Here is a 112,431-nt window from a genome sequence, read left to right as displayed (position 1 = left end):
GTCGCTGACCTCGACCGCGTAGGCGACGTCACGGGCCAAATGCGCCAGGCAGGTCTGGTGATGCTCACCGTGGCCCTGCTGGGCGGTGTAGCGGTCCGACAGCCACACGGACGGCCGGTGTCCGTCCATCATCGCGTGCACCACCGCGGCGGCCCGCGTCGAGGCCGCGTGATGAACGACCGCTGCGTCCGAGCGGAACACCCAATGATACGAGTTGCTGCCCTCGATGCGCACGCCGGTCTCATCCGAGGCGACTACCGCGGCCCGGCGCAGCGCCGAGACCGCAGCTTCGCGATCGGCACGGAACTGCCTCTGGGCCCGACGCAGCAGGTTCATCAGCCCGCCCTGGCTCAAGGTGAGCCCGAACAGGTCCGACAACGCGGCCTGCAGCCGCTCGTAGGACAGAGCCTGGAAGGTCTTCAGATACACCGCCACCGCGTGCAGGCGCGGGCCGAACGGCGTGCCGCGTGCGGCCTGCGGCACTGGAGCGACGACGCGCGTGCCACAAGCCGGGCAGCGGACGGCGAGCCGTTGATGCTGGGTGACCATCGGTGCCACCGCGGGCAAGTCGATCTGCTCGCACACGCTGACGATCTCGGCCGGCAGATCCGGAGCCAGAACACCTCCGCAGCAGGGGCAGTGACCCGGGCGGTGAGCGACGATCTCGTCGGGATCGGGGCTGAGCGTTCGGCTATGTCCCTCGTGACCCGGCTTGGCGCCGCCGGGCTTGGCCTGCTCGCGCCGCTCCTTGCGGTCGGTCGAGGGCGGCTTGGACGAGGTGCGCGAGGTCTTCTCGGGGCGCTGCAGCCGCAGCACCAGCTCGATCAGCTCCTGCTTGCTCAGGCGTTCCAGCTCGCTGCGGCCCATCCCACGAGGGAATCAGCCAAATCGCCTCCCGGCAAGAGGCGCGGCGAACTCCCTCTAGCGGCCTCGCTTGTGGGTCACGCCGCGCTCGCGCGCACCCCGTGGGTAATTACCGCTCCGGTGCCGTCGATCCGGGGCTGGTGCTTCACCTCATCCTCGAGCGCGGCCTGGATCCCGCTGCTGTGGCCGACCTCCTCAACAACCGCTCCGGCCTCCTCGGCGTCTCCGAACTCAGCGACGACGTGCGGGTGCTCCAGGAATCCGGCGACCCGCGGGCCGCGGAAGCACTCGACCTCTTCGCCTACCGGGCGGTGCGCGAGGCCGGCTCTCTCATGGCCGCGCTCGGCGGCCTCGACCTCATCGTTTTCACGGCCGGCATCGGCGAGCACGCGCCGCGGGTCCGGGCCGCGATCGCCGCTGGCCTGTCCTTCGCGGGGGTGGAGCTCGACGAGGAGCGCAACGCGGCCGGGCGAGGCTGCATCAGCCGCGACGGATCCCCGGTAGCGGTCTATGTCGTGCCGGCGAACGAGGAACTGCCGATCGCGCGGGCCGCCGCGCGGCTGGTCCCGGGCGCCGGGCCGGGGGCATCCGCGAATCCTCGCGGCTGACGCGGCTCCGCCCGGAAGCGAGAGGGTCCGCGGTCAGGCGAGATCCTCCGCGGCCCCGCCACCGGCGGCTTTCGCCGCCCGCGCCGCGTCGGTGCCGCAGCCCGCCAGGATCACCGCGCGCAGCGTCTCCGCCGGCAGCCGCGCGTCGAGGCGATGCCACGTCAGCGGGCCGCAGTCGCGGCTGGCCTGCGCGGCAAGGACCTCGATCGTGGCGTCGGAGGGATCGTCCCGCCGGGCGCGGATGCGGGCGGCGAGCATCGCCGCGGGCGCCTGCAGCCACACCCCCCGGAAGGGGACGCCGCACCGCCGTGCCAGCGCTTCGACGGCCTCCCGTGCCTCGAAACGATCGAAGACCGCATCGAGCATCACTGCGCCGCCGGTGGCGAGCACCCGGGCCGCCTCGTCGCGCATCGCCGCATAGACCCGTTCGGAGACGGAGGGCGCATAGGCCGAGTCGGAGAGCCGCGTCACGGCGCTGACGCCGTGCAGGCGCTTGCGCGTGCGGTCGCTGCTCACGATGCGCGCCCCGGGCGGGGCGCCGAGCCAGGGCGCGAGCGCGGCGGCGAAGGTCGACTTGCCGGATCCGCTCAGGCCCCCGACCGCCACCAGGGTCGCGGATTCCTCGGCGAGCAGGGTGCCGGCGAGATCGAGATAGGCCCGCGCCTCGTCCCGCAGCGCACGGGCAGCCTCGCCGGGCGCCTCCGCCGCCTGGGTCGCCGTGACATGCGCGCGGATGACGGCGCGGGTCGCCATCAGGAAGGGCAGCAGGCCGGCGCCATCCGCCTCGTCGCTCTCGTCCAGGTAGCGGTTGAACAGCAGGTTCGCGAGGTCGCGCCGGCCGCGATGCCACAGATCCATCAGCACGAAGGCGAGGTCGTAGAGCACGTCGATCGTGGCGAGGGCCTCGTCGAATTCGAGGCAGTCGAACGGCGTCGGCACCCCCTCGTACAGGCAGATGTTGCGCAGCGTCAGGTCGCCATGGCAGCGGCGCACCTTGCCGGCGGCGCGCCGCGCCTCCAGCCGGTCGCCGTGCCGGGCGAGCGCGGCCTCGAAGCGGGCCGTGAGGGCGTCGGCCTCACCGGCGCTTGCGAGCCCGCAGGCCCGCAGGGCCCGGTCGTTCACGGCGACGAGGGCCGCCATGGCGGCCGCACCGCCATGGGCGCGGCTGATCTCCGCGGCGGCGTGGAAGGCGGCGATGCGGTGGGCGAGAGCGGCGACGAGGGCGGGGGTGAGCCGCCCCTCCCGGGCCATGGCGTCGAACAGGTCACCTTGCGGGAAGCGCCGCATCGCCACGACCGCGTCGACCAGGGGTCCGGTGCCGTCGAGGGCGAGCCCCCCGTCCGGCGTCCGCGTGATCCGGTGCACCCCGCGATACAGGGTGGGCGCCGTGCGGCGGTTGAGGGCGAGCTCGGCCTCGCAGGCCGCCAGCCGCGCCTCCGGCGCCGAGAAATCGACGAAGGGGAAGCGCACCGCGCGCTTGAGCTTGTACACGCGATCCTCCGCCAGGAGCACGACGGAGATGTGCGTGCGGATCGTCTCGAGCCTGCCGTGACCGGCAAGGCAGCGCCGGAGGAAGTCCACGGTCTCGATCTGGCTCTCGTCCCGCATGGCATCGGTCCTCGCGCGGCGGCCCGCCCTCTGCGATCCTGCTCGGTCCGTCAGGCGCTTCGCAGCGGCCGGTTTCCGCTCGCTCGTCCCTCAAGACTGCTCGCCTCTCGAAACTGATAAATAGGCGGTGGGCATCAGCCCCCGTTGATCTGCATCAATGCCTCGCCGACGGCACCGCTCACCCTGTCACCGTCGCACCACGAGGGTCTGAGTGATGCAGGAAAATCATGCGGAATCTCAGCCCGTTGTGCTGATCGCGGAGCCTCAGGCACTCCCGGGCATGTGGCTGGAGGATCTCTTGACCGATGCTGGCTGCACGATCAGCGGCCCGTACGGAACCTGCGCCGATGCGGTCGAGAGCTTGGGCCGGACGCGACCCAGCGTCGCCATCGTCAGCGTCGATCTGAATCAGGGCCCTTGCTTCCCGCTGGCCCGCGTTCTTCGCCAGCGGGGAATTCCCTTCGCGCTGATCGCCGGCAGTGTTCCGGTGCCACGCACGTTCACGGATGTGCCCGTTCTCGATCGTCTGATCGACAAGAGGACCGTGATGCAGACCATCGCCGGGTTGGCGCCCGGCCATTGTCGGGCGGCCTGACCGACGGCCGATGCGGGCGCGCCGCGACGAGTCGCGACCCACCTCAGAACGGCTTCGCCTCGCTGCCCCTGAGGGAGGATGTAATCGATCACCGCGTCCATTTTGTCGCGATCGAGCCGTAAGCTCGGCATGGGCTGATGTGGCTCTGCAAGAACACGTTGCGCGACAGCCCGGTGGTCACGCCGGAGGCCGAGCCCGTTCGGGAGGATTTAGATCCCAAACTCGTTGCGAGTCTTGAGTCGAACGCCAGGTCACTCTGGCCCACTCTAGGGAGCCGTGCTTGCCGGGAAGACGCTCGATGCTGAACCGCAATGGTGGGCTGATGCCAGGATCTTGATCCAGAGCAAGGCCTTGCGTCTGTGACACGATAGCCGAGCATTGATGCCGCTGGACTTGCGCCCGGAACAGGAGATGCGGGGCGGAGGCGGTCAGGGATCATCTGTCAAGGTGGAGCCAACTCCGGTCATGGCCGAGCACAAGCGCATCCTGGATCTCGCACTGCTGGCCTTCGCTCTTGCGGGACTGGCCGCCGGACTGGTGGCACGAGGGCTGCACCAGGATGACTGGGCAGCCTGGCTGTTCCTGGCCGGTACCGTGCCGGTGCTCGTCGCCGTCCTGGCCGACAGCGCCGCGAGCCTGCTGCGGCGAGAGGTTGGGCTCGACATCATCGCACTGGTCTCCATCGGCGGGGCCCTCCTGCTTCACGAATACGTCGCCGCTTCCGTCATCGGACTGATGCTCTCGGGCGGCCGGGCACTGGAGGATTTCGCCGATGCGCGGGCGCGCCGGGAAATGTCCGCACTCCTCGCTCGCGTGCCGAGAACGGCAAACCTCTACGAGGCAGAGCAGCTCAAGGCTGTGCCGCTCGAGAGCGTGCGAGCCGGGGACCGCCTCCTCGTGCGAGCGGGAGAGACAGTTCCCGTCGATGGCATCGTGAGCGGAGGCACGGCCGTGCTCGACGAGGCGGCTCTGACGGGTGAGTCGCTGCCTGTGACGCGGGCCCGGAGCGAGCGTCTGCGCAGCGGCAGCATCAATGCCGGCGCCCCGTTCGACATGACCGCAACGTCCAGCGCGGCCGACAGCACCTTCGCCGGCATTGTCCGCCTCGTCCAAGCCGCGCAGGAAGCCAAAGCGCCATCGGCCCGCCTCGCCGATCGAGCCGCCTTCGTGTTCACGCCGCTGGCGATCGCCCTCGCCGGCGCTGCCTGGGCCTGGAGCGGAGACCCGGTGCGTGGTCTCGCCGTCCTGGTCGTTGCCACGCCCTGTCCGCTGATCCTCGCTGTGCCCGTCGCTATCGTCTCGGGCCTGTCGCGTTGCGCCGGACGTGGCGTGCTGGTCAAGGGCGGCGGTGCGCTGGAGCAACTGGCGCGGTTGCGGACGCTCTACCTGGACAAGACCGGTACGCTGACCGGCGGCCAAGCCCGGGTGGTTGCCGTCGAGACGGAGACGGGAGTGGCGAGCGACGAGGTCCTGCGGGTCGCTGCGAGCCTCGACCAACTCTCCCAGCACGTGATCGCCGAGGCTGTCGTCGCGGCGGCCCGTCGCCGCGGCTTGGAGTTGTGCCTCCCGACGAATGTGGAAGAGGAGCCCGGTGCGGGTCTGACAGGCAACCTGGAGGGCCGGTGCGTTTCGGTGGGGAGCTACGCCTACGTCTCGGCCCGGGCCGGGCAGTCCGATTGGAGCGGGCGCTTCCTGAGGCGCATGGGCTATGAGGGAGCAACGGGCGTCTTCGTCGCCGCGGAGGGCCGGATGCTCGGCGCGATCCTGCTCGCCGACGAGATCCGCGCGGATTCCGCCCGGGCCCTGCGCCTGCTGCGCCGGGCCGGCATCGGCCGTGTCGTGATGCTGACCGGCGATCGGCACGACGTCGCCGAGCGGATCGGATCAGCTCTCGGCGTGGACGAGGTCCGGGCCGAGCAGCAGCCGCAGGACAAGCTCGCGGCCATTGCCGAGGCGAAGACGCAGGGGATCTGCGCCATGGTCGGTGACGGCGTGAACGACGCCCCCGCTCTGGCCGCCGCCGATATCGGGATCGCCATGGGCGCGCGTGGCTCGGGTGCCTCGTCGGAGGCTGCGTCCGTCGTCCTCCTGGTCGACCGTCTCGACCGCTTGGCAGACGCGCTTGCCATCGCTCAAGGGGCCCGTCGGATTGCTCTCCAGAGCGTCTGGATCGGCATGGGACTGTCCATCGCAGCCATGGTCGTGGCTGCTCTCGGGCTCCTTCCGCCCGTGGCCGGAGCTCTGCTGCAGGAGGCCATCGACGTCGCCGCCATTCTCAACGCGCTCCGGGTGCTGCGGGTCCGCATTCCCGGGCGTCCTCAGGTCAGCCTTCCACCTGCGGAGGTCACGCGCCTGAAGGAGGAGCACGAGCGCCTCATCGGCCCTCTCGCCCAGCTGCGCGCGGTCGCGGACCAGTTGGCAACGCTGCCGTCTGACGAGACGGTTACAGCGTTGAGAGAGGTCGAGAGCCTCGTGCGCGAACGGCTTCTGCGGCACGAGCGCGAGGATGACCTTCAGCTCTATCCGCGCATCGAGCGGGCGCTCGGGGGCGACGACCCGATTGCGGCGATGCACCGAACCCATCGCGAGGTGCAGGAACTGGGGAGCGTGCTGACCCGGATGGTGGGGGAGTTGCCACCCGACGGCATCGAGTTGTCTGCGCTGAACGACTTTCGGCGCGTGCTCTACGGGCTCGACGCCATACTACGGCTCCACTTTGCGCAGGAGGACGAACTGTACCACGGCCTCGCCAGCGCCGAAGCCGTCCGGCCCGAAAGCCAAGTGGCGCCTGCCTGACAAGCCGGGCTTTGACCTAAGCCGGCTGACACTACGGGTCATCCCTGGCCCCTCGGGCTAGGGCAAGCCCTCTTACTCCGCCCGGTCCAAATCCGGCCGATCAACTGAGCACCTCGGTGGGCAATGAAATGACAGAAATCTGGTCGCCGGAGGACCGCACCGAGTATCTCGAGCAGCAACCGGCAGAGCCCTATCGCCTCGGCACGGAACAGGTCCTCACGGTCCTGCGCGTCGATAAAGGCGCTGGGCTGAGCCGGAGAGAAGCACGCTCGCGCCTTGAGCGCTGCGGCAAGAACGAACTGCGCGCTGAAGAGCCCGTGCCCGCATGGCGCAAGTTCCTCGCCCAGTTCACGGACGTCCTCGTCGTGCTGCTCCTCGCCGCTGCGTTCGTCTCCGCAGGGCTGTGGCTGTACGAGCGCGATGCCGCTCTGCCCTACGAAGCCATCGCGATCTTCGCCATCGTGCTTCTCAATGCGGTGATGGGCTACTGCCAGCAGGCACGTGCCGAGCAGGCCATCGCGGCTCTGCGGCAGATGTCGGCCGCGCAGGCGAGGGTCGTTCGGGACGGGGCGCACCAGACCGTTCCGGCAGCGGAACTTGTGCCGGGTGACATCATCCTTCTCGAAGAGGGCGACACCGTTCCGGCCGACGCACGCCTCATCCAGTCGACCGCGCTGCAAACCGCGGAAGCAGCCCTGACAGGCGAGAGCCTGCCGGTGCGCAAGGACACTGCGACCGTCACTGGCGAGGTGGAACTCGGCGACCGCCATAACATGATCTACAGCGGCACTGCAGTGACCTACGGGCGTGGGCTGGCCGCCGTGACAGCAACCGGAATGCGAACCGAGATGGGGCGCATCGCGGGAATGCTGAGGGCTGCGCAGGACGAGACTACGCCGCTGCAGGCGGAACTCACTCGCGTTGGCAAGCTGCTCGGGCTCGTCGTCGTTGCAATCGCCGTCGTGATGATCGCGACGATCCTCTTCGTCGAGGATATCCAGGGAGTCTCCGCCCTCTTCGATGTGCTGATCCTGGGTGTGGCGCTCGCGGTCGCGGCGGTTCCCGAAGGTTTGCCGGCGATTGTCACCGCGGCGCTGTCCCTGGGCGTGCAGCGCATGGCCCAGAAGAAGGCCATCGTGCGCCACCTTGCGGCCGTGGAGACCCTCGGCTCGGCCGAAGTCATCGCGACCGACAAGACCGGTACGCTGACCAAGAACGAGATGACCGTGCGCGCCGTCGCGACGGCAAGCGGGCACGTCACCGTCAGCGGTATCGGCTACGCTCCCGTGGGACAGCTCACCCGGGACGATGGCGGTGATCTCGACGAATTGCTTCGGTCCGAGGTTGAGTGTGCTCTCTTCGCGGCCGAGCAGGCCAACAATGCTGCCCTGCAGGAGCAGGACGGGCGCTGGATCGTGCAGGGCGATCCGACCGAAGGTGCGCTGATCGTTGCGGCGCGCAAGGCGGGCCTGGAGGCCGCGGCACTCGGCAATCGCTTCGTGCGCATAGCCGAGATTCCGTTCTCATCCGAGCGCAAGCTGATGAGCACGGTTCACAGCGACGCCGAACACCAGGAGCATGTCTTCATTGCCACGAAGGGCGCTCCGGATGTCCTGCTCGCACGCTGTTCACACGAGTTCGTGGGTCGGCACCCGCGCGCGCTGACGGAGGAGCGTCGCAACGAGATTTTGGCAACGAACGAGGAACTGGCCGGCAAAGCACTCCGGACGCTCGCGGTCGCCTCCCGCTCGCTCCCGAAGGACAATTTCGGGAGTTCCGCTCCGGACGACGCCGTCGAGCAGGATCTCGTCTTCCTGGGCCTGATCGGCATGATCGACCCGCCCCGTGAGGAGGCACGTGAGGCGGTCGCGCGTGCGAGAGCGGCCGGCATTCGCCCCATCATGATCACGGGCGATCATCCGAGAACCGCTTCGGCGATCGCTGTCGAACTTGGCATCATGGCTGACACCCGCGCCGTCACGGGTGCCCAACTCGAAGGGATGTCGGACGAGGCGCTGGACCATGCCGTGCGCGACGTATCGGTCTATGCACGGGTCAATCCCGAGCACAAGCTGAGGATCGTGCAGGCGCTGCAGCGTAACGGCCTGACCGTGGCCATGACCGGAGACGGAGTGAATGATGCTCCCGCGTTGAAAGCCGCTGATATCGGCGTGGCCATGGGCATGACCGGCACCGATGTGTCCAAGGAAGCGGCCGACATGGTGCTTGCCGACGACAACTTCGCAACCATTGTCGCAGCTGTCGAGGAAGGCCGAGGAATCTTCTCGAACATCCGTAAGTTTCTGCGATACCTTCTTTCGTCGAACATCGGTGAAGTCATGACCATGTTCTTCGGAGTCGTGCTGATTGAGGCGCTCGGACTATCCGGGGCGAGCGGTGACAAAGTCGTCCTTCCGCTGCTGGCCACGCAGATCCTCTGGATCAACTTCGTCACCGACGGCGCACCTGCTCTCGCCCTTGGTGTCGATCCTGTGGATCCGGCGGTGATGAGGCGGCCCCCTCGGCCGCGGGAAGAGGGAGTACTCACCCCCCGGACATGGGCAGGCATCATCTTTGTTGGTGTGGTGACGGCGGTCGGCACCTTGTTCGTGCTCGATGCCTCTCTTCCCGGAGGGCTTGTCGAAGGGTCGGGCACATTGCGTTATGCCCAAACGATGGCGTTCACGACGCTCGTGTTGTTTCAGCTTTTTAACGTGTTCAACGCGCGCTCGGACGAGGGAAGCGCATTTGAGGGGCTTGATCGGAATGCCTGGCTCTGGGGCGCGATCGCATTGGCGCTCCTCCTGCAAATCGCGGTCATCTACATTCCCTTCCTTCAGAAGGCGTTCTCGACCGTGAGCCTGAGCGTCTGTGACTGGTTGTTCTGTACGGCTGTCGCAAGCTCGGTGCTGTTACTGCGCGAGCTGAGTAAAGTGGTGACCCGCGCGATGGACAGGCGCCATTGATGCCGGGCGAGCAAGGCTCGCCCAACCAGCGCGGCTCTCCGGGCGCTACGCCCGGACGCGATGTGCGCGACCGCAGCTTGAGCTTGGCGTTCTCCTCCTCCAGCTGCTTGAGGCGGCGGATCTCCGGCACGCCCATGCCGCCGAACTGCTTCTTCCAGCGATAGAAGGTCGGCTCGGAGACGCCATCTTGCGGCAGATCTCCCTGGTCAGCCCCCATTGGAGTGGCTCTTCGCCAACTTTGATACCGCTGGCGAAGTCGGGAGGGGTGTTGGATCGGGCGTGTCGCGGTCGCGTTAGGGCGGCTTCTGCCACCCCGACGAGGAGAGCGCGATGTCGCTCCGCCCCAGCAATCCCGCCACCATCCCGGAGGACACCGCTCAGGTGGCCCGCGCCGCAGTTCCGCGCGGCTCGTTGCTGCTGAGCCTGCGCGACGAACTCGGTCCCGTCTTCGACGACCAGCGCTTCGCCGCCCTGTTCCCCAGGCTCGGCCAGCCGGCCGAGGCTCCTTGGCGCTTGGCGCTCGTGACCCTGCTGCAGAGGTCATGGAAGGACTGCCGGATCGCGCCGCCGCCGACGCGGGGCGCGGACGCATTGACTGGAAGGACGGGCTCGCCCTGCCGCTGCGCGATTCCGGTTTCGACAGCAGCGTGCTGTGCGAGTTCCGGTCGCGGCTCGTCGCGGGCAGGGCGGAGAGCATCCTGTTCGACGCCGTCCTGGAGCTGGCGCGCTCGCGCGCTCTCGTCCGGGCGCGGGGCCGGCAACGCACCGACGCCACACACGTGCTGGCCGCCGTGCGCGGTCTCAACCGCCTCGCCTGCGTCACCGAAGCGATGCGCTTTGCCCTAGAGGCGCTGGCCTACACCGCGCCGGACTGGCTGAAGGCCTACGCTCGATCAGGCTGGGTCGCCCGCGACGAGCGCCGCTCGCTCAGCGCCGAGCGGCCGGCCTCGCTCCGAGGCCAAACGCGTCGCCCTGGCGCAGGCGATCGGCGAGGACGGCCATCACCTGCTCGCCGCCGTGTGGGCAGCGGACGCGCCGGACTGGCTCCGCCGGATCCCGGCCGTCGAGATCCTGCGCCGGATCTGGGTGCCGCAATTCTATCTGCAGGATGACGCTGTCCACTGGCGTTCCTCGCAGGACACGCCACCCGCCGGCCTGTTCCTGAACTCGCCCCACGACCTCGACGCGCACTCCGCGCGCACCGACACGATCTCCTGGGTCGGGTCCAAAGCCCACCTGACCGAGACCTGCGACGACGACCGCCCGCGCATCATCACCCCCGTCCAGACCGGCCCTGCGCCGGTCGCCGATCACCGAATGGTCACGCCGGTCCACAAGGCCCTGGCCGATCGGGACCTGCTCCCGGCCCAGCACCTCGTCGACACGGGCTATACTGATGCTGGATTACTGATCGAGGCCCAGCAGCGCTTCGGGGTCGACCTGACCGGGCCCGTGCGGCGGGACGTGCGCTGGCGAGCCCAGGCCGGCGGTCGCTTCGCCATCGCGGCGTTTCAGATCGACTGGGCGGCCGAGCGGGTGACCTGCCCATGGGGCATCACGAGCTCCAGCTGGACACCGGCGCTCGACAGCCGCGGGACGCCGGGCGTCAAGGTGACGTTCGCGCGACGCGACGGCCAGCCCTGCCCGGATCGCGTCGATTGCGCCGGTCCGAGCGCGACGCGCCGCCTAATGTCGCTGCGCTCGCAGGCGCGGCACGAGGCGCTCACGCAAGCGCGTCAGCGCCAAGACACGACCACCTTCGCCCGGCTCTACGCCCAGCGTGCTGGCATCGAGGCCACGCTCTCGTTGGCGGTGCGCAACTTCGGTCTGCGCCGGGCGCGCTATGCCGGCTTGGCCAAGGTTCGCTTGCAGCACATCGCGACGGCGGCCGCGCTGAACTTCACCCGCATCGTCCGCTGGATCCTGGGCGAACCGATCGCCCCGACCCGCCGCAGTCATGTCGGCCGCCTGCTCGCGCCCGCTGCAGCCGGCTGACTTCGCCAGCAGTATCAAAGTTGGCGAAGAGCCACCTCGTGGGGGCCGATCACTCGACGTGTGGGCTGCTAACAATCCGCCCTGAGCGGGGCTGTTGGCGTCAACAGCATGATGGCAGCATGATGGCGCAGCACTACATCTTCAATCATGACGACCAACTGGCTCTTCTAGATAGCCTCTGAAAAGCTACATTCGTTCAATCCGACCTGCGAACACATAGCCAGCACCACGAACCGATTTAATCAACTTAGGGTTCTTCGGATCTGCCTCAAGCTTGCGGCGGAGACGCACAACCTGCGCGTCAATGGAGCGGTCCAGCGCATCCCACTCCCTTCCGCGTGTCAGATCCATCAGCATGTCACGGCTGAGAACCCGGCCCGGGTGCTTGGCCATCGCGGCGAGCAGGTCAAACTCACCCGTCGTAAGAGGAACCTCCTGACCCTCTGGCGACATCAGTTCGCGACGGCTAATATCGAGGCGCCAACCTTCAAATCCGATCACTTCCGCTCGGGATGAAGGCCCAACAGCCTTGGCGGTTTCCGTCGATGCACTCGGCTGCAGCCGTCGGAGAACACTCCGCGTCCGCGCAAGGACTTCCCGAAGCTGAAACGGTTTTGCAATGTAGTCGTCCGCCCCGACCTCCAGGCCAACCACCATGTCGATTATATCGGATCGGCCTGTGACCATGATGATGCCGACCCGAGAGGACGCACGGATTTCGCGAGCCAGTTCAAGTCCGTCCTCTCCGGCTAGGACAAGATCCAACAGGACAAGATCGATCTTCTCGGAGGCGAGAGCCTTACGCATCGCTGTTCCGCTCTCGGCCGTGCTGACCCGAAAGCCCTCGCTCTCAAGATAACGTGACAGCATCTGGCGGATTCGAGGATCATCGTCCGTGATCAGAATGTGCGGTGGCTCGCTCACTGCCTCCTCCTGGTTGCGAGCAGGGATGGGGGTCCAGTGCCTCTCTGGCCAGCATCTGGCAACCCGGTCTGACAGCCAAGCTCATACGAACCTTCTTATGCACGGCAAAGGCACGGCAAAGCCGTCGCTCCAGCTGCATCGGAAGATGCTGTCACAAACTGTTACGCAGCTCCACACGATCCCACGCAAGGCGGCTACGGCTGTCACGCGGGCGCTCTTTCTTTATTGCGTTCCAGCAGATCCGATCGGGAGCGACCTGATGCACCCCCTCAGCCAGACCGCAACCATTCGCACCGGGACCTCCGCCCCTCCGGCCGTGCTTGGGCGTCCCACCCTGGCGAGCATTTTCCTGGGCCGTCCGGTCGAGAGCTTCGAGGCCGGCGAGACGGTGTTCTGGCAGGGTGAGGCTGCCCGGGAGGTCTTCGAATTAGCAGAGGGATGCCTGCGCCTGTGCCGGATCCTGCCCGATGGTCGCCGTGTCGTCACGGGCTTCATCTATGCGGGAGCAGTTGTCGGTGTGGCCGTCGGAAGCCGCCATGACTGCTCCGCCGAAGCCGTCACCCCGGTCAGGCTGCGCCGGATCGACCGACGTGCCTTCCACGCCGAGGTCGACCGCTCGGACGAACTGCGTCCTCAGCTCCTGGCCATGATCCAAGCCGAGGTGAGCGCTGCGCAGGCGCACATCATCATGCTGGGCTGCAAAACGGCCGAGGAGCGTGTCGCCACGTTCCTCGTCACCGTCGCCCAGCGGACGGGCGCCGACCTGAAATCCCCGGTTCAGATCCAGCTGCCGATGACCCGCCGCGACATTGCGGACTTCCTGGGCCTGACGCTTGAGACCGTCAGCCGGATCATGTCCAAGTTCAAGCGCGACGGCCTGATCGCTCCGGTGGTTCAGCGCACCATACGCCTTCGGCGCATGCAGTTCCTTCAGGAGCTCACCGGCGAGTTCGATGAGGACGACGGTTTTACCGGCTGCCCGCGGATGGCCAGCGCACATTGAGCATACCCGAGGTGGATATTCCTGCTGGAGAGGGCCATGCCTGCGAGCAAGCGGAACAGCCTCAAACCTGGGGCAGCTCTGGAATGCCGTCCACGCTACAACCTGTTCCGCCGTCGTTCGGCGCCCGATCTGTGCTTTGCCGTCCTGGAATGCTATCCGGTGCCCGTCTTCATTGCCGGATCAGACTGGGAACTCGCCGGTGCATTCGACGAATCCTCGCTGCGCCGCACGGGATTCGATGCAAAAGCCGCTGATCTCGGCATGAACATGAACGGCTTCTACGTTTTCCAGCTGGCGAAAGCGCTGCCAGGCAGGCGCCCTCAGCGAAGAGCGATTGGAGCACGGGACTGGGCCGGCGCCGATCGCCCTCACGTTTACGCCTGAACGCTCCGTTTACGGTGGGAGTTTCATTGCTGGGCGCCGGCGAGTGAGGCAGGAGTGCACGGCGGGCGAATCAGGATGAACCGAGATGGCAGGCACGAGAACAGGAGGTTCGGCAAACACGGAGGCCCGTCAGCTTCGGCTGGCTGCCGAGGAGGCACTGCGGGCCCGCACGGCCGAGTTGGAGGCTATCGTGGATACGGCCCCGATTGCTGTCTGGTTCAGCTACGATCCTGAGCTTGGTGAGGTCCACTCCAACCGCTTCGCCGCAGAACTTCTCGGCGCACCTCCGGGCGAAGATCTAGGTTTTGCGGCAGGAAGCGTGGATAAGCGGCAGGCTTTGCACCTCTACAGAGATGGTCATGAGCTCGCCCCGGCGGACGACCCACTGCAACGCGCTATGCGCGGTGAAGACGTCAGGGGAGAAGAGTTAGATGTGCGGCTGGGTGACGGTCACGCCCTGCACCTGCTCTACAATGCCTCACCCCTGCGCGATGCGACCGGGGCGGTGGTCGGCGGCATCTCGACTGCCGTCGACATCACCCGAAGCCACCAGGCCGAAGCCGCACTGCGCGAGCGCGAGGCTCGCCTGCGCTCCATTCTCGATACTGCCCCCGAGGCGCTCATCACCATTGACGAGCATGGCGCCATCCACTCGTTCAGCCGGTCCGCCGAGCGCCTGTTCGGGTACAGCGCCGACGAGGTGATCGGCAAGAACGTGGCCATGCTGATGCCCTCACCCTACCGCGAGGAGCATGACGGCTATCTGGCGCGCTACCTGCGCACAGGTGAGCGCCGGATCATCGGCATCGGCCGTGTGGTGAGCGCACAACGGAAGGATGGTACCGTGTTCCCGATGGAACTCGCCGTCGGTGAGGTCAGCGCCGGCGACAGGCCTATGTTCACCGGCTTCATTCGTGATCTCACCGCCAGCCGCAAGATCGAACAGGAGTTGCGGCAGGCCCAGAAGATGGAGGCGGTGGGCCAACTCACCGGCGGGATCGCTCACGACTTCAACAATCTGCTCACCGTTATCTTGGGAAACCTGGAGATGCTGGAGGCGCAGATCCGTGAGCCCAGACAGTTGGAGCTCGTCAAGGAAGCACGCGAGACGGCCGAGCATGGGGCGCAACTGACGGAGCGGCTGCTGGCTTTTGGACGCCGTCAGCCCCTGCGTCCACGCCTGACCGACGTGGGGCAGCTGTTTGCCGATCTCACCCCCATTCTGCGCCGCACATTGGGTGAGACCATCCAGGTCAAAGCACGTCTCGACGCGGACCTCTGGAAGGTTCGCGTCGACGCGAGCCAACTGCAGAACGCCATCCTGAACCTAGCCATCAATGCGCGGGACGCCATGCCGAACGGCGGGCGGCTGACTCTGGCCGCCGAGAACACCCACATCGATGCCGAGTACGCACGCCAGCATCCTGAGGTGCGCATCGGGCGCTATGTGCAGATCGCCGTGACGGATACTGGCTCGGGCATGACCAGGGAGGTCCAGGAGCGCGCGTTCGAACCGTTCTTCACGACCAAGGAGGTAGGCACGGGGAGCGGCCTCGGGCTGTCCATGGTCTACGGCTTTGCCAAGCAATCAGGCGGGCATGTCGCGCTCTATAGCGAACTCGGCCACGGCACCACCGTCCGGATCTATCTGCCGAATGCGGCTGGTGACGAGGCAGAGGTGCAAGGGCCTGCTCCCGAGCCGTGGCTGGACGCCTATCAGGGGCAGGGCGAAACGGTCTTGGTAGTCGAGGACGAAACGCGGGTGCGGCGCGTGACGGTGTCGCGCCTGCAAGGGCTGGGCTATCGGGTGTTGGAAGCCGCAAACGGCCCGGCCGCCTTGTCCGTGTTGGAGACAGCCGGGATTGATCTGCTGTTCACAGACATTGTCATGCCGGGTGGCATGACAGGTGCGGATCTGGCCGAGCAGGTACTGGCGCGGAAGCCGAGCGTGAAGGTGCTGTTCACGTCTGGATACGCCGAGCCCGACGTCGTGAAACAGGGTCAGATCACAGACGCGAAATGGCTGCGCAAGCCTTATACGCTTCTTGATCTTGCCCGCGCGCTCCGCACGGTCCTCGCCAACGAGGAGGAGAGCCGCGCCGAATAGCCGGCCTGTCACACAGTGTTACGGTTTAGAACGTGATCGCACGGTCGCCTAATACAAGTGTCACGCGCGAGAGCCAGGTTAACCCTCGTTCAGGGAGGTTAACATGGCCAAACAGCAGCACCGGGGATGGCGGGCCAGGGCTTCGGAGATCGGCTTGGCCACCGGGCTCTGTCTGGTCGGCATTATAGCGCTGGCCGAGATGGGCGCCCAGGTCGCGCTCTCTGACGCGGCCATTGCGGCCCGCGTGGCTCATGCGGCGCACGGTCCCATGCAGCCGATTGATGCTGCCGAGGAGGACATCTCCCTTCAGCAGACGCGCATACAGGTCTCGCTCGCGCGCTAAAGGACCGGGGAGACGTGCCATGCCAGTTTCACCGCGAGTGCCCTTGAGAACGAGGATCTCGACTTCCTGCGAGATGTGCTGAATCCAGGAAGCTTGACCGTCAAGAGTCACAATAGGAGCAATCGAAAGGCCTGGGCTGAGGCCATCCGCTCAAACGCTAACCTCGCCGGCAGGCTAATAATGCTGGCCGCCCACATGTCGGAGGCGGTGCCTCGGGACGGCCGCTGGAAAGCCTCACTTTGGCGCTGCGCGATCCAGGAGGGCGGCGCGGCAGGCCAGAAGTGAGCCTCATGGACGCTTTCACCCCGCTTCCCGCCCTTCTCGGCGGCCTCATGATCGGCGTTTCCGCCGCGCTGCTGCTCGTCCTCAACGGGCGCATCGCCGGCATCAGCGGCATCCTCGGCGGGTTGCTGCCGCCGGAGCCCGGCGAGACCGGCTGGCGCATCGCCTTCCTGGCCGGCTTGGTCCTGGCGCCCCTCGTCTATGCCGGCCTCGGCGGCACCCTGCCGCCGGTCACGGTCGCTGCCTCGTACGCCCTCCTCGCTCTCGCCGGGCTGCTGGTCGGTTTCGGGGCGAGGCTCGGGGCCGGCTGCACCAGCGGTCATGGTGTGTGCGGCATCGGTCGCGGCTCGCCCCGTTCCCTCGCCGCGACCGGCGTCTTCGTGGCCGTCGCCGTCCTGACGGTCTTCGTCACCCGCCACCTCATCGGAGCCTGAGCCATGTCCAGGATCGTCTCGTCCTTCGCGGTGCAGAGCAGCGTCCAAGACGATGATCCCGAGGAGACAAGCCCGGTCGTCGGACCGTCGAAGCCGCGGCTTCTGCAGGTGCTCGGCCCTGGGCTCATCACCGGCGCCTCCGACGACGACCCGAGTGGCATCGCCACTTACGCCCAGGCAGGAGCCGCCTTCGGGTATAGGCTCGGCTGGACGCTGCTTTACACCTATCCACTGATGGCGGCCGTGCAGATGGTCTCGGCCCGGATCGGCCGCACAACCGGGCACGGCATCGCCGGCGTGCTGCAGCGCCATGCCCCGAACGGCCTGCTCCAGGTCACGGTCGTCCTGTTGCTCGTCGCCAACACAGCCAATCTCGGGGCGGATCTCGGCGCCATGGCGGATGCCACCACGCTCCTCCTGCCCGGATCACCGCGCTGGCTCCTGGTGCTGCTCTTCGCCGGGATCTGCGTGCTCATGCAGATGCTCCTCGCCTACACGCGCTACGTCGCGGTACTGAAGTGGCTCACCCTCGCGCTCTTCGCCTACTTCGCCGCGCTCGCGACGACGCAGGTCGACTGGGCCGCCTTCGCACACGGGGTGCTGATGCCCCGGATTGGCCTGGGGCAGGAGGAGCTCACGACCGTCGTGGCGGTTTTCGGGACCACCATCAGCCCCTACCTGTTCTTCTGGCAATCCTCCGAGGAAGCCGAGGACCTGCGGGTGCACCCGCGCCGCCGCGATCTCGTCCACGCGCCCGAGCAGAGCGCGGTGGCCTTGCATCGGATCGAGGTCGACACCCTCACCGGCATGGCGGTGTCGAACCTGGTGGCGCTGGCGATCCTCGGTACCGGGGCGGCGGCGCTCCACGCCCACGGGGCGACGGACATCCGCACCTCCGCGGAGGCGGCCGCGGCCCTGCGGCCGGTGGCGGGGCGCTTTGCCGAGGCGGTCTTCGCCCTCGGCGTCGTCGGGGTGGGGCTGCTCGCCGTGCCGGTGCTTGCCGGCTCCTCAGCCTACGCAGTCGGGGAGGCCCGGCGCTGGCCGGTCGGCTACTCGCGGCGGGTGCAGGAGGCCAAGGCCTTCTACAGCGTGGTGGGGCTCGCCACTCTGGTCGGCATGCTGATCAGCCTGACCCCCAGCCTCGACCCGGTGCGGGCGCTGTTCTGGAGCGCAGTGCTGAACGGCGTCGTTGCGGTGCCAGTGATGGCCGTGATGATGCGGATTGCCGCCCGGCCTGACGTGATGGGATCCTTCGCGATACGGGGCTGGCTGAAGGCGCTCGGTTGGATCGCCACTGCCGTCATGGCGCTGGCGGTCATTGGGATGGCCGTGACGTCCTGGCCGTGATTTGTGCTGGATCAACGCCACGCTTGCACCTGGGCGAGGTTCTCGGGAATCTAGGCCACCAGCTGGCGATCTGCGGGAGACTCCATGCGCCACCCCACCTCAACCCTGGTCGTGGCCGGGCTCCTCGCGGCCCTGAACCTCTGCGCAGGGTGGGCCAAGGCGGCCGAGGATCCCCATGTCCAGCGCGGGCGCACCTTCGTTCAGGTCCATTGTGCCCGCTGTCACGCTGTCGGGCGCACGGGCGAGAGCCCGCTGGCAGAGGCGCCCCGCTTTCGGGATCTTCATACTCGGTACCCAGTGACCGACCTCGCCGAGTCGCTGGCCGAGGGCATCCGGACGGGACACCCGAGCATGCCGGAATTCCGGCTCGACCCGGACCAGATGGAGGACGTAATCCGCTATCTTGCCAGTCTGGAGCGATGAGACGTTTGGCTGCTGCGGCAGCCACTTTGGTGTCTGTCCAGTGGGCTTTGGCCAGCCAAAACGGGCGCTGCGCAGGGTGGCCATAGGCATGAGAGCGTGCGCGGCCCAAAGGAGAGCGGCAACGGATGCCGTGCAGCGTCGACTCCGACCCGTGACCACGGCATGGGTCGCGTTCGGCCGCGAGGAGTACACTACGATGGATCGCATCGCCCGCCTCGTATCGTGCCGTTGCCCCCCCATTGCATGATAGAGTCGATCTCGGGCTTGCCATTTGCGGAAGATCAAAGCTCGATCGGGCTGAGCGTGACGGTGAACCGGTCAAACTTGATCCAGCGCAATCATCATTGTGCCCTCAGGTCCTAGGCTGGCTCTTCACGCGCTGCGGGCCAGCTGCGTGAGCCGCTCCCGGCCCGCTCCCTTGGCCGGAGGCAAGGATGAGCGCACGAGTCTTCCGGGGAAGATGAAGTGATGTGGTCCAAGGCACGATCCGGTATCGCCGACCCGATCACCAATCAGGCGTGCATCTTTGACGTCGACGGCGTCCTGCTGGCCTCGCCACACGAACGCGCATGGCGCCAAGCACTTCTCGGCTACGCCGATCCCGGTCGCTTTACTACTGCTTTCTACCAAGCTCACGTGGCGGGAAAGCCACGGCTCGATGGCGCCCGTGCTGCGCTGACGGCCTTAGGGGTTCCTGATGCTCAACGCCTCGCGGCGGCATACGCCGACGCCAAGCAGCATTGCCTGGACCTGATTATCGCAGCGGAGGGCGTTGAGGCTTTTCCCGACGCGCTCCGCTTCGTTCGAGTCTTATCCGAGCGGGGCTGGCTGATGGCGGCTGCGTCCTCCTCGAAGAATGCCGAACGGATGATGCGCATGGTGGACCTGGGGGGGAGCCGGACGCTGCTCGACGTCTTCACGGTTACCGTCTGCGGCCGCGACCTGGGCCACGGGAAGCCTGATCCAGAAATCTTCCTACTTGCTGCGGCAGAACTCCATATCGAGCCGGCGCACTGCTTTGTGTTCGAAGACGCGCCAGCGGGCATCCAGGCGGCCCGTGCGGCGCACATGGCAGCCATTGGAATCGCCAGGTTCGGCGAGGCGGCGAGCTTGTGGGCGGCCGGCGCCCACCACGTTGTGACGAGCCTGGACGAGCTACGGGGAGACGAACTCCGTCTGCATCAGCCGTCCGGAGCAGCAGCATGATCGTATCCGGCATCATGGCGCAAGCGCTGACGCCAACCGAGGATCCGGCTTGGCTCCTGCGAGAGACTGGATACGAACTCCTGCGTGAGAGCACCTTCGAGACGCGGTTCGCCATCAGCAACGGCTTTCTAGGTGTTCGAGGTGGGTTGGCGACTCATCTCGGAGCGTGCCGTACGATCTTGCCTCGTACCTACGTGGCTGGGCTGTTCGATACCCCCACGCCGGACAGCACAGTGCCTGAGCTCGTGCCAGCCGCCGACTGGTTGCAGGTGCGCATCCTGTTGCCGGACGGTCCAATGATGCGCTGTCCAAATCGGTCCTCGCGCGCGCTCACCCTGGATATGCACCGAGGCATACTGTTTACCGAGGCGCGCCAGAGCTGCAATGCTCCTCTCGACGTCTATCTTCGCACGTTGCGCTTGGTGTCGCTTGATGCACGCGCTGTCGGGATGCAGCTGATTGAACTTCAAATCGAGAATGGAGTCAGCGACCTCACGCTCGAAGCCTCATTCGGGCCGACAGATTTTGAACTCGCACCTGAACGGGCAGAGCCCGATCTGCGGGCTTGGCGCACGTGGCGTTCCAGCCGGAGCCTTGCCATCGCAGCGGCAGCTTCGCTTCATGTCGACGGTGTAGAACGTGCCCCTACCGCCCGAGGTGACTTGATGTGGTCCTGGAGCTGGACGGCCAGTCCGGGTCAGGTCGTGAGTTTTCAGCGCATCATCGCGGTGACGCGTCACCACTCTGTGGACGTTCATTCTGGCGCACGAGCGCGCCGGGAATTGGCTGCGGCACGCGCGTTGGGCTGGCGAGGCGTCATCGACCGCCACGAGGCGGCCTGGGCCGAGCGTTGGCGCAGCAGCGACGTCCAAGTGGAGGGCGATGCAGCGGCGCAGGCTGCCCTGCGCTACGCGATCTTCCACCTGAATGGAGCGGTCAACCCTGCCGACCCGCAGGTCTCTGTCGCCGCCCGCGCGCTTACGGGCGACGATTACAGAGGGCACGTTTTCTGGGATACAGAGATCTTCCTGCTGCCGTTCTATACTCTGACCTGGCCAGAAGCAGCGCGTACGCTTCTCCTGTACCGCTACCGCACGCTAGATGCTGCCAGAGCCAAGGCCGCTGCGATGGGCTGGCGAGGAGCTCTGTATGCTTGGGAGTCCGCTGATACTGGCGCCGAGGTTACACCAGCGCAGACCGTCGGCCCTGATCGCAAGATCCTTGACATCCTCTGCGGGAGCCAGGAGCAACATATCAGCGCTGATGTAGCCTATGCGGTCTGGCAATATTGGCAAGCAACTTCTGACGAGGCCTTCTTCTGCCAGGCGGGAGCCGAGATTATCCTCGAGACTGCCCGGTTTTGGGCAAGCCGGGCCGAATTGGAGGCAGACGGAGCTCGGCATATCCGCGGCGTCATTGGGCCGGACGAGTACCATGAATCGGTCGATGATAACGCCTACACAAACGTAATGGCCCAGTGGAACATAGAGCGCGGGCTTGAGACGGCGAGCCTCTTGCGAGAACGCTGGCCCGGCATCTGGAACGACCTGTCGGAGCGACTTGGCCTTGACGAGGTGGAGCTGAAACAATGGCGTGAAGCTGCAGAGACAATTGCAATCGGCTTCGATCCAGAAACGAGTCTGTTCGAGCAGTTCACAGGGTTCTCGGCCTTGGAGAAGATCGATCTGGCGGCCTATGCAGGGCGCTCAGTCCCTATGGACGTGGTGCTCGGGCGCGAACGGACCCAACGGACACAGGTCATCAAGCAGGCCGATGTCGTTGCGCTTCTCGCGTTGCTGCCGGAGATATTTCCGGATGCTGCGGGTGAGAAAAACTTTGATTACTACGAGCCACGCTGTGGGCACGGCAGTTCGCTGAGTCGCGCTTTGCACGGCCTCGCTGCAGCACGGCTTGGGCGTCCGGAGACAGCGTTGCGGTACTTCCGGCAAGCCGCGGCGATTGACCTCGCGGACACTCACGTCGCCATTGGCGGCGGTGTTCATATTGCAGCTTTGGGCGGAGTCTGGCTTACCGCGGTCTTTGGTTTTGCCGGCCTGTCACTGCGACCTGATGGATTGGCTTTCGCTCCGCAGTTGCCAGAAGCTTGGTGCAAGCTTGAGTTTCGTGTCCACTGGCAGGCAAGACAGCTGCGAGTTACCATCGATCGAACCGCCCAGAGCCTTCGAGTAGTGCTTGAAAAGGGCTCTGCCATGGCAATTTACATTGGGGAGGAGCGCTACTTGGCTCCAGCCGGCGAGGCGCTAGCACTGTCTCTAGTGCACATACGCATTCAGAAGATACACGGCACGCCGCCATTTTCGCCGCTATAGCAGCAAATTAGCGGCGTACACCCTGAATCGTCCGTTGGCGTCAGTGCACTAGCGCTTCAAGCCTTCTCCATTTGATCACTGCTCAGCAGAGCAAGGACAGCGTCGCCTTCAAAGGGCCTCTCCTGTATGGAGGATGACCCTTCCGATTCCAGGCATTATCTACGGCCATATTCACCCTCAAGCTGCGCCGATATCTGCTTAGGCAGCCCGCTGCTCACCCAGAGGCAGCTTCATTGCTAATGCGGGGAATTCATCAGCTGTAATGGACTCTTTTTCTAGCAAAAGAACAACACCCTCTTCAATCTCCTTGCGTCGTTGTTTCAGGAGTTCGGTCGCGCGAGCAAAACCGTCAGCCACGAGATCGCGTGCTGCAATATCAATCTCGCGCGCGGTCGCTTCCGAAGCATTCGGTCGGTCCGTGCCTTTGACCGCCAGGAATGGATTGGGCGGCGGCAGGTAAGATCGTGCTCCCACCTCCGCCGCCATACCCTGGCGGGTCACCATGTCCAGCGCGATCTCCGTGGCTCGCTGCAGATCATCGGCAGCGCCTGTCGACACATCGCCGCCATAGAGCAGGGCTTCAGCGGCGCGCCCTCCCATCAGGACGGCAATCCGGTCACGAAGCTCCGTCGCAGTGATGAGGAACTTGTCCTCGGTCGGGCGCTGGATCGTGTAACCGAGGGCCCCGACTCCGCGCGGGATGATCGAGATGTTGAGCACGCGGTCGACCCTCGGAAGGCTGGCAGCTACGAGCGCGTGGCCGATCTCATGAACGGCCACACGCCGGCGCTCCTCCGGTCCAAGAACCCGGCTCTTCTTCTCCAAGCCGGCAACGATCCGCTCGATCGCGACCGTAAAGTCGTTGTAGTTGACGTCGGTTCCCTCGCGCCGGGTCGCGACGATAGCCGCTTCGTTCACAAGGTTAGCGAGATCGGCACCGGTAAAACCAACCGTGATGGCTGCGACGGCATCAAGGTCGAGATCGGATGCGGGCCTGACCTCAAATGTCCGGAAAACGCTTGCAACCGGACGTTCCTGACATGCGCCGTCATGGCCCGGAACGGGTCAGGACCTGAAGCGCAGAGCCTCGACCAACAGGGCGAAGGCCGGGGTGGGCTGGCGCCGGCTGGGGTAGTAAAGGTGGTAGCCTGGGAACGGCGGGCACCAGTCGGCGAGCACCCGCACCAGCCGGCCTTCATCGAGTCCCGTCCGGACCCGATCCTCGGGCAGGTAGGCCATGCCCAGGCCCGAGAGCGCCGCCTTGAGCGCCATCGACCCGGTGTTGACCACCAGCGGTCCCTCTACCCGGACGTTCAGCGCGCGCGAGCCCTTCTCGAACTCCCAGGCGTAGATGCCCCCTCGCGTCGGCAGGCGCAGGTTGATGCAGGCGTGGCCCGTCAGGTCCTCGGGCGTGCGGGGCTTCCGGCGCCCCTCGAAGTAGGACGGGGCGACCACCGCGGCCATGCGCATGTCGGGCCCGATGCGCACCGCCACCATGTCCTTCTCGACCTGCTCGCCGAGCCGCACTCCGGCGTCGTAGCGCTCGGCCACGATGTTGGTCAGGCCGTTGTCGACCACCACCTCCACGGTCACGTCCGGGTACTCGGGCAGCAGCCGCTCCAGCGTCGGCCAGATGATGCTCTCGGCCGCGTGCTCGCCTGCGGAGATGCGGACGTTGCCGGCCGGCTTCTCCCGGTACTTGGTCAGCGCGGCGAGCTCGGCGTCGATCTCGTCGAAGCGCGGCGCGAGCGTGCGCACCAGGCGCTCGCCCGCCTCCGTCGGCGAGACGCTTCGGGTGGTCCGGGTCAGGAGCCGGATGCCGAGGCGCGCCTCCAGCCCCTTGAGCGAGTGGCTCAGGGCCGACTGCGAGACTCCGAGCTTGGCCGCAGCGCGGGTGAAGCTGCCCTCGCGCGCGACCGCCAGGAAGGCGGCCAAGTCGTTCAGGTTCTCTCGTGCCATTGATGAGCCGTGCTCATAACCTCAATCGACACTACCCACCTAATCCGATTGGGGGGACAAGGCTAGCTTCCGTCTCGAACCCGCGCAGATCGCTTGGGCCCATCCGCGACCGCCAGCGCACCCCGCGCAATCGCGCGTGACACGCCTTCCCGCCTCACACGTGCCCGACGTCGGACGGAGCGAAACAATGAACGAAGATGCGACCGCCGACCGGGTGCTTGACGCCTATCTGGCGCTGATGGCCGACCGGCCGTTCGACCGGGTGTCGATGCGGATGGTGGCCGAAGCGGCCGGCATTTCGCTTGCGCAGCTACGCGCGACCTTCGCGTCCGAGGAAGCCTTGCTGGAGAGCTTCGCCGCCCGGGTGGACGGCGCGATGCTGGACCGCGTCGACGCACATCCATGGGCGGACGATCCCCGTGCGCGGATCGTCACCGCGATGCTGGCCCGTTTCGAGGTGCTGGCGCCGCTCAAGCCTGCAATCCGCTCGCTCCTCACAGGCGCCGCCGACCCCGCCACGGCCCTGTTCTTCGGTCGGGTCTCGGTCGAGGAACATCGCTGGACCTTAATCGCCGCAGGCCTGAACCACCGCGGACCGCGGGCGCGCAATCTCGCCGAGGCGGTCTCGCTCGCCTTCGTGACCGCGGCCGCGGCTTGGCTCGACGATGTGGACGTGGCGCTGCACCGTACCCGCACCGCCATCGAGCAGGCATTCGCTTACGACAGCGCCGCCCTCGCTACCTTCGACACCTTCGACCGTACCGAGTCGCTCCCGAGCGGGCGCTGAGACACCGGCATCGGGTCGGCGCGCAACCCTGCACCATCCGGCGAAGCTGAAGCGTACTCGGCGCAGCCAAGCGAACCGGACGAAGGTCAGGTCAATCCGGCACCTGCGTGCCATTGATGAGCACAACTCATAGCCTCAATCGACACTCCCCACCTAATTCGATGGGTGAGCGTGGGCTAGAGCCGCTCCCGATCAGGTTGAAGCGTAAGCATCATCCTCGTATCCAGCAGCTGTGAAGTAGTTGCGGCACTCAGCCGGCGAGAAGCATTTGAAGGCTTGGTGGATCGCCGCCCAGAGTTCACTGACACTGCGGGCCGCCGCCCTGCGCAACAGCGCTTTCAGCTTGGCGAAGGCCTGCTCAATCGGGTTGAACTCAGGTGAGTACGGAGGAAGATAAAGCAGCCGGGCCCCGGTTGCCGCGATCGCCTCGCGCACGCCGGCCACCTTGTGAGCGCCCAGATTGTCCAGGATCACGGTGTCGCCGGGTCTCAGGGTGGGGACCAGGGTGTCGGTCACGTAGGCGCGGAAGCGTTCGCCCGTCACAGGGCCGTCCAGCAGAGCGATCGCGTCAGGCCCGCTCGTGCGCAGCCCGGCAATCACAGTGGTGGTTTTCCAGTGCCCTGCGGGTGCCGCGAGGCGGCAACGCTCGCCGCGCGGGGCCCAGCCGTAGCGGCGGACCATGCTGGTGGTGGCGGCGGTCTCATCCAGGAACACCAGTCGCTCCGGATCCAGCTCAAGCTGGCCGGCAAACCACGCCTCACGAGCCGCCTTTACATCCTCCCGCTCCTGCTCAGCTGCGTACGTCGCCCTTTTTTCCGCGTGATGCGGTGCCGGGCGAAGAAGCGCGACAGGCTACTGCGGCTGACCGGAACGCCTTGCTCCTGGAGCGTCTCGCAGAGCTCATGCAGGAAGCTCTGCGGGTGGGCTTGGTAGGTCTGCAGGATGAGCTCGGCATGAGCCTCGATGCGCTGCGAGCGCTGGTCGCCGCCCATGGGCTTGGGCGTGACATCTCCCTGGCCCTCCTGCTGCCTGGACCAGCGGCTGACGCTGGCCACGCTGACCCCGAAGCGCGCGGCGGCCTGATGGCAGGAGGCGCCTTCTGCAACGGCCGAGACGACGCGCTGGCGCAGGTCGACAGACAAAGCTGAGGGCATGGGCCACCTCCGTTGAGCCGCCCCCCCGGGGACCGGCCAACGCGTTGCCATCACCACGGTTTCAACCCGCTCGGACCCCGCTCTAGCTTCCATCCCGTACCCGGTCGGCGTCCCCCGCCGCCCCCCGAAATGTCCAAGGCATCGAGCATCCGAATGGCAATGAACGTCCTGGGCTACGCCGCGCAGTCCGCCAAGGCGGCTCTCGTCCCCTACCGCTTCTACAGGCGCGAGCCGCGCGCTGACGACGTGGTTATCGAGATCCTCTACTGCGGCGTCTGTCATTCGGACCTGCACCACGTTCAGAATGATTGGGGCCGCAGCACCTACCCGCTGGTGCCGGGCCACGAGATCATCGGCCGCGTGACCGCGGTCGGGCCGGAGGTCACCCGCTTCAAGGCCGGCGACCGCGTCGGCGTCGGCTGCCTCGTGGATTCCTGCCGGCCTTGCTCGGCCTGCGGCCAAGGCCTGGAGCAGTATTGCGAGGAACTCCCGACCCTGACCTACGACGACAAGGACCGGCACGACGGCATGCCGACCTTTGGCGGCTACTCGGAGCGGATCGTCGTCTCGGACCGCTTCGTGCTCAGGATCCCGGACGCCCTCGACCTGGAAGGGGCCGCCCCGCTTCTGTGCGCCGGCATCACCACCTGGTCGCCGCTGCGGCACTGGAAGGTGGGCAAGGGCAGCAAGGTTGCCGTTGTCGGCCTGGGCGGGCTTGGCCACATGGCCCTGAAGCTCGCCAGCACGCTGGGCGCCAACGTCACCCTGTTCACCCGTTCGCCGGGCAAGGAGCAGGACGCGCGCTGCCTCGGCGCCGACCGCGTCGTGCTCTCAACCGACGAGGCGCAAATGGCCTCGGTTAAGGGCGAGTTCGACCTGATCATCGACACAGTCCCCTACGCCCACGACCTCAACCCATACATGCCGACGCTGGCCCTGAGCGGGACGCTCGTGCTGGTCGGCTATCTCGGGCCCCTGGAGCCCGCCGTGAACTCGGTGCCGATGATCATGGGCCGCAAGGCGGTGGCCGGCTCCGTCATCGGCGGCCTGCCCGAGACGCAGGAGCTGCTCGATTTCTGCGGCGAGCACGGCATCGTCTCGGACGTCGAGGTCATCCGGATCCAGGACATCAACGCCGCCTACGAGCGGATGCTGCGAAGCGACGTGAAGTACCGCTTCGTCATCGACATGGCCTCGCTCAAGGCCTGAGCGCGAGCCCGCGGCCGCCCTCTTGAGACTGCCGGCTGCCCCACACCCGAAATCGGAACGAGTGGCCCCTGCGGCTCTGTGAAGGATACTCACCATGAAGATGCGTAAACTCGGCCGGAGCGGCCTGGAGGTCTCGGCCATCAGCCTCGGCTGCATGGGCCTGAGCTTCGGCCTCGGGCCGGCCACCGACCGGGGCGAGGCCATCCGGGTCATTCGCACCGCAGTCGACCGCGGCGTGACCCTGTTTGACACCGCCGAAGCCTATGGCCCCTTCGCCAACGAGGATCTCGTCGGCGAGGCCCTGCAGCCGGTGCGCGACCGTGTCCTGGTCTGCACGAAGTTCGGCTTCGACATCAACGAGACGGGCGAGATGGTCGGCCTCAACAGCCGGCCCGAGCACATCCGGGTGGTCGTGGATGCCTCGCTCGAGCGCCTGCGCACCGACCGCATCGACCTCCTGTACCAGCACCGGGTCGACTCCTCCGTGCCGATGGAGGATGTGGCGGGCGCGGTGAGGGACCTCGTTGCCGCAGGCAAGGTCCGGCACCTCGGCCTGTCCGAGGCGAGCGCCGACAGCATCCGGCGCGCGCACGCGGTCCAGCCGGTCGCGGCGATCCAGGACCACTACTCGCTCTGGATGCGCGAGCCCGAGACGACGAAGTTCGCGGTCTGCGAGGAGCTCGGCATCGGCCTCGTCGCCTGGGGTCCGCTCGGCCAGGGCTTCCTGACCGGCGCCATCACCCGGGGCATGCGCTTCGACAACCCGAACGACTTGCGCAAGGATTTCCCGCGGTTCACCCCCGAGGCCCTGGAGGCGAACTTCAAGGTCGTCGACTTCCTGAAGGACCTCGCCGCCCGGAAGAACGCCACCCCGGCCCGGATCGCGCTCGCGTGGCTGCTCGCGCAGAAGCCATGGATCGTGCCGATCCCAGGAGGCACCAGGATCGAGCACCTCGACGACAATCTGCCGGCCGCCGACCTCGACCTGACGTCCGAGGACCTGCGCGAGATCGATGCCGCCTTCGCGGCAATCGACATCAAGGGCGCGCCCCTGTCCGAGGCACTCGACGCCGCCATCGACCGCTGACGGCCCCAGCGCCCGCCGCGCACGCGGGCGCCCGCTCCGATGCGCTCCCCTGTTGCCGCTTCGCCCCCTCACGGTGCGCGGGAGCGCCAGCGGCCGGGGCAAGCCTGCCCCGGCCGCACCGAGACAGCGAGGAATCGACCATGCGAACCCGCAAACTCGGCCCGCTGACCGTCTCCGAGATCGGTTACGGCACGATGAGCTTCGCGAACTACTACGGTGCCTCGCCCGGGCGCGCCGAGGCCATTCGGGTCATCCGCGGCGCGCACGAGCGCGGCGTCACGCACTTCGACACCGCCGAGGCGTACGGCCCCTTCACCAACGAGGACCTGGTCGGCGAGGCGCTGGGCCCCGTGCGGGGCGCAGTAACCATCGCCACCAAGTTCGGCTGGAACATCGACTCCGAGACCGGCGAGCGCCGCCCCGGTCTGAACAGCAAGCCGGCCCATGTGAAGCGGGCCGTCGAGGGCATGCTGAAGCGCCTCAGGGTCGAGACCATCGACCTGCTCTACCAGCACCGCGTCGACCCGGACGTGCCCATCGAGGACGTGGCCGGCGCCGTGAAAGACCTGATCGCCGAGGGTAAGGTCAAGCACTTCGGCCTCTCGGAGCCCGCCGCGCAGACGGTACGCCGGGCCCACGCCGTCCAGCCGGTGGCGGCCATCCAGAGCGAGTATTCGCTGTGGACCCGAGATCCCGAGCCGGAGATCCTGCCACTCTGCGAGGAGCTTGGCATCGGCTTCGTGCCCTGGAGCCCGCTCGGCGCGGGCTTCCTGACCGGCAAGGTCGATCCGAACGTGAGCCTCGACGCGTCCGACTTCCGGTCGAACTCGCCACGCTTCGCGCCGGAGGCGATGAAGGCCAACCAAGCCCTCGTGATGCTCCTCCAGCGCATCGCGGAGGCCAAGCAGGCGACGCCCGCCCAGATCTCCCTGGCGTGGCTGTTGGCGCGCAAGCCCTTCATCGTGCCCATCCCGGGAACGCGCCGGCTCGACCGCGTCGAGGAGAACCTCGGTGCGGCGCAGGTGACGTTAACCGCGGACGACGTGGGTGAGATCGAGGCGACCGCCTCGAAGATCACTATCGAGGGCGCCCGCCTGCCGCCCGCCGTCCTCCAGTTCTCCTACCGCTGATCGGCGCCAGGCGCCCAGTCGATCCCACACCTTCAATCAGGGAGCATTCCGCATGCATAAGCGGTCACTCGGTAGCCTCGACGTCTCGGCAATTGGCTTGGGCTGCATGGGCCTCAGCATGAACTACGGCCCCGCCACGGATGTGAAGGAGGGGGTCGACCTCATCCGGGCGGCGTTCGACCGCGGCGTCACCCTCTTCGACACCGCGGAGGTCTACGGCCCCTTCACCAACGAGGAACTCGTCGGACAGGCGCTCGCCCCGGTCCGCGACCGGGTCGTCATTGCCACGAAGTTCGGTTTCGCCATCGATCCGCAGACCCGCGAGCGCCGCGGCCTCGACAGCCGCCCGGGGCATATCCGCGAGGTCGTTGAGGCTTCGCTGAAGCGACTGCGAACCGACCGGATCGACCTGCTCTACCAGCACCGCGTCGATCCGGAGGTGGCCATCGAGGACGTGGCCGGGACGGTCAAGGACCTGATCGCGGAGGGCAAGGTGCTTCACTTCGGGCTGTCCGAGGCCGGCGCCGGCACGATCCGCCGCGCCCACGCCGTGCAGCCGGTCGCAGCCGTCCAGAGCGAGTATTCCCTCTGGGCGCGGGATCCCGAGGCCGAGGTGCTGCCGGTATGCGAGGAGCTCGGCATCGGCTTCGTGCCGTGGAGCCCGCTCGGCCAGGGATTCCTCACCGGCAAGGTCGATCCCAACGCGACCTTCGACAAGTCCGACGTCCGGTCCTGGTTTCCGCGCTTCACCCCGGAGGCGATGAAGGTCAACCAGGCGCTCGTCGATCTGCTGAACCGCATCGCGGAGCGCAAGCAGGTCACCTCCGCCCAGATCGCCCTGGCTTGGCTGCTGGCGCAGAAGCCGTGGATCGTGCCGATCCCGGGCACGCGCAAGCTCCACCGCCTGGAGGAAAACCTCGCCTCCGCGGACGTCTCGCTCTCGGCCGACGACCTGCGCGAGATCGAGGACGCGGCCTCGAAGATCGAGGTGCTGGGTGCCCGCGGGACCGGCCAGGAAACCTACGGCTGACGAGCCTCACCGACCTCCGTCGCCGGCCCGAGCACGGGACCGGCGGCGGCCGAGGCATCCGCACGGGGGGATGTCCCCTTCACGGCACGAGAGGACCGCCGCTTGACCAACGTCTTGATCCTCGGGGCACACGGGCAGATCGCTCGGGTGGCCCCCGATCTCTTCCTGAAGGGGACCGACGTCGGCCTGACGCTCTACCTGCGCAACGCGCGGCGACTGTGCGACCTTGCCGGCAACGCCCGCGCGCGCGTGGTGGAAGGCGACGTGCTCGACGAGGTGCCCTGATCCAGATCATGGTCGGGCAGGACGTCGTCTACGCCAACCTCGCCGGGCCGATGGAGCGGCAGGCGCAGACCATCGTGCGAGCGATGGCCGCGGCCGGTGTCCGGAGGCTGATCTTCATCGCCTCGATGGGCATCTACGACGAGGTGCCGGGCGAGCGGTACGGGAGCGTCCTCGACCCGTACCGCAAGTCGGCCGCGGTCATCGAGGCGTCCGACCTCGACTACACGGTCCTCCGGCCCGCCTGGTTGAACGACCGCGACGTCATCGCCTACGGCACGACCGAGAAGGGCGAACCCTTCGCGAACGCGACCAAGACCGTTTCGCGCAAGAGCGTGGCCGACCTCGTGGTCAGGCTCGCGACCACGCCCGGCCTCCAGCCGCGAGCCAGCCTCGGCGTCCACGGGTTGGCCTGAGGCCCGTACGTTCCCGCCGCATTGATGAGCCTAGCTCATAGCCTCATGCGGGTTTGGCCACCTAATTAGAGGTCCGTCTGAAGGCTACCTTCATCTGACTTCTGGAGCGCGGCCTCGGCCGGCGTCCGGGACAGCGAAGGTGAAGCAGATGGACATCAAGCGCAGCGGCTCGCAGCCGTCGGCCAAGGGGCCAGCCGAGTATTTCACCGGTTCGGTCCACATCGACGCCCCCTTCCAAGGTACCGAGCCGGCCCGAGTCGGCGGGGCGACCGTGACCTTCGAGCCCGGGGCGCGGACGGCTTGGCACACCCACCCGCTCGGCCAGACCCTCATAGTGGTGTCCGGTCTGGGCTGGGCCCAGCGCGAGGGCGGGCCGGTCAAGGAGATCCGGCCTGGCGACATCGTCTGGTTCGCGCCCGGCGAGAAGCACTGGCACGGCGCCACCGCCACGACGGACATGAGCCATGTCGCCATCGCGGAGAAGCTCGACGGCAAGTCCGTCGACTGGATGGAGCAGGTCACGGACGCGCAGTACCGCGCCTGACCGCCCCGTCGTCAGGAGACAAGCACAGGGATACATCATGAAGAAGCGCACACTGGGCCGGAGCGGCCTGGACGTCTCGGCCATCGGCTTCGGCTGCATGGGCCTGGACTTCGGCTACGCGACCAAGGTCAGCAAGGCGGAGGGCGTCACGCTCATCCGGCAGGCGGTCGAGCGCGGCGTCACACTCTTCGACACGGCGGAGGTCTACGGACCCTTCACCAACGAGGAGATGGTCGGCGAGGCCCTGCGGCCGGTCCGCGACCAGGTCGTCATCGCGACGAAGTTCGGGTTCGCCATTGACCCCGAGACCGGAAAGCAGACCGGCATGGACAGTCAGCCCGCGCACATCCGCGAGGTCGCGGACGCCTCCCTCAAGCGGCTCGGCATCGACGTCATCGACCTGTTCTACCAGCACCGGGTCGACCCGAGCGTACCCATCGAGGACGTGGCTGGTGCGGTGAAGGACCTGATCGCGGCGGGCAAGGTCCGGCACTTCGGCCTGTCGGAGCCGGGCGCGCAGACGGTGAGGCGGGCTCACGCGGTGCAGCCGGTCACCGCGCTGCAGAACGAGTATTCCCTCTGGACCCGGGGGCCTGAGACCAACGGCATCCTGGAGGCCTGCGAGGAGCTCGGCATCGGGCTCGTGGCCTACAGCCCGCTCGGCAAGGGATTCCTGACCGGTGCCATGGGCAAGGACACGAAGCTCGGCGAGGGCGACTTCCGCTCCATGCTCCCGCGTTTCACGCCCGACGCGATGGAGAAGAACCAGGCGCTGGTCGATCTGCTCAAGCGTATCGCCAACGAGAAGGGCGCCACCCCGGCTCAGGTCGCACTGGCGTGGCTCCTCTCTCGCGAGCCCTGGATCGTACCCATTCCCGGCACGACCAAGCTGCACCGTCTGGAGGAGAACCTCGCCACGGCGGACCTTGATCTCTCCGTAGCCGACCTCGTCGAGATCGAACGCGCGGCGGCCGAGATCCAGGTCGAGGGCGAGCGCTACCCCGAGCAGCTCATGGCCACCGTCGGACGCTGAGCGAACCGCTACCGGGTGCGCCACCGCGGTGCGCCCGCCTTCAAGAAACGGGTCGGAGTTCATGCTGACGACCACACAAGCCGAACGGCTCACGGGCCCGGAATCCGGTGGCACGACCCAGACGGGTGCCGGAGCACCGCCACAGGCCGTGGCCGCCCACCATAGCTGGCAGGTGCTCGGGGTGCTCAGCGCCCTGATGGGCTTCGCCTCGATCTCGACCGACCTCTACCTGCCGGCCCTGCCGACCATGGCCACCAGCCTAGGCTCGGACACCGGCACAATGGAGCTCACCGTCGCCGGCTACCTGGTCGGCTTCAGCCTTGGGCAGCTTCTCTGGGGACCGCTCGGCGACCGGCATGGGCGTCGCGGGCCGGTGGCCATCGGGCTCCTCCTGTTCGTGCTGGGCTCTGCCGGCTGCGCACTCTCCTGGACGGCCACCCAGATGATCGCATGGCGGGTCGTACAGGCGGTCGGCGCCTGCGCAGGCGTTGTGCTCGCCCGAGCCATGGTCCGCGACCTCTACGCCGGCAACCGCGCGGCCTCGATGTTCTCGACGCTGATGACCGTCATGGCCGTGGCGCCGCTGCTCGGGCCGCTCCTCGGCGGGCAGGTGCTCGCGCTTGCCGGCTGGCGGGCGATCTTCTGGGTGCTGGTCGGGGTCGGCCTGGTGACGCTCGCCGCGCTGGCGACAATGCCCGAGACATTGCCGGCGGCACGGCGCAACCGCGAGCCGCTGGCCCGCGCCTTCGCGCGCTACGGCAGCCTGCTGCGCGAGCCGCGGCTCCTCGGCTATGCCGGTGCCGGTGGCTTCTTCTACGGCGGGATGTACGCCTACATCGCAGGCTCGCCTTTCGCCTACATCACCTACAACCACGTGCCGCCGCAGCTCTACGGGCTCCTGTTCGGGGCCGGCATTGTCGGCATCATGGTCACCAACCTCGTGAACGCACGGCTGGTGACCCGCCTCGGCGGCGACCGGCTGCTCGCCTGGGGCGCGGTTGGGGCAGCCCTGTCCGGAGTGGCCCTGGCCGTCGCGGCGGGAACGGGCTGGGGCGGTCTCGCAGGGCTGGTGGTGCCGCTGTTCGGCTTCATCGCAGCGACCGGCTTCATCGTTGCCAACTCGGTTGCCGGGGCGCTCGCCGGCTTCCCGGAACTCGCCGGAGCCGTCTCGGCCCTGGTTGGCGCGATCCATTACGGCAGCGGCATCCTCGGCGCCGGGCTCGTTGGTGCCTTCGCCGACGGGACGCCATGGCCGATGGGCTGGGTCATCGCCCTTGCCGGCCTGGGGAGCGCGATATGTGCTCGCCTGACCAAGGCGGCCTGATCGCCATCCGCCTGGACATAACGACAACAATAGGGAGCCTAGGCTCATGCGTCCCAAGATCATCTGCCACATGGTGAGCTCGGTCGACGGGCGCCTCCTCGTCGGGCGTTGGACGCCGCCGGCCAAAGGCATCGAGGCCGGTCTGCTCCACCGCCACTACGAGGAGGTCGCCGGATGTCTCAACGGCGAGGGCTGGATCGTGGGCCGTACGACCATGGCCGAGATCGCCAAAGGCAAGCCGAGGACCCTGGCCGCCATCCCGGCCGAACTGCGCGGGACCCATGTCGCAGACAGGAAAGGGCGCGACCTGGCCGTCGCCATCGACCCGCACGGCAAGGTCCACTACGGGCAGGACGACGTCGGCGGCGACCACGTCGTGGCGGTCCTGGGAGAGGGTGTCACGGACGCTTACCTCGCCGAGCTCCGGGAGGACGGTGTATCATACCTGTTCGCTGGCCCGGATGGACACGACTTGGCCGGTGCCATGGCCACCCTCGGAGAGGTCTTCGGCGTGGGCACGCTGCTCCTGGAGGGCGGCGGTGCCATCAACGGCGCTTTCCTCAAGGCCGGCCTGATCGACGAGGTCAGCCTGCTCGTGCATCCGGCCATCGACGGCCTCGCGGGCGTGCCGAGCATCTTCGATTATCGTGGTGCCCCCGACGAAAAGCCCGCGGCCGGCCGGGCGCTCCGGCACTTCCGTACCGAAACCCTGGATGGTGGCACCGTCTGGCTTCGCTACCGGGTCGAGGACGCCCCAGCCTCGTGAGGGCCCCATCAGCGCTCAACGGCGAGTTCCGGCTCGGGTGGAGGCTGTCGTCTAATCGCCTCGCATAAAGCAAGTCCTTTTTGGATTGTCGGGCCGTCGTTTGCCGGGAGCACGGTCGTCTTCGCGGTCGGCATGAGCCGCCGCATGATGGGGCTTCGCAGGATGAACCTTCCGATGTGTGAAGCGCACTCGATGGACCGGTCTGGATCTCACGGTGCAACAGCCTAGGCGGAATGGTTCGCCCACGTCCCGGCAGGGACGCCTCGACGCGCCTTCGGGACGCGACAAGCTGGGGTGTTCTGGGATCAGGCCATGGCAGCCTTCGCACGGTAGGAGTGGCCGGACTTCAGCATGGCGTGCATGACGACGGCCAGCTTGCGCGCGACCGCCACGGCGGCGCGCTTGAAGCCGAGCCGCTCGCGCAGCTTCAGTCCCCAGGCTCGCAGGTCGCTGTCCACCTGGCTACGCGTCAGGAGAACGGTCGCCGCCTCGTAGAGAAGCCCTCGCATATGGGCGTCTCCTCTCCGGGAGATATGCCCGTCATAGTCGACCTCGCCCGACTGATAGCGCCGCGTCGTCAACCCGAACCAGGCGGCGACGGAGCGGGACGATCGGAAGTTGGCGGGATCCTCGATCGCGGTCACGAAGGCGGTCGCGGTGATCGCCCCGATCCCGGGAATCGCCATCAGCCGCTGGCAGGCTTGGCTCTGCCGTGCACCGGCCAGAAGCTGGCGTCCGAGCTCCGCTGCTCGACGGCGAACCGCGTTCCAGGCCTCAAGCAGCGGAAGGATGACGCGAGCCAGACCGTGATCGCCCGACAGGAGACGTCGAACCTCCGCCTCGAACGATCCGCCCTTTGCGCCCGGCACGATCAAGCCGAACGTCTTCATCAGGCCGCGGATCTGATTGGATAGCTCGGTCGTCACCTGCACGAGCTTGCTGCGCGCGGCGACAAGCGTTCGCACGAGCAGGCTGTCGTATCCCTTCACCCGCACTTCGCGGAAGAAGCCGACCTCGGCCAGATGGGCCAGCCCGTCGGCATCGTTGGCGTCGGTTTTGTTGGCGGCCATGTCGAGCGCGGCCTTGGCATGGCGCGCGTCGATGCAGATCGCTGGCAAGCCTTCGGCGCGCAGCGCGTGGTAGAACCAAACTGACAAAGGACCCGTCTCAAATACGATCCGTTGGGCTTCGGGCGCATGCTTGCGCAGCACCCTGGCAATGACGGCAGGATCGGAAGCGCACCTGCCGCGCCAAACACGCTTGCCGTCCCGCCGCACGCTGAGCGCCGTCTCTTTCAGGGACACGTCGAGACCGATATACTCACCCATGGTTGTTCTCCGCTCGATGCATGGGCCCGGCGTCCAGTCGTGAGCCCGCAACTTCATCCTGCCGGGGAACAACCACCGCTTCCATTGTAGGCCGCGTCACTCCGGCCCGAGGGGGAACGCTCCCGCGATTACCCCATGTGTGAAAACCGCATTTCATCTGAACAGCGCAGTAGGATTTTCCCCGATCTGGCCCGTGCGTAGATGGGCATATGCTCTCGACCCAAGCCATCGCTCCAGGGAGAGGAGATCCTTCTACAGGCGCGCGAGCGTCGGTCGTTTTCACGCAGTCTCGGTGGGAAGCAGACTTTCTCCTACCCGAGCGGCACCCGGCTTTCTCTGGCCAGGATCGGGTACACCAGATGGCTCCTTAATCTGATCTGCCTCAAAGCGGCGACGGCGTATCGCTGCCAGTCTATGGTCTTCTTGCGCGTGCGGAGGCGGCCTGATGAGTGAGCGCATCGTCGTAATCGGCGCGTCCTTGAGCGGCATCGATGCCCTGCGTCTGCTGATCGCGAGTCTCCCGGCGGACTTTCCCGCGCCGGTCCTCCTGTCAGCACGTCGCGTCACACAGCCCCGGTCTGCTGCCGCAGATCCTGACTGAGGCCGGTAAGCTCAAGGCTACGCACCCGAAAGCACCCCAGGTGTTGGAGCCGGGAGCCATCTATGTCGCTCCCCCGGATCGGCACATGCTCGTTGAGAAGGGCTACGTGCGCCTGTCCCACGGGCCGCACGAGAACTTCGCGCGTCCGGCAGTCGATGCGCTTTTCCGGTCAGCGGCTGTTGCTTATGGCCCGGCCGTCATTGGCGTCGTGCTGACGGGGCAACTCGACGACGGAACGGCCGGGCTTCTGGCGATCAAAGACCGTGGTGGCACCGCGATCGTTCAAGAGCCTTCCGAAGCAGCCGCGCCTTCTATGCCGAGCAGCGCGCTGCGGCACGTCCCGGTGGACCACCGATGCGGGCTCGCTGAAATGGCCGGGCTGCTGACCCGGCTCGCCTGCGACGATCCGAGCGGTGCGGCGTCCGAAGCCGACACCCAGGCGCTTATCGAGACCGAGAACAGGATCGCCCAGGGGGTGTTCAGAGTGGAGGACTGGTGGAACTTCGAGCAGATGAGCACGCCCTCGGGCTACAACTGCCCGACGTGCCGAAGCGCGGTCTATGAGGTGAATGACAAACGGCTGTTGCGGTTCCGCTGCCGCTCCGGGCACGCCTTCTCAGCGCGGAGCCTGCTAAGCGGGCAGGCCGATGCACGCAAAAACCTCCTGTCGTCGGTCTTCGGAGTGCTGGTCGAGGAGACGGGCTTGTCACGTTTCCGAGCATCGCGGCTTGCGGCGGTTGATGGGGCGGCGTAGCCGTTCGGCATGACCCCGCCCTCCTACGCTGGCTACCGCTTCCCGCCTGACATCATCCAGCGCGCCGTCTGGCTCTATCTTCGCTTCACCCTCACCTACCGCGATGTGGAGGAACTCCTGGCCGAGCGCGGCATCACCGTCGCCTACGAGAGTATCCGGCGTTGGGTGCTGCTTCGGTCCCGCCATTGCGCATCGGCTGCGCGCCTCTCGCCCGAAGCCGCACGGGCGATGGCACCTGGACGAGGTGTTCGTGCACATCGCCGGCCGGCAGATGTACCTGTGGCGAGCCGTCGATGCGGAAGGCGAGGTGCTGGATGTGCTGGTCCAGGCTAAACGGGACAAGCGAGCCGCCCAGAAGCTGATGCGCAAGCTGCTGAAGAAGCAGGGCATGGCACCCGAGGCGTGGTCACGGACAAGTGCCCGGCCTACGGCGCTGCGCTTCGTGAGATGAAACTGACCCGGGTGGATCACGTCCAGCGCAAGCGAGCGAACAACCGGGCGGAGAGCTCGCATGTGCCGGTGCGACGACGAGAGGCGAAGTTGCAGGGCTTCAAGTCGCCCAGCTCAGCCCAGCGGTTCTTGTCCATGCACGCGGCCACCTACAACGTCTTCACTATTCCCCGTTACCTCGTCTCGTCCCGCACGCATCGGCACTTCCGAGCCGAGGCGTTCGCGACGTGGCGCAGTGCAGCTGGCGTGGCGGCCTGAAAGGGGCCAGCGCAGGTTTTCTCGCGGCCGCGTCCGACAACGTGACAAGCCCCGCCTACCGCTTGAGAACCGCCCAAAGGTGAGCCGAGTCGGACCTGAGAGGCCGACCCGGCAGTGTCGCGGAGCGAGGTAGGAACCCGCGAGGCCGCGTGCTGTCTCCACCCGGATCGGGGCGACACGACAGCAATACTCGAACGCACGGAGCCGGGCTGCCACATGTGCGAACACGCGCGACCTTTCGCCTTCGATGGCAACGATAATAATTTGTAATGATTGATGGCGATCCAGAAACTCCAGAGAAGCGGCACAGAAACAGTAAATATTTGGTCAGTTTAATCTAATGACAATTCGGCTTCTACTTACACCTTTCACCTTGTGAAGGTCAGCACATACCGCTGGCTTGACCAAAGCACTAAGGAGAATGCCATGCGTATACTCACTTCTGAGGAGCTTGGACACGTTTACGGTGCCGGTAGCTCGTACAGCCATGATGGCCAGAAAAAGCAACATCATGGCTCCAAGTCCAAGTCCAAGGAAAAGAAGCACGCTTCTAAGTCGAAGGACCACAAGAAGCAGAATTACTGTGCTTAACCCTTAAGTGAGTTACAGGGTCAGTTCTCCCTAGTGAGTTCACGTAGTTTTGGTTCCCCCATAGACTGGAGCAGAGCCTCCTCCGGGGTTCTGCTCTTTTTCGTGCGATCACAGCGCCGGCTGGATCTCCGCCTACGCAATCATCGGCTCGATCGCCTTCTTCGGAGAGCGGCCATTGTCGTTCAGACCCATACTGGGGCTTATGCACGGCTGATCCGGCTATCCGCCGACGACCAGGGTAACCCGGAAGATCCCTTGTCTGCCGCAGTTGGCCAAGTACCGTCCTATCCACGCGGGTGAAGCAGGCCACGACCGGGTACCCCCGATCAGCGGCGGGGCAGCGCCGCCCACCCGATCCATAAACTGCCTTACGCGTAGCGCGTCGCCTCGCGCGAGCGAGAGGTAATCCAGCCAGCAGGACAAAAGGAAAAGCCGCCCTTGCGGAGCGGCCCGAGGTTTAGGGAGGAGCATGCCCCGCTGCGATGCCAACGCGGCGGGTCATCTGCGTTGTGCCATGCTGCGGTGTGCGCCGCTTGATCTGATGGGGCTCGGTCATCGCCGGAGCCCGCCCGGCCTCGCCGTGGCGGGCAATTTCGTTGCCGGGGATGATGTGCTCTTCTTCGCTTCTCTTCGAGTCGTTTCCATAGCCCGCCCGGTTCGCCGTGGCGGGCTTTCTTTTCGTTTCAGTGGGTCTCATCCGGCCACGGCACGTTCCGCCCGGCCACCTTGTAGCGGGCCAGCAGCGAACGTCGGCTATCAGCTTTCTCAGGGAGCGTCGCCGCTCAATCGGGAAGCGAGGAGAAACAAGGTGCGTCCGCGCTGATCCTCACCGATCGGCACAGTGGCGCCCTTGACCGTCAGCTGCCCGGCGATGCGGATGAGAAGCGCGGGCCCCTGACCGGCAGGAAGGGCATCGGCTTGCTCGCGCACGGCACGAACCCAATCCACGATCCTGCTGCTGAGGTCGGCGCCGGGCGTCGCCTGGGCCGCAGACGCAATCGAGTCCGCCTCCCGCACGTACCGTGAGACGAGGTCGTCAACGTCCGGCATGGGCGTCACCAATTTATAGGCGGGCTTTTCTCGTTTGGGACGTCAGAGGCTCTGGTTCCAGACAGTCGCCCACGCGCCTGACCACACCCCCGCGAAGGAAACCGCATACGCGCCTCAGGCTGGCTCCCGTTTGGGCCGATCCTTCTCGGTGGCTGAAACGAAATCCGCGAGTGGGAACGGTCTACCGCTTGGCGGCGTGATGAAGACCTGACCGATGCCCTCCCGCTGCAGCACGCGGCCCGTCGCAATAGCCGCCTCGGCTGTCTCTCGGCGTAAATAGAGCGGCCCGATAAGCGTCTCAACCGTGACGGTGAACGTGTCCATTGAGCAAAGGTAGCTCGGCTTCGTTGCGAGACGATGTCTGCGTGTTCGTGCTGCAGATTGGCCATATGCTTTCAGCGCATGCCGCCAATCTCCTCCCCAACCCTGTACGAAATTCGCAAGCCGCACGGACTGCCGCCACCCTGCTGTCCGGGCAGCTCTTGTGAAGGTTCCATTGGATGTTGGCCAGCGGCACGCGAGCGGCCATCATCGCACCGATCCGGGCTCTGCTCGCCCCGACGCCGTCCCCGGATCGGGCCGATCTCCCACCCGCCCGCGACAAGCAGCAGGCACCTGCCCATCCCTGCTGCGGCGGCCGCCTGCTCATCGTCGAGCGCTTCCGCTGCGGCGAGACCCCGCGCCTTAGCCCGATCCGCGCCGTCAGGATCGACACGTCATGAGCTCTCATCCGAACGCGACCCTGATGCTGGATCGACCCGCGGTGCGCCTCCCCAGCTTGGAGGCGCAAGCCTGCGCTCGTGTCGCCGTGCCCAATCCGCTGCGGGTGCCCTCGTGCGAGGGATCCGGAGAGTGCGGCCGGAGCGCCGTCTGCCGATCCTGAGCGCAGCCCGGCAGGCTGCGTGCACCGCCTCGGCGCCCCGCACACCTTCGCCGACAGCCCGGACGCCCTGCTCAATCGCCATAGCTCGTTCGGCACGCGTAGCCCGGTGTTCCGCGGTTTCCTTCCCTGGAGGCGTTCGGACGCCGGCCCTCCGTCGCGTCAGATCCGTCCCACTCAGGCCGGCATCCGAAACCCTTCACAATAGCGGACCTTGTAGCGGCGTGCGTCCCAGCATCGAGCGCAGCTGCGATCCGGCTCGCCGCGTCACGGTGCCTCAATGGCTCATCAGGCAGCAGACGGGCGAAGCGGCCAGCAGGTCGCGAGTGACACCGCCGAAGATCCATTCGCTCAGGCGGCCGTGACCGTAGGCGCCCGTGACGATCAGATCGGCCCCCAGCTCCGAGGCTGCATCGACGAGCGCCCGGGAGGTCGCGTCGCCGGCGGCGTCCACGCGCACGTTGGTCGCCGCGACGCCGTGAGCTTTCAGGAGAGAGACGACATCCCCTCCATCCGCCGCGCCCTGCCCCTCATCGACGGACACGACCGCGACGTGCGACGCCCGCCTCAGGAACGGCAGCGCGTCCGACACGGCGCGGCGCGCCTCTCTGGTGTTCTTCCAGCCGATCACCACGCGCTTGGCAACGAGGTGATCGATCTCTGGCGGCACCACGAGCAGGGGCCGTCCCAGACGCATGACGGCATCGCCCGGATCGAACGCGAACAGCGGTGGGCCGGTGCCTTCCTCGCGTCCGGCCACGACGAGGTCGGCGGTGGCCGCCTGCGCGATCAGGAAAGACAAGGGGAAGTCGAGGTTCGAGCGCCACTCGACGCGGCTGCGCGTGCCGGCTCCCTCCTCGAAGGCCGCATGGACCATACTCAGGTCATTCAGGATGATCTCGCTCGAGGCGGCGAGGGCGTAGGCGCTGGCCGCGGTCGCTCCGAGAGGCGGCACCGCGTAGGCGGGCTGCTCCGCTGCGACGCCGATCAGGCGCGCGCCGAACTGGTCGGCCAGATGGCCGGCCAGCCGCACGCGGTTGCGCGCCTGCGGGGCGAGGTCGACGGCCACCATGATGCTCGCGTAGGACATCGACGATCTCCCTCCCGAAGTCTCGTTCCAGGGAGACGTGCTGCCGGGCACGGCGGGGCCGGTCTGCGGATCGGCCAGCCCCGGTGGGCGGCTCACGTCACCTTCAGTTGTCGACCACGGCCCGCACCCGGAGCCGACCACGCGGCGTTCTCGACGAGGTTGCGCTCGTACAGACCATGCACCTTGCCGTCGAGGATCACCTTCGCGTCCTTGACGGTAACCTTGAACGCGTCCGCCTCGACCTCAGCGTTCCGCTGCAGCGCCGCGACGATCGTCGCGCGCAGTCGGCTGCGCTCGCCTTCGGGATCACCTCGATCAGGTTGATGATGCCCGCCAAGCCGGCAAGCCGCATCTGGGCGGCGCGTGCCTCCTCCTGGTACTGCCATTCGACCTGGCCCGTGAGGGTCACCCAGCCGTCCTGCACCTTCACCTGCACGGTGTTCTTCGGGACGGTGGCGGACCAGTCGAGCATCTGCACCGCGCGCTGGGCGAGATCTTCGTCGCGGGGGAGTGTCTGGCCGGCGAGGCGGACCTTGATCTCCTCGACGCCGCCGCGCACGCCGCGCACTTTCCTCACCGCCCTCTCGGCGGCGGTCCGCTCGGCGTAGGTGTCGACGTAGCCGGTCAGCGTGACGATGCCGTTCTCCACGGCGACGCCGATATTGGCCGCGTCGATGCTCGGGTCGAAGCCGAGTTCTTCGATGACGTCCTGGCGGATGGCCTTGTCGCTCATCGCAACCTCTATCGTCCTGTCGAGAGAGCGTCAGCGCCGCATTCGGTCACATCGGAATGGCTGCTACGCTAGGCTTTCATTTGTGCTGCATGTCCTGCGACGAGCCGGTATCTCGACCCGCTGGACAATGGTTCTGTGAGAGAGCCTAAGCAGAGTGGTTTGGGCTTCTCAACGGATGGGAGCCGTGATTCGGTTGGCCTGACGATCAGGCGCTGCTCGCCGCCGGGCTCAATCGCGGCGGCCGGTCAGGCGGCCTCGGCGGGAGCGGCCCGGGGCTCGGCGCTGAGCGGGCAGGCGGCGCTGCAGGCCGTCGCGCAGGTCGCGTGAACCTCGGCGAGCGCCCGCGAGAGGATGCCGCGAATCGTGCGCGCGCAGCGCCCGCATTTCGGGCTGCAGCCCAGGCAGGCATAGACCTGGGCCGGTGTACGGGGGCAGCCCGGGCCGGGATGAAGGCACGCGCGCACTTGGCCGTCGGAGAAGACGTTGCAGGAACAGACGATCATGCTGAGGATCGAGGCACCCGGTTCGCAGAGCATCCGGCTGCTGCACCGGACCCTCCTAGATTAGAATTCTTGAAAACTGCAGCACTTTCAACACGTTAGTGGGACCGTCAGGATTCCACAAGCGCGGCGGCCGGCCTGCGACGGAATCACCCCGATGGCCGCGCCGGGGCCACCTTCAGCGACCTCGATGATCTTGACGCGGCCATCGCCAAGGCGGCGGCTCTCAATCTTGATCGTCTCGCCGCCTGGTTCTCGCAGCGCCCGCTCGCGTCCACGTGCATCTCACGCTTCAAGGCTCTCACCGCGTAGCTGTCGAATTCGCCAGCAGTATCCGGTCGTTTTCTGGACACCATTCATCACCTGGCCGATCAAGCGAGCTGAATTGCTCGCGCTCAGTCAGCCTCGCGCGAAGACAAACACTGCCCGGCGGCCCAAGCGGTCGATGAAGGTCACTCCGAGTATGTTTGCCGCACCGCATCCCAGCGCTTCACGGCCACGGTGCCGTTGCTGATGACGAAGCGCATCAGATCCTCTCCAACCGCGAGCGGTCCGGAGTAGGTGCGCCGGGTGGCTGCTTCGATCTGTGCCACATCCGGAGTAGTTGTCGAACCGCGAGCCGTGAGCTGAATGATGTGCGTGTAGGCCGCGAGCTTCGGCTTGGCCCGCGAGAACACCGTGCCCGCCTCCTCCGGCGAGGTGTGGTGCTCCATGACCGCTCGGTTTTCGAGTGTGGTTCTGCTCGCGCACGGTCCACGCCCCCGCGAACCCGAAGCCCTTGCGCAACCACAGCATGGCCTCGAAGCCCTGGATCGTGCGCCGCCCCGTGGTGAACGAGCGGAACCCGCCCACGCGGGGCATCGGCCGCTTGACCCGGAAGTGGTCGCTCTCGATCCCTTGCTGCAGGTGCTTGGTGACGTGGTGGGTCGGTGCCCGGGGCAGCAGACCCTCCTCGTGGCTTTCGGCGATGGCCGGCGGGTAGGGGCCGGCTCCATCGGTGCCGATGCGATCCGGCGCGAGCAGCGGCTCCTCCTTGAGCATCTTGCGGAAGAAGCGCTTGGCGGCGTCCAGGTCGCGGTGGGCGGTGAGGAGGAAGTCGACCGGCTCCCCGTGCTTGTCGATGGCGCGGTACAGGTAGCGCCACTGGCCCCGGATGCAGATGTACGTTTCGTCGACGCGCACCGATCCGCAATGCGGTTTGCGGAGCATGCGTAAGCGGCGCTCGATGGCCGGCGCGTAGGCGAGCACCCAGCGATTGAGGGTGGAGTGATCCACCTCCAGGCCGCGTTCGAGCAGCATCTCCTCGATGTCGCGGTAGCTCAGGGCGTAGCGCAGATACCAGGAGACAGCTTGGACGATGAGCGTGGCCTCGAAGTGCCGGCCCTTGAAGTCGCCGCGAGCTTGGCGCTTCAGCTTGAGGGCGAGGGCGTTGAGGATCATGGGCCGGCTCCGGGGCGGAGGCGGCAAGCTGGGCTGGTATGCCTAATGGCTGGTGAACGTCATCGCGTTTGCGACAGGCCCGCCGTGACCGGCGGCCGCTGCCTGCTGAGCAGCGCAGTCTGCGGATCCAGAGGTGCTCTACGCGCAGGTGTATGGCGACCGCCAAACCCCGAACGGCGGCAGCGAGTATCACGATGAGTTCGGGCAAGGGGTGCCGGACCCGCAGCTCGCATCAGGGATTGTAGCGGTTGGTCCGGACTGTATACTGGGTTGCATACTAAAAGATGCTGCTACCCTTGAGAGAGGGGATTCAGTATGTACAACCGTCTGATAAGGCGACTCGAGCACGCTGGCGTATTATCAGGCGTCGAGATAAAAGCTCTGCAAGATGTAAATTTACGGGAAAGATTTGTGGTAGCTCGTTCTGATGTATACGATAATGATTTTGCTGACAATGTGCATCTCATATTGGGCGGATTTGCCTGTAGATACAAGTTGTGGGCAGACGGGAATCGCCGGATCATCTCCCTTATTGTTCCAGGCGACCTCTGCGACGGGCATGTGCCTATGCCATTTGTCTTTCAAAACAGAGTGGCAGCGCTTACCACCTGCAAAGTCGCGGATATTCCGCGTCAAACGATGGTCGAGTTGATCAACACATACCCCCGCATTGCGCGAGCGCTCTGGTGGGTAACTCTCGTAAAGCTCAGCACGATGCAGGCGTGGTTGGCCAATATGGGAAGAGAGGCTGACAAGCGAATAGCACACTTCTTTTGCGAGTTGCTTGTACGCTTGCATGCGGTTGGCCTTGCTGATGAGAGCAGTTATGAATTCAATCTCACTCAGTCTGATCTGGGGGAGATATTCGGATTGTCAAATGTTCACGTCAATCGTGTTTTGAAGTCATTGAAGGATGCTGATTTGCTAATCGTGGCAAATCGCCGAGTGACAATTCCTGATGTCGAGCGGTTAGAGCGATTTGCAGAGTTTGATCCCGGTTATCTGAGCGGCACTTTGAGCTTCGGTGAAGGGATCCGGCATGAAGCATGACATATTTGCCTGAGCTGACGTGCCTCTCACGGGTATACCCAATATCGACGTAAGGCGCGGTCTGGGGCGCCGTCATGTCGCCCCGATTGAGATGGAGATGACGCGCGGCCTCGCGGATTTCCTGCCTCGCTCCGCGACGCTGCCGGGTCGGCCTCTCAAGGACGACCCGGCTCACTTTCTGGACGGATCTCAACTGTGCGGGTGGACAACAAACCTGTCGGTCCGGCCCGCTGCGGGCCGTCAGCGCACTCTGCGGATCCAGAAGCGCTTCACGAGCGGGTGCACCGCAGCGACAGGCGCTCCTTCGCCTACATCCTCAGACGCGCGGCGGCCGCCCGCAGGCCCGCCTGATCGATCCACGTCGCCAGCTCGGGATCGCCCTGTTGTCGAGCCCGCACACTCAGGCTGGCGAAGCGGAGGAGCACCTTCTGCACCTCGTCATTGACCGGCGGGCGGGGAGGCGGAGCAACCAACACAGGAGACGGCACGACGAAGGAGCGTGAGGTCCCGGCCATCCTATGCTCCCACGAAGCAGCGTGAGTCGGCTTGCTAGCCCAGGCGGGAGCGGATGGCATTCACCCAGGAAGTAAGGCGACGAGCTGAGGGGGCTCTCGGCCTCGCGCGCCTGAGACCGGCCCGTTCGCATAAGCGCCAATATGCCAAGCCGAAGCTAAGGGCTGCCGGTACGGCAGGGCTACCCTGGCAGCGAGGATCATGCTTCCTCGATCAAGCGCGCATGTTCAGCTTCAGGCACGCCATAGCTGTCACCCGCCACGCCGAGCAGCGCCGGGCGGTTCAAGATCGTGATGCGCCCACGCCGGGCCCGGATGAGCTGGCGGCCCTCCAGGGCCTGGAGCGCCAAGGTCACGCTGGTCCGCTGCACGCCCAGCATCAGGGACAGGAACTCGTGGGTGAGTGCGAGCTCGTCACCCTCGGTCCGGTCGTGGCACATCAGCAGCCAGCGGGCGAGGCGCGCCTCGACCTGGTAGGTGGCATTGACGAAGGCGGTCTGCGCCGTCTGCACCATCTGCACTTGGACCGAGCGCAGCAGCAGGCGGCGCAGCGCTGCATTGGCGTCAGTGGCGCGCAGCAGGATGGGGGCCTCAATGGCGAGCATCGCGCCGGGGCTCTGGATCATGTGCTCGTAGGGCCCGCGGTCGCTGCCGAGCAGCACCGGGGTGGCGCCCACAAGGCCCTCCGGACCGACGAGCCCGATCTCGCTTTGGCCTCGCGGGCCCCCCGTGGTCATCGAGCTGAACCCGCTCTCGGGGAAGTAGAGCCGCTGGATCGGCACATTGGGGGCGACCAGCACCTGCCGCAGCTCTGTGGTGATCAGCTGGAGGTGAGGCTGCAGCTGCGCGTAAGTTTCGGGGGACAGCCGTCGGAGCAGGCGATTGCGCGCCGCAGATTGGAGCAGAGCCATCGTTGCCTCTCCCGCTCCGGCGGGGTGCCAATCTTCAGGACTGGTTTAACAGCTTGCGGCGGTGCGCCTAGAGGCGGAGAAGGCCGTTCTGTCGGATTGGCGGGCGAGGCGCCGCGGGGCGCGTAAGCGCATTTATGGAATGCGAATTGGCGCCTGCGCGATGTATTGCTGAGGTTTAGCGGGAGGTAGGCGGTACGCTTGAGATAAGGCGCCGTAGAACGGCCCACACGCGGACGTGCGGGCCGGCCCTTTCAACTGACGAACACTCTCGGGACGCAGCCTATATAGCCGTCGTTGGCTCGCATGCAGGCAATCGGGGATGCGGCGGGCTGACGCAAGCGTGAGGCAGCCTGTTCAGACTGCCCCACATCACCATCTAACTTGTCTGATGTAGCATGAATGTGAGTTAGTTTTGTTCTGTTATCGTTCTCTGAATTCTTCGTCTAGCTTATCATATGTCCATTTGATAAAAACATACCATGAACAAATATTAAGAGTGAGTTAAGACCTGTAACGACTCAATTATGTTTATAACGCAGGTTAACGGCGCAGAAGGCCGTTCGGACGCATCTGCGTCATAATCTCCTGGCCTACGATCCCGCGAATGGCACCTGTTGTGAGACGTCGCAATCCACGTCGCGCCTACGACGAGCACGGCCGGGAGATCCCGCCGCCCAAGATCGGCGCGCTGCGCGCGGACGGCCACTCTCACGAGGTCGGTCGACTGGGGAAAGCGTGGTCAGCAACCCCTGAAGGCGCTTTGTGTGGCATCCTCCGGGAGCGTGTATGCCTACCGCGTTTACAGATGGTCCTGAAAGGTGGGGCTTGCTCGATGAATTTAGTATTCAAAAGTTAAAGCGAAAGGTGCGCCCAATAAGCCTATCGCTGCTATTGCACACCCTGTGCAAAGCAAGAATTTTGTGTCATGTGAATCTTCGGATTTCCTTCGATATACCATGTTTAGACCTGAAACGGCTGCCGTAGCAACGCCAGCGGATATAAGCGACGACACAATAGTTATCATTCACGTTACCCCGATGCTGTCTCGAAGGGAACTGAATCTTGTTAAAGGTTGTCGACACAATTGCTTGAGAGGACCGCCGCCACAAGAGCACAGCCCGTGCTCTTTGGGGCTATATCTCGGCATCTGAGCGAGTTGGGCAGCACATCGCCAGCACGGGGCGACCGGATTTCCTGGTGGATCTCCTGCAGCAGGTCCACTGCCCGTGCTTCGCTCCCGTTGGCTGTAGGTCGAAGCAGACCAGCGTCATGCATGACGTGCTGGGGATCTACGCCCGGGGCAATGCCGAGTCCGGCTGGTGCGCGGGATCCGCCGGCCCGCTGCCGGCCCACTACCAAGTGGTCGGGCGGGACGTGCCGTGGCCCGACGGGTGGACGGCGATCTGAAAGGCCGTTTCTCGGCGCCTGGAAGGGGCTAGACGGCCGTCAAGCTTCGGCCCTAGAGCCCGTCCAAATAGTGCCTCAGAAGGGGGTCAGCGGAGCCCTCGCGCTCTCCAACGTTCAGCGCGATGGTGCCGCTGAGAGCTTGTTTCGCGTCTTATGAACGACTTAGTCTTAAGAAGTATTTATTAGTATTAGGAGGGGCTTATTGGATAGACTCTGGGGATCTTGTGCTGTTCCGCACATAATACAGGGGGAATTATCCTCATTTTGCTCCTGCCTCGCACAGAGGCCAAAAGGAGCAAAAAATGATCAAGACCGTTCTCAGTGCCGCTCTTATCTCTGGGATTGCGGCTGTTAGCTTCGCTGGTTCCGCAGAAGCCCGTGGGTTTGGTGGGTTTCACGGCGGCGGCTTCCATGGTGGGTTTCATGGGACCGGCTTCCGGGGAGGTGGGTTTCATCACTTCACCCGCTTCCACCACAGGCGGGTTTTCTTCCGCCATGGCTTTCGGCGCTTCAGCTCCAACGACACTGGCGGCGTGAGCACCGATCGCCTCAACGGCCCGGCCGAGTACCGCCTCGGCGCGTGATCACCTCGCAGCAGTAAATCGCGTGATGGGACCTTCGGGGAGTCTGCCGAAGGCCGCATGCGCCCCGCGCTGGGCCGGATCAGCCGCATGTTAGGCGTCCCAGCGCGGGGCGGGTTCAGCCCCCTCCTGGAATCACGGCCATCTCGGCCACTCAACCCCACCCATACCGCTTATCGGACGGGTTTTTAGGCGTTCCTCCGGCTGGAACCCCTGAGGGCCTAGGCCCCAAAGGGGAGGGAGCCCTCAGGCGACCGACCCCAAGGCCGCCGGCTGCGACCCGATCCGCTCCGAGAAAGTCTCTGGCACCAGCACCAACGGCCGCGTCGAACTCAAAACCATCCTCGAGTTCATCGGCGAGGGGGATACGCTGGTGGTCACCCGCATCGATCGCCTCGCCCGCTCGATCGGAGACCTCCAGGACATCGTGAAGATCCTCAAGGCCAAGGGCGTGATCCTGAAAGCGACCAAGCAGCCGATCGACACCAGCACGGCGACCGGCAAGGCTTTCCTCGATATGCTCGGCGTGTTTGCCGAGTTCGAAACCAACCTGCGCCGCGAGCGCCAGCTGGCCCTCCTCCACGAACTTGCGGGTCTCACCGAAGAGGCCGGCGCCCGCGAGCGCGACCTACAAGCCCGCCTGAACGACGCCGAGCGGGGACCTGGTGGCGATGCGCGCTCGGCCATGGTGGCGGCGCCTTGCAGGTTGATCTCCGGAACCACCGGTGAAGGTGGCGGCCTGGCGTCGAAGCCTCCATCCAGATACCAAGCCGCCATCTCGCACGAGATCGAGAACCTCGACGGATACACCTACTCAGCCGCCCAACGCGCGAGGATCGCCTCGGCCTCGGCCGGGCTCTCGCGGATCCGCCGCACGGTCTGCCAAGAGAGCTTGGTCTCGGCCGCGATGACACTCAGGCCGACGCCCTGGGCGAGCATCGCCCGCACCGTGGCGAGCTGCTCGCGGTCGAAGGACGGCTTCCGGCCTCGGTAGGCGGTCTCCCGGCTCTTGGCGTGCTCGATGCCGGCCTTCTGGGCTTCCCTCGTCGCCTCCAGCTCCGCCTCGGCGCTCGCAGCCATGAACCCGATCAGTGCGTCCCTGATCGCCCGCTGCATCGGGTCCTTCGTCGCGCCGTCGAAGGTCATGTTCGAGATGATGGTCCGGACGATGACCCCGCGCCGCATCATCTCCCGCATCGTATCGGTCACGTCCTCGTAGTTGCGGCCGAGCCGGTTGATCCAGCGCACCACGAGCGTGTCGCCCCGGCGCAGCAGGTCGAAGAGCCGGCGGCCCTCCGGCCTCTCCCGAAGCGGCTTGCGACCACTCTCGCCATGGTCGGCGACGACCTCGTCGAAGGTGAAGCCGGCCTCCCCGGCCTGGGTCCGCTGGTGGGCGAGCGGATGCGCTTCTCGCGGTGGCCCGCCCGTCGGGGCAAGATGGACCGAAGATTGCTCGGGTCGTCATTCCGCGTTGATGTTGAAGCGACGCGTCAAGGTCTATTTCGGGATTATCGAATACATGCTCTTGTGATACTCAACGTCCTCGCATTTAGCGCCGATTAGTTCAAATTCGCCAGAGCTTGATGGCCTGGCCGTGGGGACTCGGCCGCTAGATAGGCGAAATAAGTGTTTGTTACTGGATGTCGCTGTCAGGTGGTGGAATATTGATATTTCTCTCTTCTTCAACGTTAGAGACGCCTTCGACCTGACGCAGAAGATTAAGTTTATCACGGTCGATCACTCCTGTGAGAACGCCGAGATCATCGAGTTTATGCTCAACTTTCATGCCGATTTGCTTGGCGGCAGTGGCAACCGTGGCAATTTTATTCATGTGGGAGTCGCTGATATTCAGCGTGAGACGAACCTTGGTCATTCTGCTTTCACTCCACTGTCATCCAACATGTAGGAGCTGGCCTAGCGGAGTGAAAGCAATCTTGGCGAATATCTCAAGGCGCCTGCACCAATCCCGCGCCAATGTCACGTGTTAGGAGAGGCAGGCGCCGAGCCGACTGGGTTAGTATGCTCATCAGGGCGCGACCGCGAAACTGGGGATCGCATTCCGCCCAGAGAGCCGCGATACCGGCAACATGCGGGGTTGCCATGCTGGTCCCGCTGATGCTGTTGTAGAGAACAGGCCGCGGCCAACTTGAGCGGATGTCGACTCCCGGGCCTGCAATATCGACCTGTCCCCCCTCCGGATTAAGGCCTCCACAGGAGAACGGGGCGACTTGGAACTGACGATTAAGGGCACCGACCGCCATAATCGAAGGGCAATTCGCGGGATGACCGACCGGAGCGATGAACCCGGGACGCTGGCTCTCATTGCCGGCCGCTGCAATGATCAAGGTTCCCCTGGCCAGCACTCGCCGCGCTGCGTGTTCGAAAACTCGGGAGTATGACTGACCTGGTCCCACCCTGCCGCCGAGCGACATGGAGATGATGGCACAGCCGTTTGCTACTGCCCACTGGATACCCGATAAGATGCCTCCATCTGCGCCACTGCCCTGGTTGGAAAGAACCTTACCGGCGAAGATTTCGGCCTCATAGGCGATCCCGTACCGGGGTAGCTGCCCCGGCCGGCGAGCCCCGCAGGCTGTTCCGATGCAATGAGTTCCATGTCCGTGCCCGTCTTGGACCTGCTCCCCCTGGATGAAGGATTGAGTTGTAATCCGTCGACCCGCAAAGTCCGGATGTCCGGCATCGAGGCCGGTATCGAGAACCGCAACTCGGATACCGCGGCCGGTAAAGCGAGAGGCCGGTACCTTAGAGTCCGTTGGGAAAGGGTGGCCAAGAGAAAATGCGGGATGATAGAGCATGTCTGCTCGTCTCGAATGGATGAATGGCCCCTCCTTGGTCTGGACCGCTGCAAATCGGCCGCGCTATGATCGTCGCAGCCAGAGATACCCGAGTGATATGACGAACGACGAGTGGCTCACCCTGGAGCCACTGCTTCCTGTCGCGGAGGGGATCGGGCGGCCCCGGACCTATCCTATTCGGGACATCATGAACGGCATCCGCTACGTGCAGCGGTACGGCATTCCCTGGGATGCCATGCCAAAGGATCTGCCGCCCGCCAGTCTCTGCTACGATTACTGGCGGTTGCTCACCGATGGCGGCCACATGGACCGGATCAACCATCATCTCGTGATGAGGGATCGTGAGAAGTCCGGGAAAGAAGCCAGTCCAACGCTGGCGATTGTGGATGCCCAGGCGGTGAAGTGTGACGCCCCGCAAGGCGAGCGCGGGTACGATGCGGCGAAACAAGTGCTGGGGCGCAAGCGGCATCTGGCGGTCGACAGCGACGGACGCCTGCTTGCGGTGATGATCACTCCGGCCAACGTTCAGGATCAAGAGGGCGGGATCCCGCTCGTCAAGCGCTTGGTTCGTCTCTGTCCCTGGATCAAGACAATCGTGGTGGACGGTGGGTACAAGGCCCGTTTCATTGAGGCGGTTCAGGCTGGCACGAGCCGTGTCGTGGAAGTGGTCGTACGGCCGCAATTTGGGAAGGGCTTTGTGCTTCTGCCGAAACGATGGCGGATTGAGCAAAGCATCGGCGCTCTCACGGTGTCGCGCCGTCTCAAGCTGGATTACGATACGCTGCTTCACATCTCGGCGGCGGCTATGCTTTTCGCCTCTATAACTCGGCTTCTCGCGTCAATCACTATGAAATGACCCTTTCCCAACGGACTCTTAGTGGCCTGCAGGCCCCAAGTGAGTTCGGTCTCAATAAAAGAGGGAACGGCTTCAGCACCAAGTTCTCCCGGCACTGCGCCGGTCAGGGCATCATAGAGATGATTCACCGCATCGCGGTACCCTTTCAAATAATCCAACGGGAACCCAGCGGAGCTGGGCGGAGATAAGCCCGGGAGGCCCGGCTGCATGGGCCCGTCCTCAATTGCATAGACAATACGCTCAGGCTCAATGGCGAGAACACCGGAATCGGCGGCAGCCACGCCAATGGCCTGCACCTGGTCGGGTGGGGCATCCACAACGGCGATGCCCAGTTCCGGAAACATCAATGCATTAGCACCGCCGAGGTCGTCGATCGATGCACCCTCCTTAATGTCGGCGGTGCTCGCGACGCTAAGTCCAGCCACGTTGGTGAGCACGGAAGCGGCAGTACCCTCCTCCAATAGAACCAAGAACCGCCCGGTTGTGCCGGGAGGACTAATTCCCTGCATTTCAACGATCGCCGGACTCGGCTGCTCCTCTGTGTTCTGATCTCGTGGTATTCGTGAACTAGGTCCTTTCCTCGGCGCTCGTGCCATAATTTTCTCCTCTTTATGCTGGATGTTAGTCAATCGAGCGGCGGGTAAGCTGGCCTGCATGACTAAGTGGGCGTGACGGGTAGGGTGATGACGACCCTCGTCAGAGACACCCGATGCCTGACCTGCCCACCCGCTTCGCCAGGCTCATCTTGGCGTTCGCGCCACTCTTCGTCCACCGCTCTTTGCGACACGCCCAGCTTCTGCTGATCGGCGCCACCGCGACCCCTGGCCTGCGGACAGTGACGGGGCGTGTAGCAAACTCCGAGGTGGGCCGCAGGTGCGCTTCGACAGCCTCGCTTTCACACTTTGTTCGCTGCGGGAAGCCCAAAGCAGTAGGCGAGCAGTTGGTTCTGCTCGCGCACAGTCCACGCGAACACAAACCCAAAGCCCTTACGCAGCCACAGCTCAACGAGACACGCTCGTCCGTTTGAGTATACCCTATCAGACGCAAGTGTCTCGTAAGAGCTTCTGTGAGACATCCGAGACACGGCTTTCCGCTCTGCTCCTATGCGGCTCTTCGGATGAGGCCTATGCTCAAACATCCGCTTTTCTATGCTGATCGCGCATATCGGTTGCGGGTGGAACCGGACGTCAGCGACTGTTTGTATTCAGCGCCACGGCCGCGCGGATGAGCGCCTTCAACGCCGTTTCGTCGATCTGGACACCTTTTTCGATATCAATCGCGCGTCTGATGTTGCCTTCAAGGCTGGAGTTGAACAGGCCTGACGGATCATCAAGCAAAGCACCCTTCGCGAACGTCAGCTTCACTTTATCTTTGTAAATCTCGCCGGTGCAGATGATCCCCGCGTGCGACCAGACCGGGACACCGGCTGGATTAGATGGCTTGCGCCATTTCACCTCCTCGATGACATCAAGGTCAGCCTCGCGGATGAGATTGCGGATGCGCGCGAGCATCTCGCCGCGCCAATCGGCCAGCGCCGTAATCTTGACGTCAATCAGCTGAGATGCAGTCTTCGCATCCTTGGCGGCCGTTGCACCTGCAACCTCGGTCTTCTTGTCGGCCATATCACGATCCTGCCCAAGCGGTTCACTACCTAGTGGTCCAAATCAGACGCTTGGTACCCACCCAAATAGCAGACCTGAGATCGCGAGAGGCCAAGAGCAGTAGGTTCGAAGTGTCAGATTTGGACCACTAGGTGCCAGCACAAGCCAACGTCCGCAACGGGTCGCGAATGGCTTGTAGCGTGCCAAACGCCTATGCACGTCCTGCAACCCAGAACACGTACTCTGTCGTTCTTGGGTATACCCTATTGCGCGGGGAGGCTGAGCTATCTCCTCGCGCGAGGCACTTTCTTCGGCCGTTCACATGGAAGGTTGAAGCAAGCTAGCCCGATTTCCCTCGGTATCGAGAAACGACACATACTCTCCGACGCCGGGAATCTGCATAGGATCTCCTAGGATCTTGCCACCGGCACGCAGAATTTTCTCCATTGTGCCCCTAATGTCGCCCACACCGATGACAATAGCAGGAACCTGTGCCGGCCAATCCGCTCTCTTCTCCCAAAATCCTCCGTCGATAGAACCCCGTGGGGCATCTGGCTTGACGTCAGCGTTGGCTGTCGTGACGATGACATAATTGCCCATTTCTGGGCCAAGTTTCTGTGCCTTCCAGCCGAATGCGCTTTCGTAGAACTGGACCATACGGTCACGGTCCTCATAGGGCATTTCGAAATGGACAACAGGATCCATGTTGCATGCTCCGTTTCGTGAGGATCTTATTTCAAAATCTGTCGGCGTTGTAACTGCTTACTGGTTCACGTGCACGATCACGAAGGGGTAGTGGGCGAGGCAAGTGACCCGCGCGCCGCCGACTGCCCTTATGAGAACAAATAGTAAACATACTGTTCCAGGTAGCCGGTCAAGGAAGCCGTTCAGGTCCGTGCTGCTAGGGTCGGCCTTCTATCAAGGCCTGTACCCATGCGCCTGACCACACTCTCTCTGACCGTCGTCGCTGCGCTCACCGGCCCGGCTCTTGCGCAACCGGGCGCCACCGTTGGCCTGCCAATCGGAGCCGGGCTCGCCCCAAAGCCGGCTCCTGCTCAGAAGCCAGTCACGGCCGCGCCTGGCGGCGCGATCTTCCCGAACGCCATCGCACCCAAGTACGCTAAGCAGCCTCCCGGCAAGGCGCGCCAGCAGACCTGCCTGGATCAGTACCACGCCAACAAGGCCGCGGGCGGCGCCGGCAATGGCGGCCTGAACTGGATCCAGAAGGGCGCCGGTTACTACTCGGAGTGCAACAAGCGCCTGAAGGGCTGAAGGTCCTCTGAAGTGACGCGCGAGGTACCGTCACAGGAGGATCACACCTCCATCTTCGGCCGCCGTGCAACCCTCCGGTATGCGGTCAAGCATGTCCGGGCTCATGTGCGTGAGCAGGACGGACTTCGCGGCCATGGCAGGCAGGTGCTTCCGCAGCGTGGCCCAGTCGAGATGATAGCGAACGGGCCGCTCGGCCGTGTAGGCTTCCGCGATCAGGAGGTCGACCTCACGACCAGCGGGGTAGAGCGCGTCCACCCATTCCGTGTCGCCCGTGTAGCAGAGTGTGCGCCCCTCGCAGGCCAGACGCAGCGCATAGGAGGGCGCACCGGAAGGATGGCGGACAGGGAAAGCCGTCACGGTCACGCCGTCCACCTCGGTCGGCATCTCCGGCCCCAGCTCGATAAGGCGCAGGTCGAAGCGGCGCTCGACGGTGCTGGATCCGGGGAACATGGCCTCCATCAACGCAGCCAGGCGCTCGCGCAGAGTGGAGGGGCCGACAATCGTCAGGGGCGCGGTGCGTCGGCTGACGAGCTGTGCGTCGAGGATCAGGAAGGGCAGCCCGCCGAAGTGGTCGCCGTGCAGGTGGGTCAGGAAGACGGTCTGGATGGCGTTGGGCTCGACGCCGAAGCGGCGCATCGCGATCAAGGCGGACGCGCCACAGTCGATCAGGAAGCGCGTGGCCGGCGTCGTGATGTGGAAGCAGGTGTTGAAGCGACCTCCCGAACCGAAGGCGTCGCCACACCCGAGGACGCGCACCTCCATCGTGCCCTCCTCTCAAGTCCTGCAGATGCGCTGCTATGGAGGCTGAGTCGCCCCGCGCCAAGGCCCGCCGTGAGACCCGTGAGCGGGAGATCTGGGCGGAGCAGGATCGGAAGCCCGAACTTGCAGGTGAGCGTGTTGTGTGAGGCGTCGCGTCCGCCCGCAACAGCGCCTTGCGCAGACAACGCTCTTCCCGTCGGAAGAGGGATCATGGGCGGGCCAGACGTAGGTCACGACGGCCCCTGCCCCTGTAGCCTGAACGCCGATGCGTTCGCGTTTGCGACAGGCCCGTAGCGAGCCGCGCCTCACTACTTAGCCCCATCTTTATTGATGGTAATTCCTGTAGCGTCCCGACCTGCGGCCACACTATTGTCTGTCGCTGCTATATTCGTGTTCCCTTGCCGGAAGACCACCAATCCTATAGCTACCACTAAAGCTGCCAGAGCTAGTGCCGCGACGAGCCAAGTTGTCGGGACTGCGCGTTTTCTGGCTGGATGAATGTCTTGTGCCATCGCTTTCTCGCCCATCGGCACAGCCATCGGAAACGCGGGCCGTTCGGGAACATCGTGGCTGGCCTGCCCGGGGAACAGGGGCGGCTCATCCGGCTTGAGGCGGATACCTTCGACACGCTGGAGAAGCTTACGGCGTGCCTCCTCCTCGCTACAACCAACCAAGTCGACATAGACGATTTGGGCGAGCAGGCCCTCAAGATTGCACGGCCGCACGCGCACGGGCAGCAGCAGATCGTGCTCGCTTGTGGCATCCTGGGCAAAGCGCGCCGCCCACTCGGGGGCGGTGAAGCGGGAGGCAAGGTAGTCGGGCGAGAGCACGGCGATGGTGCGACGTGACTGAGCGTGTGCTTTATCCATCTCAAGGACGAAGTTGCCCTTGAAATCCCAGTCTTGAAAGAAGACTGAGTAGCCCTTTTCCTCTAGCACCCAGGCAATCCAGGCCGCCCATGCGCGGTCAGCCTTGTTGAAGCTGACGAAAAAATCGCGCTTATTGGTTGAACTGTCGATCACGGATGCCCTCTAACTAAACCATTAGCTTAGAGCTGATCGAACTCTCTCGCTTTGAGCAACTATCTCATTGACGCAGAAAAATCTCGGCCTGCGCTTTCGCGCGCCGTGCACGAACGTCCGCGACCCATTCAGGAGGCCAAACGCCTGCGATGACGCTCAGGCTTGCGTCAAAGGCCGCGACCGCCTGCTCCAGCCGCCCCGGCCCGCTCTCCCGCTCCCCGAGCCTCTGAAGCGCAGTGCCGAGATTCATCTGCGTCTGGGCCCAGTCGAGCGGCACCCGCTCGCGCGTCCGCTCCTGCAGGGCGGCGGTGTAGGCCGCCACCGCCTGCTCCAGACGCCCCGGCCCGCTCTCCCGCTCCCCAAGCACCGCGAGCACGAGGCCGAGATTGTTCTGTGTCATGGCCCAGTCGAGCGGCACCCGCTCGCGTGTGCGTTCCTGCAGGGCGGCGGTGTAGGCCGCCACCGCCTGCTCCAGCCGCGCCGGCCCGCTCTCCCGCTCCCCAAGCACCGCGAGCGCGAGGCCGAGGTTCATCTGCGTCTGGGCCCAGTCGAGCGGCACCCGCTCGCGCGTCCGCTCCTGCAGGGCGGCGGTGTAGGCCGCCACCGCCTGCTCCAGACGCCCCGTCCCGCTCTCCCGCTCCCCGAGCCTGAAAAGTGCGGTGCCGAGATTGTTCTGTGTCATGGCCCAGTCGAGCGGCACCCGCTCGCGCGTGTATTCCTCCAGAGCGGCGGTGAAGGCGGCCACCGCCTGCTCCAGCCGCCCCGGCCCGCTCTCCCGCTCCCCGAGCCTCTGAAGCGCAGTGCCGAGATTCATCTGCGTCTGGGCCCAGTCGAGCGGCACCCGCTCGCGCGTGCGTTCCTGCAGGGCGGCGGTGTAAGCCGCCACCGCCTGCTCCAGCCGCCCCGGCCCGCTCTCCCGCTCCCCGAGCGCTTTGAGCGCATTGCCGAGGTTGTTCTGTGTCATGGCCCAGGCGAGCGGCACCCGCTCGCGCGTGTATTCCTCCAAGACAGCGGTGTAGGCCGCGACCGCCTGCTCCAGCCGCGCCGGCCCGCTCTCCCGCTCCCCGAGCCTCTGGAGCGCGAGGCCGAGGTTGTTCTGCGTCCCGGCCCACTCAAGGGGCACGCGCTCACGTGGCCGCTCCGCAAGCACAGTACGGCAGAGGTCGGCAGACTTACGCAACGCGTCATTGTCGCCGCGCTCGTAACCTTGCCAGTACAAAGCCCCTGCCTGCCGCTCTACAAGAGCGCTGTGCTCGTCGAGATGTCTGGAGGGAACGTAGGACGCCGCTTGGCCATACAACTCCGCTGCTTCCAAGTACTTCCGCTCCGTCTGAGCCACGTCCCCTTCCGCTGCTGTCGAGCGCGCCGCGCCCAGCTTCTGTGCGTCCACGGCCGCCTGCGCCTGATCCCGCAGCTGCTCTGCCGCCTCGGCCGCGGCCAGCTGCGCCTGCGTGGCTTGCCGCAGCAGCTCACGCCCCCGGTCCAGATGGCCAGCTTCGATCTCCGCCTGCGCCGAGGCGACCAGGGCCTTGGCGGTCGGATTGTCCGGGTTCAGCCCCGCCACCTGGGCCTTGAGCCGCATGTAGTCGGTGGCCACCTTGGTCAGCACCTCGGCCAGGCGCTCGTCCGGCACGTCCGGCTGCTCGCCGACAATGCGCAGCAGCGTCTGCGCTGCGCTGGAGGTGATGCCGAGGCGCCGGCTGATCGCCTCGACCCTGTCCAGCAGGGAGCCAGCGCCCTCAACGGCGGCCTTCGTCACCTCCCGCAGCTGCTCGGGCGTGAGGCCGAAGTTGCAGGTGAGCGTGTTGTGTGAGGCGTCGCGCCCGGCCGCGACCGCGCAGGTGGTCGCCGTCACTGACGAGCCCTCGGCCGCCGCGCTGCCCCGTGCTGCCAAGACGATCAGCAGCGCAGCCGCGAGACCCACGGTTACTTCTGGCCGGCGTCGGCGCATGATGCGGTGTTGCCGGCGCCCTGCGGCGCGGCCCCATTGTAGATGATCGTATTGTGTGACGCATCGCGTCCGCCCGCAACAGAGCCTTGTTGCGCGCAGACGACGCTCTTCCCGCCGGACGAGGGATCATGGGCGGGCCAGACGTAGGTCACGACGGCCCATGTCCCTGCGGCTAAAGCGACGAGACCGCCCCCGATCCACGAGAGGATTTCGCGGTTCTTCGGCTCGCCGATGAACGATGCGATGCGGTTCATGCGTGGCCTCGCCAGCGATGAAATGCAAACCGCCTGCTCAAAATCTCGCGCGCAACAATATACTCACACCGCACGAAATCCACAAATTGCTTTCGATAACTACTTCTTCTGCCGCCGGCGGATCTCGGCCTGCGCTTTCGCTCGCCGTGCACGGACGTCCGCGACCCATTCAGGCGGCCAAACGGCTGCGATGACGCTCAGGCTTGCGTCAAAGACCGCCACCGCCTGCTCCAGACGCCCCGTCCCGCTCTCCCGCTCCCCGAGTCTCAGGAGCGCGGTGCCGAGGTTCACCTGCGTCATGGCCCAGTCGAGCGGCACCCGCTCGCGCGTGCGTTCCTGCAGCGCGGCGGTGAAGGCGGCCACCGCCTGCTCCAGACGCCCCGTCCCGCTCTCCCGCTCCCCAAGGACTCGGAGCGCGACGCCGAGGTTGTTCTGCGTCATGGCCCAAGCGAGAGGCACCCGCGCGCGTGTGAATTCCTCCAGGGCGGCGGTGTAGGCCGCAACCGCCTGCTCCAGACACCCCGTCCCGCTCTCCCGCTCCCCAAGGACTCGGAGCGCGGCGCCGAGGTTGTTCTGCGTCGTGGCCCAGGCGAGAGGCACGCGCTCGCGCGTGAATTCCTGCAGGGCGGCGGTGAAGGCGGCGACCGCCTGTTCGAGCTGTGCCGTCCCGCTCTCCCGCGCCCCGAGCCTCTGGAGCGCGGTGCCGAGGTTGTTCTGCGTCATAGCCCAGTCGAGCGGCACGCGCTCGCGCGTGCGCTCCTGCAGGGCGGCGGTGAAGGCGGCCACCGCCTGCTCCAGACGCCCCGTCCCGCTCTCCCGCTCCCCAAGCCTGTGGAGCGCGGTGCCGAGGTTGTTCTGCGTCGTGGCCCAGGCGAGAGGCACGCGCTCGCGCGTGAATTCCTGCAGGGCGGCGGTGAAGGCGGCGACCGCCTGTTCGAGCTGTGCCGTCCCGCTCTCCCGCTCCCCAAGCCTCTGGAGCGCGGTGCCGAGGTTCATCTGCGTCTGGGCCCAGGCGAGCGGTACGCGCTCGCGCGTCCGCTCCTGCAGGGCGGCGGTGTAAGCCGCGACCGCCTGTTCGAGCTGTGCCGTCCCGCTCTCCCGCTCCCCAAGCCTGTGGAGCGCGGTGCCGAGGTCGTTCTGCGTCATAGCCCAGTCGAGAGGCACCCGCTCGCGTGGCCGCTCTGCAAGCACATTCCGGTAGAGGTCAGCTGACTTGCGCAAGGCGTCATTGTCGCCGCGCTCCTCGCCTTGCGAGTACAAAGCCCCCGCCTGCCGCTCGATAAGAGCGCTGTGCTCGTCGAGACGTCCGGGCGGAGCATAGGCAGCCGCTTGGCCATACAGCTCCGCTGCCTCAAGGTACCGCCGCTCCGTCTGAGCCACGTCTCCCTCGGCCGCCATCGAGCGTGCCGCGCCCAGCATTTGCGCATCCGCGGCCGCCTGCGCTTGATCGCGCAGCTGCCGCGCCATCTCGGCCGCGGCGAGCTGCGCCTGAGTGGCTTGCCGCAACAGCTCACGCCCCCGGTCGAGATGGCCCGCCTCGATCTCCGCCTGCGCCGAGGCGACCAGGGCCTTGGCAGTCGGATTGTCCGGGTTCAACCCCGCCACCTGGGCCTTGAGCCGGACGTAGTCGGCGGCAACCTTGGTCAGCACCTCGGCCAAGCGCTCGTCGGGTACATCCGGCTGCTCGCCCACAATGCGCAGCAGGGCCTGTGCCGCGCTGGACGTGATGCCGAGCCGCCGGCTGATCGCCTCGATCCTGTCCATCAGGGGACCGGTCGCGCCCTCGACCGCGGCCTTCGTCGCCTCACGCAGCTGCTCGGGCGTCAGCCCGAAGTTGCAGGTGAGCGTGTTGTGTGAGGCGTCGCGCCCGGCCGCCACCGCACAGGTGGTCGCCGTCACCGACGAGCCCTCGACCGCCGCGCTGCCCCGCGCTGCCAAGACGATCAGTAAGGCAGCCGCGATCCCCGCGGTTACTTCGTACCGGCGTCGGCGCATGATGCGGTGTTGCCGCCGCCCTACGGCGCAGCTCCGTTAGAAGTAATCGGAGTGTGTGATACGTCGCGGCCGCCCGCAAGAGAGCCGTGCCGCACTCTCTCATCTTGCGCGAACCTCCGCGATCCATTCCGTCGAGGCGACCGTGAACGTCCGCGCCTTTGCATCGATCCCCTCGCTTGCAAAGTTGCAAGACTGCGGCATCCTAGAGCCGAGTTAAGCGGCTTGATCGAGACCTTTCCGCAAAACACCACGAGCGGAGGGAACAGATGGATCCCATCACGACGGCACTGGTGGCGGGTGCTGCAGTAGCTCTCAAGGACGTGGCCAGTGACGCCGTAAAGGCTGCATACCACGGCCTAAAGGATCTAATCAAAAATAAGATCACTAGCTTGACCAATCTTGAGGATGATCCGAAAGACGAGGATTACCGTAGGGCGACCAGCAAAGAACTAAATAAGAAGGGCTTGGACAAAGACCCTGCCGTGCTGGAGAAAGCCAAGGAGTTGACCTCCGCTCTTGAGCGCGAGCCTCCCGAGCGAGTCGCTCCAGCCCTCGCCTCAATCGGCATCACCATTCAGGATATCCAGACAGCCGGCGACCTGATTATTAAAAATCTCAAGGCCGGCGGCAGGTTGGAGATCAGTGGACTCCAAGCCGGGGCGGCGGAAAAAAACGGGTAGGGGCGAGCGATCCCGGGTCGGGATCGCTCGTCGCGCAGCACCTGCAGGCCGCCCGCGACATTATCATCCGGCTCGGCGGGGCAGCTGTAGCATCCAAGTTCTCCGGCAAGATCCAGCCGTTCCTCGAGGAGTACCTGATCACCGAGACCGAGGCGGGGCCGGCGGCAGCCCCGTTCGGCGGTCGCGATCACGCATTCGGTCGGCTCGACGGCTGGCTTGCGGACGAACGTGCCTGTCCCCGCTTCGTCCTGGTCGCCCCCGCGGGGCGGGGCAAGAGTGCCCTGCTCGTGCACTGGATCAAGCGGCTGGAACAGGCCGGGCGCATCGGCCAGGCCGAGGGCGCGTGGCGCCTCGCCTTCGTGCCGATCAGCCTGCGCTTCAACACCAATCGGCCGGAGGTCTTCTACGAGGCCATCGCCGCGCGCCTGGCCGAGATCCTCGGCCAGAGCCTGCAGCCGGCCCACACCGACCCGGCCGCCTACTACGAGGATTGGTGCCGCAGGCTGATCGACGAAGCCATCGCGCAGAACCTACGGGTTCTGGTGGTGCTCGACGGCGTTGATGAGGCTCTGGGCGGGCGCTTCGGCGCGACCTGGTTCCCCCGCACCCCCGGCTCGCAGGTGCGCCTGCTGGTCTCTGCGCGTCTGCAGGTGGGCGATCAGGACGCGCGCGGCTGGGTCGAGCGGCTCGGCTGGGGAACCAGCGTTCGGGTGCAAACCTACGAGTTGCCGGTCTTGGCTCAGGACGGCATCCGAGACCTGCTCTGCAACGCTGGCGCGCCCGTCGACGTTCTTGCGGCCCGGCCGGAGATCGTCGGGAAGCTGTACAGGCTCACTGACGGCGAGCCCCTCCTGCTCAGGCTGTATGTCGAGGACCTCTGGAAGCGCGGCGATGAGACCGGCGGCCTGACGCTTGAGGACCTCGAACGCATCAAACCAGGCTTCAAGGGCTACTTTGACGACTGGTTCGGTCGCCAACACGAGGCTTGGGAGGCGGAGCGAAGGGACGGGGCCCGGATCGAGGAGGCAACCCTCTTCACCTACCTCGCCGTTCTGGCCTGTGCCTACGGTCGGCTAACCTCCGAGGAACTGAACGACCTCGCCCGGCGGGTGCACGGCATCCCCCCTGCCTTCCGCACCACAGATGCACTAAAGCCGCTGCGGCGCTTCATCATTGGCACCGGCCGGCGGTCACGGGACGAGGATGCGGGCTATGTTCTGAGCCATCCGAAGTTCGGTGAGTTCCTGCGGGAGGATTATCTCGACCAAGCTTGGATCGAACGGGCTCGTCAGGCTTTTGCGGACTGGGGTCGTGCGGTCCTGCACAACCTCAGCACCGGAGACTTGCCCCCGGAGAAGGCCCCTTCTTACCTGCTGCAGTACCTTGGCCAGCACTTTCTGGACACGGATGCACCAGCGATCGACTTCATGAGCCTGGTCTCGGAGGGTTGGCTGCGGGCGTGGGAGAGCTTCGAGGGCGGGTACCGCGGCTTTTCGCAAGATGTCAGACGAGCCAAGGATGCTATTGCACAACATCATACTAAAGGTCTGACCGAAGGTCAGACTTTCTGGGCGTGGCAGTTTCGCTGCCAACTTGTCCTGGTCTCCATCGCCAGCATCGGCTCGCAAATTCCCCACGATCTGATTGCACAGTGTGTGCAGCACGGTGTTCTTTCGCCGCGCCAAGCCCTGCACTGGCTGGACTATCAAAGTAGCACTAGCCGTGCTCAAACCCTGGCGGGGCTCGCCCCGCATCTGCCGGAGCAGTTACTGCCCGAGGCGTTGCAGGCCGCGCGGACGATCCAGGACGAAGACGAGCGCTCTCGAGCCCTGGCGGGGCTCGCCCCGCATCTGCCGGAGCAGTTACTGCCCGAGGCGCTGCAGGCCGCGCGGACGATCCAGGACGAAGACGAGCGCTCTCGAGCCCTGGCGGGGCTCGCCCCGCATCTGCCGGAGCAGTTGCTGCCCGAGGCGCTGCGGGCCGCGCGGGCGATCCAGAATGAGAACGCGCGCTCTCGAGCCCTGGCGGGGCTCGCCCCGCACCTGCCGGAGCAGTTGCTGCCCGAGGCGCTGCAGGCCGCGCGGGTGATCCAGGACGGTAGGCAACGCGCCCACTTCCTGGCGGGGCTCGCCCCGCATCTGCCGGAGGCGGAGCGCGTCCACGCCTTTGCCAATGCGCTGCAGGCCGCGTGGACGATTTGGGACCAGGGCGAGTGCGCCCACTTCCTGGCGGGGCTCGCCCCGCACCTGCCGGAGCAGTTGCTGCCTGAGGCGCTGCAGGCCGCGCGGGCAATCCAGAATGGGGGCCCGCGCGCCCGAGCCCTGGCGGGGCTCGCCCCGCATCTGCCGGAGGCGGAGCGCGCGGGCGCCATTGCCGAGGCGCTGCAGGCCGCGCGGGCGATCCAGAACGAAGACGCGCGCTCTCGAGCCCTGGCGGGGCTCGCCCCGCACCTGCCGGAGGGATTGCTGCCCGAGGCGCTGCAGGCCGCGAAGGCGATCCAGGACGAAGACGAGCGCGCCGGTGTGACCTGGGTGCAACGACCCCTGAATGTACCGGAGGGACAGCGGGAGGGACAGCGGCTTGCGGCGCTGCAGTGGGCGATCCAGGATGACGAGCTACGCGCTCAGGCCCTGGCGGAGCTAGCCTCGCACCTGCCGGAGGGATTGCTGCCCGAGGTGCTGCAGGCCGCGCGGGCAATCCAGAATGGGGGCCCGCGCGCCCGAGCCCTGGCGGGGCTCGCCCCGCATCTGCCGGAGGCGGAGCGCGCGGGCGCCATTGCCGAGGCGCTGCAGGCCGCGCGGGCGATCCAGAACGAAGACGCGCGCTCTCGAGCCCTGGCGGGGCTCGCCCCGCACCTGCCGGAGGGATTGCTGCCCGAGGCGCTGCAGGCCGCGAAGGCGATCCAGGACGCGCGCGAGCGCGCCCGAGCCCTGGCGGGGCTCGCCCCGCATCTGCCGGAGGCGGGGCGCGTGGACGCCTTTGCCGAGGCATTGCAGGCCGCGCGGGCGATCCAGAACGAGAACGCGCGCTCTCGAGCCCTGGCGGAGCTCGCCCCGCACCTGCCGGAGGGATTGCTGCCCGAGGCGCTGCAGGCCGCGCGGGTGATCCAGGACGCGCGCGAGCGCGCCCGAGCCCTGGCGGGGCTCGCCCCGCATCTGCCGGAGGCGGGGCGCGCGGACGCCTTTGCCGAGGCGTTGCAGGCCGCGTGGGCGATCCAGAACGAGAACGCGCGCTCTCGAGCCCTGGCGGAGCTCGCCCCGCACCTGCCGGAGCAGTTGCTGCCCGAGGCGTTGCAGGCCGCGAAGGCGATCCAGGACGAGAACGCGCGCTCTCGAGCCCTGGCGGGGCTCGCCCCGCACCTGCCGGAGGGATTGCTGCCCGAGGCGCTGCAGGCCGCGCGGGCGATCCAGAATGAGAACGCGCGCTCTCGAGCCCTGGCGGGGCTCGCCCCGCACCTGCCGGAGGCGGAGCGCACCGACGCCTTTGCCGAGGCGTTGCAGGCCGCGCGGGCAATCCGGGATGAGGACGCGCACGCTCACCTCCTGGTGAGCCTAACTCCGCACCTGCCGGAGGCGGAGCGCGCCGGCGTGATCGCCGCGGCGCTGCAGGCCGCGCGGGCAATCCAGGACGAGAGTGTGCGCGCCCGAGCCCTGGCGGGGCTCGCCCCGCACCTGCCGGAGGCGGAGCGCGCCGGCGCCTTTGCCGAGGCGCTACAGACCGCGTGGGCGATCCAGGACGATAGGCAGCGCGCCGACCTCCTGGCGGTGCTCGCCCCGCATCTGTCGGAGGGATTGCTGCCCGAGGCGCTGCAGGCCGCGCGGGCGATCCAGGACGGCAGGCAGCGCGCCCGAGCCCTGGCGGGGCTCGCCCCGCATCTGTCGGAGGGATTGCTGCCCGAGGCGCTGCAGGCCGCGCGGGCGATCCAGGACGGCAGGCAGCGCGCCCGAGCCCTGGCGGGGCTGGCCCCGCACCTGCCGGAGGGATTGCTGCCCGAGGCGTTGCAGGCCGCGCGGGCGATCCAGAACGAGAACGCGCGCGCCCGAGCCCTGGCGGGGCTGGCCCCGCACCTGCCGGAGGGACTGCTGCCCGAGGCGCTGCAGGCCGCGCGGGTGATCCAGAACGAAGACGCGCGCTCTCGAGCCCTGGCGGGGCTCGCCCCGCACCTGCCGGAGGCGGAGCGCGCCGGCGTGATCGTCGAGGCGCTGCAGGCCGCGAAGGAGGTCCAGAACGAAGACGCGCGCGTCCACCTCCTGGTGAGCCTAACCCCGCACCTGCCGAAGGCAGAGCGCGCCGGCGTGATCGCCGCGGCCCTGCAGGCCGCGAAGGCGATCCAGAGTAAGTGGATGCGCGCCCAAGCTCTGATGGGGCTGGCTCCGCATCTGCCGGAGGCGGAGCGCGCCGGCGTGTTCGCCGCGGCGCTGCGGGCCGCGTGGGCGATCCAGAACGAGAACGCGCGCGCCCACCTCCTGGCGGAGCTCGCCCCGCACCTGCCGGGGGCGAAGCGCGCTGGCGTGATCGTCGAGGCGCTGCAGGCCGCGCAATCAATCCAGGATAAGAACGCGCGCGCCGATCTCCTGGCAGGGCTGGCCTCGCACCTGCCGGAGGCGGAGCGCGCCAAGGCGTTCGCCACGGCGCTGCAGGCCGCGCGATCGATCCGGGACGAGAGCGAGCGCGCCGATCTCCTGGCAGGGCTGGCCTCGCAGCTGCCGGGGGCGGACCGCGCCGGCGTGTTCGCCGAGGCGCTAAAAGCCGTGAAGGCGATCCAGAACGAGGATGCGCGCGCCCGAGCCCTGGCGGAGCTAGCCCCGCATCTGCCGGAAGGGTTAGAGGAGTGCGCCTTGTACTCCTTTGTGCAAATTATAAAAATGCGGCGTGGCGCACTTTTTCATTATTTCGTGAGTTTCATTCCTGCTATTTCTCGGCACGAGGGTTGTCACGCATTACAAGAAAGCAGACTTGCTATATCTGAAGCGACAAAATGGTTTTGTTAGATCATGTGTACTCTGTCGCGCCGACATGCATCAACGATCTAGGCCTCAGCAACCGTCTTGTCCCGCTCTCACTTTCGCGGAGCGCTGAGGCGGCGTGCTGGGGCGCACGGTTCGGGCGGTAAGCTGGTATGCTATCATACTAGCATACAGTTATAGAGGTACGCTGCTAGAGAAGTTTGCTTGCTTACAGGCACGCTAGGGTGCAGGCGTACAGAGATGCTAGCTTAACGGTTCGTTGGTGTGCAGGCGTGCTAATGGAGCAGCGAAGCGGCATGCCGGCATGCCGGTGAACCAGTGCGAGCCGACCGATGAATGTGCTCAGCCTCGTCACGCAGAAGGGTGGAAGGGCTTGTCGCAAACTCGGAGCCGGGGACGCAGCAGGGGCTCTGCCGTCCCGCTTTCACGCTTTGTTCGCGACGGGAAGTCCGAAGCAGTGCGCGAGCAGTTGGTTCTGCTCGCGCACGGTCCACGCCCCCGCGAACCCGAAGCCCTTGCGCAACCACAGCATGGCCTCGAAGCCCTGGATCGTGCGCCGCCCCGTGGTGAACGAGCGGAACCCGCCCACGCGGGGCATCGGCCGCTTGACCCGGAAGTGGTCGCTCTCGATCCCTTGCTGCAGGTGCTTGGTGACGTGGTGGGTCGGTGCCCGGGGCAGCAGACCCTCCTCGTGGCTTTCGGCGATGGCCGGCGGGTAGGGGCCGGCTCCATCGGTGCCGATGCGATCCGGCGCGAGCAGCGGCTCCTCCTTGAGCATCTTGCGGAAGAAGCGCTTGGCGGCGTCCAGGTCGCGGTGGGCGGTGAGGAGGAAGTCGACCGGCTCCCCGTGCTTGTCGATGGCGCGGTACAGGTAGCGCCACTGGCCCCGGATGCAGATGTACGTTTCGTCGACGCGCACCGATCCGCAATGCGGTTTGCGGAGCATGCGTAAGCGGCGCTCGATGGCCGGCGCGTAGGCGAGCACCCAGCGATTGAGGGTGGAGTGATCCACCTCCAGGCCGCGTTCGAGCAGCATCTCCTCGATGTCGCGGTAGCTCAGGGCGTAGCGCAGATACCAGGAGACAGCTTGGACGATGAGCGTGGCCTCGAAGTGCCGGCCCTTGAAGTCGCCGCGAGCTTGGCGCTTCAGCTTGAGGGCGAGGGCGTTGAGGATCATGGGCCGGCTCCGGGGCGGAGGCGGCAAGCTGGGCTGGTATGCCTAATGGCTGGTGAACGTCATCGCGTTTGCGACAGGCCCGCGTCACGCGCCTTCCGGTCTGCGGCCTTCTCGGCGAGATCGGCCGCCCGGCGGGCCTCGTCGTGTTTGGCGGCCCGGGCCTCGCAGCGTTGGCGCAGCTCATCCAACTCCTCCACGGTGAGGTGCTCGATGCCGATGTAGCGGTTCTGGGCGGCGCTGGTCCGGATCAGCTCGTCAAGTTTGGCCTGGATGGCGGCCCCGTCTCGGTTCTGCGTGTTCTGGATCAGGAACACCATCAGGAACGTCACGATGGTGGTGCCGGTGTTGATGATGAGCTGCCAGGTGTCCGAGTAGTGGAACAGCGGCCCGCTCACCGCCCAAGCCAGGATCACCACCAGGCAGAGGAGAAAAGCACTTGGCCGGCCGGCGGCGTGGGCAATGGCCGAGGCGAACGTAGTGAAAGCCTCGCCGAGCGCCATGCGCAGGTCTCCTGGTCGAAGGCATGGCCTATGGCACCGCTATCCCACCCTCGCCAGCAGGATCGCGGTCCGGACGGCCACCCGTCGCCGGGCAACGGTGACGTCCTTGCGCCGCATGGCCTCCGCGGCTTGGCGGCAGGCGGCTACGGCCGCGTCGATGTCGAGGGTCAGACCAGCGGCGATCTGGCGGGGCCCAGACGAGGGGTGGGCAAGGTAGCCCATCACGGCGGCGTCGACCTGCTCGTCAGTCAGGCGCTTGGCCGTGCGGAGGTCTGCGATGGTGGCCATGAGCGAGCACCTACAGCTGCAGGCTGGAGCGAAGCTGTCCTGCGCGGCCCCAGGCTGCCGCTGGAGCCCGTCAGGGCCTCGTTGGCGGCCGAACAGCCTTGGCCGCCAGGGGGGGTTGAGCCCGCAAAGCTTAGCAGCCGTCCAGACCCGCCCAAAGCCCGGGAAAGGGCATTCCGTTTGGTGTCGTGGAGAGTGGGAACAACGGCGGCCTCTGCCGCCAGCGGCCGCGAAAGGGTCAAGATTTCAGCTGCGCTGACTTGGGCGCAACCGCAGGGGCGCTCTCATGGCCCAGGTCCGCGTTCTCGACCCGATCACCGGCCGGATCGTGATCATCATCGTCTCGGACTGAAGCTCGTCCCGCTCGCTAGGCGGCGATGACGAGTCCGGTGAGCAGGATGAGGAAGAAATTCGAGAAGAGGAGCGCGCGGATCATGGCGGCCTCCGTCCTGGAGCGCCGCCATGATGATCATGCCAGTGCCGCCGTAAAGCGATTGGAAGCGCCGCCAGCGGCGTTTTCTACACCTGAAGCTTGGGAGAAGGCAGCCCGCATGCGCGAAAGCCGGCCAGCGGGCGCCTAATGACCAGGAAACGGTTATCTGGGCCGTAGGGTGTTGCGGAGGGCAGGGCCATCAGCGTCGTAGCCGCGACGCCTCATGCGGGTCTCGCCAGCCGGATCGCGGTCCGCACCGCTATGCGCTGCTGGGCCTCGGGCGCATTCTCTCGGGCGAGCACCTCGCGGGCGTATGGGTCGGCGAGCATAACCGCGGCGAGATCCAAGGCGACGCCCTCCGTGATCAGCCGCAGGCCGGGTCTAGGGGCGTCGAGATAGTCGCAATGGCCGATCCGGCCATCATCTGGCCTGCGCCTCGACGCGAGGCATCGGCGCGACTTGGAGCGCTCGAGCCAGCCGCGAGCGCGAATCCCTGTCCATCACGACGGCGGCAGCCGCGGCGATAAGCCCGCTCACGACGAAACTCACAAACGCGATCCGAAGAGTGTGCACGAGCGGCGTCCTAGAGCGGGGTCCGAGCGGGTTGAAACCGTGGTGATGGCAACGCGTTGGCCGGTCCCCGGGGGGGCGGCTCAACGGAGGTGGCCCATGCCCTCAGCTTTGTCTGTCGACCTGCGCCAGCGCGTCGTCTCGGCCGTTGCAGAAGGCGCCTCCTGCCATCAGGCCGCCGCGCGCTTCGGGGTCAGCGTGGCCAGCGTCAGCCGCTGGTCCAGGCAGCAGGAGGGCCAGGGAGATGTCACGCCCAAGCCCATGGGCGGCGACCAGCGCTCGCAGCGCATCGAGGCTCATGCCGAGCTCATCCTGCAGACCTACCAAGCCCACCCGCAGAGCTTCCTGCATGAGCTCTGCGAGACGCTCCAGGAGCAAGGCGTTCCGGTCAGCCGCAGTAGCCTGTCGCGCTTCTTCGCCCGGCACCGCATCACGCGGAAAAAAGGGCGACGTACGCAGCTGAGCAGGAGCGGGAGGATGTAAAGGCGGCTCGTGAGGCGTGGTTTGCCGGCCAGCTTGAGCTGGATCCGGAGCGACTGGTGTTCCTGGATGAGACCGCCGCCACCACCAGCATGGTCCGCCGCTACGGCTGGGCCCCGCGCGGCGAGCGTTGCCGCCTCGCGGCACCCGCAGGGCACTGGAAAACCACCACTGTGATTGCCGGGCTGCGCACGAGCGGGCCTGACGCGATCGCTCTGCTGGACGGCCCTGTGACGGGCGAACGCTTCCGCGCCTACGTGACCGACACCCTGGTCCCCACCCTGAGACCCGGCGACACCGTGATCCTGGACAATCTGGGCGCTCACAAGGTGGCCGGCGTGCGCGAGGCGATCGCGGCAACCGGGGCCCGGCTGCTTTATCTTCCTCCGTACTCACCTGAGTTCAACCCGATTGAGCAGGCCTTCGCCAAGCTGAAAGCGCTGTTGCGCAGGGCGGCGGCCCGCAGTGTCAGTGAACTCTGGGCGGCGATCCACCAAGCCTTCAAATGCTTCTCGCCGGCTGAGTGCCGCAACTACTTCACAGCTGCTGGATACGAGGATGATGCTTACGCTTCAACCTGATCGGGAGCGGCTCTAGCTCGCGCCGCTATAGCGCTCCGCCTCATTGCAGACTGCAGCTCACGCACCACAGTCTGCGCCGAACCAGCGACTCACCCAGAGACTGGCAACCAGTTGCCAACGGGGACTCCGCCCGGAAGTCGTCCACGAAGCGCCGGCAGTTCGCGAGGGTCTCGACCCACTCGTCCGGCCTGAACCCGGGGCACGGCGGCTGGCCGGGTGACAGGCTGGTGAGCCCGCGGCTCTATTCGACGACGGCGGGGGATAGAGCGTTGAGCGTGGCCGAGTCGGACATGGCGGGACGCTACCCGCGGGCGAGGCCGTGCGCGAGAGCCACCAAGCCTCACTCTCCCCGGATCATCACGACCTTGATCCTGGGCGCCTCAGACTCTCGGATACTGTCTGCCGTCGCGCGCCCGCCCGGCACCTCTCCGCGGCGGGCCTTTTCGTTTGGAAAACCAGCTGTAAGCTCTTGAGATTTCGTATCTCGGAATTCAGGCATTTTGCAGAAATGCTCAATTGGATCCGCGCTTTAGGCTAGCTTGAGGTGCTAGTTGGGCAACCAGTGGAGGTTCGAGTCCTCTCGGCCGCACCATCCTGAAAACACTTGTGTTTTTGGAATGGGCGCAAAGCAGGCGGGCAACACGCCGACCCCGGTTTTGCAAACGCTTTTGCAGGTTCCGACCATCATTCGTTCCCGGTGACCGCCTTCCTGCGGTGCTGGTCGAGCTTGATGATGGCGCTCCGCGCGAGGCTTCGGGTCCGCGCCAGATAGACCTCCGGAATGCGATTGACCGATGCCACGGTGTGGCCGGCGGTGTGCGTCCTTCGCCCACGAGTCCCCGTCCGGCGTCGTCGGGATCGTGACAGGAGGAAGCGGCAGCCCCGACCGGCCCCGAGCGGCGATCAAGCGCATGGTCGATGGCTTTGCGGTTCCAGCGCCGCGTCCCGCTCCTCGAACGCCTGCAGGCTCTGTCCCTGGTGCGGTCTGAGACGCGTGCCATGGCCGTCCGCTCGTCGCCCTCTGCGAACAGAGGCCCGTGAGGCGGGCGCAGGCCATCAGGTCACGCCTCCATGCGGTGCAGCTATGCGTTGCGGAATGGTGCGGTGCGAAACAATCCCCGCTACAAACATTGCAGTGCACAACGCCGGAGGGCCGATGGACACGCTCGCCATGCCGCTTGCATCGGCGGCATTCTTCACACTCGGATGCGCTGTCTTGCAGACGTTCCGCCAGTATGCGGACCACATCACGCCTGTTCTCATGTGGGCCGCAATGCTGTTGATCGTGGCGATACTGACGGTCGCCAGCGTGCAATACCAGCTCGCACGGGGCGGGGCAGGAGATATGCTCCTCTTGGAAGCCTGGATGGCGACGATCCCGTAAGGGCCGGGGCCGAACTCGGCCCTCTCCGCGATGCCGTCGATCACGAGGGACGACTCACCGCCTCAAGGTTTCTTGGAGCCTCAAGGTTTCCTGGAGAAGGTGGAGTGATACCGACGGGCCTTGGAAATGACCGTTGGTTCCGTTGAGCAAAACGGATACTTCAGGCAGGCGCGCGCGCGGTGCGGCCGAACATGCGTGACCACAGGCCGCCAACGATCGCCCATGTGTCGAGGTTGCGGATGTCCTGGGAGTATCTTGAGCTTGTCCTTCGGGTAATCGAGGGCGAGCGCGCCGATAATGGTGCGCTCCAGCACGTCGAGCGGCTCGTTGTAGGTCGGGATGAACACGTCGACGGCGGGCAGGTCCTTCGGGTCCCGGGCGAAGAACTCCCGTTCGAGCCGGTCGGCCTCGGCGCTGCGGTTCACGTAGCGGCTCATCGCCGTCAGGAACAGCAGGATGTCCGCAAAGGCGCCGAGTTCAACCAAGAAGACGAACCACGCCCAGAAGAAGCCGAAGCTCCAGTCCGCCGGATAGGGAACGACGGTGGAGAAGAAGCGCCAGACGAGGTAGCGCAGGGCGATTGCGAGCACGGTCGCGCCGACTGTCGCAAGGGCAACGCTTGAGAGCGTGGCGGAGGTCTTCACGCCCGTGACGCGATGGCAACCGCATGGGGGCTCGCCAGGACGGCCACGTCGAAGCTGATCCCTTCCGCAATCAGCGCATGCCGGGTGTGGATCATCCGTCTGTTAACGCCTTGGCTTTATGCCTGCTCTTCACGAACGGTCAACCACGGACGCAAAGGGGCACGGTCGTGCTAGACATCGTCCGGATCATCGCTGCCGCCGCCATACTGCTCGCGTGGAGCCACATCGCTCCTGCTCTGTCGGCGCCCGGAGCCTTGCCTGGGCAAGCGCCTCCCGTGCAGGATGTCGCTCCGGAAAGAGAACCGACCTGTCCTCCGTGGGCTTGGCCTTAGATCGGCCGAGCGATCGCCGTTTCGGACGGCGATGGCTCTGCTCGCCCACGCTCCCGTAACGCCATCGAGACTGAACGGCTCGCCGATTGCGGGTCGGTCCGGCATGCGGCGACAGGGCGAGCAAGCCGGATGAACAGGCCGGCTGCCGTGCCGTTAACCATCCACGACTGGACCAAGCTGGGAGTGGGTGGAATGAAGACGCGCATTTTGCTGTCAGGCGCTCTGCTCGCAGCCGTCGCGCTGGCGCCCATCGCCGCTGATGCTCGCGGGATTGGCGGGTTCGGGGGCGGTGGCTTCCATGGCGGTGGCGCCGGGTTCGGCAGCGGCGGGTTCCGGGGTGGCGGGGTCGGTGCTGGCGGTCTCGGCGGCGGTGGCTTCCGCGGGGCGGGCCTTGGTGCCGGTGGGCTGGGTACCGGCAGTGTCCGCGCGGGCAATGTTGGCTCAGCCGGTCTCGGCAACGGGAGTGTTCGCGCAGGGAGCATCGGCGCAGGCGGCTTCCGCGGCGCAGCCATCGGCGGGGGGGCCATGCGCGGGGCCGGAATCGGGGCGGGGATGAACCGCGGCCCGATCATCGGGCACGGCTTCAACGGCCGTGGCGGCGTCGTGGGCGGTCATGCGCGCCATCCCGGCTATGGCCGTCACCACGGCTACGGACGGGCTGTCGGCTATGGCGCTTTGGGTCTCGGTCTGGGGCTCGCGACAGGGTACGGGCTGGGCATCTACAACGACACCACGGACGAGTGCGCTTACAGGCTGCGCGAGGGGCTGCCGCTGCCGGCGTATTGCGAGGATGCCTATTACGGGACCGCGTATTGAGGGCTGCAAGGCCCGCCATGCGCACGTTGGCGCAAGCCCCGGCCGTTGGCGTGCCGGGGCGTGTCCCTTCGAGTGCGCTCAGGAAATGATGCTCGTTGGGATGAGTTCGCCACCGGCTACGCCGACCCTGGGGGATGAAACCGCGGCTGACTGAGCGCCCCTCCCCCGATGGCACCCTCAACCGCCCTCATGCTGAGGTGCTCCGTGCGATCTTCGATCGCCGCCGCCTCAGCGGAGCGCCCCGGCGGCCCGCGCTTCGCCCTCCGGCACGGTGCCGAGCAGCAGGGCGACCCCACGGAGCCGGCCGCCCCGCCCTCCCGGGCGCATCAGACCAGCCCCGCCAAGTGCAGGACCACGCCCGCAGCCGAGCAGGCCGCCAGCGTCGCGATCATGCCGATCTTGAACCGGAATACGGCCACGGCAGCCGCGAGCGCCAGGAGCAGGGCGAAGGGGTTCACGCTGGCGGGCACCGGCAGGTCGAACCGGAGCGGCCCGACTGCGAGGGGCCGCACCTGGCCGAAGACGGTGTGGAGCGCAAACCAGACCGCGAGGTTGAGGATCACGCCCACCACGGCCGCGGTGATGGCCGCCAGCGCGCCGGCGAGGGCCGGGTTGCCGCGCAGGCGCTCGACGTAAGGAGCCCCGACGAAGATCCAGAGGAAGCAGGGCACGAAGGTCACCCAGGTGGTCAGCAGGCCCCCGAGCGTCCCGGCGACGAGCGGCGGCAGCGAACCGGGGGCGCGGAAGGCGGCCATGAAGCCCACGAACTGCGTGACCATGATCAGCGGTCCGGGCGTGGTCTCGGCCATGCCGAGCCCGTCGAGCATCTCGCCGGGCTTCAGCCAGCCGTAATGCTCCACCGCCTGCTGCGCGACATAAGCCAGCACCGCGTAGGCGCCCCCGAAGGTCACCATGGCCATCTTGGAGAAGAACACCGCGATCCGGCTGAACACGTCGGCTGGGCCGAGGGCGAGCAGGATGGCGGCGACCGGCAGCAGCCAGAGGCCCGCCCAGAGACCCAGCACCCGCAGGGTGTCCCGCGGCGCTGCCCGTTCCTGCGGGAGCTCGTCATCACCGAGCAGGAAAGGGCCCTCAGCGACCGTGTCGGACGCGCCGTGGCCACCGCCGGCCTGGAACTCCGGCCGACCCGCCCGCCCGCCGAAGTAGCCGATCACGCCCGCCGCCAGCACGATGAGCGGGAACGGCACATCAAGGAAGAAGATCGCCACAAAGGCCGCTGCGGCAAGCGCCACCATGATCCGGCTCTTCAGAGCGCGCTGGCCGATCCGCCGCACGGCCTGGAGCACGATGGCGAGCACCGCGGCCTTGAGGCCGAAGAACAGGCCGGCGACCAGGCCGACCTGGCCGTAGAGGGCGTAGATCCAGCTCAGGGCCATGATCGCCAGGATGCCCGGCACGACGAAGAGCCCGCCCGCGACGAGGCCGCCGCGTGTGCCGTGCATCAGCCAGCCGACATAGGTGGCGAGCTGCTGAGCCTCGGGGCCGGGCAGGAGCGTGCAGAAATTCAGGGCGTGCAGAAAGCGGTGCTCGGAGATCCAGCGCTGCTCCTCGACCAGGATGCGGTGCATGACCGCGATCTGCCCGGCCGGGCCGCCGAAGGACAGGGCGGCGACCCGCAGCCAGACCGGCAGGGCTCCGGCGAGGGTGACAGACTGCGGCGGGCCAGTTTCGGCCGCCGCCCCAGCCGGCGCGGCGTTCACGGCGGTGCTGCCCATGGTCAGCCCCCCGGCTTCGGCTTGTTGGTGGGCCAGTTGTGGGTCTCGTCGGTGGCGTCCCGGCACCAGCGGTAGAAGGCGTCGTAGAGCAGCATCCCGGCATCGAGCTGCGCCAGATCGTCGGCATACATCCGCGACAGCCCGAGCGAGGCGGCGAGCAGACCGGCTGCCTCGGGGGCGAGATCGAGCCGCGCCGTATCGGCGCCGCGCACGATGGCCGCCAGCCGGCGCAGGGGCTCGGTCCCGAGGGTCAGCTCCTCGACCATCACGTCGAAGCTGCACCGCTCGCCCCGGTGGCTCCAGAACACCTCCGGGCTGTCGATGTCGAAGGGCGCGCCACCGAAGCCCTCGGCCACCGCCTCGACCTCGGAGGGGGGCACGAACAGGAACACGGCGGCGGGATCGACGAAGCGGCGGATCAGCCACGGGCAGGCGATGCGATCGATCTTCGGTCGCGCGCGCGTGACCCACACGGTCCGGCCCAGGGCATCGCGGGCGGGCAGCTTGTCGGCCGGCACCATGGGCAGGCCGGCCGCATACCAGGCATTGGTGCCGCCCTCCAGCACCTCGGCCGGCACCCCCTCCTGCCGCAGCCAGGCGGCGACGCCGTGACTGAGCTTCTGGCCGCGCCGGCAGATCACGATGGCATTGCGGCCGAAGAGTGCGCCGGCCCAGGCTGCCACGTCGCCCCAGGGGCGGCGCATGGCGCCCGGAATCAGCCGGGGATCCGCGGCGAAGTCCTCGTCGGTGCGGACGTCGAGGAGCACCGGGCAGCCGGGGGTGCCGAGGAGGCGAGCGAGCTTGTCGACCGGAATAGAGGTGGGCGTGGCCATGGCGCGTCCGTGCAGTGAAGCAGATTGGACGCGATGCTTCGGCCGGAGCCTCGTGAGGAGATCGCCATCCCCATGGCGCCGACCCTATGCGGCCCGGAAAGCCTGTCAAGGGCTCTCATGAGGGCCCGGCCGACAGGCGGGCCGGGCCGCCGGCCATGCTCCGGGACCGGGCCTTCTCCCCTGCATGCATCAAGCTCGACCAGCATCGCCGCGTGAAGAAAGCGGCGTCAGCGCGGCGATCAAGCGGCACGGCGGCATCGCCCGCAATGCGGCCCGTCACGCGAAGGAAAGCTTGCGCAATCCGGGGCGGGTGTTCACGCCCATCCACCCGTCCGCCAGCGACCCGATATCGAGCGCGACGCCGCCGCTCTGCTTGATCCTGTGGCAATACAGCTTTCCGAGCAGGCCGGCGGCCACCAGGTACAGCTTGCCGTTCAGCGGCCTCGACAGAGCCTCCATGATGGCGAGGAACCGGTCCGGCCAGTGCGTCCCCTCGACCGAGGCGGCGGCCAGAAGATGGCTGTGCCCCTTCTCGCCGGGCACGTGATGGTAGTCGATCTCCGAGAATCCGAACTCGGCCTTCAGGATCTCGGGAAGGTCGTGATGGCACGCGATCAGCCCGATCGAGTCCTGCTGCCGCATCAGGTGGTACAGCGCCTTGGATTCGTGCAGTTCCAGGCTGATCAGCTGCGAGCAGGACGCCGCATGCGGCGGGCGATCGACCCGCAGCAGGTTGACCAGGGCCGAGATGCCGGTGACGCTGAGGAGCTTGTATTCGTGCCGGATCCAGTCCGGATAGGGCATGCCGACGATGTCGGCGTCCCGCATCAGGTCGGAGATCCGACAGGCCGTGGCGAGGAAGCCGTCATCCTGGATGTCGACCGTGCCGGCGAACCAGACATGCGCCCGGTCGCGGCGATTGTGCAGGTAGAGGTTCGGGAAGCGCCTCTCGTCGCTGTCGCTGAGGCGCACGAAGGCGCCCTCTCCGTCACCGACCCGGATCAGGCTGAAGCCCGTGCCGGCATCGAGCGCGGCCGCGGCCGCGGCCGTGACACCGTGAGCGGACAGGTAGCGGGGCGAGCTGCTCAGCGCCGTCGCCATCGCGAGCGCGCGCTCTCTCGGGTAGTCCGCCACGAAGAGTCCGAATTCCCGGATGACCCGCGCGGTCGTCTCGATCGCATGCCGGTCCGGGTGTCCGAGGATCGGGATCCTGTCGATGGCCGCGTCGCCCGCGGCCGTTTCACCCAACGAATACAAGATCCTGGCCGCCACCAGATTGGTGCGGTCCTCATGCGGATGGTGCGCCAGGATCTCCTGCAGGGTGAGCAGGGCGTCGGAATGGCTGCCTTCGTGAAGATACAGGATGGCCTTCTCGTAGCGCGACGGGATATCGCGCGGCTCCGCGCAGGCGAGGCGGTCGAAGACCGACAGGGCCTCCTCGCGCAGGCCGGCGTCTCTCAGGACGATGCCGATATTCACGAGGTCGAGGGGCGGCAGGCTCGCCGACAGGCTGGTCGTCGCGATGGCACGCAGCCGATCCGGGTCGGCCGCAGCCGCGCGAGCTTCCTCCAGGAGGTCAAAGGGCCTGCTCATCGATCTCTCAGCAATGCAATGCCTCGGGCGCCGACGGTGGTGGCTTCATGCCAGATGCGGGCCCGGCTGGAAATGCGACTACGTTTGCGACAATACCAATACAATACCACTACAATGAAGGCCGAATCGTCGATGCGGCACGGCTCCCCGGGGGGCGTGACCGCTTCCCGAGCGAGATTTCGGTCCGGCGGAGTTGTGCTATGCCGGCACCCGCTGCCACACGCGGAGGCCTCATGTCCGACCTCACCCTCGATTCCGCCCAATCCATCGTGGCAACCGCCCTCACCACGGCGCGCGAGCTGAACCTCAAGCCGCTTGCGGTCGTGGTGCTCGATGCGCGCGGGGCTCTCAAGGCGGCCGCCGTCGAGGACGGGACGAGCCTCAGGCGGGCGGAGATCGCCGCCGCCAAGGCCAACGGGGCGCTCGCCCTCGGCATCGGCTCGCGGGCGATCGGCGCGCGGGCCGAGGCGCAGGCCTATTTCGTCGCGGCGGTCACGCATCTCGCGGGGCCGGCCGGGCTGGTGCCGGTCCCGGGCGGCGTGCTGATCAGGCGCGAGGGGCGCGTTCTCGGTGCGGTCGGCATCTCGGGCGACACCTCCGACAATGACGAGACGGCGGCGGTTGCGGGCATCGAGGCGGCCGGGTTCCAGGCCGAGACCGGCGCCTGAGCGCGGCATGCGCCGCCGCGACCTCCTCGCGGCCCTCGCCGCCGCCTCCCTCGCCGGGCCCGCCCGCGCGGCGGGTTCCCCCGTCTATCGCCGGGGCAACGGGGCGGATCCGGAGACGCTCGACCCGCACAAGACCTCCACGCTGGCGGAGGCCACGATCCTGCTCGACCTCTTCGAGGGCCTGACCTGCTACGACGCAGGCGGCAATCTGGTGGCGGGAGCGGCGGAACGCTGGTCCACTACGCCTGACGGGCTGACCTGGACCTTCACGCTGCGGCCGGAGGGCCGCTGGTCGAATGGCGACCCGGTTGTGGCGGAGGATTTCTTGGCCGGCCTGCGCCGGGTGCTGAACCCGGCGACGGGCGCCAAATACGCGAGCGTGCTGTTTCCGATCCGCCGGGCGGAGGCGGTGAATCGCAGCGCGGCTCCGGTGGAGGAACTCGGCGTGCGGGCGCCCGATCCGCGCAGGCTGGTGATCGAACTCGAGCAGCCGACCCCCTACCTCCTCGAATTGATGACGCATCAGGCGAGCACGCCGGTGCACCGGCCCTCGCTCGCGCGCCACGGCGACGCCTTCAGCCGGCCCGGGAACCTCGTCTCGAACGGCGCCTACCTGCTGCAGGATGTCTCGCCGAACGACCGGATCACGGCCGTGCGCAACCCGCATTACCGCGACGCGCCGAGCGTGCGGATCGGCCAAGTGGAGTACATCCCGACCCCGGACCTCGCGGCGGCGGTGCGGCGCTTCGCGGCGGGCGAGATCGATTCCCTCGACGACCTGCCGGCCGACCAGATCAAGGCGCTGAAGGCGCGCTTCGGGCCGCAGGTCTGGCTCACGCCGGCGCTCGGCGTGCTGGCGCTGATGGTGAACCTGCGGAAAAGCCCTCTGGGCGACCGGCGAGTGCGCCAAGCCCTCTCGCTCGCCATCGACCGCGAGTTCCTGGCCGAGGCGGTCTGGGGCGAGACGATGCTGCCGGCCTATTCCCTCACGCCGGCTGGGCTCGACAATGCCCTGCCGCCGCCCGAGATGCCGGGCCGGGAGCTGTCGCCCCTGGAGCGGGAGGACCGGGCGGTGGCCCTGCTGCGGCAGGCCGGCTTCGGGCCGGGCGCGACGCCGCTCACGGTCGAGATCCGCTACAACACCACCGACAACAACCGCAACATGATGGTGGCGATCGCCGATATGTGGCGCGTCCTCAACGTGAGGACGAGCTTCGTCAACACGGATGCGAAGACCCATTTCGCCCATTTGCGCGACGGCGGGCCATTCGACCTCGCCCGGATGAGCTGGATCGCCGATTATTCCGACCCGCAGAACTTCCTGTTCCTGGTCGAGAGCGGCAATGACGGCTTCAACTCGGGCCACTACGCCAATCCGGCCTATGACGCGCTGATGCGGGAGGCGGCGGGGACGGTCGATCTGGAGCGGCGCGCCGGTCTCCTCTACCGGGCCGAGGAGATCTTTCTGGCCGACCTGCCCTGGATCCCGCTGCTGCATTACCGGCACAAGCACATGGTGGCGCCGCGCCTCAAGGGGATGCAGCCCAACATCCGCGGCGTCGCGCCGACGCGCTATCTGTGGCTCGACGGATGAACGGGCATGTCACGGGGTCCGGGGCCCGAGGCCCCGGCGGGTCCAGGGCAGAGCCCTGGTGGGGCTCCGGGGCGAAGCCCCGATGACCGGTTTCGTGCTGCGCCGGCTGCTCCAGGCGATCCCGACCCTGTTCCTGGTCGTGACCCTGTCGTTCTTCCTGGTCCGGCTCGCCCCGGGCGGGCCGTTCGATCTGGAGCGGCCGCTCGCGCCCTCGGCCATGGAGAACCTCCGCCGGGTCTACGGGCTCGACCAGCCGCTGCTCGTTCAGTACGGGCGCTACCTCGCGTCGCTGGTGTCGGGCGATCTCGGGCCGTCCTTCTCGGTGCGGGACATGAGCGTGGCGGAGCTCTTCGCGCGCGGGCTGCCGGTTTCGATGACGCTCGGCGGGCTGGCGCTCGTGCTCGCGCTCGTGGGGGGCGTCGGGCTCGGCGGCCTTGCGGCCTCGCGCCGGGGCGGCCTCGTCGATCACGCGGTGATGACGCTCGGCACGCTCGGGCTCACGGTGCCGGGCTTCGTCGTGGCGCCGCTCTTGCAGATCGCCTTCGGGCTGTCCTTGCGCTGGCTGCCGGTGGGCGGCTGGGAGGACGGGGCGCCGAGGAACCTCGTCCTGCCCGTGGTGACGCTCGCCCTGCCGCAACTGGCGGTGATCGCGCGGCTCACCCGGGCCGCCCTCCTCGACAGCCTGGCCACCCAGCCGATGCGCACGCTGCGGTCGCTCGGCCTGCCGCCGCGCGTGATCGCGCTCCATGCGCTGCGCGGGGCGGCGCTGCCGGTCATCTCCTATCTCGGCCCGACCGCGGCGGGGCTCCTCACCGGCTCGGTGGTGGTGGAGACGATCTTCGGCCTGCCGGGCGTCGGGCGCGCCTTCGTGGACGGGGCGCTCAACCGCGACTACCCGCTGGTGATGGGCACGGTGGTGCTCGTGGGGGTGTTCGTGATCGTGTTCAACCTCCTGGTCGATCTCGCCTATGCGCTCGTCGACCCGCGCGTGCGGCACGCATGACGGCGGCGCCCGACCTCTCGCTCTGGGCGGCGGCAAGGCGGCGCCTCCTCGCCGATCCGGTGGCGCGCCTCGGCCTCGCGGTGCTGGGGCTTATCGCGCTCGCCTGCCTGGTGGGGCCGTTCCTCACCGGCCATCCTTATGAGCGGATCTATTACGACTACCCCCGCACCCCGCCCTCGCTGCAGGTCTATCCGCGGCCGGAGACGGTCGGGCCGGCGCTGGAGCGGCTGGCCTTGCGCATGCGGGTGCGGGCGGAGGACGTGACGGTCGAAGACGGCACCGTCCGGATGGTGCTCGCCGCCGACAAGCCGGTGGACGACCGCGCGCTCACCTTCTTCGCGCGCTCCGACCTGTTCGGGCCCGCGACCCTGCTCGGGCGCTCCGAGGACGGGCGGCGCCTCACGGTCAGTGTGCCGGTGCGCGAGACCCGCTTCCTCCTCGGCACCGATGCGCTCGGGCGCGACCTCCTCACCCGCATCCTGGTGGCGGGCCGGGTCTCGCTGGCCCTCGGGCTGATGGCCACCGGAGTGGCGCTCCTCATCGGGGTCGCCTACGGGGCGGCGGCGGGCTATCTCGGCGGGGCGGTGGACGCGGCGATGATGCGGCTCGTCGACATCCTGTACGCGCTTCCCTTCGTCTTCTTCGTCATCCTGCTCGTCGTGGTGTTCGGCCGCTCGGTGGCGCTGGTCTTCCTGGCGGTCGGCGCGGTGGAATGGCTCGACATGGCCCGGATCGTGCGGGGCGAGGCGCTGGCGATCCGCCGCCAGGATTATGTCCGGGCGGCGGAGGCGCTCGGCGTCGGCACGGGCGCGATCCTGCGCCGGCACGTGGTCCCGAACGCGCTCGGCCCGGTGGCAGCCTATGCGGCACTGCTGATCCCGCGGGTGATCCTGCTGGAGAGTTTCTTGTCCTTCCTGGGCCTCGGCGTGCAGGAGCCGATGACGAGCTGGGGCGTGCTGATCGCCGAGGGCGCGCGCAGCATCGAGACCTCGCCCTGGATGCTCGTCGCCCCGGCCCTCGTCCTGGTGGCGACGCTGATCGCGCTGAACGCCCTCGGCGACCGGTTGCGCGACGCCCTCGATCCGCACACGGCCTGAGCATGGACCCGCTCCTCACTTTAAGCGGGCTCTCGGTCTCCTATGGCGGGGTCGCGGCCCTGTCGGGGCTCGACCTCGCGGTCGGCCGGGGCGAGACGCTCGCCCTCGTCGGCGAATCGGGCTCCGGCAAGAGCCAGGCGGCCCTGGCGGTCATGGGCCTGCTGCCGGAGACCGCCCGTGCCTCCGGCTCGGTTCGGTTCGATGGGACCGAACTCGTCGGCCTGCCCCGTCCGGCCCTCGACCGCATCCGGGGGGCGCGCATCGGCATGGTGTTCCAGGAGCCGATGAGCGCGCTGCATCCGCTCTTCACCATCGGCCACCAGATCGCCCTGCCGTTGCGGGCCCATCGCGGCCTGTCGCGACGGCAGGCCCGCGCCCGGGCCCTCGACCTCCTGAGCCTCGTCGGCCTGCGCGATGCGGGGGCGCGGCTCACGGCCTATCCGCACGAGCTCTCGGGGGGCGAGCGCCAGCGGGTGATGATCGCGATGGCGCTCGCCTGCGAGCCCGACCTCCTCATCGCGGACGAGCCGACCACGGCCCTCGACGTCACGGTGCAGGCGCAGGTGCTGGCGCTGCTTGCCGACCTCAAGACCCGGCTCGGGCTGGCGCTCCTGTTCATCACCCACGACCTGCGCCTGGTGCGGCGGATGGCCGAGCGCACCGCCGTACTGCGGGCCGGGCGCCTCGTGGAAGTCGGGCCCACCGAGCGACTGTTCCTGCAGCCCGCGGCGCCCGAGACGCGCGACCTCCTCGCCGCCGAGCCTGCGGGGCGCAAGGCGCCGGTCCCGGCCGGGGCGCCCGTGGTGCTGGAGGGAAGCGGGATCACGGTGTCGTATCCGGGCCGCGGCGGGCTGTTGCGCCGGGCGGCCCCGCGGGTTGCCGTGCGGGGCATCGACCTGTCCCTGCGGGCCGGGCAGACGCTCGGGGTCGTGGGCGAATCGGGCTCGGGCAAGTCGAGCCTCGGGCGGGCGCTGCTGCGCCTCGAGCCGGCGGCGACCGGGATCGTGCGCTTCGAGGACCGCGACCTGACGCGGCTCGACCGGGCGGCTTTGCGCCCCCTGCGCCGAGGCTTCCAGCCGGTGTTCCAGGATCCGAACGGTTCGCTCTCGCCGCGGCTGAATGCGGGCGAGATCGTCGCGGAGGGCCTGCGGGTCCATGCGCCGGCCTTGAGCGCCCGCGAGCGCGACGCGCGGGTGGCCGAGGCCTTCGCGGAGGTGCGCCTCGATCCGGACTGGCGCCACCGTTTCCCGCATGCCTTCTCCGGCGGCCAGCGCCAGCGCATCGCCATCGCCCGGGCGATGATCCTGCGCCCGAAGGTCGTGGTGCTCGACGAGCCGACCTCCGCCCTCGACCGCACGGTGCAGCGGGACATCGTCGCGCTCCTGCGCGACCTCCAGGCGGCGCACGGCCTCGCCTACCTGTTCATCAGCCACGACCTCGCCGTGGTGCGCGCGCTCGCCGACACGGTGCTGGTGCTGCGCGACGGGTGCGAGGTGGAGCGGGGCGAGACGCAGGCCGTGCTGGAGCGCCCGCGCGCGGCCTATACGCGGGCGCTCGTCGCGGCGGCGGGGCTCGACACCGGACCGGTCGAGACACCGTGATCGCGCCCGCGAGGAGCGCTCCTTGCGGGCCCCCCTTGGTCCAACCCGCGGGTGTGGATTAGGCTCGCCCCGGCCCGGCCTGCCGAATCTCCATCAGGGCCGGTCTCGCGAAGGATGGAACTGGCGCACGCGATGACCTGACGACCCCCGATCCCGGTTCGGCCTGTCGGCCGTCGCGCCCGCATCATCTGTGCGGAGGATCTGCGATGACGGTGTCTTCAATATTCTCACCCGGCTACGTGGCGCATCATCCCGCCGTGCATCGGATCGGCACGGCCGATCTCCGGATGGCGCTCGCCAAGGGCTGGGCGGACTTCCTCGACAACCCGACCCACGTCATCTTCGTCGTGATGATCTATCCCATCGCGGGCGTCGTCATCGCCGCGGCCACCTTCGAGAACAACCTCGTTCCGCTGCTCTTCCCTCTCGCCTCGGGCTTCGCGCTGGTCGGTCCCTTCGCGGCGATCGGCCTCTACGAGATGAGCCGGCGGCGGGAGCAGGGCCAGTCGACCGACTGGGTACAGGCCTATGCGCCGCTCACCAGCCGCTCGCTCCGCCCGCTCCTGGCGGTCGGCCTCCTGCTGGCGGCGATCTTCGTCGCCTGGATCACGGTCGCGATGGCGATCTACCACGCCTTGTTCGACGGCGCAGTCTACGGCTCGGTCGGCGCCTTCCTGGCCGATGTGCTCACCACTCCCCGCGGCTGGGCGCTCATCCTGGTCGGCAATCTCGTGGGGGCCGCCTTCTCGCTGCTCGCGCTCGCCGTCAGCGCCGTATCGGTCCCGCTCCTCGTCGACCGCGACATGGATGCGAGCACCGCCATCGAGACCTCGATCGCCCTGATGCGCAGGAATCCGGGCACCATGGTGCTCTGGGGCCTCATCGTGGCGGCGCTGCTCGTCGTCGGGATGGCGACCCTGTTCGTCGGCCTCGCCATCGTGCTGCCGGTGCTCGGCCACGCCACCTGGCACCTCTACCGGCGCTCGGTCGGGCACTAGAGCCGAGCCCGACCTGATTGCATCAGGTCGGCGGCTCTCAAGCCTTTGATGTGACGCGCTCCCTGACGCCGAACCGGCCTCCACTTCGGCGGGGAGCGCGCTAATCGACGAGGGCCGAATAGGTCAGGACGCGCAGCTCGCGTCGCAGCGGCAGCGCCGAGGAGGGCATGAGCTGCGTGAGGAGGATCACGAAGAGATCCTCCACGGGGTCGATCCAGAAGGCCGTCGAGGCGGCGCCGCCCCAGGCGACCTCGCCCGGCGTGCCCACGATCTGCGCCTTGGCCGGATCGAGCATGACCGAGAAGCCGAGCCCGAAGCCGATGCCGCTGAAGCTCGACTCGGCGAAGCGGGGCTGGCCCAGCGCGGCGAGGTCGCCGGGCAGATGGTTCGTGGTCATCAGCGCGACGGTCTTGCGGCCGAGGAGCCGCACGCCGTCGAGCTCGCCGCGGTCGAGGATGAAGCGGCAGAAGCGCGCGTAATCGGCCGCCGTCGAGACGAGGCCGCCCCCGCCCGAGGGCACCGCCCGCGGGTGGGCGTAGCGGCCCTCGATCGCGTCGTCGATGAGCGTGAGCTGCCCGTCCTGGCCATAGGCGTAGTTCGAGGCGAAGCGCGGCAGCTTCTCCGCCGGCACGTGGAAATCGGTGTCGACCATGCCGAGCGGATGGATGATCCGCCTGCGGAGGAATTCGTCGAAGGGCACCCCCGAGACCACCGCCACGAGGTGCCCGAGCACGTCGGTGGCGATGCTGTAGTTCCACTCCGCCCCGGGCTGGGACAGGAGCGGCAGGGAGGCGGCCCTGGCCACCACGTCGGCGAGCGAGGTCTCGGCGGTCTGGAAGTCGATGCCCTCGTCCCTGTACATGGCGTCGACGAGGGTCGATTCCATGAAGCCGTAGGTGAGGCCCGAGGTATGGGTGAGGAGGTCGCGGATGGTGATGTCGCGCTCGGCCGGCACGCTCTCCCACTTCTTGCGGCTGCCGCCCGTGAGCACCCGCATGTCGCGGAACTCGGGCAGGAAGCGGGTGACCGGATCGTCGAGCTGGAAGCGGCCCTCCTCGTAGAGCATCATCACGGCGACCGAGGTCAGCGGCTTCGTCATCGAGTAGACGCGCACGATGGTGTCGTCCGCCATCGGCCGCTCGCGGGCGAGGTCGGCGAGGCCGTGCGCCCGCGAGAACACCACCTCGCCGCGCCGCGCCACCGTCACCGAGAGGCCCGCGAGCTTGCCCGCCTCCACGTAGCGGCGCATCCATGGATCGATGCGCTCCAGGCGTTCCGCGGAGAGGCCGACCGCCTCGGGGGGAGTGGAGATCTCGGGCACGAAGCGGCTCCTCGTCTCGGGGATGATCCCGGCTTCTAGCTTGTCCCGGGTGGTGCCGTCACCGGCCGATTGACCGCCTCGGGGGCGGGTGCGATGGCAGGGTGTCTCGCCCGACGGATTCCCATCCGATGTCCCTTCCCGACCGCCTCGCCGACGCCCTCGCGCTCCCCGTGGTCGCCTCGCCGATGTTCATCGTCTCGGGGCCGGATCTCGTGATCGCGCAATGCCTCGGGGGCATCGTCGGCTCCTTCCCGGCGCTCAACGCCCGGCCGAAGGAGGCCCTGGACGATTGGCTCACGCGGATCGACGGGGCGCTCGCCGCCGCCATGGCCGCCGAGCCCGGCCGGATCGTGGCGCCCTATGCAGTCAACCAGATCGTCCACGCCTCCAACGACCGGCTGGAGCACGACCTCGCGGTCTGCGCCAGGCACCGGGTGCCGATCATCATCACGTCGCTGCGCGCGCCGGATGCGGTGGTGTCGGCGGTGCACGGCTGGGGCGGCCTCGTCTTCCACGACGTCACCACCGTGCGCCACGCCGAGAAGGCCCTGGAGGCCGGGGTCGACGGGCTGATCCTGGTCTGCGCCGGGGCCGGGGGGCATGCCGGGACGCTGAGCCCCTTCGCCCTCGTGGGCGAGGTGCGCCGCTTCTACGACGGGCCGCTCGTCCTCTCGGGGGCCATCACCACGGGCTCGGCCATCCTCGCCGCACAGGCGATGGGCGCCGACCTCGCCTATATGGGCACCCGCTTCATCGCCACCGCCGAGGCGAACGCCGCCCCGGCCTACAAGGACATGATCGTCGCGACGCGGGCGGCGGACGTGGTCTACACGCCCTTCTTCACCGGCGTGTCCGGCAATTACCTCAAGCCGAGCGTCGTGGCGGCGGGCCTCGACCCGGACGCCCTGCCGGATTCCGACAAGAGCCGGATGGATTTCGGCTCCGGCCGCACCAAGGCGTGGCGCGACATCTGGGGTGCGGGCCAGGGCGTGGGCACCATCGACGACGTGCTCCCTGCCGCCGAGGTGATCGCGCGGCTCAAGCGCGAATACGCGGCGGCACGGGAGGCGCTCTTGTCCCGCGCCGGGAATCCCTGCCGGGAAATCCTGCCGACGAACCCCGCCGAATAAACCTGCCAAGTAACCCTGCCAAGTAACCCCCTGCCCTGCGTCCCGTGCTTGTCGCCCCGGCACGGGGCTCGCATGCTGGCGCGCGACGACAACCGCTTGGCGCGAGGCAGCATGGCGACCAATCTCTCGGTGAACGGCTCCCGGCTCTGGGACACGCTGATGGTCTCGGCCGGGATCGGCACGGGGCCGCGCGGGGGGATCCGGCGGCTCACGCTCACCGAGCCCGACCGGGCGATGCGCGACCAGCTCAAGGCCTGGGCCGCGGAGGGCGGCTACGCCCTCTCCATCGACCGGCTCGGCAGCATGACCCTGCGCCGCCCCGGCACCGAGCCCGACCTGCCCCCCGTCCTCATCGGAAGCCACCTCGATACGCAATGGGCGGGCGGGCGCTTCGACGGCATCCTCGGCGTGCTCGCCGGACTCGAAGTGCTCCGCACCCTCGACGACCTCGGCATCGCGACGAAGCGCACCATCGAGGTCGTGAACTGGACGAACGAGGAGGGCGCGCGCTTCTCGCCGCCGATGCTGTGCTCCCTCGCCTGGTCGGGCCAGGCGACGCCCGAATGGGTCGAGGGCCGCATTGACCGCGACGGCATCCGCTTCGGCGACGCCCTGGCAGGAATCGGCTATCGCGGCCCCGAGCCGGTGGGGGGCCGCAGGATCGACGCCTATTTCGAGCTCCACATCGAGCAGGGCCCGGCCCTCGACGCGGCGGGCGTGCCGGTGGGCATCGTCACCGGCGGCTATCCGAGCTGCGGCATGCGCATCGCCGTCGAGGGCGAGACCGCCCATACGGGCCCGACGCCGATGGCCGAGCGCCACAACGCGCTCGTCGGCGCCGCCATGGTGGCGGTGGCGGTCAACGATATCGGCTGGGCGCATGCCGCCGTCGACGCCAAGGCCACCGCGGCGCGGCTCGACCTTGTGCCGAACCTGCCCGGCACGCTCTCGGAATATGCCGAGCTCTTCATCGACATGCGCGCGCCCGCGGTCGAGACGCTGGAGACCATGAAGGCCTCCTTACGCGCGGCGCTGCCGGATTGCGCCGCGCGCTCCCGCACGGCGATCCGGATCGCCGAGGAATGGGGCTTCGGGGTGTTCGGCTTCGACGCGGAGCTGATCGGCCTCCTGCGCGCCACGGCCGAGCGGCTCGCGATCCCGACCATGGACCTGCGCTCCCAGGCCGGGCACGACGCCTATCACGTGGCCCGGGTCGCCCCCGCCTGCATGATCTTCACCCCCTGCAAGGGCGGCATCACCCACAACGAGGCCGAGGACATCGACCTGTCGGCGACCCTGCCGGGGGTGAATCTGCTGCTGCACACGGCGCTGGCGCGCGCCAACCGCTGACGGCGCCGCGGGCCCTGCCGGCTTGACGGCCGGGTGGGCCGCCATAGGTGCGGGGCGTTCCTCGCCCGGGATTGAGAGCCATGTCGATGACCCGCCGCACGCTGCTCGCCGCCGGTCCCGCCGCCGCAGGGAGCACCGCCGGCCTCGGCGGCGGCCCCGCCGCGCAGGCGCCCGCCGCTCCGCCGCCGGGGATCTACCGCTACGCCCTCGGCGAGACCTCCGTCACCGCCCTGCACGAGGGCATCGCGGCCCGTCCGCTCGACGCCTCCTTCGTCCGCAACGCGCCCTTCGCGGAGGTGCAGGCCGCCCTCGATCGCGCCTTCCTGCCGAAGGACCAGCTCCCGATCACCTTCACGCCCGTGCTGCTCACCCTGGGCGGGCGTCGGGTGCTCGTCGACACGGGCTTCGCCGACAACGGCCCGCCGGGCACGGGCGGCGCCCTGCGGGGCCTCGAGGCCGCGGGCGTCGCGCCCGGGCTGGTCGACGCGGTGGTGATCAGCCACTTCCACCCCGACCACATCCTGGGCCTGCGCCGCAAGGACGGCAGCCTCACCTATCCGAACGCCCGCGTGCTGGTCCCCGAGCCCGAGGCGGCCTTCTGGCTGGACGCGAGCCGGATGGCGAACCCGCCCGAGCCGCTCAAGGCGGCCTTCGGCGCGGTACGCAAGACCTTCGCGCAGCAGGACCTCAAGCCGGAGCGCTACGCCTGGGGCAAGGAGGTGCTGCCCGGTCTCACTGCCCTCGATGCGCGCGGGCACACCCCCGGTCACACCGCCTTCGTGCTCGACGCGGGCGGCAGGCGTCTCGTGCTGATGTCGGACGTCACCAACCACCCGGCCCTGTTCGTGCGCCACCCCGACTGGTCGGCGGTGTTCGACATGGACGCGGACCAGGCGCGGGCCACCCGCCACACGATGCTGCAGATGGCCGCCTCCGAACGGCTGCCGGTGGCCTTCTACCACGCGCCCTTCCCGGCGGCCGGCCACATCGCGAAGGCCGGGGACGGCTACGAGTTCGTGCCCCTGCAATGGGGCGTCGCCCCGGCCTGAGGCGGGTTCACGGGGGATCCTCCTCGGGGAGCGCAGCAGGCCTCCCGGCGGGCGGCCGCCTGCCGCCGCGCGGGCGCTCAGGCCCCGTCCGGCGGAGAGCCGCCCGTCTCCGCCAGCAGCCATGCCAGCGTACCCGGATCGGCGCCCGAGACCGGCAGGTGCAGCACGATCGGCGTCTCGTAGGGGTGGCGTGCCTTGAGCGCGGCGCCCAAGGCGTCCGCCAGCCCCTCGCGGCTCTTGAGGATCGCCACCACCTCCTCGCCCCGCTCGACCGCGCCCTTCCAGGCATAGACCGAGCGCATTCCCGGCAGAATATTGACACAGGCGGCGAGTTGCTCGCGCACCAGCGCCTCGCCGATGGCGAGTGCGGTCTCCTCATTCGGAAAGGTCGTATAGACGAGCAGCGGGCGCTCCATGCTATGCGTCTCCCGTGACGGCGGATCCGGACCCTGTGACCTGACGGGTGCGGCGCCCCGGCGTCAAGCGGGGCGGATCTCAGAATGGCGCGGCGCTTCAACCGGATCGCCTTCATCGCGAGTCCCACAACGGATGCCCGCGAGGCCGCCGCCCTCCTGATGCAGCATTACGACCACGTGCCCCCGGAGGAGGCCGACGTGGTGGTGGGCCTCGGCGGCGACGGCCTGATGCTGCAGGCCCTCCACCGCTTCATGGGCACCGGCAAGCCGATCTACGGGATGAACCGCGGCACGGTCGGATTCCTGATGAACGAGTTCCACCTCGACGACCTGCCCGAGCGCCTGGAGCAGGCGGAGCGCAGCGTGGTCCACCCGCTCCTGATGGTGGCGACCGACGTGCTCGGCCTCACCCACACGGCGCGGGCGGTCAACGAGGTCTACATGCTGCGCCAGACCCACCAGACCGCCAAGCTGCGGATCTCCATCGACGGGCAGGTGCGCCTGCCCGAGCTCATCGCCGACGGCGTGCTCGCCGCGACCCCGGTCGGCTCGACCGCCTACAACTTCTCGGTCGGCGGGCCGATCCTGCCGATCTCGGCCCAGCTCATCGCGCTCACGCCGATCTCCGCCTTCCGTCCCCGACGCCAGGGCAGCGTGCTGCTGCCCAACCACGCCCGCATCCGCATCGAGGTGAAGGAGCCCGAGTTCCGGCCGGTGGCGGCGGTCGCCGACCATACCGAGTTCCGCCGCGTGGCCCGCGTCGAGACCCAGCTCGACCGCTCGATCGACCTCGTCATGCTCCACGACCCCGGCCACAGCATGGACGAGCGCATCCTGCGCGAGCAGTTCGGGTGAGCGGAGCCGGCTGCCGGCTTTCCCGGACGGCGGACCGGCCAGGGTGCGGATGATGGCGCCCGGCGGCGGATCGGCCGCGAGGACGCCCCTTCGCCCCTGCCGGGACGCCACGCGGGCATCGCCGCGGGGAAACCTTGACAAGTTCTCCCCGGCGGCCCGGGAATTCGGTCGGCCCGCCCGAGTCTTCCTTTACCTTTGAAACCGGGCGCGGCGGGCGCTAGAGGACGGTCTTTCCCGAACCGGGCGCGCCGCGCCCCTGAGCAGGACTCAACGAGACACACACGATGGCAGGCTTCAAGGACCAGCAGTTCGACACCCGCCGGGGCGCCTCCGCGCAGGCGAAGAAGGCGATGCTGGAGAAGTTCAAGGCCCGCCCGTCCGAGGACGATCCGGCGGTGCAGGAGCGCCGGGCCGAGCGGCAGCGCATCGCCGAGGCCCGCGCCGCCCGCGAGGCCGAGCGCGAGGCCCAGCGGCAGGCCGAGGCCGCAAGGCGCGAGGCGGAGGCCGCCGAGGTCCGCGCCCGCGCCGAGCGCGAGGCCGCCGAGGCCGCCGAGCGCCAGAGGGCGCTCGAAGCCGAGCAGAAGGCCGCCCGCGACGCCCGCTACGCCGCCCGCAAGGCCCGGCGCAAGTAGCGGCCGGCCGGTGCCGGGCTTGTCCCGTGCCCGTTCAGGCGAACAGGTCGACGACGGAGAAGCCCTGCGCCGCCAGCCGTTCGCTCAGTATCCGGCGGTGGCAGCGCGCCGGGTCGCGCTCGAAGCAGAGCAGGCAGGTGGGCGCGGCGGCCGCGAGATCCGCGAGGCCGGCGAGCGCCGCCTCGCCCGCTTCGGTGCCGAGCACCTCCTCGCAGTAGATCCGCCGCATCAGCGCGGCGTCGTCGGCGCGCGCAGCCTCGCGGCCGGCCTTCGGGGTGCCGAGCGCCCGCAGGTGCTCGTAGCCGATCCCGGACTCGGCGAGCCGGTCGCGCAGGGCGCTCTTCGAGAAGCCGCGCTTGCGCGACAGGGCGACCGCCCGCACGTCGGCCAGCACCGCCACGCCGGCGCCCCGGAGCGCGCCGACGAAGCGCTCCGAATCGGCGCCCTCGTAGCCGATGGTGAACAGAACCTTTCCCACCTGCCTTCCCTCGCAAAATCCAGCGTGGCCGGGCGCTTAGGCCGAAGGCCTGAGGCGCGGCCCGGGGCCTCCGGCGCCCCGACGTGTCTCTCCTGCAACGGCTTCCGGAATTCGCGCGCTGTCTTGTCAAGCTTTCATTAACCCGCCCCACGGCATCGAATAGCCATTGTGTTCTGCGTCAGTTCAGGTCGCACGTCGATGCCGCTGGAGTCGAAGTTGTCCTCCCTCGCCACGCGTGGCGCCACCTGGACGAAGCGCCTCGTGGCGGGCCTCGGCCTTGCCCTGCTCGGCGCCTGTGCGGGCTCCAGCGACTTCTACCCGACCAAGAGCGACGTGAAGCCCCATCCGGGCGTCGCCCGGGCCAAGCGGCACCCGATCCAGGGCATCGACGTGTCGAAGTGGCAGGGGCCGATCGACTGGGCCTCGGTGCGCTCCGCGGGCACGCAATTCGCCTACATCAAGGCCACCGAGGGCGGCGACCACCTGGACGAGCGCTTCCGCGAGAACTGGGCCGGCGCCGCCAGGGCCGGCGTGCCCCGGGGCGCCTATCATTTCGTGTTCTGGTGCCGCTCGCCGCAGGAGCAGATGGACTGGTTCAAGCGGAACGTCCCGAACGATCCCACCGCCCTGCCCCCGGTCCTCGACGTCGAGTGGAACGGCCACTCCGCCAAGTGCCCGAAGAGGCTGCCCAAGGCCCAGGCTCTCGCGATGACGCAATACATGCTGCGCGAGATGGAGGCCTATACGGGCAAGCGGCCGATCATCTACACGGACATCACCTTCCACCGGGACGTGCTGGAGGGAGAGCTGCCGGACTATCCCCATTGGGTGCGCTCGACGGCGGCCGAGCCCGAGCAGCGCTTCGCCAACCGGGACTGGATGCTCTGGCAGTTCACCTCGACCGGCCGGGTGCCGGGCGTGCAGGGTGACGTCGACCGCAATGCCTTCTACGGCACCCCCGCCGAATGGGCGTCCTTCCTCGCCACCGACTGCGACCCGCGCTATCATCGCCGGCTCTCCGCTGCGGGGCTCTGCACCGAGAAGTGACCCGTCCCTTCCGCGCCGGCGAGGCGGCGCGCTACCCGGTCCTGATCGGCTGCGACGAGGTCGGGCGCGGCGCGCTCTGCGGGCCGGTGATCGTGGCAGCGGTCCATTTCGACCCCGCCGCCCTGCCCCCCGACCTTCTCGAAGCCCTCGACGATTCGAAGCGGCTCGACGCGGCGACGCGGCGGCGCCTCGCGCTGCGCCTGCGGGACTGCGCCGCCTTCGCGTATGCGGGCGCCTCGCGGGCGCTCATCGACCGCATCAACATCCGCGCCGCCACCCTCGACGCCATGGCCCGCAGCGTGCGGCGGCTCGGCATCGCCGGCTCGGTCGCGGTGGACGGGCGCGACCTGCCGCCCGGCCTCGACGGGCGGGTGCAGGCGGTGATCGGCGGCGAGCGCCTGGTGCCCCAGATCGCCGCCGCCTCGATCCTGGCGAAGGTGCTGCGTGACCACTTGATGACCGTGCTGGCCCGGCGCCATCCGGCCTATGGCTGGGAGCGCAACGCCGGCTACGGCACGGCCGCGCACCGGGCCGCCATGCTCCGTCAGGGCCCGAGCCCCCATCACCGGAGAAGCTTTCGGCTCGGCGGCGCCGCTTCCCTATGCCATAACGGGCCGCCGGACGCTCCTTAAGCGGGGCCGGCCCGCATCGCAGAAGACCAACGACGAAAAGCCGGGAGGCGCCCCCATGACCCCGATGTCCCGCCGGGTGATGAACCTCGCCCATAGCCTGACGCAGGCGGCGCAGCGGCACCCCGATCGGACAGCCATCGTCTGGGGCGAGCGGAACTGGACCTGGGCCGCCTTCGACGCCCGGGTGTCGCGCCTCGCCGCCGCGCTCGCCGCCCGCGGCATCGCCAAGGGCGACCGGCTCCTCGTGCATGCCCGCAACGGCAATCCGATTCTGGAGATCATGTACGCGGCCTTCCGGCTCGGGGCCGTGTTCGTGCCGACGAACCACCGCCTGATGCCGGGCGACGTCGCCTATCTGGCCGAGCAGTCGGGTGCCCGCGCCTTTCTGTGCCAGGCGGACAATCCGGGCCATGTCGCGGCCGTGACGGCCGCCTGCCCGGAGGTGAGCCTCGTCGTCACCCTCGGAGAGGGCACGGCGGAGGGCATCCCCTACGAGGCGATGCTCGCGGAGGCGCCGGACGGCCGCGTGCCGAACGCCGCCGTCGAGCACGACGATCCCTGCTGGTTCTTCTACACCTCGGGCACGACCGGCAAGCCCAAGGCCGCCGTGCTCACCCACGGCCAGATGGCTTTCGTGATCACCAACCACCTCTGCGACCTGATGCCGGGGACGATTCCGGAGAGCGACGTCTCCCTGGTGGTGGCGCCGCTCTCGCACGGGGCGGGCATCCATGCGCTCACGCAGGTCGCCCGCGCGGTGACGAGTGTGCTGCCGGCCAGCGACCGCTTCGACGGCGCCGAAGTCTGGCGCCTGATCGAGCAGCACCGGGTGACGAACATGTTCACGGTTCCGACCATCCTGAAGATGATGGTCGAGCACCCGGCCGTGGCCGCGCACGACCACGCCTCCCTGCGCTACGTGATCTATGCGGGCGCGCCAATGTACCGGGAGGACCAGAAGCGGGCGCTCAAGACCCTCGGTCCCGTGCTGGTGCAGTATTTCGGGCTCGGCGAGGTGACGGGCAACATCACGGTGCTGCCGCCCCACCTGCACGATGCCGAGGACGGGCCGGGGGTGCGCATCGGCACCTGCGGCATCGAGCGCACCGGCATGGAGGTGCAGATCCAGGACGCGGAGGGCCGCGAGGTCCCGCCCGGCGAGACCGGCGAGATCTGCGTCTGCGGCCCCGCCGTCTTCGCCGGATACTGGAACAACTCCAAGGCCGATGCGGAGGCGTTTCGCGACGGCTGGTTCCGCACCGGCGATCTCGGCTTCCTCGATGCGGAGCGGTTCCTGACCATCACGGGCCGCGCCTCCGACATGTACATCTCGGGCGGCTCGAACATCTATCCGCGGGAGATCGAGGAGAAGATCCTGGCCCATCCGGCCGTGGCCGAGACGGCGGTGCTCGGCGTGCCCGATCCGACCTGGGGCGAGATCGGCATCGCGGTCTGCGTGCCCCGCGAGGGCGCGGCGCTCACCGAGGCCGAACTCCTCGCCTTCCTCGACGGGAGAATCGCCCGCTACAAGCTGCCCAAGCGCGTCTTTCTGCGCCCTGCCCTGCCGAAATCCGGCTACGGCAAGATCACCAAGAAGCTGGTGCGCGAGGAGCTGGAGGCGGCGGGCCTCCTGCCCCTCGACGGGCGGCCGAGCCATGCGGCCTGAACCCATGCAGACGCAGCCCGCGCGGGCGCTGCTCGCCCAGCCGGGGCCTCCCCGGCCCGAGCGCCGGATCGCGGCGGCCGGGCCGCTCCTGCGCCTCGCGCCGGACCTGACGCCTGGCGCCACCCTTCTCGACGCGCTTGGGCTCCCCTTGCGGGCGGCGGGCCTCGGCGGGGCGGTGGTGCATCTTGAGGGCGGCGCCTTCGAGCCCTTCGCCTATGTGATGCCGGCGCTCTCCACCGACCCGGCCTATGCGGCCTATTACAGCGAGACCTTCCGGCCCGCGGGCGAGACGCGGCTCGAGCGCGCGAGCGCGACCTTCGGCGAGCGCGACGGGGCCCCGTTCCTGCACGTCCACGGGATCTGGACCGAGGCGGATGGCCAGCGGCGGGCCGGACACCTCCTGCCCGGCGAGGTCGTGATCCGCACCCCGCCGCGCGCGCAGGCCTGGGGCACGGCGGGCGCCGCCTGGCGGGTGCTGCCGGATGCGGAGACGAATTTTTCGTTGTTCACGCCCGTCGCCGGGGCCGCGCCGCCTCCGGAGGCGGCCTGCCTGCTGCTGAAGATCCAGCCGAACGAGGAGCTGTTCGCCGCCGTCGAGGGCGCCTGCGCGAATCTCGGGCTGCGGCGCGCCCGGGTGCGGGGCTTGGGCAGCATCGTGCAGCCCGCCTTCGCGGATGGGCGCGTGGTGCCGACCGATGCGAGCGAGGTGCTGATCCGCGAGGGCTGCGTCCGCGAAGGCCCGGACGGGCGGCCCCTCGCCCATCTCGACATCGCCGTCGTCGACGTGGCGGGGAGGATCCACGAGGGCGTCCTCGCCCGCGGCCGCAACAGCGTCTGCATCACCTTCGAGCTGTGCCTGGAGGTGGAGTGAGACGGCGTCCGCTCACCTGACGGATCCCGCCGCCCTTTCCCGCACGACTGCAGCGACAGCGGAAGGAGATCTGGGAGCCAGCACGAGAAGCCGCGAAGCGACCGCTTTCCGCAACGGCGCTGGAAGACCGAGCCGCTGCGCGGCAAGTCTCGCGCTGGATTCCGGATCTCCTTCCGCTGGCGCCCCAGTCGTCCGGAAAAAGGGGGCGGGAGAGATCGCGGATGTGAGGCTTGCCCCCTCCCCTACATGTTGATGTAGTTCGGACCGCCCGGGCCTTCCGGCGTCACCCAGTTGATGTTCTGGTTCGGATCCTTGATGTCGCAGGTCTTGCAGTGGACGCAGTTCTGCGCGTTGATCTGGTAGCGGACCGTCCCGCCCTCCTCGATCCACTCGTAGACGCCGGCCGGGCAGTAGCGGGCCGAAGGGCCGCCGAAGACGTCGTGCTCCGAGCGCTTCTGCAGCTCCGGATCCTTCACCTGCAGGTGGACCGGCTGGTCCTCCTCGTGGTTGGTGTTCGAGAGATACACCGAGGAGAGCCGGTCGAAGGTGAGCACGCCGTCGGGCTTGGGATACCGGATCGGCTTCACGTCCTTGAGCGGCTTGGTGCAGGCATGGTCCGGCTTGCCGTGCCGGAGCGTGCCGAACAGCGACAGGCCGGCAAGCTCGTTCAGCCACATGTCGATGCCGCCCAGGCCGACGCCGAGGAGCGTGCCGTAACGCGACCAGAGCGGCTTGACGTTGCGCACGCGCTTGAGGTCGTAGCCGATCTCGCTGCCGCGCCAGCCCTGCTCGTATTCGCTGATCTCGTCCTGGCGCCGGTCCGCCGCCACGGCGGAGAACAGCGCCTTGGCGGCGAGGATCCCGGACAAAACCGCGTTGTGCGAGCCCTTGATGCGGGGCACGTTCACGAAGCCCGCCGAGTCGCCGACGAGGCAGCCGCCCGGGAAGACGAGCTTGGGCACCGACTGCCAGCCGCCCTCCATGATCGCGCGCGCGCCGTAGCCGATGCGCTTGGCGCCCTCGAACACCTCGCGGATCATCGGGTGCGTCTTGAAGCGCTGGAACTCCTCGAACGGCGACAGGGTCGGGTTCTCGTAGTTCAGGTGCGTGACGAACCCCACCGACACCAGATGGTCGTCGAAGTGATAGAGCCAGGAGCCGCCGCCGGCGCGGTTGGGCAGCGGCCAGCCCATCGTGTGCTGCACGAGGCCGGGCCGGAACTTCTCCGGCCTGACCTGCCACAGTTCCTTGACCCCGAGTCCGTATTTCTGGTGGTCGGAATTCTGGTTGAGCTTGTAGCGGTCGATGACGTGCTTGGTCAGCGAGCCGCGTGCGCCCTCCGCGAGCACCGTGTAGCGGGCGCGCAGCTCCATGCCGCGGGTGAAGTCGCCGCGCGGCTCGCCGTTCCTGGCGATGCCGAGGTCGCCCGTGGCGATGCCGACGACCGCGCCGTTGTCGTCGTACAGCACCTCCGCGGCCGGGAAGCCCGGATAGATCTCGACGCCGAGCTCCTCCGCCTTGCGGCCGAGATACTTGGTCACGTTCGAGAGCGAGCCCACGAAGTTGCCGTGGTTGCTCATCAGCCGCGGGAAGGCGATGTTCGGCAGGCTGATGCCCCCGGCCGGGCCGAGGAACATGAACTCGTCCTTGGTCACCTCGGTCCTGAGGGGGCGGTCCGGATCCTCGCGCCAGTCCGGCAGCAGGCGGTCGAGGCCGATCGGGTCGATCACCGCGCCCGAGAGGATGTGCGCGCCGACCTCGCCGCCCTTCTCGACCACGACGACCGACACGTCGGCGCCGGCCTCGGTGGCGAGCTGCTTGAGGTGGATCGCCGTCGCGAGCCCTGCCGGGCCCGCCCCGACGACGACCACGTCGAAGTCCATCGCCTCGCGTTCCGGCAATTCCATCCGTCATCCTCCCTCGCGCCTGGATCCCTAAGGGATCGAGACCGTTCACCTATAAACGATCCAGGGCACGCTCAAGCAGTTCCAATCCGCGGACCGTGCGACGCCGTGACCTCCGGCGCAAGCGGACGAAGGGCGATCCGGCGCGCCGTGCCGCAGGGGCAGTCCGCCGATTGGCCGTTGTCCACAGGCGGAAGGCTTGCCACATCGGGGGAATGACGGATGACGCCCCGGACCGCAGCGACCTCCTCGCATACCTGGATTTTCACGTCGCGTCCGGCGTGGACGCCGTCCTGGACGAGGTGCCGCACGATCGTTTCGCCGAGAGCGAGGCGAAGGCGGCCGCCCGGCCGGCGGCGGCGCTGCCGCCCGTCCCGCCTCCCGCGCCGGCACCCCGCCCGCCGTCGCGCGGCAGCACCTTCGGCCGCTCCGCCGCCGCGGAGCCCGGCGAGGCGGCGGACGACGCGCGCGAACTCGCCCGCGCGGCCGGGTCGCTCGCGGAGCTCGAAGCGCTGCTCGCCCGGTTCGAGAGCTGCCCCTTGCGCTTCACCGCCAAGAACCTCGTCTTCGCGGACGGGGAGCCCTCCGCCCGGGTGATGTTCGTGGGCGAGGCGCCGGGCGCCGACGAGGACCGGGTCGGCAAGCCCTTCATGGGCCGCTCGGGCCAACTCCTCGACCGGATGATGGCGGCGATCGGTCTCGACCGCTCCAACGCCTATGTGGGCAATATCGTGCCCTGGCGCCCGCCGGGCAACCGCAGCCCGACGCCCCAGGAGGTCGCCACCTGCAAGCCGTTCATCGAACGGCAGATCGCGCTCGCCGATCCCGACATCCTGGTCTGCCTCGGTGGCGTCGCGACTCAGACGCTTGCCGGCACCCGGGACGGCATCCTGAAATCCCGCGGCCGCTGGTTCCCCTACCAGACGGGCCGGCGCGAGATCCGGCTCCTCGCCACGCTCCACCCGGCCTATCTGCTGCGCCAGCCCCTGCAGAAGCGCCTCGCGTGGCGCGACTTCCGGGCCCTGCGGGCCGCCCTCGACGCCGGACCTTAAGCGGAACCGTGCCGGGCGGCGTCGATTACTCTTGAGCCCGAGAGGCGGTCCGCGTAGCCGTCCTGCCGGGACGAACGGGTGACGAACATGCGCTGGGAAGACTTTCGGACCTCCGAGAACGTCGAGGATCGCCGCGGCGAGGGCGGAGGCTTCGGCTTCCCGGGCGGCGGGGCGGGCGGCCTCGGCATCGGCACCATCGTGATCCTGTGCATCATCGGCTGGATCACGGGCATCAACCCGGCGATCCTGATCGGCGGGGCCGAGATGGTGAACCGGCAGCGCGCGCCCCAGGAGCAGCGCCAGGGGTCCGAGGCCCAGCGCCGCACCGGTGCGCCGACCGACCAGACCGGCCGCTTCGCCGCCGCCATCCTCGGCAACACCGAGGACGTCTGGAAGCAAGTGCTGCCCAACCAGACCGGTCGGCAATACACGCCCACCACGATGGTGCTGTACCAGGGCGGCACCCGCAGCGGCTGCGGCATGGCCCAGGCCGCCATGGGCCCGTTCTACTGCCCGCTCGACAAGAAGGTCTATCTCGATACCTCCTTCTTCAAGGAGATGGAGCAGAAATTCCGGGTCAAGGGCGATTTCGCCTATGCGTACGTGATCGCGCATGAGGTCGGCCACCACGTCCAGGACGTGCTCGGCATCCTGCCCAAGGTGCAGCGCAAGCAGCAGCAGGTGGACGAGCGGACCGCGAACCAGCTCTCCGTGCGGGTCGAGCTGATGGCCGACTGCCTCGCGGGCGTCTGGGCCAAGAACTCGGACGATCGCTTCAACTCCCTGGAGCAGGGCGACATCGAGGAGGCGCTGACGGCGGCGAACGCCATCGGCGACGATCGCCTGCAGAAGCAGAGCCAGGGCTACGTGGTGCCGGATTCCTTCACGCACGGCTCGTCGGCGCAGCGCATGCGCTGGTTCCAGACCGGCTTCCGCAGCGGCCAGACGCAATCCTGCGACACGTTCCGGGCAGCGCAGCTGTAGGCCGCGTCCGAAGCCTCCCGCGCCGGTCTGACCAAGAGAGTCGCGCCATGGCCCTCGACACGAGCCGTCCCTTCATCCCGCTCCGCATCGCGGTGCTCACCGTCTCGGATACCCGCACGCTCACGGATGACCGCTCGGGCGACACCCTGGCCGGGCGCCTGAGCGAGGCCGGGCATGCGCTCGCCGCCCGGGCGATCGTGCCGGATGACGTCGAGGCCATCCGCGGGCAGGTGCGGGCCTGGATCGCCGATCCGGGCATCGACGTGGTGATCACCACGGGCGGCACCGGCTTCACCGGGCGGGACGTGACGCCCGAGGCCCTGGAACCCCTGTTCGAGAAGCGGATGGACGGCTTCTCGGCCGTCTTCCACCGCATCTCCTACGACAAGATCGGCACCTCGACGCTGCAGTCGCGCGCCACCGCGGGCGTCGCCGGCGCGACCTACATCTTCGTGCTGCCGGGCTCGCCCGGCGCCTGCCGGGACGCCTGGGACGGCATCCTCGCCGCCCAGCTCGACTACCGGCACCGGCCCTGCAACTTCGTCGAGATCATGCCGCGCCTCGACGAGCACCTGAAACGCGGGGCGGGCTGACCCCCCTTATTCCCGCACCAGGACGCCGTTGAGGCGCCGCACGCGTTTCGGCGCACGGAACGGCAGGCCGGAAGCGAGCGCCTCACGCCGCACCACGTCCCCGGCCCGCACCCGCCGGGTGCCCGCCAGCGCCTCCCACTGTGCTGCAAGGCGGGCCCGGAGGGGCGCGTGCGCGCGCCGCAGCCGCCCCACCACCGTGTCGGGCGCGGCCGTTCCGGCGAAGCGGTCGAGGGTGCGGATCCAGCCCTCCGCCGGCACGTCGCCGGCCTCCAGGCAGAGGAGCCATGGCCGGCGCGCCACGGCCGCCGCGGCGACCCAGGGGTTGCGACCCCGCGCCACCAGGGCCGCGCCGGTCCGGTCCGCCACCAGGGCGAGGTCGCGATCCGTCGGATCCCCCGCCACGATCACCGCATCCCCGACGACGCCCGCCGCCACGCCCGCCACCAGGGCGGACAGCGAATCGGCCAGCGCCTCGATGGCGCCGGGTGCTTCCGCTTCGCTGACATGCACGACGGCCGTGATCATGCGGCGGCCCTTAGCCTACGCGGCGCCCCTCGTCCTGCCTCGATCGGCGCCACTTGCCAATGTTCATGATATGTTCCAGGCTTGGCCGCGGAGAACGGGCAGGGAGCGGGCCGTGGCCGGGACGAACGGGGGCAATCGGGGTGATCGGCGCCTCGCCGCATCGGCCGAAGCGGCGCAGCGGCGCCGCGGCCGGGGCGCCACCGCCAACCCGACCGGGCGCTTCGAGCCGGCACGCCGCGAGGCCTTCGCGGATGGCTGGGACCGCGAGGAGGAGCTGCCGCCCCTGCGCACCGAGGTGACCATCGAGCGCGCCCGCACCATCATCACCCGCAACGACTCGCCCGATCTCGGCTTCGACCGCTCGATCAATCCCTATCGCGGCTGCGAGCATGGCTGCATCTACTGCTTCGCGCGGCCGAACCACGCCTATGCGGGGCTCTCGCCGGGCCTCGACTTCGAGACGAAGCTCTTCGCCAAGCCGAATGCCGCCGACCTGCTGACGCGGGAACTCTCGGGCCGGGGCTACCGCCCGCGGGTGATCGCGCTCGGCACGGCGACCGATCCCTACCAGCCGATCGAGCGGCGCCACCGCATCACCCGGGCCGTGCTGGAGGTGCTCGACCGCTTCAACCATCCGGTGGGGATCGTCACCAAATCCGACCTCGTGCTGCGCGACCTCGACCTGCTCGGAGCCATGGCGGCGCGGGGGCTCGTGCGGGTGGCGGTCTCGGTGACGACCCTCGATCCGGTCCTGGCGCGCCGGATGGAGCCCCGCGCCCCGCGCCCCGAGAAGCGGCTGGCCGCGATCCGGGCGCTGGCGGAGGCCGGCGTGCCTGTGATGGTGCTGATGGCGCCGGTGATCCCAGGCCTCAACGACCACGAGATCGAGACCCTGCTCGCCCGCGCCCGCGAGGCCGGCGCCACGGAGGCGGGCAGCGTGCTCCTGCGCCTGCCGCACGAACTCGCCGATCTCGTGCGGGACTGGTTCGCCGAGCATTATCCCGACCGCGCGGCCCGCACCTTCGCGCTTCTGGCCGAGGCCCGGGGCGGGCAGGTCTACGACGCGACCTTCGGCCGGCGCTTCACCGGCACCGGCCCCTATGCGGCGCTCCTGGCCGACCGGGTGCGGCGGGCGGCGCGACGCCTGGGCTACGGCGAGGGGCGGGCGCCGCTGCGGACGGATCTCTTCGCCGTGCCGGTGCCGGAGGGCGGGCAGTATCGGCTGCTGTAGGGCTTGGGGACCGCGAGGCGACGGTCATGGTCAAGGCCCGCTGCCATTACACCAGCTCCGCCAGCCCCGGATCGATCCCGAGTTCCCCCGCCAGCCAGCGCGTGAAGGTGCGCAGCGGCGCCCGCCGCCGGGTCGCGGCCGGGAAGACCAGGTGGTGGCCGACGTAAGTGACGTCCCGGGCGCGCCCGAGCAGCGGGGCGACGAGGCGGCCGCTCGCGATCTCGCGCTCGGCGAGCAGGGTCGATTCGAGGGCGACCCCGAGCCCGTCCGCCGCCGCCGCGATGGCGAGGAAGCTGCGGTCGAAGCGCACGCCGAGGGGGCGCGGCGCCGGCAGGTCGTTGCGCGCGAACCAGAGCGGCCAGCGCACCAGCTTGTTGTCGCTCTGGATCAGCACCTGGTCGAGGAGGTCGGCGGGCGTGCGGATGCGCGCGGCCCGCACCGGATCGCAGAGCGGCATCACCGTCTCGGTGCAGAGCGGCACCACCACGAGCCCCTCGCCCCGCGGCGGGCCGTAGACGATGTCGGCATCGAACTCGTCGGTGGTGAAGCGCGCATAGTCCATGCCGGCAGCGAGCCGCACCTCGAAGCCCGGATGGTCGGCGAGGAAACGCGCGAGCCGCGGCGTCAGCCACTGCGCGGCGAAGCTCGGGGCGCAGTGCAGGCGCAGCAGCTGCGGCCCGCGCGCTGCCACGAGGTCGAGGCCCCGGTGCAGCTCCTCGAAGGCGCGGCCGACATGCTCCAGCAGCGCCTCGCCGGCGGGCGTCAGCGTCACCCCCTGCCCGGCCCGCTCGAACAGCGCGACGCCGAGCGCCTCCTCCATCTTGCGGATCGCGTGGCTCACCGCGCTCGCGGTCAGGTTCAGCTCCGCTGCCGCGGCCTTGAAGGAGCGCCGCCGCGCGGCGGCTTCGAAGGAGCGGACGGCGGAGAGGGGAACCGGGAGCGACATGGTGCGACGATGGGCGCAAAGCCCGGCCGCTGACAACCGCCCGGCCGGCTGCGCACTCGGGACAAGCGCGGCGGAGCGGCGGCCCGCCCGGACGGAGGACCGGATTCCCCTTCTCCCGCACATCCTCTATGCGGGACCAAAGACCCGAGGGACCCGATGACCACCACGACCGAGCGCCCCGATGCCCCCATCCGGCACGACTGGACCGTCGCGGAGATCCAGGCGATCTACGACCTGCCGCTCCTCGACCTCGTGCACCGGGCGTCCCTCGTCCACCGCGCCCATCACGACCCCGCCGATATCCAGCGGGCGAGCCTGCTCTCGATCAAGACCGGCGGCTGCCCGGAGGATTGCGCCTATTGCCCGCAATCGGCCCACCACAAGGAGGCCGGCATCGGGCGCCAGCGGCTGATGCCGGTCGAGGCGGTGCTGCGCGAGGCCGAAGCCGCCAAGGCCGCCGGCGCCACCCGCTTCTGCATGGGCGCCGCGTGGCGCCAGCCGAAGGACGGGCCCGAATTCGACGCGGTGCTCGCCATGGTGCGGGGCGTGCGCGGCCTCGGCATGGAGGCCTGCGTCACCCTCGGCATGCTGACCCCCTCCCAGGCCGAGCGCCTCGCGGAGGCCGGCCTGACCGCCTACAACCACAATCTCGATACCGGGCCGGACTTCTACGGCGACATCATCTCGACCCGCACCTATGCGGACCGGCTGAACACGCTCCAGGCGGTGCGGGATGCCGGGATCGGCGTCTGCTGCGGCGGCATCATCGGCATGGGCGAGGGCGTCGCCGACCGCGCCGCCATGCTCCAGGTGCTCGCCAACCACGCGCCGCATCCCGAGAGCGTTCCGATCAACGCCCTCGTCGCGGTGGCCGGCACGCCGCTTGCCGAGCGGCCCCCGGTCGATCCCCTCGACCTCGTGCGGATGTGCGCCACGGCCCGCATCGTGATGCCCAAGGCCCGCGTGCGGCTCAGCGCCGGCCGCCGGGCGCTCACCCGGGAGGCCCAGGTGCTCTGCTTCCTCGCGGGGGCCAACTCGATCTTCTACGGCGAGCGGCTCCTCACCACCGCCAACAACGAGGCCGATGCGGATGCGCAGCTCCTGCGCGATATCGGCGTGCCGGTGCCGGGCATCGAGGTGCTGGAGGCGGCGGAGTAGGGCCACCCCTTAAGTCCCGCAAGGCGGCCGTGGAGGCCCCACCGGCCCTCAATCGAAACTGGGGTGCACGGAAGCCGCCCCGCTCCTCAGCATGAGTCCACCACTGGCTGGGCCGACCCTGGCGGATGAAACCGTATCACACCCGGTCGGGCAGCGTGATCCGGAAGCGGGCGCCGATCCGCGTCTCGTCGAGGGTGAGCGTGCCGCCATTGAGGCGGGTGAGCTCCGCCGCGATCGGGAGGCCGAGACCGGTGCCGCCCGGGCGGGCCGCGCCCTGGAAGGGCGAGAACAGGTTCGCCCGCGCCCGCTCGGGCAGGCCCGGACCGTTGTCGGATACGAGAATCGTCACGACGGCGCCCTCGCGCGCCGCCTCGATCGTGACGAGGGGCGGCGCCCCGCCGGCCGTTCCGGCAAGCGCCAGCGCCTGCACGGCGTTGCGCACGAGGTTGATGATCACCCGCGAGAGCTGGTCGGGATCGGCATCGACCAACAGGTCCTCGGGCGTGCGCTCCTCCACCCGCACGCCCGTGCCGGGGGCGCTCCCGGCGAGGTCGAGGGCGTCGGCCAGGATCGGCTTCAAGAGCGTCAGCCGACGCTCCGGCACGCGCTCGGCGGCCCGGCCATAGGCCAGCGTCGCCTCGCAGTAGCGGATCGCCCGTCCGAGCGTCGCGACGAGGCGCGGCGCCACCCGCTGCACCGCCGGGTCGGCGGTCGCCTCCAGGCGGTCCCCGAGGAGCTGCGCGGTGGTGAGCAGGTTGCGCAATTCGTGGTTGATCTTGCTCACCGACAGGCCGAGTTCGGCGAGCCGCCGCTTCTGGCGCAGCTCTCCGGCGAGCACCGCCTCCATGCGGGCGAGCGCGGTCTCGGCGAGCCCGATCTCGTCGGTGCGCCAGGAGGGGGCGATGAGGCGCGAGCCGTCCTCCGGATCGTCCGCGAAGGCCGCGATGTTGCGCGTGAGGCGTAAGACCGGGCGCACGATCGAGACCTGGAGGGCGAGGAACACCAGGATGCCGGTGATGCCCGAGATCACCATGGAGGTGACGAGGATGCGCCACGAGAAGGCGATCAGCGCCTCGCGCAGGGGGGCGGAGTCGATCACGATCTCGACGAAGTCGACCCCGTCCATGCCATGGCCCACCACGCGCATCGGCGCGGAATCCGCCTGCCACAGGGTGTGCCATGCCCCCGCCAGCAGGTCGGTCCAGGCGGTGTCGCGCAGGTCCACCGTCTCGCTCACCTCGGAGGGCATCTCCGTCACGGTGATGAGGCGGCGGGTGCCCCCGGCCCGGAGCGCGATCGCCCGTGCGCCCACCCCCATGAGGAGCCGCCGGGCGAGATCGTCCGAGACCTTCTGCTGGGGCGCGGCGTCGAGGGCGAGGGCCGCCACCTGCGCGGCCGCGACCCGGTCCGACAGCCAGGTGCGGCGGAAATTGGCGACGCTGGGGACGTAGATCAGCACCTCGGCCAGCAGCACGAACAGGATCGTGAGCAGCAGCAGCCGGCCCGAGAGGCCGAACCGGCTGGCGGCGCCCCGAAAGGCACCCCGCTCCCGCATGGCATCGGCGAGACGCACGACGATCCGATCCTCCCCGATCGCATTACGTCGGGCGAGCTACCCGCCCGGCAGCCGCCGGCGTCGACGACGCGCGACGGATTCGGCGGAGAGATTAGGCCAAGTCGCCGAGCGCATAGGGGGGTCTCAATCGTCGCAGGGGATCGGCTCCGTCGCGGGCTTGCGGCGCAGGCGCCGCAGCAGGACCGGGAGCAGCGCCAGGATCCCCAGGGCAAGCAGCGTCGCGACGAGTTCCGGCGTGATCACCGAGCGCAGGGAGAGGGCGCGGTCGCAATCGGTGCCGGCGGCCGCGAGGCAGGCCGCCTTCGCGTCCTGGTGGGCTGCCACCACGGCCTCGATCCGCGCACCCGTCGCCGCGTAGATGAAGCCGCCCGGCGAGATCCCGATGAGCGTCGCCAGCGCGAAGGTGCGCAGCCTCACCCCGAAGATGGCCGGGCCAAGATTGGTCATCCAGAACGGGAAGAGCGGCAGGAGCCGCAGGAAGAGCACATACGAGAAGGCGTCCCGCCGGAAGCCCGCGGCGAGCCGGTTGAGCCGCCCGCCGGTGTTGCGCAGCAACCATCCGCCCGCCGCCGTGCGGCCGATCGAGAAGACGATGACGGCGCCCGTCGTGCAGGAGGAAATCGCGAGCAGCGCCCCCGGGACCGTGCCGAACAGGAAGCCGCACAGCATGGTCATGAAGACCGAGACCGGCACCGAAACCACGACGGTGCCGACATAGAGGAACGCAGTGAGGACCATCGCCCGCAGGCGGTCTTCCTCCACCATCGCGAGCGCCCAGGCGCGCGAGGCGAGCAGCCGGTCGAGGCTGAACCACTGCGTGACGCCGCCTGCGACGAGCCCGACCGAGATGAGGATCAGGGCGACGAGGGGCAGGACGCGCAGCCAGCGCCGCCAGGGCGGCCGGGCCACCGCCTCCGGCCCGGCCTCGTCCGCGGGCGGCCCCGGCTCCTGCGCGCGCATGCGGCTTTAGGCCGCTTTGCGCAGGCGCAGGATCTTGAAGAAGCCGCCCGGGAAGGTCGGCCGCAGCCCCACGAAGGTGACCCCGCGCCGCTTGGCCCAGGCCTCGATGCGGGCAGCCTTGAAATCCGAGCTCCAGCCGATCCTGGAGCAGAGCGGCGCCATGATCTGCTCGACGCGGGCCACCGCGCCGTCAGCCTGCCCGAAATGGTTGGCGAGCACGATCTCGCCGCCCGGCCGGAGCACGCGCAGGAACTCGTCCAGCGCCCTCTCCGGATCGGGCACCAGGGTGATGAGGAACTGCGCCACCACCGCGTCGAAGCTCTCGTCCGCGTAGCCGAGCCGGCAGACATCCATCACCTGCAGGCCCTTGACATGGGCGAGGCCGCGGCGGTGGACCTTGAGCGCCGCCCGCCTCAGCATGTCCTCCGAGAGATCGACGCCGTAGACCTCGCAGGCGGCCGGGTAGTAGCCGAGCGACAGGCCCGTGCCGACGCCGGCCTCCAGGATGCGCCGGCCATTGGCCACGGCAGCCGTCACGGCGTCGCGCGCGGCGGGTTCCGTGAGCTTGTCATAGACCACGTCATAGACCGGCGCCCAACGCGCATAGGCCTTGCGCATCAAGGCGGTGGTGGGGCCCGCCTCCCGCGACTCACTCAACATCGGCTCAAGTCTCTCCCCAGGGTCCGTCCGGGAGGGCGCCTGAAGCCCGTTTCTCCGTCAAGACCGATGACAAACGATCCAGGCCCGCTCAGGCTGCCTCGCGCCGCGACGCCTCGACCCGCAGGATGGTGCCGCCGCCGAGCACCCGCGCCCGGGGCCCCTCATCCGCATAGATGGCACAGGCCTGGCCCGGCGACACGCCGTCCTCGGGCGTCGCCAGCATCACCTCGGCGCAGGAAGCGGCCCGGTTCCAGCGCAGGGTCGCGGGCCGCGGCTCCCGGGTCGAGCGCACCCGCACGGCGACGGGCATCCCGTCGAGTTCGGTCAGGGGCTCGTCGCCGAGCCAGTTCGTCTCCGCAAGGCGGATCACCGAGGTAGCGAGCGCCTCGCGCGGGCCCACCACCACGCGGGCGGTCTCGGGGTCGAGGCGCACCACGTAGAGGGGCTCGCCGGTGGCGAGCTTCAGGCCCCGCCGCTGGCCGACCGTGAAGCCGATGATGCCGTCGTGGCGCCCGAGCGTCCGCCCGTCGAGGTGGACGATCTCGCCCGGGCGGACCGAGTCGGGCCGCAGCCGCGCGATCACGTCCTGATAGCGCCCCTGGGGCACGAAGCAGATGTCCTGGCTGTCGGGCTTGTCGGCGACCGAGAGGCCGAATTCGCGGGCGAGCCGGCGGGTCTCGTCCTTGGGCAGCTCGCCGAGGGGAAAGCGCAGGACGTCGAGCTGCTCGGCCGTGGTGGCATACAGGAAGTAGCTCTGGTCGCGGGCCGGATCGAGGGCGCGGTAGAGCGCCCGGCTTCCGCCGGGCCGCGGGCGGCTCGCCACGTAATGCCCGGTCGCCAGCGCGTCGGCGCCGAGGTCGAGGGCGGTGGCGAGCAGGTCGCGGAACTTGATCGAGCGGTTGCACTCGACGCAGGGGATCGGCGTCTCGCCGTGGATGTAGCTGTCGGCGAAGCGGTCGATCACCGCCTCGCGGAAGCGGTCCTCGTAGTCGAGGACGTAATGCGGGATGCCGAGCGTCTCGGCGGCCCTGCGGGCATCGTGGATGTCCTGGCCCGCGCAGCAGGCGCCGCGCCGGTGCGTGGCCGCCCCGTGGTCGTAGAGCTGGAGCGTGATGCCGACGACGTCGTAGCCCTGGCGCTTGAGGAGCCCGGCGACGACCGAGGAATCGACGCCGCCCGACATCGCCACCACGACGCGGGTGTCCTGCGGGGCCTTGGGCAGATCGAGCGAGTTCATCGTCTTGAAGGCGGGCGCTGGTTCCGGCGCGGCCGCGGGCCCGCTTTCGGCAACGGCGCTGCGCGCCCTGTCTATAGTGATCGAACCGGCTTTCTGCCAGGGCGCCTCGGCCGGTCCTCGTCCGGCAAGTTCTGCCGGGTGGCCGGCAGGATCCGCGCAGGCAGGGCCATCGGGCCGCCGGGCGGTTCGGATTTCTTCAGTGTTGTCAGCCGTTTGTATCTTCGCCTCGATGGCCCCGGCCTTGCCTTCCGCCAAGGCCTGAGGAGTGGTGCGGGATGACGGCGACGGGAGCGGGCGACGGGGTTCATGCGGCGGGGCGGGAGAGCCCGCGCTGCCATGCGGGGCGGCGCCCGGCATCCGCCGATGCCGCCCCGTTTCGGGTCGCGCAACCCGCGCGGGATCCCGCCCGAGCGCCGTCGGCCGCGGAGCGCAGGCCGGCCGGCCCGGCCCGGCGGGATGCCTGCGCGGCGCAGAGCGCGCCGCAGAGTGCCGCGCCCCGCCGGTCTCCGGCCGCGGCGCATGCGACGGCCCCGGGCGACACCCCGTGCGCGCCGGCCCGTGATGATGCCGGGGCATCACCCCGGGCCGCCGACCCCGCGGCCGAGGCCCGCGCCTCCGGGACGAAGGAGCCCGACGGTCGGGAGACGCCTGAACAGGAGACGCCCGAACAGGACAAGACGCTGGAAGATGCGTCGGACGGGCAGGCGGGCGCCGCCGCTCCGCCGGTCCAACCCCCGCCCCCCGCTCCTGCCGGAACGCCTATCGCGCGAGCGAGCGCGTCGGGGGAGCCCGAGGCGGAACTGGCCGCTTCCGGCGCGGCCGGAGCCGCGGCGGCCCGGGCGGGCGAGATCGCGGCGGGATCCCCGGCCTCCGACAACAGGACCGAGGGAGCGGAGGCCGCAGCGCCCGCCCCGGGCTTCGCGGCCGTGCTGGCGGATGTTGCACCGCCCGATGCGGGGGCGCCGCCCGCGATGACGGCCGCCGCGCCGAGCGCCGAGGCGCAGGCCCCCTCCCCGCCGCCTCCGCCGGTGCCGCTCGGCGCCGTGCCGATGACCATCGGCCTGCGTTCGCTTGCCGGCAGCAACCGCTTCGAGATCCGCCTCGATCCGGCCGATCTCGGCCGGATCGACGTGAGCCTCGACCTCGACCGCGAGCACGGCTCCGTCAAGGCGCATCTCGCGGTCGAGCGGCCCGAGACCCTCGCTCTGCTCCAGCGCGACGCCGGCAGCCTGCAGCAAGCCCTGACGCAGGCGGGTTTCTCCGGCACGGAGGCGGCGCTGAGCTTCTCCCTTCAGGATGGGTCGGGCGGCCAGGGCCGGGCCGGCCGCGAGGGGGCGCCCTCTCCGGGGCGCATTGCCGATTCCGCTCCGGCCGATCCCGATCCGGTCCCGCTCGCCCTGCTCCGCGGCGGCGGGCTCGGCCTCGACATCCGCATCTAGTCGACGAGGCATCCATGGCATCCAGCGTCAGCAGCGCGCTCGCGACGGCGAACCGCACCGGCGGCAGCGCCTCGCCATCGAGCGACGCCGCGACCATCGCGGGCAACTTCAACCAGTTCCTGACCCTGCTGACCACGCAGCTCCGGAACCAGAACCCCCTCGATCCCCTCGACACCAATCAGTTCACGCAGCAGCTCGTGCAATTCGCCTCGGTCGAGCAGCAGCTCAAGACCAACGACCGCCTGGATTCGCTGCTTACCGCCAGCAAGGCCTCGGCCGCCGCCACCGCGGCGGGGCTCGTCGGCCAGACGGTGACGGCGGACGGCACCACCGCCGCCCTGGCCAAAGGCTCGGCCACCTGGACGCTCACCGCCGCGCGGGCGGCCACCCGGGCCGTGCTGACGATCACGGATGCCAAGGGCAACGTCGTCGCCACCCAGACGAAGGCGCTGACGAGCGGCAGCCAGACCTATGCGTGGGACGGCCGCACCTCGACCGGGCTCGCGGCGCCGGACGGCACCTACATGCTGAAGGTCCAGGCGGTCGACGCCACGGGCCAGAGCGTCACGGTCGACACGACGGTGACGGGCACGATCGAGAGCGTCGACGTGACGGGCTCGGAGCCGGTCCTCAGCGTCGGCGGCCGCAGCGTGCCGCTGAGCAGCCTTCAGGCGATCGGCGGCCCCGCCTCGGGGGCGTGATCCACAGGCTCGGGCGAACGAATCACATCCTAAGAATGGGATTCAAGCAATCTTAAATGCGGCTGGCTAGCCTCGATGGTGACAGGTCAGTCGAGTGTAAGAGCGTATCATGACCGAACCGCACCGCCCGAGGGTGAAGTATGTCATCGGGCCCGACGGAAGCCCCCTGACGATCGCGGATCTTCCGCCGAGCGACACCCGACGGTGGGTGATCCGCCGCAAGGCCGAGGTGGTGGCGGCAGTGCGCGGCGGGCTGCTGAGCCTCGAAGAGGCCTGCCAGCGCTACACCCTGACGACCGAGGAATTCCTGAGCTGGCAATACTCGATCGAGCAGCACGGCCTCGCGGGCCTGCGCACGACGCGCATCCAGCACTACCGGCAGTGAGCTCTTGCGGCGCGGCGGGGATCCGCCGCGTCGCGAGGGCCCGCGCCGCAAGATCATCGAGGA

At 68.0% G+C, this 112,431-nt stretch carries 98 protein-coding genes and 11 pseudogenes (1 of these 109 cut by a window edge); 62 read left to right on the top strand and 47 right to left on the bottom strand.

Translation table 11 applies throughout. The features are described 5' to 3' along the window. Positions 1 to 867, bottom strand: the 5' portion of a protein-coding gene (locus MNOD_RS29185) for an IS66-like element ISMno2 family transposase (protein WP_012631399.1). 414 nt of this gene lie to the left of the window's left edge; the window shows 867 of its 1,281 coding nt (coding positions 1-867); it begins with the start codon at positions 865 to 867; its stop codon lies beyond the left edge, outside the window. Positions 868 to 977: 110 nt separating this feature from the next. Between MNOD_RS29185 and MNOD_RS29180 the strand changes: the two are divergent. Then, positions 978 to 1,472: pseudogene (locus tag MNOD_RS29180) on the top strand (acetate/propionate family kinase); the annotation flags it as partial. Between the two features lie 33 nt (positions 1,473 to 1,505). Here the strand turns inward: MNOD_RS29180 and MNOD_RS29175 are convergent. Then, on the bottom strand, positions 1,506 to 3,080 hold the full coding sequence (locus tag MNOD_RS29175) for a bifunctional aminoglycoside phosphotransferase/ATP-binding protein (protein WP_015932569.1): 1,575 nt from the start codon (positions 3,078 to 3,080) through the stop codon (positions 1,506 to 1,508). Positions 3,081 to 3,294: 214 nt separating this feature from the next. On the opposite strand from MNOD_RS29175, the gene MNOD_RS29170 reads away from it, so the two are divergent. The 3 genes from MNOD_RS29170 (at position 3,295) to MNOD_RS29160 (ending at position 9,437) form a co-directional block, all read left to right on the top strand. Continuing rightward, on the top strand, positions 3,295 to 3,675 hold the full coding sequence (locus MNOD_RS29170) for a response regulator (protein WP_015932568.1): 381 nt from the start codon (positions 3,295 to 3,297) through the stop codon (positions 3,673 to 3,675). Positions 3,676 to 4,140: 465 nt separating this feature from the next. Continuing rightward, positions 4,141 to 6,471 carry a heavy metal translocating P-type ATPase gene (locus MNOD_RS29165; protein ID WP_015932567.1) on the top strand — a complete coding sequence of 777 codons (2,331 nt, stop codon included), beginning with the start codon at positions 4,141 to 4,143 and terminating at the stop codon, positions 6,469 to 6,471. 128 nt (positions 6,472 to 6,599) lie between these two features. After that, positions 6,600 to 9,437 (top strand): cation-translocating P-type ATPase, encoded by a 2,838-nt coding sequence (locus tag MNOD_RS29160; protein WP_015932566.1) that lies wholly within the window; start codon positions 6,600 to 6,602, stop codon positions 9,435 to 9,437. 76 nt (positions 9,438 to 9,513) lie between these two features. Here MNOD_RS29160 and MNOD_RS44175 read toward each other — a convergent pair. Continuing rightward, a pseudogene (locus tag MNOD_RS44175) lies at positions 9,514 to 9,638 on the bottom strand (transposase); the annotation flags it as partial. Positions 9,639 to 9,767: 129 nt separating this feature from the next. Between MNOD_RS44175 and MNOD_RS42425 the strand changes: the two are divergent. Further along, positions 9,768 to 11,432 (top strand): annotated as a pseudogene (locus MNOD_RS42425) (transposase). Between the two features lie 186 nt (positions 11,433 to 11,618). On the opposite strand, the gene MNOD_RS29150 reads toward MNOD_RS42425, so the two are convergent. Further along, the gene (locus MNOD_RS29150) at positions 11,619 to 12,356 is read right to left on the bottom strand and encodes a response regulator (RefSeq protein ID WP_015932565.1); all 738 of its coding nucleotides are present in this window, start codon (positions 12,354 to 12,356) and stop codon (positions 11,619 to 11,621) included. Between the two features lie 259 nt (positions 12,357 to 12,615). Between MNOD_RS29150 and MNOD_RS44170 the strand changes: the two genes are divergently transcribed. From MNOD_RS44170 to MNOD_RS29110, 9 genes are all read left to right on the top strand, one after another. Further along, positions 12,616 to 13,359, top strand: coding sequence for a helix-turn-helix domain-containing protein (locus MNOD_RS44170; RefSeq protein ID WP_015932564.1), 744 nt, complete (start codon positions 12,616 to 12,618; stop codon positions 13,357 to 13,359). 36 nt (positions 13,360 to 13,395) lie between these two features. Continuing rightward, positions 13,396 to 13,743 (top strand): hypothetical protein, encoded by a 348-nt coding sequence (locus tag MNOD_RS47210; RefSeq protein ID WP_015932563.1) that lies wholly within the window; start codon positions 13,396 to 13,398, stop codon positions 13,741 to 13,743. 85 nt (positions 13,744 to 13,828) lie between these two features. After that, complete coding sequence (locus MNOD_RS29140) at positions 13,829 to 15,850, top strand: hybrid sensor histidine kinase/response regulator (RefSeq protein WP_015932562.1); 2,022 nt, start codon at positions 13,829 to 13,831, stop codon at positions 15,848 to 15,850. Between the two features lie 103 nt (positions 15,851 to 15,953). Beyond that, complete coding sequence (locus tag MNOD_RS29135) at positions 15,954 to 16,193, top strand: hypothetical protein (RefSeq protein ID WP_015932561.1); 240 nt, start codon at positions 15,954 to 15,956, stop codon at positions 16,191 to 16,193. A 290-nt stretch (positions 16,194 to 16,483) separates the two neighbouring features. After that, positions 16,484 to 16,909 (top strand): YeeE/YedE family protein, encoded by a 426-nt coding sequence (locus tag MNOD_RS29130; protein ID WP_015932560.1) that lies wholly within the window; start codon positions 16,484 to 16,486, stop codon positions 16,907 to 16,909. A 3-nt stretch (positions 16,910 to 16,912) separates the two neighbouring features. Further along, positions 16,913 to 18,256 carry an NRAMP family divalent metal transporter gene (locus MNOD_RS29125; RefSeq protein ID WP_015932559.1) on the top strand — a complete coding sequence of 448 codons (1,344 nt, stop codon included), beginning with the start codon at positions 16,913 to 16,915 and terminating at the stop codon, positions 18,254 to 18,256. An 84-nt stretch (positions 18,257 to 18,340) separates the two neighbouring features. Then, the gene (locus MNOD_RS29120) at positions 18,341 to 18,679 is read left to right on the top strand and encodes a c-type cytochrome (RefSeq protein WP_015932558.1); all 339 of its coding nucleotides are present in this window, start codon (positions 18,341 to 18,343) and stop codon (positions 18,677 to 18,679) included. Between the two features lie 468 nt (positions 18,680 to 19,147). Then, on the top strand, positions 19,148 to 19,885 hold the full coding sequence (locus MNOD_RS29115) for an HAD family hydrolase (RefSeq protein ID WP_015932557.1): 738 nt from the start codon (positions 19,148 to 19,150) through the stop codon (positions 19,883 to 19,885). Next, a complete protein-coding gene (locus MNOD_RS29110; protein ID WP_015932556.1) occupies positions 19,882 to 22,215 on the top strand; it encodes a glycosyl hydrolase family 65 domain-containing protein in 2,334 nt (777 codons plus the stop codon). Before MNOD_RS29115 ends, MNOD_RS29110 begins: the two co-directional genes overlap by 4 nt. Before the next feature lie 198 nt (positions 22,216 to 22,413). Here the strand turns inward: MNOD_RS29110 and MNOD_RS29105 are convergent, their stop codons facing one another. Both MNOD_RS29105 and MNOD_RS29100 read right to left on the bottom strand, forming a co-directional pair. Then, a complete protein-coding gene (locus tag MNOD_RS29105; RefSeq protein ID WP_083786601.1) occupies positions 22,414 to 23,172 on the bottom strand; it encodes an ATP-dependent metallopeptidase FtsH/Yme1/Tma family protein in 759 nt (252 codons plus the stop codon). 108 nt (positions 23,173 to 23,280) lie between these two features. Further along, complete coding sequence (locus tag MNOD_RS29100) at positions 23,281 to 24,174, bottom strand: LysR family transcriptional regulator (RefSeq protein WP_015932555.1); 894 nt, start codon at positions 24,172 to 24,174, stop codon at positions 23,281 to 23,283. A gap of 187 nt (positions 24,175 to 24,361) precedes the next feature. On the opposite strand from MNOD_RS29100, the gene MNOD_RS29095 reads away from it, so the two are divergent. Further along, entirely contained in the window at positions 24,362 to 24,961 is a 600-nt protein-coding gene (locus tag MNOD_RS29095; RefSeq protein ID WP_015932554.1) for a TetR/AcrR family transcriptional regulator, read from the top strand. A gap of 192 nt (positions 24,962 to 25,153) precedes the next feature. Here MNOD_RS29095 and MNOD_RS44165 read toward each other — a convergent pair. Beyond that, positions 25,154 to 26,115, bottom strand: a protein-coding gene (locus MNOD_RS44165; protein ID WP_076611772.1) for an IS630-like element ISMno11 family transposase whose coding sequence is annotated in 2 segments (ribosomal slippage) — positions 25,154 to 25,776 and positions 25,776 to 26,115 — 963 coding nt in all. Because the reading frame shifts where the segments join, the coding sequence is not laid out codon by codon here. 153 nt (positions 26,116 to 26,268) lie between these two features. Between MNOD_RS44165 and MNOD_RS29080 the strand changes: the two genes are divergently transcribed. From MNOD_RS29080 to MNOD_RS29040, 10 genes are all read left to right on the top strand, one after another. Further along, positions 26,269 to 27,324, top strand: coding sequence for an NAD(P)-dependent alcohol dehydrogenase (locus tag MNOD_RS29080; RefSeq protein WP_015932553.1), 1,056 nt, complete (start codon positions 26,269 to 26,271; stop codon positions 27,322 to 27,324). 94 nt (positions 27,325 to 27,418) lie between these two features. Beyond that, positions 27,419 to 28,411: an aldo/keto reductase gene (locus MNOD_RS29075; protein ID WP_015932552.1), complete on the top strand. Its 993-nt coding sequence runs from the start codon at positions 27,419 to 27,421 to the stop codon at positions 28,409 to 28,411. A gap of 140 nt (positions 28,412 to 28,551) precedes the next feature. After that, positions 28,552 to 29,541 carry an aldo/keto reductase gene (locus MNOD_RS29070; RefSeq protein ID WP_015932551.1) on the top strand — a complete coding sequence of 330 codons (990 nt, stop codon included), beginning with the start codon at positions 28,552 to 28,554 and terminating at the stop codon, positions 29,539 to 29,541. Positions 29,542 to 29,593: 52 nt separating this feature from the next. Then, a complete protein-coding gene (locus MNOD_RS29065; protein WP_015932550.1) occupies positions 29,594 to 30,571 on the top strand; it encodes an aldo/keto reductase in 978 nt (325 codons plus the stop codon). Between the two features lie 102 nt (positions 30,572 to 30,673). After that, the gene (locus MNOD_RS48340; RefSeq protein WP_198157551.1) at positions 30,674 to 30,856 is read left to right on the top strand and encodes an NAD(P)H-binding protein; all 183 of its coding nucleotides are present in this window, start codon (positions 30,674 to 30,676) and stop codon (positions 30,854 to 30,856) included. 8 nt (positions 30,857 to 30,864) lie between these two features. Further along, the gene (locus MNOD_RS29060; protein WP_198157550.1) at positions 30,865 to 31,269 is read left to right on the top strand and encodes an NAD(P)H-binding protein; all 405 of its coding nucleotides are present in this window, start codon (positions 30,865 to 30,867) and stop codon (positions 31,267 to 31,269) included. A 148-nt stretch (positions 31,270 to 31,417) separates the two neighbouring features. Continuing rightward, on the top strand, positions 31,418 to 31,813 hold the full coding sequence (locus tag MNOD_RS29055; RefSeq protein ID WP_015932549.1) for a (R)-mandelonitrile lyase: 396 nt from the start codon (positions 31,418 to 31,420) through the stop codon (positions 31,811 to 31,813). A gap of 37 nt (positions 31,814 to 31,850) precedes the next feature. Next, positions 31,851 to 32,846, top strand: a complete 996-nt coding sequence (locus tag MNOD_RS29050; protein WP_015932548.1) for an aldo/keto reductase — start codon at positions 31,851 to 31,853, stop codon at positions 32,844 to 32,846. A 61-nt stretch (positions 32,847 to 32,907) separates the two neighbouring features. Then, positions 32,908 to 34,170 (top strand): multidrug effflux MFS transporter, encoded by a 1,263-nt coding sequence (locus MNOD_RS29045; RefSeq protein WP_015932547.1) that lies wholly within the window; start codon positions 32,908 to 32,910, stop codon positions 34,168 to 34,170. Between the two features lie 46 nt (positions 34,171 to 34,216). Next, positions 34,217 to 34,936, top strand: coding sequence for a dihydrofolate reductase family protein (locus MNOD_RS29040; RefSeq protein ID WP_015932546.1), 720 nt, complete (start codon positions 34,217 to 34,219; stop codon positions 34,934 to 34,936). 305 nt (positions 34,937 to 35,241) lie between these two features. On the opposite strand, the gene MNOD_RS29035 is transcribed toward MNOD_RS29040, so the two are convergent. Then, on the bottom strand, positions 35,242 to 36,264 hold the full coding sequence (locus MNOD_RS29035) for an IS110-like element ISMno14 family transposase (RefSeq protein WP_015926997.1): 1,023 nt from the start codon (positions 36,262 to 36,264) through the stop codon (positions 35,242 to 35,244). Positions 36,265 to 36,709: 445 nt separating this feature from the next. Between MNOD_RS29035 and MNOD_RS41815 the strand changes: the two are divergent. Together MNOD_RS41815 and MNOD_RS29025 are read left to right on the top strand one after the other, a co-directional pair. After that, a pseudogene (locus MNOD_RS41815) lies at positions 36,710 to 37,619 on the top strand (chemotaxis protein CheB). 9 nt (positions 37,620 to 37,628) lie between these two features. Next, positions 37,629 to 38,327 (top strand): annotated as a pseudogene (locus tag MNOD_RS29025) (IS6 family transposase). A 1,356-nt stretch (positions 38,328 to 39,683) separates the two neighbouring features. On the opposite strand, the gene MNOD_RS29020 reads toward MNOD_RS29025, so the two are convergent. Both MNOD_RS29020 and MNOD_RS29015 read right to left on the bottom strand, forming a co-directional pair. Further along, complete coding sequence (locus MNOD_RS29020) at positions 39,684 to 39,968, bottom strand: hypothetical protein (RefSeq protein ID WP_015932545.1); 285 nt, start codon at positions 39,966 to 39,968, stop codon at positions 39,684 to 39,686. 114 nt (positions 39,969 to 40,082) lie between these two features. Beyond that, positions 40,083 to 40,292 carry a hypothetical protein gene (locus tag MNOD_RS29015; protein ID WP_015932544.1) on the bottom strand — a complete coding sequence of 70 codons (210 nt, stop codon included), beginning with the start codon at positions 40,290 to 40,292 and terminating at the stop codon, positions 40,083 to 40,085. Between the two features lie 164 nt (positions 40,293 to 40,456). On the opposite strand from MNOD_RS29015, the pseudogene MNOD_RS29010 reads away from it, so the two are divergent. Further along, positions 40,457 to 40,690 (top strand): annotated as a pseudogene (locus tag MNOD_RS29010) (IS91 family transposase); the annotation flags it as partial. A gap of 435 nt (positions 40,691 to 41,125) precedes the next feature. On the opposite strand, the gene MNOD_RS29005 reads toward MNOD_RS29010, so the two are convergent. The 5 genes and pseudogenes from MNOD_RS29005 to MNOD_RS28990 form a co-directional block, all read right to left on the bottom strand. Further along, positions 41,126 to 41,938, bottom strand: coding sequence for a universal stress protein (locus tag MNOD_RS29005; protein WP_015932542.1), 813 nt, complete (start codon positions 41,936 to 41,938; stop codon positions 41,126 to 41,128). 92 nt (positions 41,939 to 42,030) lie between these two features. After that, complete coding sequence (locus MNOD_RS50350) at positions 42,031 to 42,198, bottom strand: BON domain-containing protein (RefSeq protein ID WP_341874498.1); 168 nt, start codon at positions 42,196 to 42,198, stop codon at positions 42,031 to 42,033. Further along, a complete protein-coding gene (locus MNOD_RS29000; protein ID WP_015932540.1) occupies positions 42,135 to 42,671 on the bottom strand; it encodes a BON domain-containing protein in 537 nt (178 codons plus the stop codon). The genes MNOD_RS50350 and MNOD_RS29000 overlap by 64 nt, the downstream gene beginning before the upstream one ends. A gap of 245 nt (positions 42,672 to 42,916) precedes the next feature. Further along, entirely contained in the window at positions 42,917 to 43,174 is a 258-nt protein-coding gene (locus tag MNOD_RS28995; protein ID WP_015928207.1) for a (2Fe-2S)-binding protein, read from the bottom strand. Positions 43,175 to 43,906: 732 nt separating this feature from the next. Beyond that, a pseudogene (locus MNOD_RS28990) lies at positions 43,907 to 44,611 on the bottom strand (IS6-like element ISMno37 family transposase); the annotation flags it as partial. Positions 44,612 to 44,926: 315 nt separating this feature from the next. Between MNOD_RS28990 and MNOD_RS44160 the strand changes: the two are divergent. After that, positions 44,927 to 45,661 (top strand): Crp/Fnr family transcriptional regulator, encoded by a 735-nt coding sequence (locus MNOD_RS44160; RefSeq protein WP_015932538.1) that lies wholly within the window; start codon positions 44,927 to 44,929, stop codon positions 45,659 to 45,661. A 308-nt stretch (positions 45,662 to 45,969) separates the two neighbouring features. Here MNOD_RS44160 and MNOD_RS28985 read toward each other — a convergent pair whose 3' ends face one another. Both MNOD_RS28985 and MNOD_RS28980 read right to left on the bottom strand, forming a co-directional pair. Then, the gene (locus MNOD_RS28985) at positions 45,970 to 46,176 is read right to left on the bottom strand and encodes a hypothetical protein (protein WP_015932537.1); all 207 of its coding nucleotides are present in this window, start codon (positions 46,174 to 46,176) and stop codon (positions 45,970 to 45,972) included. A gap of 197 nt (positions 46,177 to 46,373) precedes the next feature. After that, positions 46,374 to 47,084: a Crp/Fnr family transcriptional regulator gene (locus MNOD_RS28980; RefSeq protein WP_015932536.1), complete on the bottom strand. Its 711-nt coding sequence runs from the start codon at positions 47,082 to 47,084 to the stop codon at positions 46,374 to 46,376. Positions 47,085 to 48,281: 1,197 nt separating this feature from the next. Here MNOD_RS28980 and MNOD_RS28975 point away from each other — a divergent pair. The 3 genes and pseudogenes from MNOD_RS28975 to MNOD_RS44150 all read left to right on the top strand — a co-directional run. Further along, entirely contained in the window at positions 48,282 to 48,491 is a 210-nt protein-coding gene (locus MNOD_RS28975) for a hypothetical protein (RefSeq protein WP_015932535.1), read from the top strand. A 302-nt stretch (positions 48,492 to 48,793) separates the two neighbouring features. Continuing rightward, on the top strand, positions 48,794 to 49,075 hold the full coding sequence (locus MNOD_RS28970) for a hypothetical protein (protein ID WP_015932534.1): 282 nt from the start codon (positions 48,794 to 48,796) through the stop codon (positions 49,073 to 49,075). 259 nt (positions 49,076 to 49,334) lie between these two features. Beyond that, positions 49,335 to 49,643: pseudogene (locus MNOD_RS44150) on the top strand (recombinase family protein); the annotation flags it as partial. Positions 49,644 to 49,882: 239 nt separating this feature from the next. Here MNOD_RS44150 and MNOD_RS28960 read toward each other — a convergent pair. The 3 genes and pseudogenes from MNOD_RS28960 to MNOD_RS44140 form a co-directional block, all read right to left on the bottom strand. After that, positions 49,883 to 50,470, bottom strand: a pseudogene (locus MNOD_RS28960) (recombinase family protein); the annotation flags it as partial. A gap of 235 nt (positions 50,471 to 50,705) precedes the next feature. Beyond that, positions 50,706 to 50,945 (bottom strand): hypothetical protein, encoded by a 240-nt coding sequence (locus MNOD_RS44145; protein WP_012634277.1) that lies wholly within the window; start codon positions 50,943 to 50,945, stop codon positions 50,706 to 50,708. Positions 50,946 to 51,018: 73 nt separating this feature from the next. After that, positions 51,019 to 51,888: a S8 family peptidase gene (locus tag MNOD_RS44140; protein WP_244424584.1), complete on the bottom strand. Its 870-nt coding sequence runs from the start codon at positions 51,886 to 51,888 to the stop codon at positions 51,019 to 51,021. On the opposite strand from MNOD_RS44140, the gene MNOD_RS28950 reads away from it, so the two are divergent. Continuing rightward, entirely contained in the window at positions 51,887 to 52,744 is an 858-nt protein-coding gene (locus tag MNOD_RS28950; protein ID WP_015927380.1) for an IS5-like element ISMno12 family transposase, read from the top strand. The two genes, MNOD_RS44140 and MNOD_RS28950, sit on opposite strands and share 2 nt — an antisense overlap. On the opposite strand, the gene MNOD_RS44135 is transcribed toward MNOD_RS28950, so the two are convergent. From MNOD_RS44135 to MNOD_RS44130, 4 genes and pseudogenes are all read right to left on the bottom strand, one after another. Further along, positions 52,675 to 53,181 (bottom strand): hypothetical protein, encoded by a 507-nt coding sequence (locus MNOD_RS44135; RefSeq protein WP_198157549.1) that lies wholly within the window; start codon positions 53,179 to 53,181, stop codon positions 52,675 to 52,677. The two genes, MNOD_RS28950 and MNOD_RS44135, sit on opposite strands and share 70 nt — an antisense overlap. 458 nt (positions 53,182 to 53,639) lie before the next feature. Next, a pseudogene (locus tag MNOD_RS47200) lies at positions 53,640 to 53,744 on the bottom strand (IS6 family transposase); the annotation flags it as partial. Between the two features lie 187 nt (positions 53,745 to 53,931). After that, positions 53,932 to 54,366 carry a DUF1801 domain-containing protein gene (locus MNOD_RS28945; RefSeq protein ID WP_015932532.1) on the bottom strand — a complete coding sequence of 145 codons (435 nt, stop codon included), beginning with the start codon at positions 54,364 to 54,366 and terminating at the stop codon, positions 53,932 to 53,934. A 297-nt stretch (positions 54,367 to 54,663) separates the two neighbouring features. Further along, a complete protein-coding gene (locus tag MNOD_RS44130) occupies positions 54,664 to 55,050 on the bottom strand; it encodes a VOC family protein (RefSeq protein ID WP_015932531.1) in 387 nt (128 codons plus the stop codon). A 228-nt stretch (positions 55,051 to 55,278) separates the two neighbouring features. On the opposite strand from MNOD_RS44130, the gene MNOD_RS28940 reads away from it, so the two are divergent. Then, positions 55,279 to 55,617, top strand: a complete 339-nt coding sequence (locus tag MNOD_RS28940; protein WP_012634281.1) for a hypothetical protein — start codon at positions 55,279 to 55,281, stop codon at positions 55,615 to 55,617. Between the two features lie 30 nt (positions 55,618 to 55,647). Here MNOD_RS28940 and MNOD_RS28935 read toward each other — a convergent pair whose 3' ends face one another. The 5 genes from MNOD_RS28935 to MNOD_RS28915 all read right to left on the bottom strand — a co-directional run bounded on the left by MNOD_RS28935 (position 55,648) and on the right by MNOD_RS28915 (position 61,598). Continuing rightward, a complete protein-coding gene (locus MNOD_RS28935) occupies positions 55,648 to 56,379 on the bottom strand; it encodes an MBL fold metallo-hydrolase (RefSeq protein ID WP_015932530.1) in 732 nt (243 codons plus the stop codon). A gap of 305 nt (positions 56,380 to 56,684) precedes the next feature. After that, positions 56,685 to 57,398, bottom strand: a complete 714-nt coding sequence (locus MNOD_RS44125; RefSeq protein WP_015932529.1) for a toll/interleukin-1 receptor domain-containing protein — start codon at positions 57,396 to 57,398, stop codon at positions 56,685 to 56,687. Between the two features lie 64 nt (positions 57,399 to 57,462). Further along, positions 57,463 to 59,322 (bottom strand): tetratricopeptide repeat protein, encoded by a 1,860-nt coding sequence (locus MNOD_RS41810; RefSeq protein ID WP_050783417.1) that lies wholly within the window; start codon positions 59,320 to 59,322, stop codon positions 57,463 to 57,465. Positions 59,323 to 59,324: 2 nt separating this feature from the next. Then, positions 59,325 to 59,603, bottom strand: a complete 279-nt coding sequence (locus MNOD_RS28920) for a hypothetical protein (RefSeq protein ID WP_015932527.1) — start codon at positions 59,601 to 59,603, stop codon at positions 59,325 to 59,327. Positions 59,604 to 59,702: 99 nt separating this feature from the next. Continuing rightward, the gene (locus tag MNOD_RS28915) at positions 59,703 to 61,598 is read right to left on the bottom strand and encodes a tetratricopeptide repeat protein (protein WP_043749592.1); all 1,896 of its coding nucleotides are present in this window, start codon (positions 61,596 to 61,598) and stop codon (positions 59,703 to 59,705) included. 266 nt (positions 61,599 to 61,864) lie between these two features. Between MNOD_RS28915 and MNOD_RS41805 the strand changes: the two genes are divergently transcribed. Further along, the gene (locus MNOD_RS41805; protein ID WP_015932525.1) at positions 61,865 to 62,278 is read left to right on the top strand and encodes a hypothetical protein; all 414 of its coding nucleotides are present in this window, start codon (positions 61,865 to 61,867) and stop codon (positions 62,276 to 62,278) included. 287 nt (positions 62,279 to 62,565) lie between these two features. After that, positions 62,566 to 67,269, top strand: coding sequence for a hypothetical protein (locus MNOD_RS41800; RefSeq protein ID WP_015932524.1), 4,704 nt, complete (start codon positions 62,566 to 62,568; stop codon positions 67,267 to 67,269). A gap of 400 nt (positions 67,270 to 67,669) precedes the next feature. Here MNOD_RS41800 and MNOD_RS28900 read toward each other — a convergent pair whose 3' ends face one another. From MNOD_RS28900 to MNOD_RS49425, 4 genes are all read right to left on the bottom strand, one after another. Beyond that, complete coding sequence (locus tag MNOD_RS28900; protein WP_015932523.1) at positions 67,670 to 68,422, bottom strand: IS6-like element ISMno37 family transposase; 753 nt, start codon at positions 68,420 to 68,422, stop codon at positions 67,670 to 67,672. A 59-nt stretch (positions 68,423 to 68,481) separates the two neighbouring features. Beyond that, positions 68,482 to 68,922: a low affinity iron permease family protein gene (locus tag MNOD_RS28895; RefSeq protein WP_015932522.1), complete on the bottom strand. Its 441-nt coding sequence runs from the start codon at positions 68,920 to 68,922 to the stop codon at positions 68,482 to 68,484. A 39-nt stretch (positions 68,923 to 68,961) separates the two neighbouring features. Next, positions 68,962 to 69,210, bottom strand: coding sequence for a hypothetical protein (locus MNOD_RS28890; protein WP_015932521.1), 249 nt, complete (start codon positions 69,208 to 69,210; stop codon positions 68,962 to 68,964). A gap of 651 nt (positions 69,211 to 69,861) precedes the next feature. Then, positions 69,862 to 70,053, bottom strand: a complete 192-nt coding sequence (locus MNOD_RS49425; RefSeq protein ID WP_083786598.1) for a hypothetical protein — start codon at positions 70,051 to 70,053, stop codon at positions 69,862 to 69,864. A 256-nt stretch (positions 70,054 to 70,309) separates the two neighbouring features. Here MNOD_RS49425 and MNOD_RS44120 point away from each other — a divergent pair. Next, positions 70,310 to 71,271, top strand: a protein-coding gene (locus MNOD_RS44120; protein ID WP_076611772.1) for an IS630-like element ISMno11 family transposase whose coding sequence is annotated in 2 segments (ribosomal slippage) — positions 70,310 to 70,649 and positions 70,649 to 71,271 — 963 coding nt in all. Because the reading frame shifts where the segments join, the coding sequence is not laid out codon by codon here. Positions 71,272 to 72,427: 1,156 nt separating this feature from the next. After that, positions 72,428 to 72,655 (top strand): hypothetical protein, encoded by a 228-nt coding sequence (locus MNOD_RS28870; RefSeq protein ID WP_015932520.1) that lies wholly within the window; start codon positions 72,428 to 72,430, stop codon positions 72,653 to 72,655. 251 nt (positions 72,656 to 72,906) lie between these two features. On the opposite strand, the pseudogene MNOD_RS28865 reads toward MNOD_RS28870, so the two are convergent. Beyond that, positions 72,907 to 73,299: pseudogene (locus MNOD_RS28865) on the bottom strand (Curdlan synthase); the annotation flags it as partial. A gap of 524 nt (positions 73,300 to 73,823) precedes the next feature. Between MNOD_RS28865 and MNOD_RS49420 the strand changes: the two are divergent. Further along, positions 73,824 to 74,447 (top strand): hypothetical protein, encoded by a 624-nt coding sequence (locus MNOD_RS49420; RefSeq protein ID WP_244424583.1) that lies wholly within the window; start codon positions 73,824 to 73,826, stop codon positions 74,445 to 74,447. Between the two features lie 326 nt (positions 74,448 to 74,773). On the opposite strand, the gene chrA is transcribed toward MNOD_RS49420, so the two are convergent. The 3 genes from chrA to MNOD_RS28845 all read right to left on the bottom strand — a co-directional run bounded on the left by chrA (position 74,774) and on the right by MNOD_RS28845 (position 78,609). Further along, positions 74,774 to 76,183: a chromate efflux transporter gene (chrA, locus tag MNOD_RS28855; RefSeq protein ID WP_015932515.1), complete on the bottom strand. Its 1,410-nt coding sequence runs from the start codon at positions 76,181 to 76,183 to the stop codon at positions 74,774 to 74,776. Positions 76,184 to 76,185: 2 nt separating this feature from the next. After that, complete coding sequence (locus MNOD_RS28850; protein ID WP_015932514.1) at positions 76,186 to 77,016, bottom strand: chromate resistance protein ChrB domain-containing protein; 831 nt, start codon at positions 77,014 to 77,016, stop codon at positions 76,186 to 76,188. Between the two features lie 276 nt (positions 77,017 to 77,292). Further along, complete coding sequence (locus MNOD_RS28845; protein ID WP_015932513.1) at positions 77,293 to 78,609, bottom strand: GT-D fold domain-containing protein; 1,317 nt, start codon at positions 78,607 to 78,609, stop codon at positions 77,293 to 77,295. A gap of 233 nt (positions 78,610 to 78,842) precedes the next feature. Here MNOD_RS28845 and MNOD_RS28840 point away from each other — a divergent pair, with 233 nt between their 5' ends. From MNOD_RS28840 to MNOD_RS28815, 6 genes are all read left to right on the top strand, one after another. After that, entirely contained in the window at positions 78,843 to 79,277 is a 435-nt protein-coding gene (locus MNOD_RS28840; RefSeq protein WP_015932512.1) for a GlcG/HbpS family heme-binding protein, read from the top strand. A 7-nt stretch (positions 79,278 to 79,284) separates the two neighbouring features. Then, complete coding sequence (locus tag MNOD_RS28835) at positions 79,285 to 80,871, top strand: peptide ABC transporter substrate-binding protein (protein ID WP_015932511.1); 1,587 nt, start codon at positions 79,285 to 79,287, stop codon at positions 80,869 to 80,871. A gap of 82 nt (positions 80,872 to 80,953) precedes the next feature. Next, positions 80,954 to 81,874: an ABC transporter permease subunit gene (locus MNOD_RS28830; protein ID WP_015932510.1), complete on the top strand. Its 921-nt coding sequence runs from the start codon at positions 80,954 to 80,956 to the stop codon at positions 81,872 to 81,874. Then, the gene (locus MNOD_RS28825; RefSeq protein ID WP_015932509.1) at positions 81,871 to 82,971 is read left to right on the top strand and encodes an ABC transporter permease; all 1,101 of its coding nucleotides are present in this window, start codon (positions 81,871 to 81,873) and stop codon (positions 82,969 to 82,971) included. Before MNOD_RS28830 ends, MNOD_RS28825 begins: the two co-directional genes overlap by 4 nt. A 2-nt stretch (positions 82,972 to 82,973) precedes the next feature. Beyond that, entirely contained in the window at positions 82,974 to 84,572 is a 1,599-nt protein-coding gene (locus tag MNOD_RS28820; RefSeq protein ID WP_015932508.1) for an ABC transporter ATP-binding protein, read from the top strand. A 206-nt stretch (positions 84,573 to 84,778) separates the two neighbouring features. Further along, a complete protein-coding gene (locus MNOD_RS28815) occupies positions 84,779 to 85,570 on the top strand; it encodes a DUF2189 domain-containing protein (RefSeq protein ID WP_015932507.1) in 792 nt (263 codons plus the stop codon). A 100-nt stretch (positions 85,571 to 85,670) separates the two neighbouring features. Here MNOD_RS28815 and MNOD_RS28810 read toward each other — a convergent pair whose 3' ends face one another. Next, positions 85,671 to 86,891 carry a serine hydrolase domain-containing protein gene (locus tag MNOD_RS28810; protein WP_015932506.1) on the bottom strand — a complete coding sequence of 407 codons (1,221 nt, stop codon included), beginning with the start codon at positions 86,889 to 86,891 and terminating at the stop codon, positions 85,671 to 85,673. 128 nt (positions 86,892 to 87,019) lie between these two features. Between MNOD_RS28810 and MNOD_RS28805 the strand changes: the two genes are divergently transcribed. From MNOD_RS28805 to MNOD_RS28795, 3 genes are all read left to right on the top strand, one after another. Then, positions 87,020 to 88,021, top strand: coding sequence for an NAD(P)H-dependent flavin oxidoreductase (locus tag MNOD_RS28805; protein ID WP_015932505.1), 1,002 nt, complete (start codon positions 87,020 to 87,022; stop codon positions 88,019 to 88,021). Between the two features lie 111 nt (positions 88,022 to 88,132). Beyond that, positions 88,133 to 89,371, top strand: coding sequence for a Zn-dependent hydrolase (locus tag MNOD_RS28800; protein WP_015932504.1), 1,239 nt, complete (start codon positions 88,133 to 88,135; stop codon positions 89,369 to 89,371). An 80-nt stretch (positions 89,372 to 89,451) separates the two neighbouring features. Next, positions 89,452 to 90,420 (top strand): MBL fold metallo-hydrolase, encoded by a 969-nt coding sequence (locus tag MNOD_RS28795; protein ID WP_043749588.1) that lies wholly within the window; start codon positions 89,452 to 89,454, stop codon positions 90,418 to 90,420. A gap of 77 nt (positions 90,421 to 90,497) precedes the next feature. On the opposite strand, the gene cutA is transcribed toward MNOD_RS28795, so the two are convergent. Next, a complete protein-coding gene (gene cutA / locus MNOD_RS28790; protein WP_015932502.1) occupies positions 90,498 to 90,836 on the bottom strand; it encodes a divalent-cation tolerance protein CutA in 339 nt (112 codons plus the stop codon). A gap of 84 nt (positions 90,837 to 90,920) precedes the next feature. Between cutA and MNOD_RS28785 the strand changes: the two genes are divergently transcribed. Both MNOD_RS28785 and MNOD_RS28780 read left to right on the top strand, forming a co-directional pair. Further along, on the top strand, positions 90,921 to 91,691 hold the full coding sequence (locus MNOD_RS28785; RefSeq protein WP_015932501.1) for an NAD kinase: 771 nt from the start codon (positions 90,921 to 90,923) through the stop codon (positions 91,689 to 91,691). A gap of 284 nt (positions 91,692 to 91,975) precedes the next feature. Then, on the top strand, positions 91,976 to 92,323 hold the full coding sequence (locus tag MNOD_RS28780; RefSeq protein ID WP_015932500.1) for a DUF6481 family protein: 348 nt from the start codon (positions 91,976 to 91,978) through the stop codon (positions 92,321 to 92,323). A gap of 34 nt (positions 92,324 to 92,357) precedes the next feature. On the opposite strand, the gene MNOD_RS28775 is transcribed toward MNOD_RS28780, so the two are convergent. Beyond that, positions 92,358 to 92,801: a DUF488 domain-containing protein gene (locus tag MNOD_RS28775; RefSeq protein ID WP_015932499.1), complete on the bottom strand. Its 444-nt coding sequence runs from the start codon at positions 92,799 to 92,801 to the stop codon at positions 92,358 to 92,360. Between the two features lie 198 nt (positions 92,802 to 92,999). Between MNOD_RS28775 and MNOD_RS28770 the strand changes: the two genes are divergently transcribed. Genes MNOD_RS28770 through MNOD_RS28755 form a run of 4 tightly spaced genes read left to right on the top strand, consistent with a single transcriptional unit; the run spans position 93,000 to position 97,017 of the window. Continuing rightward, positions 93,000 to 93,848, top strand: coding sequence for a glycoside hydrolase family 25 protein (locus tag MNOD_RS28770; RefSeq protein WP_015932498.1), 849 nt, complete (start codon positions 93,000 to 93,002; stop codon positions 93,846 to 93,848). Further along, positions 93,845 to 94,480, top strand: a complete 636-nt coding sequence (locus tag MNOD_RS28765; RefSeq protein ID WP_015932497.1) for a ribonuclease HII — start codon at positions 93,845 to 93,847, stop codon at positions 94,478 to 94,480. Before MNOD_RS28770 ends, MNOD_RS28765 begins: the two co-directional genes overlap by 4 nt. A 55-nt stretch (positions 94,481 to 94,535) precedes the next feature. After that, entirely contained in the window at positions 94,536 to 96,146 is a 1,611-nt protein-coding gene (locus MNOD_RS28760; protein WP_015932496.1) for an acyl-CoA synthetase, read from the top strand. Then, the gene (locus tag MNOD_RS28755) at positions 96,136 to 97,017 is read left to right on the top strand and encodes a PCC domain-containing protein (protein WP_015932495.1); all 882 of its coding nucleotides are present in this window, start codon (positions 96,136 to 96,138) and stop codon (positions 97,015 to 97,017) included. Before MNOD_RS28760 ends, MNOD_RS28755 begins: the two co-directional genes overlap by 11 nt. Positions 97,018 to 97,259: 242 nt before the next feature. On the opposite strand, the gene MNOD_RS28750 is transcribed toward MNOD_RS28755, so the two are convergent. Next, complete coding sequence (locus MNOD_RS28750; protein ID WP_015932494.1) at positions 97,260 to 98,924, bottom strand: electron transfer flavoprotein-ubiquinone oxidoreductase; 1,665 nt, start codon at positions 98,922 to 98,924, stop codon at positions 97,260 to 97,262. Positions 98,925 to 99,136: 212 nt separating this feature from the next. Here MNOD_RS28750 and MNOD_RS28745 point away from each other — a divergent pair, with 212 nt between their 5' ends. The 3 genes from MNOD_RS28745 to moaB all read left to right on the top strand — a co-directional run bounded on the left by MNOD_RS28745 (position 99,137) and on the right by moaB (position 101,550). Next, positions 99,137 to 99,973, top strand: a complete 837-nt coding sequence (locus MNOD_RS28745; protein WP_015932493.1) for a uracil-DNA glycosylase — start codon at positions 99,137 to 99,139, stop codon at positions 99,971 to 99,973. An 87-nt stretch (positions 99,974 to 100,060) separates the two neighbouring features. Continuing rightward, complete coding sequence (ypfJ, locus tag MNOD_RS28740) at positions 100,061 to 100,957, top strand: KPN_02809 family neutral zinc metallopeptidase (protein WP_015932492.1); 897 nt, start codon at positions 100,061 to 100,063, stop codon at positions 100,955 to 100,957. Positions 100,958 to 101,004: 47 nt separating this feature from the next. Next, positions 101,005 to 101,550, top strand: coding sequence for a molybdenum cofactor biosynthesis protein B (gene moaB / locus MNOD_RS28735; RefSeq protein WP_015932491.1), 546 nt, complete (start codon positions 101,005 to 101,007; stop codon positions 101,548 to 101,550). A gap of 6 nt (positions 101,551 to 101,556) precedes the next feature. On the opposite strand, the gene MNOD_RS28730 is transcribed toward moaB, so the two are convergent. After that, a complete protein-coding gene (locus tag MNOD_RS28730; RefSeq protein WP_015932490.1) occupies positions 101,557 to 102,075 on the bottom strand; it encodes a hypothetical protein in 519 nt (172 codons plus the stop codon). Between the two features lie 112 nt (positions 102,076 to 102,187). Between MNOD_RS28730 and MNOD_RS28725 the strand changes: the two genes are divergently transcribed. Beyond that, positions 102,188 to 103,306: a PA0069 family radical SAM protein gene (locus MNOD_RS28725; RefSeq protein ID WP_015932489.1), complete on the top strand. Its 1,119-nt coding sequence runs from the start codon at positions 102,188 to 102,190 to the stop codon at positions 103,304 to 103,306. Positions 103,307 to 103,352: 46 nt separating this feature from the next. Here MNOD_RS28725 and MNOD_RS28720 read toward each other — a convergent pair whose 3' ends face one another. Further along, positions 103,353 to 104,252, bottom strand: coding sequence for a LysR substrate-binding domain-containing protein (locus MNOD_RS28720; RefSeq protein WP_015932488.1), 900 nt, complete (start codon positions 104,250 to 104,252; stop codon positions 103,353 to 103,355). A 156-nt stretch (positions 104,253 to 104,408) separates the two neighbouring features. Between MNOD_RS28720 and bioB the strand changes: the two genes are divergently transcribed. Next, positions 104,409 to 105,410 (top strand): biotin synthase BioB, encoded by a 1,002-nt coding sequence (gene bioB, locus MNOD_RS28715; RefSeq protein WP_015932487.1) that lies wholly within the window; start codon positions 104,409 to 104,411, stop codon positions 105,408 to 105,410. 136 nt (positions 105,411 to 105,546) lie between these two features. On the opposite strand, the gene MNOD_RS28710 is transcribed toward bioB, so the two are convergent. The 4 genes from MNOD_RS28710 to mnmA form a co-directional block, all read right to left on the bottom strand. After that, entirely contained in the window at positions 105,547 to 106,965 is a 1,419-nt protein-coding gene (locus tag MNOD_RS28710; protein ID WP_043752356.1) for a sensor histidine kinase, read from the bottom strand. 144 nt (positions 106,966 to 107,109) lie between these two features. Continuing rightward, positions 107,110 to 107,946 (bottom strand): TVP38/TMEM64 family protein, encoded by an 837-nt coding sequence (locus MNOD_RS28705; protein WP_015932485.1) that lies wholly within the window; start codon positions 107,944 to 107,946, stop codon positions 107,110 to 107,112. A 6-nt stretch (positions 107,947 to 107,952) separates the two neighbouring features. After that, positions 107,953 to 108,606, bottom strand: coding sequence for a class I SAM-dependent methyltransferase (locus MNOD_RS28700; protein WP_015932484.1), 654 nt, complete (start codon positions 108,604 to 108,606; stop codon positions 107,953 to 107,955). 88 nt (positions 108,607 to 108,694) lie between these two features. Next, positions 108,695 to 109,843 (bottom strand): tRNA 2-thiouridine(34) synthase MnmA, encoded by a 1,149-nt coding sequence (gene mnmA / locus MNOD_RS28695; protein WP_015932483.1) that lies wholly within the window; start codon positions 109,841 to 109,843, stop codon positions 108,695 to 108,697. Between the two features lie 275 nt (positions 109,844 to 110,118). On the opposite strand from mnmA, the gene MNOD_RS28690 reads away from it, so the two are divergent. The 3 genes from MNOD_RS28690 to sciP all read left to right on the top strand — a co-directional run bounded on the left by MNOD_RS28690 (position 110,119) and on the right by sciP (position 112,368). Beyond that, positions 110,119 to 111,282: a flagellar hook-length control protein FliK gene (locus MNOD_RS28690; RefSeq protein WP_015932482.1), complete on the top strand. Its 1,164-nt coding sequence runs from the start codon at positions 110,119 to 110,121 to the stop codon at positions 111,280 to 111,282. Between the two features lie 14 nt (positions 111,283 to 111,296). Then, on the top strand, positions 111,297 to 111,983 hold the full coding sequence (locus tag MNOD_RS28685; protein ID WP_015932481.1) for a flagellar hook assembly protein FlgD: 687 nt from the start codon (positions 111,297 to 111,299) through the stop codon (positions 111,981 to 111,983). Between the two features lie 109 nt (positions 111,984 to 112,092). Continuing rightward, positions 112,093 to 112,368 carry a CtrA inhibitor SciP gene (gene sciP, locus MNOD_RS28680; protein WP_015932480.1) on the top strand — a complete coding sequence of 92 codons (276 nt, stop codon included), beginning with the start codon at positions 112,093 to 112,095 and terminating at the stop codon, positions 112,366 to 112,368. Positions 112,369 to 112,431 lie beyond the last annotated feature (63 nt).

It is taken from the genome of Methylobacterium nodulans ORS 2060 (assembly GCF_000022085.1).
Classification (GTDB): domain Bacteria; phylum Pseudomonadota; class Alphaproteobacteria; order Rhizobiales; family Beijerinckiaceae; genus Methylobacterium; species Methylobacterium nodulans.
This window is presented reverse-complemented; position numbering and strand designations above follow the sequence as displayed.

Excerpts from the sequence above, each read along its gene's own strand:
- MNOD_RS28785 (WP_015932501.1), top strand. The coding sequence starts at position 90,921 with ATGGCGCGGCGCTTCAACCGGATCGCCTTCATCGCGAGTCCCACAACG.
- MNOD_RS29100 (WP_015932555.1), bottom strand. The coding sequence starts at position 24,174 with ATGGCACGAGAGAACCTGAACGACTTGGCCGCCTTCCTGGCGGTCGCG.
- MNOD_RS28840 (WP_015932512.1), top strand. The coding sequence starts at position 78,843 with ATGTCCGACCTCACCCTCGATTCCGCCCAATCCATCGTGGCAACCGCC.
- MNOD_RS29070 (WP_015932551.1), top strand. The coding sequence starts at position 28,552 with ATGCGAACCCGCAAACTCGGCCCGCTGACCGTCTCCGAGATCGGTTAC.
- bioB (WP_015932487.1), top strand. The coding sequence starts at position 104,409 with ATGACCACCACGACCGAGCGCCCCGATGCCCCCATCCGGCACGACTGG.
- MNOD_RS28805 (WP_015932505.1), top strand. The coding sequence starts at position 87,020 with ATGTCCCTTCCCGACCGCCTCGCCGACGCCCTCGCGCTCCCCGTGGTC.
- MNOD_RS28950 (WP_015927380.1), top strand. The coding sequence starts at position 51,887 with ATGTCTGCTCGTCTCGAATGGATGAATGGCCCCTCCTTGGTCTGGACC.
- MNOD_RS28945 (WP_015932532.1), bottom strand. The coding sequence starts at position 54,366 with ATGGCCGACAAGAAGACCGAGGTTGCAGGTGCAACGGCCGCCAAGGAT.
- MNOD_RS28700 (WP_015932484.1), bottom strand. The coding sequence starts at position 108,606 with ATGTTGAGTGAGTCGCGGGAGGCGGGCCCCACCACCGCCTTGATGCGC.
- MNOD_RS44145 (WP_012634277.1), bottom strand. The coding sequence starts at position 50,945 with ATGACCAAGGTTCGTCTCACGCTGAATATCAGCGACTCCCACATGAAT.
- MNOD_RS29020 (WP_015932545.1), bottom strand. The coding sequence starts at position 39,968 with ATGCCGGACGTTGACGACCTCGTCTCACGGTACGTGCGGGAGGCGGAC.
- MNOD_RS41805 (WP_015932525.1), top strand. The coding sequence starts at position 61,865 with ATGGATCCCATCACGACGGCACTGGTGGCGGGTGCTGCAGTAGCTCTC.
- MNOD_RS49420 (WP_244424583.1), top strand. The coding sequence starts at position 73,824 with ATGAAGACGCGCATTTTGCTGTCAGGCGCTCTGCTCGCAGCCGTCGCG.
- MNOD_RS28900 (WP_015932523.1), bottom strand. The coding sequence starts at position 68,422 with ATGATCCTCAACGCCCTCGCCCTCAAGCTGAAGCGCCAAGCTCGCGGC.
- MNOD_RS44160 (WP_015932538.1), top strand. The coding sequence starts at position 44,927 with ATGTACAACCGTCTGATAAGGCGACTCGAGCACGCTGGCGTATTATCA.
- MNOD_RS29050 (WP_015932548.1), top strand. The coding sequence starts at position 31,851 with ATGAAGAAGCGCACACTGGGCCGGAGCGGCCTGGACGTCTCGGCCATC.
- MNOD_RS29170 (WP_015932568.1), top strand. The coding sequence starts at position 3,295 with ATGCAGGAAAATCATGCGGAATCTCAGCCCGTTGTGCTGATCGCGGAG.
- MNOD_RS29160 (WP_015932566.1), top strand. The coding sequence starts at position 6,600 with ATGACAGAAATCTGGTCGCCGGAGGACCGCACCGAGTATCTCGAGCAG.
- MNOD_RS29175 (WP_015932569.1), bottom strand. The coding sequence starts at position 3,080 with ATGCGGGACGAGAGCCAGATCGAGACCGTGGACTTCCTCCGGCGCTGC.
- MNOD_RS28705 (WP_015932485.1), bottom strand. The coding sequence starts at position 107,946 with ATGCGCGCGCAGGAGCCGGGGCCGCCCGCGGACGAGGCCGGGCCGGAG.
- MNOD_RS44140 (WP_244424584.1), bottom strand. The coding sequence starts at position 51,888 with ATGCTCTATCATCCCGCATTTTCTCTTGGCCACCCTTTCCCAACGGAC.
- MNOD_RS28980 (WP_015932536.1), bottom strand. The coding sequence starts at position 47,084 with ATGGCTCTGCTCCAATCTGCGGCGCGCAATCGCCTGCTCCGACGGCTG.
- MNOD_RS29140 (WP_015932562.1), top strand. The coding sequence starts at position 13,829 with ATGGCAGGCACGAGAACAGGAGGTTCGGCAAACACGGAGGCCCGTCAG.
- MNOD_RS29000 (WP_015932540.1), bottom strand. The coding sequence starts at position 42,671 with ATGAGCGACAAGGCCATCCGCCAGGACGTCATCGAAGAACTCGGCTTC.
- MNOD_RS28835 (WP_015932511.1), top strand. The coding sequence starts at position 79,285 with ATGCGCCGCCGCGACCTCCTCGCGGCCCTCGCCGCCGCCTCCCTCGCC.
- MNOD_RS29115 (WP_015932557.1), top strand. The coding sequence starts at position 19,148 with ATGTGGTCCAAGGCACGATCCGGTATCGCCGACCCGATCACCAATCAG.
- MNOD_RS28890 (WP_015932521.1), bottom strand. The coding sequence starts at position 69,210 with ATGGCCACCATCGCAGACCTCCGCACGGCCAAGCGCCTGACTGACGAG.
- ypfJ (WP_015932492.1), top strand. The coding sequence starts at position 100,061 with ATGCGCTGGGAAGACTTTCGGACCTCCGAGAACGTCGAGGATCGCCGC.
- MNOD_RS28895 (WP_015932522.1), bottom strand. The coding sequence starts at position 68,922 with ATGGCGCTCGGCGAGGCTTTCACTACGTTCGCCTCGGCCATTGCCCAC.
- MNOD_RS28745 (WP_015932493.1), top strand. The coding sequence starts at position 99,137 with ATGACGGATGACGCCCCGGACCGCAGCGACCTCCTCGCATACCTGGAT.
- MNOD_RS29135 (WP_015932561.1), top strand. The coding sequence starts at position 15,954 with ATGGCCAAACAGCAGCACCGGGGATGGCGGGCCAGGGCTTCGGAGATC.
- MNOD_RS28825 (WP_015932509.1), top strand. The coding sequence starts at position 81,871 with ATGACGGCGGCGCCCGACCTCTCGCTCTGGGCGGCGGCAAGGCGGCGC.
- MNOD_RS28985 (WP_015932537.1), bottom strand. The coding sequence starts at position 46,176 with ATGGCCGGGACCTCACGCTCCTTCGTCGTGCCGTCTCCTGTGTTGGTT.
- MNOD_RS29015 (WP_015932544.1), bottom strand. The coding sequence starts at position 40,292 with ATGGACACGTTCACCGTCACGGTTGAGACGCTTATCGGGCCGCTCTAT.
- MNOD_RS29065 (WP_015932550.1), top strand. The coding sequence starts at position 29,594 with ATGCATAAGCGGTCACTCGGTAGCCTCGACGTCTCGGCAATTGGCTTG.
- cutA (WP_015932502.1), bottom strand. The coding sequence starts at position 90,836 with ATGGAGCGCCCGCTGCTCGTCTATACGACCTTTCCGAATGAGGAGACC.
- MNOD_RS29045 (WP_015932547.1), top strand. The coding sequence starts at position 32,908 with ATGCTGACGACCACACAAGCCGAACGGCTCACGGGCCCGGAATCCGGT.
- MNOD_RS28720 (WP_015932488.1), bottom strand. The coding sequence starts at position 104,252 with ATGTCGCTCCCGGTTCCCCTCTCCGCCGTCCGCTCCTTCGAAGCCGCC.
- MNOD_RS47210 (WP_015932563.1), top strand. The coding sequence starts at position 13,396 with ATGCCTGCGAGCAAGCGGAACAGCCTCAAACCTGGGGCAGCTCTGGAA.
- MNOD_RS29120 (WP_015932558.1), top strand. The coding sequence starts at position 18,341 with ATGCGCCACCCCACCTCAACCCTGGTCGTGGCCGGGCTCCTCGCGGCC.
- MNOD_RS29035 (WP_015926997.1), bottom strand. The coding sequence starts at position 36,264 with ATGGGTGAGTATATCGGTCTCGACGTGTCCCTGAAAGAGACGGCGCTC.
- MNOD_RS28780 (WP_015932500.1), top strand. The coding sequence starts at position 91,976 with ATGGCAGGCTTCAAGGACCAGCAGTTCGACACCCGCCGGGGCGCCTCC.
- MNOD_RS28760 (WP_015932496.1), top strand. The coding sequence starts at position 94,536 with ATGACCCCGATGTCCCGCCGGGTGATGAACCTCGCCCATAGCCTGACG.
- MNOD_RS28750 (WP_015932494.1), bottom strand. The coding sequence starts at position 98,924 with ATGGAATTGCCGGAACGCGAGGCGATGGACTTCGACGTGGTCGTCGTC.
- MNOD_RS28850 (WP_015932514.1), bottom strand. The coding sequence starts at position 77,016 with ATGGCCACGCCCACCTCTATTCCGGTCGACAAGCTCGCTCGCCTCCTC.
- MNOD_RS28940 (WP_012634281.1), top strand. The coding sequence starts at position 55,279 with ATGCGCCTGACCACACTCTCTCTGACCGTCGTCGCTGCGCTCACCGGC.
- MNOD_RS28820 (WP_015932508.1), top strand. The coding sequence starts at position 82,974 with ATGGACCCGCTCCTCACTTTAAGCGGGCTCTCGGTCTCCTATGGCGGG.
- chrA (WP_015932515.1), bottom strand. The coding sequence starts at position 76,183 with ATGGGCAGCACCGCCGTGAACGCCGCGCCGGCTGGGGCGGCGGCCGAA.
- MNOD_RS29165 (WP_015932567.1), top strand. The coding sequence starts at position 4,141 with ATGGCCGAGCACAAGCGCATCCTGGATCTCGCACTGCTGGCCTTCGCT.
- MNOD_RS28995 (WP_015928207.1), bottom strand. The coding sequence starts at position 43,174 with ATGATCGTCTGTTCCTGCAACGTCTTCTCCGACGGCCAAGTGCGCGCG.
- MNOD_RS28690 (WP_015932482.1), top strand. The coding sequence starts at position 110,119 with ATGACGGCGACGGGAGCGGGCGACGGGGTTCATGCGGCGGGGCGGGAG.
- moaB (WP_015932491.1), top strand. The coding sequence starts at position 101,005 with ATGGCCCTCGACACGAGCCGTCCCTTCATCCCGCTCCGCATCGCGGTG.
- MNOD_RS28970 (WP_015932534.1), top strand. The coding sequence starts at position 48,794 with ATGATCAAGACCGTTCTCAGTGCCGCTCTTATCTCTGGGATTGCGGCT.
- MNOD_RS29130 (WP_015932560.1), top strand. The coding sequence starts at position 16,484 with ATGGACGCTTTCACCCCGCTTCCCGCCCTTCTCGGCGGCCTCATGATC.
- MNOD_RS28755 (WP_015932495.1), top strand. The coding sequence starts at position 96,136 with ATGCGGCCTGAACCCATGCAGACGCAGCCCGCGCGGGCGCTGCTCGCC.
- MNOD_RS28795 (WP_043749588.1), top strand. The coding sequence starts at position 89,452 with ATGTCGATGACCCGCCGCACGCTGCTCGCCGCCGGTCCCGCCGCCGCA.
- MNOD_RS28685 (WP_015932481.1), top strand. The coding sequence starts at position 111,297 with ATGGCATCCAGCGTCAGCAGCGCGCTCGCGACGGCGAACCGCACCGGC.
- MNOD_RS28845 (WP_015932513.1), bottom strand. The coding sequence starts at position 78,609 with ATGAGCAGGCCCTTTGACCTCCTGGAGGAAGCTCGCGCGGCTGCGGCC.
- mnmA (WP_015932483.1), bottom strand. The coding sequence starts at position 109,843 with ATGAACTCGCTCGATCTGCCCAAGGCCCCGCAGGACACCCGCGTCGTG.
- MNOD_RS28770 (WP_015932498.1), top strand. The coding sequence starts at position 93,000 with ATGCCGCTGGAGTCGAAGTTGTCCTCCCTCGCCACGCGTGGCGCCACC.
- MNOD_RS28830 (WP_015932510.1), top strand. The coding sequence starts at position 80,954 with ATGACCGGTTTCGTGCTGCGCCGGCTGCTCCAGGCGATCCCGACCCTG.
- MNOD_RS28935 (WP_015932530.1), bottom strand. The coding sequence starts at position 56,379 with ATGGAGGTGCGCGTCCTCGGGTGTGGCGACGCCTTCGGTTCGGGAGGT.
- MNOD_RS29095 (WP_015932554.1), top strand. The coding sequence starts at position 24,362 with ATGAACGAAGATGCGACCGCCGACCGGGTGCTTGACGCCTATCTGGCG.
- MNOD_RS28915 (WP_043749592.1), bottom strand. The coding sequence starts at position 61,598 with ATGCGCCGACGCCGGTACGAAGTAACCGCGGGGATCGCGGCTGCCTTA.
- MNOD_RS44130 (WP_015932531.1), bottom strand. The coding sequence starts at position 55,050 with ATGGATCCTGTTGTCCATTTCGAAATGCCCTATGAGGACCGTGACCGT.
- MNOD_RS28710 (WP_043752356.1), bottom strand. The coding sequence starts at position 106,965 with ATGCGGGAGCGGGGTGCCTTTCGGGGCGCCGCCAGCCGGTTCGGCCTC.
- sciP (WP_015932480.1), top strand. The coding sequence starts at position 112,093 with ATGACCGAACCGCACCGCCCGAGGGTGAAGTATGTCATCGGGCCCGAC.
- MNOD_RS29110 (WP_015932556.1), top strand. The coding sequence starts at position 19,882 with ATGATCGTATCCGGCATCATGGCGCAAGCGCTGACGCCAACCGAGGAT.
- MNOD_RS28730 (WP_015932490.1), bottom strand. The coding sequence starts at position 102,075 with ATGATCACGGCCGTCGTGCATGTCAGCGAAGCGGAAGCACCCGGCGCC.
- MNOD_RS44170 (WP_015932564.1), top strand. The coding sequence starts at position 12,616 with ATGCACCCCCTCAGCCAGACCGCAACCATTCGCACCGGGACCTCCGCC.
- MNOD_RS29040 (WP_015932546.1), top strand. The coding sequence starts at position 34,217 with ATGCGTCCCAAGATCATCTGCCACATGGTGAGCTCGGTCGACGGGCGC.
- MNOD_RS28920 (WP_015932527.1), bottom strand. The coding sequence starts at position 59,603 with ATGAACCGCATCGCATCGTTCATCGGCGAGCCGAAGAACCGCGAAATC.
- MNOD_RS29060 (WP_198157550.1), top strand. The coding sequence starts at position 30,865 with ATGGTCGGGCAGGACGTCGTCTACGCCAACCTCGCCGGGCCGATGGAG.
- MNOD_RS28870 (WP_015932520.1), top strand. The coding sequence starts at position 72,428 with ATGGACACGCTCGCCATGCCGCTTGCATCGGCGGCATTCTTCACACTC.
- MNOD_RS29055 (WP_015932549.1), top strand. The coding sequence starts at position 31,418 with ATGGACATCAAGCGCAGCGGCTCGCAGCCGTCGGCCAAGGGGCCAGCC.
- MNOD_RS29005 (WP_015932542.1), bottom strand. The coding sequence starts at position 41,938 with ATGTCCTACGCGAGCATCATGGTGGCCGTCGACCTCGCCCCGCAGGCG.
- MNOD_RS29075 (WP_015932552.1), top strand. The coding sequence starts at position 27,419 with ATGAAGATGCGTAAACTCGGCCGGAGCGGCCTGGAGGTCTCGGCCATC.
- MNOD_RS29125 (WP_015932559.1), top strand. The coding sequence starts at position 16,913 with ATGTCCAGGATCGTCTCGTCCTTCGCGGTGCAGAGCAGCGTCCAAGAC.
- MNOD_RS28800 (WP_015932504.1), top strand. The coding sequence starts at position 88,133 with ATGGCGACCAATCTCTCGGTGAACGGCTCCCGGCTCTGGGACACGCTG.
- MNOD_RS29080 (WP_015932553.1), top strand. The coding sequence starts at position 26,269 with ATGGCAATGAACGTCCTGGGCTACGCCGCGCAGTCCGCCAAGGCGGCT.
- MNOD_RS28815 (WP_015932507.1), top strand. The coding sequence starts at position 84,779 with ATGACGGTGTCTTCAATATTCTCACCCGGCTACGTGGCGCATCATCCC.